This window comes from Lentzea californiensis (assembly GCF_024648825.1).
GTDB classification, from domain to species: Bacteria; Actinomycetota; Actinomycetes; order Mycobacteriales; family Pseudonocardiaceae; genus Lentzea; species Lentzea californiensis.
Genome location: NZ_JANBBE010000001.1, coordinates 509,384 through 619,569, shown reverse-complemented (window position 1 = coordinate 619,569; position 110,186 = coordinate 509,384). Strand labels below are relative to the sequence as shown.

118 protein-coding genes, 4 tRNA genes and 1 pseudogene (2 of these 123 running past the window's edge) are annotated in these 110,186 nt (G+C 68.3%); 62 read left to right on the top strand and 61 right to left on the bottom strand.

The window, feature by feature from the left end; all coding sequences use genetic code 11:
• The 3 genes in view from LX88_RS03355 to LX88_RS03345 are tightly spaced (each overlapping or abutting the next) and all read right to left on the bottom strand, a layout consistent with a single transcriptional unit that may run on beyond the window.
• Window positions 1-262 carry the 5' portion of a thioredoxin family protein gene (locus LX88_RS03355; protein ID WP_258946376.1) on the bottom strand. 146 nt of this gene lie to the left of the window's left edge, so 262 of the gene's 408 nt are visible here — the first part of the coding sequence; its start codon is at window positions 260-262; the stop codon falls past the left edge of the window.
• Window positions 259-1,077 (bottom strand): LmeA family phospholipid-binding protein, encoded by an 819-nt coding sequence (locus LX88_RS03350; RefSeq protein ID WP_258946375.1) that lies wholly within the window; start codon window positions 1,075-1,077, stop codon window positions 259-261. Before LX88_RS03350 ends, LX88_RS03355 begins: the two co-directional genes overlap by 4 nt.
• A complete protein-coding gene (locus LX88_RS03345; RefSeq protein WP_258946374.1) occupies window positions 1,074-1,796 on the bottom strand; it encodes an alpha/beta hydrolase family protein in 723 nt (240 codons plus the stop codon). Before LX88_RS03345 ends, LX88_RS03350 begins: the two co-directional genes overlap by 4 nt.
• Window positions 1,797-1,970: 174 nt before the next feature.
• Here LX88_RS03345 and LX88_RS03340 point away from each other — a divergent pair, with 174 nt between their 5' ends.
• From LX88_RS03340 to LX88_RS03310, 7 genes are all read left to right on the top strand, one after another.
• Entirely contained in the window at window positions 1,971-2,732 is a 762-nt protein-coding gene (locus tag LX88_RS03340) for a response regulator transcription factor (protein ID WP_258946373.1), read from the top strand.
• A gap of 10 nt (window positions 2,733-2,742) precedes the next feature.
• Complete coding sequence (gene mshD, locus LX88_RS03335; RefSeq protein WP_258946372.1) at window positions 2,743-3,618, top strand: mycothiol synthase; 876 nt, start codon at window positions 2,743-2,745, stop codon at window positions 3,616-3,618.
• 197 nt (window positions 3,619-3,815) lie between these two features.
• On the top strand, window positions 3,816-4,928 hold the full coding sequence (pstS, locus tag LX88_RS03330) for a phosphate ABC transporter substrate-binding protein PstS (protein ID WP_258946371.1): 1,113 nt from the start codon (window positions 3,816-3,818) through the stop codon (window positions 4,926-4,928).
• A gap of 35 nt (window positions 4,929-4,963) precedes the next feature.
• Complete coding sequence (gene pstC, locus LX88_RS03325) at window positions 4,964-6,028, top strand: phosphate ABC transporter permease subunit PstC (RefSeq protein WP_090066071.1); 1,065 nt, start codon at window positions 4,964-4,966, stop codon at window positions 6,026-6,028.
• A complete protein-coding gene (gene pstA / locus LX88_RS03320; protein ID WP_258946370.1) occupies window positions 6,025-6,939 on the top strand; it encodes a phosphate ABC transporter permease PstA in 915 nt (304 codons plus the stop codon). Before pstC ends, pstA begins: the two co-directional genes overlap by 4 nt.
• A 10-nt stretch (window positions 6,940-6,949) precedes the next feature.
• Window positions 6,950-7,726: a phosphate ABC transporter ATP-binding protein PstB gene (gene pstB / locus LX88_RS03315; protein ID WP_090066069.1), complete on the top strand. Its 777-nt coding sequence runs from the start codon at window positions 6,950-6,952 to the stop codon at window positions 7,724-7,726.
• A gap of 27 nt (window positions 7,727-7,753) precedes the next feature.
• Window positions 7,754-8,914, top strand: a complete 1,161-nt coding sequence (locus tag LX88_RS03310) for a hypothetical protein (RefSeq protein WP_258946369.1) — start codon at window positions 7,754-7,756, stop codon at window positions 8,912-8,914.
• Window positions 8,915-8,926: 12 nt separating this feature from the next.
• On the opposite strand, the gene phoU is transcribed toward LX88_RS03310, so the two are convergent.
• From phoU to dusB, 5 genes are all read right to left on the bottom strand, one after another.
• Entirely contained in the window at window positions 8,927-9,592 is a 666-nt protein-coding gene (gene phoU / locus LX88_RS03305) for a phosphate signaling complex protein PhoU (RefSeq protein ID WP_090066067.1), read from the bottom strand.
• Between the two features lie 72 nt (window positions 9,593-9,664).
• On the bottom strand, window positions 9,665-12,742 hold the full coding sequence (locus LX88_RS03300; RefSeq protein WP_258946368.1) for an LCP family protein: 3,078 nt from the start codon (window positions 12,740-12,742) through the stop codon (window positions 9,665-9,667).
• A gap of 307 nt (window positions 12,743-13,049) precedes the next feature.
• Entirely contained in the window at window positions 13,050-13,898 is an 849-nt protein-coding gene (locus LX88_RS03295) for a GGDEF domain-containing protein (RefSeq protein WP_258946367.1), read from the bottom strand.
• A gap of 141 nt (window positions 13,899-14,039) precedes the next feature.
• The gene (locus LX88_RS03290; RefSeq protein ID WP_258946366.1) at window positions 14,040-14,492 is read right to left on the bottom strand and encodes a hypothetical protein; all 453 of its coding nucleotides are present in this window, start codon (window positions 14,490-14,492) and stop codon (window positions 14,040-14,042) included.
• A complete protein-coding gene (dusB, locus tag LX88_RS03285) occupies window positions 14,485-15,609 on the bottom strand; it encodes a tRNA dihydrouridine synthase DusB (RefSeq protein WP_258946365.1) in 1,125 nt (374 codons plus the stop codon). The genes LX88_RS03290 and dusB overlap by 8 nt, the downstream gene beginning before the upstream one ends.
• 81 nt (window positions 15,610-15,690) lie before the next feature.
• Between dusB and LX88_RS43490 the strand changes: the two genes are divergently transcribed.
• Window positions 15,691-15,816 carry a hypothetical protein gene (locus LX88_RS43490; RefSeq protein WP_307790105.1) on the top strand — a complete coding sequence of 42 codons (126 nt, stop codon included), beginning with the start codon at window positions 15,691-15,693 and terminating at the stop codon, window positions 15,814-15,816.
• A 111-nt stretch (window positions 15,817-15,927) separates the two neighbouring features.
• On the opposite strand, the pseudogene LX88_RS43485 reads toward LX88_RS43490, so the two are convergent.
• A pseudogene (locus tag LX88_RS43485) lies at window positions 15,928-16,179 on the bottom strand (macro domain-containing protein); the annotation flags it as partial.
• Between the two features lie 120 nt (window positions 16,180-16,299).
• Between LX88_RS43485 and LX88_RS03275 the strand changes: the two are divergent.
• Complete coding sequence (locus LX88_RS03275) at window positions 16,300-16,980, top strand: DUF4241 domain-containing protein (protein ID WP_258946364.1); 681 nt, start codon at window positions 16,300-16,302, stop codon at window positions 16,978-16,980.
• Between the two features lie 57 nt (window positions 16,981-17,037).
• Window positions 17,038-17,514, top strand: a complete 477-nt coding sequence (locus tag LX88_RS03270) for a DUF6328 family protein (protein ID WP_258946363.1) — start codon at window positions 17,038-17,040, stop codon at window positions 17,512-17,514.
• On the opposite strand, the gene LX88_RS03265 is transcribed toward LX88_RS03270, so the two are convergent.
• Window positions 17,479-18,174 carry a hypothetical protein gene (locus tag LX88_RS03265; RefSeq protein ID WP_258946362.1) on the bottom strand — a complete coding sequence of 232 codons (696 nt, stop codon included), beginning with the start codon at window positions 18,172-18,174 and terminating at the stop codon, window positions 17,479-17,481. The genes LX88_RS03270 and LX88_RS03265 overlap by 36 nt on opposite strands.
• Window positions 18,175-18,333: 159 nt before the next feature.
• Between LX88_RS03265 and LX88_RS03260 the strand changes: the two genes are divergently transcribed.
• Window positions 18,334-19,299, top strand: a complete 966-nt coding sequence (locus LX88_RS03260; protein WP_258946361.1) for an NAD(P)-dependent alcohol dehydrogenase — start codon at window positions 18,334-18,336, stop codon at window positions 19,297-19,299.
• On the opposite strand, the gene LX88_RS03255 is transcribed toward LX88_RS03260, so the two are convergent.
• Complete coding sequence (locus LX88_RS03255; RefSeq protein ID WP_258946360.1) at window positions 19,283-20,452, bottom strand: serine hydrolase domain-containing protein; 1,170 nt, start codon at window positions 20,450-20,452, stop codon at window positions 19,283-19,285. The two genes, LX88_RS03260 and LX88_RS03255, sit on opposite strands and share 17 nt — an antisense overlap.
• Window positions 20,453-20,699: 247 nt before the next feature.
• Here LX88_RS03255 and LX88_RS03250 point away from each other — a divergent pair, with 247 nt between their 5' ends.
• The gene (locus LX88_RS03250; RefSeq protein ID WP_258946359.1) at window positions 20,700-22,091 is read left to right on the top strand and encodes an MDR family MFS transporter; all 1,392 of its coding nucleotides are present in this window, start codon (window positions 20,700-20,702) and stop codon (window positions 22,089-22,091) included.
• A gap of 395 nt (window positions 22,092-22,486) precedes the next feature.
• Here LX88_RS03250 and LX88_RS03245 read toward each other — a convergent pair whose 3' ends face one another.
• Window positions 22,487-22,906 (bottom strand): hypothetical protein, encoded by a 420-nt coding sequence (locus tag LX88_RS03245; protein WP_258946358.1) that lies wholly within the window; start codon window positions 22,904-22,906, stop codon window positions 22,487-22,489.
• A gap of 39 nt (window positions 22,907-22,945) precedes the next feature.
• Here LX88_RS03245 and LX88_RS03240 point away from each other — a divergent pair, with 39 nt between their 5' ends.
• Window positions 22,946-23,101, top strand: a complete 156-nt coding sequence (locus tag LX88_RS03240; protein WP_258946357.1) for a hypothetical protein — start codon at window positions 22,946-22,948, stop codon at window positions 23,099-23,101.
• 208 nt (window positions 23,102-23,309) lie between these two features.
• On the opposite strand, the gene LX88_RS03235 is transcribed toward LX88_RS03240, so the two are convergent.
• The gene (locus LX88_RS03235; protein ID WP_258946356.1) at window positions 23,310-24,041 is read right to left on the bottom strand and encodes a hypothetical protein; all 732 of its coding nucleotides are present in this window, start codon (window positions 24,039-24,041) and stop codon (window positions 23,310-23,312) included.
• A gap of 253 nt (window positions 24,042-24,294) precedes the next feature.
• Between LX88_RS03235 and LX88_RS03230 the strand changes: the two genes are divergently transcribed.
• Window positions 24,295-24,861 carry an HD domain-containing protein gene (locus tag LX88_RS03230; protein ID WP_258946355.1) on the top strand — a complete coding sequence of 189 codons (567 nt, stop codon included), beginning with the start codon at window positions 24,295-24,297 and terminating at the stop codon, window positions 24,859-24,861.
• Here the strand turns inward: LX88_RS03230 and LX88_RS03225 are convergent.
• Window positions 24,846-25,319, bottom strand: coding sequence for an NUDIX hydrolase (locus tag LX88_RS03225; RefSeq protein WP_258946354.1), 474 nt, complete (start codon window positions 25,317-25,319; stop codon window positions 24,846-24,848). The genes LX88_RS03230 and LX88_RS03225 overlap by 16 nt on opposite strands.
• Window positions 25,320-25,329: 10 nt before the next feature.
• Window positions 25,330-26,073, bottom strand: a complete 744-nt coding sequence (locus tag LX88_RS03220; RefSeq protein ID WP_258946353.1) for a DUF5919 domain-containing protein — start codon at window positions 26,071-26,073, stop codon at window positions 25,330-25,332.
• 226 nt (window positions 26,074-26,299) lie between these two features.
• Between LX88_RS03220 and LX88_RS03215 the strand changes: the two genes are divergently transcribed.
• Genes LX88_RS03215 through LX88_RS03195 form a run of 5 tightly spaced genes read left to right on the top strand, consistent with a single transcriptional unit; the run spans window position 26,300 to window position 28,268 of the window.
• On the top strand, window positions 26,300-26,686 hold the full coding sequence (locus LX88_RS03215; protein ID WP_258947594.1) for a plasmid replication, integration and excision activator: 387 nt from the start codon (window positions 26,300-26,302) through the stop codon (window positions 26,684-26,686).
• A 3-nt stretch (window positions 26,687-26,689) separates the two neighbouring features.
• Window positions 26,690-26,890 carry a hypothetical protein gene (locus tag LX88_RS03210; RefSeq protein WP_090066052.1) on the top strand — a complete coding sequence of 67 codons (201 nt, stop codon included), beginning with the start codon at window positions 26,690-26,692 and terminating at the stop codon, window positions 26,888-26,890.
• Window positions 26,890-27,150, top strand: coding sequence for a hypothetical protein (locus LX88_RS03205; protein WP_258946352.1), 261 nt, complete (start codon window positions 26,890-26,892; stop codon window positions 27,148-27,150). Before LX88_RS03210 ends, LX88_RS03205 begins: the two co-directional genes overlap by 1 nt.
• Window positions 27,137-27,397 carry an AMED_5909 family protein gene (locus tag LX88_RS03200; RefSeq protein ID WP_258946351.1) on the top strand — a complete coding sequence of 87 codons (261 nt, stop codon included), beginning with the start codon at window positions 27,137-27,139 and terminating at the stop codon, window positions 27,395-27,397. The genes LX88_RS03205 and LX88_RS03200 overlap by 14 nt, the downstream gene beginning before the upstream one ends.
• A 37-nt stretch (window positions 27,398-27,434) precedes the next feature.
• Window positions 27,435-28,268, top strand: a complete 834-nt coding sequence (locus LX88_RS03195; protein ID WP_258946350.1) for a site-specific integrase — start codon at window positions 27,435-27,437, stop codon at window positions 28,266-28,268.
• A gap of 63 nt (window positions 28,269-28,331) precedes the next feature.
• Here LX88_RS03195 and LX88_RS03190 read toward each other — a convergent pair.
• A tRNA-Lys gene (locus tag LX88_RS03190) sits at window positions 28,332-28,407 on the bottom strand.
• Window positions 28,408-28,694: 287 nt separating this feature from the next.
• Between LX88_RS03190 and LX88_RS03185 the strand changes: the two genes are divergently transcribed.
• Window positions 28,695-29,813 carry a serine hydrolase domain-containing protein gene (locus tag LX88_RS03185; RefSeq protein WP_258946349.1) on the top strand — a complete coding sequence of 373 codons (1,119 nt, stop codon included), beginning with the start codon at window positions 28,695-28,697 and terminating at the stop codon, window positions 29,811-29,813.
• Window positions 29,810-30,832, top strand: coding sequence for a serine hydrolase domain-containing protein (locus LX88_RS03180; protein ID WP_258946348.1), 1,023 nt, complete (start codon window positions 29,810-29,812; stop codon window positions 30,830-30,832). The genes LX88_RS03185 and LX88_RS03180 overlap by 4 nt, the downstream gene beginning before the upstream one ends.
• Window positions 30,833-30,834: 2 nt before the next feature.
• On the opposite strand, the gene LX88_RS03175 is transcribed toward LX88_RS03180, so the two are convergent.
• Both LX88_RS03175 and LX88_RS03170 read right to left on the bottom strand, forming a co-directional pair.
• Window positions 30,835-31,743 carry a CobW family GTP-binding protein gene (locus LX88_RS03175; RefSeq protein ID WP_258946347.1) on the bottom strand — a complete coding sequence of 303 codons (909 nt, stop codon included), beginning with the start codon at window positions 31,741-31,743 and terminating at the stop codon, window positions 30,835-30,837.
• An 11-nt stretch (window positions 31,744-31,754) separates the two neighbouring features.
• Entirely contained in the window at window positions 31,755-32,567 is an 813-nt protein-coding gene (locus LX88_RS03170) for an LLM class F420-dependent oxidoreductase (protein WP_258946346.1), read from the bottom strand.
• A 77-nt stretch (window positions 32,568-32,644) separates the two neighbouring features.
• Between LX88_RS03170 and LX88_RS03165 the strand changes: the two genes are divergently transcribed.
• From LX88_RS03165 to LX88_RS03155, 3 genes are read left to right on the top strand one after another with little or no spacing between them, the layout of a single operon-like run.
• Window positions 32,645-33,172 (top strand): hypothetical protein, encoded by a 528-nt coding sequence (locus LX88_RS03165; protein WP_258946345.1) that lies wholly within the window; start codon window positions 32,645-32,647, stop codon window positions 33,170-33,172.
• Between the two features lie 2 nt (window positions 33,173-33,174).
• Window positions 33,175-35,100 (top strand): flotillin family protein, encoded by a 1,926-nt coding sequence (locus LX88_RS03160; RefSeq protein ID WP_258946344.1) that lies wholly within the window; start codon window positions 33,175-33,177, stop codon window positions 35,098-35,100.
• Window positions 35,097-39,515 (top strand): DNA repair ATPase, encoded by a 4,419-nt coding sequence (locus LX88_RS03155; RefSeq protein WP_258946343.1) that lies wholly within the window; start codon window positions 35,097-35,099, stop codon window positions 39,513-39,515. Before LX88_RS03160 ends, LX88_RS03155 begins: the two co-directional genes overlap by 4 nt.
• Window positions 39,516-39,523: 8 nt before the next feature.
• On the opposite strand, the gene LX88_RS03150 is transcribed toward LX88_RS03155, so the two are convergent.
• Window positions 39,524-40,039: a hypothetical protein gene (locus LX88_RS03150; protein WP_258947669.1), complete on the bottom strand. Its 516-nt coding sequence runs from the start codon at window positions 40,037-40,039 to the stop codon at window positions 39,524-39,526.
• A gap of 79 nt (window positions 40,040-40,118) precedes the next feature.
• Complete coding sequence (locus LX88_RS03145) at window positions 40,119-40,529, bottom strand: PPOX class F420-dependent oxidoreductase (protein WP_258946342.1); 411 nt, start codon at window positions 40,527-40,529, stop codon at window positions 40,119-40,121.
• A 34-nt stretch (window positions 40,530-40,563) separates the two neighbouring features.
• On the opposite strand from LX88_RS03145, the gene LX88_RS03140 reads away from it, so the two are divergent.
• Together LX88_RS03140 and LX88_RS03135 are read left to right on the top strand one after the other, a co-directional pair.
• A complete protein-coding gene (locus LX88_RS03140; protein WP_258946341.1) occupies window positions 40,564-41,376 on the top strand; it encodes an oxygenase MpaB family protein in 813 nt (270 codons plus the stop codon).
• 82 nt (window positions 41,377-41,458) lie between these two features.
• A complete protein-coding gene (locus tag LX88_RS03135) occupies window positions 41,459-42,274 on the top strand; it encodes a glutamate ABC transporter substrate-binding protein (RefSeq protein ID WP_258947593.1) in 816 nt (271 codons plus the stop codon).
• On the opposite strand, the gene LX88_RS03130 is transcribed toward LX88_RS03135, so the two are convergent.
• Window positions 42,271-43,311, bottom strand: a complete 1,041-nt coding sequence (locus LX88_RS03130; RefSeq protein ID WP_258946340.1) for a L,D-transpeptidase — start codon at window positions 43,309-43,311, stop codon at window positions 42,271-42,273. The genes LX88_RS03135 and LX88_RS03130 overlap by 4 nt on opposite strands.
• 455 nt (window positions 43,312-43,766) lie before the next feature.
• Between LX88_RS03130 and LX88_RS03125 the strand changes: the two genes are divergently transcribed.
• Window positions 43,767-43,970, top strand: a complete 204-nt coding sequence (locus LX88_RS03125; protein ID WP_030477903.1) for a cold-shock protein — start codon at window positions 43,767-43,769, stop codon at window positions 43,968-43,970.
• Between the two features lie 89 nt (window positions 43,971-44,059).
• Here the strand turns inward: LX88_RS03125 and LX88_RS03120 are convergent, their stop codons facing one another.
• The 4 genes from LX88_RS03120 to LX88_RS03105 form a co-directional block, all read right to left on the bottom strand.
• A complete protein-coding gene (locus tag LX88_RS03120) occupies window positions 44,060-44,365 on the bottom strand; it encodes a hypothetical protein (RefSeq protein WP_030477904.1) in 306 nt (101 codons plus the stop codon).
• A gap of 255 nt (window positions 44,366-44,620) precedes the next feature.
• Window positions 44,621-46,804, bottom strand: a complete 2,184-nt coding sequence (locus LX88_RS03115) for a heavy metal translocating P-type ATPase (protein ID WP_258946339.1) — start codon at window positions 46,802-46,804, stop codon at window positions 44,621-44,623.
• The gene (locus LX88_RS03110) at window positions 46,801-47,007 is read right to left on the bottom strand and encodes a heavy-metal-associated domain-containing protein (protein ID WP_030477906.1); all 207 of its coding nucleotides are present in this window, start codon (window positions 47,005-47,007) and stop codon (window positions 46,801-46,803) included. Before LX88_RS03110 ends, LX88_RS03115 begins: the two co-directional genes overlap by 4 nt.
• A gap of 55 nt (window positions 47,008-47,062) precedes the next feature.
• On the bottom strand, window positions 47,063-47,323 hold the full coding sequence (locus LX88_RS03105) for a hypothetical protein (protein WP_090066039.1): 261 nt from the start codon (window positions 47,321-47,323) through the stop codon (window positions 47,063-47,065).
• Window positions 47,324-47,476: 153 nt separating this feature from the next.
• On the opposite strand from LX88_RS03105, the gene LX88_RS03100 reads away from it, so the two are divergent.
• From LX88_RS03100 to LX88_RS03080, 5 genes are all read left to right on the top strand, one after another.
• Window positions 47,477-47,722, top strand: a complete 246-nt coding sequence (locus LX88_RS03100; protein WP_258946338.1) for a hypothetical protein — start codon at window positions 47,477-47,479, stop codon at window positions 47,720-47,722.
• 126 nt (window positions 47,723-47,848) lie between these two features.
• Window positions 47,849-48,478, top strand: a complete 630-nt coding sequence (locus LX88_RS03095) for a ScbR family autoregulator-binding transcription factor (protein ID WP_258946337.1) — start codon at window positions 47,849-47,851, stop codon at window positions 48,476-48,478.
• Between the two features lie 149 nt (window positions 48,479-48,627).
• Window positions 48,628-48,700 (top strand) — tRNA-Glu (locus LX88_RS03090).
• 38 nt (window positions 48,701-48,738) lie between these two features.
• Window positions 48,739-48,812, top strand: a tRNA-Asp gene (locus LX88_RS03085).
• Window positions 48,813-48,841: 29 nt separating this feature from the next.
• Window positions 48,842-48,915 (top strand) — tRNA-Phe (locus tag LX88_RS03080).
• Between the two features lie 68 nt (window positions 48,916-48,983).
• On the opposite strand, the gene LX88_RS03075 is transcribed toward LX88_RS03080, so the two are convergent.
• The 17 genes from LX88_RS03075 to LX88_RS02995 form a co-directional block, all read right to left on the bottom strand.
• Window positions 48,984-50,312: a tyrosine-type recombinase/integrase gene (locus LX88_RS03075; protein ID WP_258946336.1), complete on the bottom strand. Its 1,329-nt coding sequence runs from the start codon at window positions 50,310-50,312 to the stop codon at window positions 48,984-48,986.
• A 20-nt stretch (window positions 50,313-50,332) separates the two neighbouring features.
• On the bottom strand, window positions 50,333-50,641 hold the full coding sequence (locus LX88_RS03070) for an excisionase family DNA-binding protein (protein ID WP_258946335.1): 309 nt from the start codon (window positions 50,639-50,641) through the stop codon (window positions 50,333-50,335).
• Window positions 50,642-50,784: 143 nt separating this feature from the next.
• Window positions 50,785-51,741 (bottom strand): AAA family ATPase, encoded by a 957-nt coding sequence (locus LX88_RS03065; RefSeq protein ID WP_258946334.1) that lies wholly within the window; start codon window positions 51,739-51,741, stop codon window positions 50,785-50,787.
• A gap of 1 nt (window position 51,742) precedes the next feature.
• The gene (locus LX88_RS03060) at window positions 51,743-52,108 is read right to left on the bottom strand and encodes a DUF2493 domain-containing protein (RefSeq protein WP_258946333.1); all 366 of its coding nucleotides are present in this window, start codon (window positions 52,106-52,108) and stop codon (window positions 51,743-51,745) included.
• The gene (locus tag LX88_RS03055) at window positions 52,105-53,022 is read right to left on the bottom strand and encodes a DNA cytosine methyltransferase (protein WP_258946332.1); all 918 of its coding nucleotides are present in this window, start codon (window positions 53,020-53,022) and stop codon (window positions 52,105-52,107) included. Before LX88_RS03055 ends, LX88_RS03060 begins: the two co-directional genes overlap by 4 nt.
• Window positions 53,019-53,888 (bottom strand): bifunctional DNA primase/polymerase, encoded by an 870-nt coding sequence (locus tag LX88_RS03050; RefSeq protein ID WP_258946331.1) that lies wholly within the window; start codon window positions 53,886-53,888, stop codon window positions 53,019-53,021. The genes LX88_RS03055 and LX88_RS03050 overlap by 4 nt, the downstream gene beginning before the upstream one ends.
• Before the next feature lie 71 nt (window positions 53,889-53,959).
• Window positions 53,960-54,817: a hypothetical protein gene (locus LX88_RS03045; protein ID WP_258946330.1), complete on the bottom strand. Its 858-nt coding sequence runs from the start codon at window positions 54,815-54,817 to the stop codon at window positions 53,960-53,962.
• Between the two features lie 77 nt (window positions 54,818-54,894).
• Complete coding sequence (locus tag LX88_RS03040; RefSeq protein ID WP_258946329.1) at window positions 54,895-55,056, bottom strand: hypothetical protein; 162 nt, start codon at window positions 55,054-55,056, stop codon at window positions 54,895-54,897.
• Between the two features lie 298 nt (window positions 55,057-55,354).
• On the bottom strand, window positions 55,355-57,613 hold the full coding sequence (locus LX88_RS03035; protein WP_258946328.1) for a hypothetical protein: 2,259 nt from the start codon (window positions 57,611-57,613) through the stop codon (window positions 55,355-55,357).
• A complete protein-coding gene (locus LX88_RS03030; RefSeq protein ID WP_258946327.1) occupies window positions 57,610-58,494 on the bottom strand; it encodes an ABC transporter permease in 885 nt (294 codons plus the stop codon). The genes LX88_RS03035 and LX88_RS03030 overlap by 4 nt, the downstream gene beginning before the upstream one ends.
• Window positions 58,491-58,778, bottom strand: a complete 288-nt coding sequence (locus tag LX88_RS03025) for a hypothetical protein (RefSeq protein ID WP_258946326.1) — start codon at window positions 58,776-58,778, stop codon at window positions 58,491-58,493. The genes LX88_RS03030 and LX88_RS03025 overlap by 4 nt, the downstream gene beginning before the upstream one ends.
• The gene (locus tag LX88_RS03020) at window positions 58,775-59,041 is read right to left on the bottom strand and encodes a hypothetical protein (protein WP_258946325.1); all 267 of its coding nucleotides are present in this window, start codon (window positions 59,039-59,041) and stop codon (window positions 58,775-58,777) included. The genes LX88_RS03025 and LX88_RS03020 overlap by 4 nt, the downstream gene beginning before the upstream one ends.
• A 98-nt stretch (window positions 59,042-59,139) precedes the next feature.
• A complete protein-coding gene (locus tag LX88_RS03015; RefSeq protein WP_258946324.1) occupies window positions 59,140-59,511 on the bottom strand; it encodes an HIT family protein in 372 nt (123 codons plus the stop codon).
• Window positions 59,511-59,921, bottom strand: coding sequence for a RapZ C-terminal domain-containing protein (locus LX88_RS03010; RefSeq protein ID WP_258946323.1), 411 nt, complete (start codon window positions 59,919-59,921; stop codon window positions 59,511-59,513). Before LX88_RS03010 ends, LX88_RS03015 begins: the two co-directional genes overlap by 1 nt.
• Window positions 59,918-60,355: an RRQRL motif-containing zinc-binding protein gene (locus tag LX88_RS03005; protein ID WP_258946322.1), complete on the bottom strand. Its 438-nt coding sequence runs from the start codon at window positions 60,353-60,355 to the stop codon at window positions 59,918-59,920. The genes LX88_RS03010 and LX88_RS03005 overlap by 4 nt, the downstream gene beginning before the upstream one ends.
• A gap of 2 nt (window positions 60,356-60,357) precedes the next feature.
• Complete coding sequence (locus LX88_RS03000; RefSeq protein WP_258946321.1) at window positions 60,358-60,813, bottom strand: DUF3307 domain-containing protein; 456 nt, start codon at window positions 60,811-60,813, stop codon at window positions 60,358-60,360.
• Window positions 60,813-61,172, bottom strand: coding sequence for a hypothetical protein (locus LX88_RS02995; protein WP_258946320.1), 360 nt, complete (start codon window positions 61,170-61,172; stop codon window positions 60,813-60,815). The genes LX88_RS03000 and LX88_RS02995 overlap by 1 nt, the downstream gene beginning before the upstream one ends.
• A gap of 160 nt (window positions 61,173-61,332) precedes the next feature.
• On the opposite strand from LX88_RS02995, the gene LX88_RS02990 reads away from it, so the two are divergent.
• Window positions 61,333-61,668 (top strand): helix-turn-helix domain-containing protein, encoded by a 336-nt coding sequence (locus LX88_RS02990; RefSeq protein ID WP_258946319.1) that lies wholly within the window; start codon window positions 61,333-61,335, stop codon window positions 61,666-61,668.
• A gap of 166 nt (window positions 61,669-61,834) precedes the next feature.
• On the top strand, window positions 61,835-63,307 hold the full coding sequence (locus tag LX88_RS02985; RefSeq protein ID WP_258946318.1) for a helix-turn-helix domain-containing protein: 1,473 nt from the start codon (window positions 61,835-61,837) through the stop codon (window positions 63,305-63,307).
• Between the two features lie 641 nt (window positions 63,308-63,948).
• Here the strand turns inward: LX88_RS02985 and LX88_RS02980 are convergent.
• A complete protein-coding gene (locus LX88_RS02980; RefSeq protein WP_258946317.1) occupies window positions 63,949-64,659 on the bottom strand; it encodes a protein phosphatase 2C domain-containing protein in 711 nt (236 codons plus the stop codon).
• Window positions 64,660-64,720: 61 nt separating this feature from the next.
• Between LX88_RS02980 and LX88_RS02975 the strand changes: the two genes are divergently transcribed.
• Both LX88_RS02975 and LX88_RS43480 read left to right on the top strand, forming a co-directional pair.
• Window positions 64,721-64,930, top strand: a complete 210-nt coding sequence (locus LX88_RS02975; RefSeq protein WP_086665473.1) for a helix-turn-helix domain-containing protein — start codon at window positions 64,721-64,723, stop codon at window positions 64,928-64,930.
• Window positions 64,927-65,454, top strand: a complete 528-nt coding sequence (locus LX88_RS43480; RefSeq protein WP_307789472.1) for a Clp protease N-terminal domain-containing protein — start codon at window positions 64,927-64,929, stop codon at window positions 65,452-65,454. Before LX88_RS02975 ends, LX88_RS43480 begins: the two co-directional genes overlap by 4 nt.
• On the opposite strand, the gene yczE is transcribed toward LX88_RS43480, so the two are convergent.
• A complete protein-coding gene (gene yczE / locus LX88_RS02960; RefSeq protein WP_258946316.1) occupies window positions 65,405-66,058 on the bottom strand; it encodes a membrane protein YczE in 654 nt (217 codons plus the stop codon). The two genes, LX88_RS43480 and yczE, sit on opposite strands and share 50 nt — an antisense overlap.
• Before the next feature lie 61 nt (window positions 66,059-66,119).
• Here yczE and yczR point away from each other — a divergent pair, with 61 nt between their 5' ends.
• Window positions 66,120-67,556 carry a MocR-like transcription factor YczR gene (gene yczR, locus LX88_RS02955; protein WP_258946315.1) on the top strand — a complete coding sequence of 479 codons (1,437 nt, stop codon included), beginning with the start codon at window positions 66,120-66,122 and terminating at the stop codon, window positions 67,554-67,556.
• A 297-nt stretch (window positions 67,557-67,853) separates the two neighbouring features.
• Here yczR and LX88_RS02950 read toward each other — a convergent pair whose 3' ends face one another.
• From LX88_RS02950 to LX88_RS02930, 5 genes are all read right to left on the bottom strand, one after another.
• A complete protein-coding gene (locus LX88_RS02950; protein WP_258946314.1) occupies window positions 67,854-68,660 on the bottom strand; it encodes a hypothetical protein in 807 nt (268 codons plus the stop codon).
• 962 nt (window positions 68,661-69,622) lie between these two features.
• Window positions 69,623-71,719, bottom strand: coding sequence for a CHAT domain-containing protein (locus tag LX88_RS44155; RefSeq protein ID WP_258946313.1), 2,097 nt, complete (start codon window positions 71,717-71,719; stop codon window positions 69,623-69,625).
• Window positions 71,716-72,075, bottom strand: coding sequence for a hypothetical protein (locus LX88_RS02940; protein WP_258946312.1), 360 nt, complete (start codon window positions 72,073-72,075; stop codon window positions 71,716-71,718). Before LX88_RS02940 ends, LX88_RS44155 begins: the two co-directional genes overlap by 4 nt.
• A 55-nt stretch (window positions 72,076-72,130) precedes the next feature.
• A complete protein-coding gene (locus LX88_RS02935; protein ID WP_258946311.1) occupies window positions 72,131-72,661 on the bottom strand; it encodes an RNA polymerase sigma factor in 531 nt (176 codons plus the stop codon).
• A 96-nt stretch (window positions 72,662-72,757) separates the two neighbouring features.
• Window positions 72,758-73,921 (bottom strand): pyridoxal phosphate-dependent aminotransferase, encoded by a 1,164-nt coding sequence (locus LX88_RS02930; RefSeq protein WP_258946310.1) that lies wholly within the window; start codon window positions 73,919-73,921, stop codon window positions 72,758-72,760.
• A 227-nt stretch (window positions 73,922-74,148) separates the two neighbouring features.
• Between LX88_RS02930 and LX88_RS02925 the strand changes: the two genes are divergently transcribed.
• Window positions 74,149-75,396, top strand: coding sequence for a DUF445 domain-containing protein (locus LX88_RS02925; RefSeq protein ID WP_372511161.1), 1,248 nt, complete (start codon window positions 74,149-74,151; stop codon window positions 75,394-75,396).
• Here the strand turns inward: LX88_RS02925 and LX88_RS02920 are convergent.
• A complete protein-coding gene (locus LX88_RS02920; RefSeq protein ID WP_258946309.1) occupies window positions 75,369-75,854 on the bottom strand; it encodes a CGNR zinc finger domain-containing protein in 486 nt (161 codons plus the stop codon). The two genes, LX88_RS02925 and LX88_RS02920, sit on opposite strands and share 28 nt — an antisense overlap.
• A gap of 85 nt (window positions 75,855-75,939) precedes the next feature.
• Between LX88_RS02920 and LX88_RS02915 the strand changes: the two genes are divergently transcribed.
• From LX88_RS02915 to LX88_RS02905, 3 genes are read left to right on the top strand one after another with little or no spacing between them, the layout of a single operon-like run.
• Complete coding sequence (locus LX88_RS02915) at window positions 75,940-76,464, top strand: PadR family transcriptional regulator (RefSeq protein WP_258946308.1); 525 nt, start codon at window positions 75,940-75,942, stop codon at window positions 76,462-76,464.
• Window positions 76,461-77,135, top strand: coding sequence for an ABC transporter ATP-binding protein (locus LX88_RS02910; RefSeq protein ID WP_258946307.1), 675 nt, complete (start codon window positions 76,461-76,463; stop codon window positions 77,133-77,135). The genes LX88_RS02915 and LX88_RS02910 overlap by 4 nt, the downstream gene beginning before the upstream one ends.
• The gene (locus LX88_RS02905; RefSeq protein WP_258946306.1) at window positions 77,132-79,369 is read left to right on the top strand and encodes an FtsX-like permease family protein; all 2,238 of its coding nucleotides are present in this window, start codon (window positions 77,132-77,134) and stop codon (window positions 79,367-79,369) included. Before LX88_RS02910 ends, LX88_RS02905 begins: the two co-directional genes overlap by 4 nt.
• Here the strand turns inward: LX88_RS02905 and LX88_RS02900 are convergent.
• Window positions 79,305-81,332: an NACHT domain-containing protein gene (locus tag LX88_RS02900; RefSeq protein WP_258946305.1), complete on the bottom strand. Its 2,028-nt coding sequence runs from the start codon at window positions 81,330-81,332 to the stop codon at window positions 79,305-79,307. The genes LX88_RS02905 and LX88_RS02900 overlap by 65 nt on opposite strands.
• 72 nt (window positions 81,333-81,404) lie before the next feature.
• Window positions 81,405-82,472, bottom strand: a complete 1,068-nt coding sequence (locus LX88_RS02895) for a methyltransferase domain-containing protein (RefSeq protein WP_258946304.1) — start codon at window positions 82,470-82,472, stop codon at window positions 81,405-81,407.
• A gap of 117 nt (window positions 82,473-82,589) precedes the next feature.
• Here LX88_RS02895 and LX88_RS02890 point away from each other — a divergent pair, with 117 nt between their 5' ends.
• The 5 genes from LX88_RS02890 to LX88_RS02870 all read left to right on the top strand — a co-directional run bounded on the left by LX88_RS02890 (window position 82,590) and on the right by LX88_RS02870 (window position 85,245).
• On the top strand, window positions 82,590-82,967 hold the full coding sequence (locus LX88_RS02890; protein WP_090066023.1) for a helix-turn-helix domain-containing protein: 378 nt from the start codon (window positions 82,590-82,592) through the stop codon (window positions 82,965-82,967).
• Window positions 82,968-82,972: 5 nt separating this feature from the next.
• A complete protein-coding gene (locus tag LX88_RS02885) occupies window positions 82,973-83,638 on the top strand; it encodes a RelA/SpoT AH/RIS domain-containing protein (protein ID WP_258946303.1) in 666 nt (221 codons plus the stop codon).
• Between the two features lie 102 nt (window positions 83,639-83,740).
• The gene (locus LX88_RS02880) at window positions 83,741-84,034 is read left to right on the top strand and encodes a DUF2516 family protein (protein ID WP_258947591.1); all 294 of its coding nucleotides are present in this window, start codon (window positions 83,741-83,743) and stop codon (window positions 84,032-84,034) included.
• Window positions 84,031-84,687 carry an alpha/beta fold hydrolase gene (locus LX88_RS02875; RefSeq protein ID WP_258947590.1) on the top strand — a complete coding sequence of 219 codons (657 nt, stop codon included), beginning with the start codon at window positions 84,031-84,033 and terminating at the stop codon, window positions 84,685-84,687. The genes LX88_RS02880 and LX88_RS02875 overlap by 4 nt, the downstream gene beginning before the upstream one ends.
• Before the next feature lie 9 nt (window positions 84,688-84,696).
• Entirely contained in the window at window positions 84,697-85,245 is a 549-nt protein-coding gene (locus tag LX88_RS02870) for a type 1 glutamine amidotransferase domain-containing protein (RefSeq protein ID WP_258946302.1), read from the top strand.
• A 30-nt stretch (window positions 85,246-85,275) separates the two neighbouring features.
• On the opposite strand, the gene LX88_RS02865 is transcribed toward LX88_RS02870, so the two are convergent.
• Window positions 85,276-86,031 carry a MerR family transcriptional regulator gene (locus tag LX88_RS02865; RefSeq protein WP_258946301.1) on the bottom strand — a complete coding sequence of 252 codons (756 nt, stop codon included), beginning with the start codon at window positions 86,029-86,031 and terminating at the stop codon, window positions 85,276-85,278.
• Window positions 86,032-86,186: 155 nt separating this feature from the next.
• Between LX88_RS02865 and LX88_RS02860 the strand changes: the two genes are divergently transcribed.
• The gene (locus LX88_RS02860; protein WP_258946300.1) at window positions 86,187-86,735 is read left to right on the top strand and encodes a YbaK/EbsC family protein; all 549 of its coding nucleotides are present in this window, start codon (window positions 86,187-86,189) and stop codon (window positions 86,733-86,735) included.
• Here the strand turns inward: LX88_RS02860 and LX88_RS44150 are convergent.
• Window positions 86,732-90,142: an nSTAND1 domain-containing NTPase gene (locus LX88_RS44150; protein WP_258946299.1), complete on the bottom strand. Its 3,411-nt coding sequence runs from the start codon at window positions 90,140-90,142 to the stop codon at window positions 86,732-86,734. The two genes, LX88_RS02860 and LX88_RS44150, sit on opposite strands and share 4 nt — an antisense overlap.
• A gap of 111 nt (window positions 90,143-90,253) precedes the next feature.
• Here LX88_RS44150 and LX88_RS02850 point away from each other — a divergent pair, with 111 nt between their 5' ends.
• The gene (locus tag LX88_RS02850) at window positions 90,254-91,528 is read left to right on the top strand and encodes a hypothetical protein (RefSeq protein WP_258946298.1); all 1,275 of its coding nucleotides are present in this window, start codon (window positions 90,254-90,256) and stop codon (window positions 91,526-91,528) included.
• Between the two features lie 59 nt (window positions 91,529-91,587).
• Complete coding sequence (locus LX88_RS02845; RefSeq protein ID WP_245983124.1) at window positions 91,588-92,055, top strand: hypothetical protein; 468 nt, start codon at window positions 91,588-91,590, stop codon at window positions 92,053-92,055.
• A gap of 3 nt (window positions 92,056-92,058) precedes the next feature.
• Here the strand turns inward: LX88_RS02845 and LX88_RS02840 are convergent, their stop codons facing one another.
• Window positions 92,059-93,126, bottom strand: a complete 1,068-nt coding sequence (locus tag LX88_RS02840) for an LOG family protein (protein WP_258946297.1) — start codon at window positions 93,124-93,126, stop codon at window positions 92,059-92,061.
• A gap of 129 nt (window positions 93,127-93,255) precedes the next feature.
• On the opposite strand from LX88_RS02840, the gene LX88_RS02835 reads away from it, so the two are divergent.
• Window positions 93,256-94,230: an aminotransferase class III-fold pyridoxal phosphate-dependent enzyme gene (locus LX88_RS02835; RefSeq protein ID WP_258946296.1), complete on the top strand. Its 975-nt coding sequence runs from the start codon at window positions 93,256-93,258 to the stop codon at window positions 94,228-94,230.
• Between the two features lie 120 nt (window positions 94,231-94,350).
• Complete coding sequence (locus LX88_RS02830) at window positions 94,351-94,758, top strand: hypothetical protein (protein WP_258946295.1); 408 nt, start codon at window positions 94,351-94,353, stop codon at window positions 94,756-94,758.
• Here LX88_RS02830 and purU read toward each other — a convergent pair.
• Genes purU through LX88_RS02810 form a run of 4 tightly spaced genes read right to left on the bottom strand, consistent with a single transcriptional unit; the run spans window position 94,755 to window position 97,652 of the window.
• Window positions 94,755-95,606 carry a formyltetrahydrofolate deformylase gene (gene purU / locus LX88_RS02825; RefSeq protein WP_308203419.1) on the bottom strand — a complete coding sequence of 284 codons (852 nt, stop codon included), beginning with the start codon at window positions 95,604-95,606 and terminating at the stop codon, window positions 94,755-94,757. The genes LX88_RS02830 and purU overlap by 4 nt on opposite strands.
• A gap of 37 nt (window positions 95,607-95,643) precedes the next feature.
• Entirely contained in the window at window positions 95,644-96,369 is a 726-nt protein-coding gene (locus LX88_RS02820) for a maleylpyruvate isomerase N-terminal domain-containing protein (protein ID WP_258946293.1), read from the bottom strand.
• 9 nt (window positions 96,370-96,378) lie between these two features.
• Window positions 96,379-97,185 carry a class I SAM-dependent methyltransferase gene (locus LX88_RS02815; RefSeq protein ID WP_258946292.1) on the bottom strand — a complete coding sequence of 269 codons (807 nt, stop codon included), beginning with the start codon at window positions 97,183-97,185 and terminating at the stop codon, window positions 96,379-96,381.
• The gene (locus LX88_RS02810; RefSeq protein ID WP_258946291.1) at window positions 97,164-97,652 is read right to left on the bottom strand and encodes a DUF2505 domain-containing protein; all 489 of its coding nucleotides are present in this window, start codon (window positions 97,650-97,652) and stop codon (window positions 97,164-97,166) included. Before LX88_RS02810 ends, LX88_RS02815 begins: the two co-directional genes overlap by 22 nt.
• Here LX88_RS02810 and LX88_RS02805 point away from each other — a divergent pair.
• The gene (locus LX88_RS02805) at window positions 97,651-98,751 is read left to right on the top strand and encodes a UDP-N-acetylmuramate dehydrogenase (RefSeq protein ID WP_258946290.1); all 1,101 of its coding nucleotides are present in this window, start codon (window positions 97,651-97,653) and stop codon (window positions 98,749-98,751) included. The two genes, LX88_RS02810 and LX88_RS02805, sit on opposite strands and share 2 nt — an antisense overlap.
• Before the next feature lie 76 nt (window positions 98,752-98,827).
• Entirely contained in the window at window positions 98,828-99,856 is a 1,029-nt protein-coding gene (locus tag LX88_RS02800) for a chymotrypsin family serine protease (RefSeq protein WP_258946289.1), read from the top strand.
• Here LX88_RS02800 and LX88_RS02795 read toward each other — a convergent pair.
• Window positions 99,810-100,541: an SDR family NAD(P)-dependent oxidoreductase gene (locus LX88_RS02795; RefSeq protein ID WP_090066009.1), complete on the bottom strand. Its 732-nt coding sequence runs from the start codon at window positions 100,539-100,541 to the stop codon at window positions 99,810-99,812. The two genes, LX88_RS02800 and LX88_RS02795, sit on opposite strands and share 47 nt — an antisense overlap.
• A 93-nt stretch (window positions 100,542-100,634) precedes the next feature.
• Here LX88_RS02795 and LX88_RS02790 point away from each other — a divergent pair, with 93 nt between their 5' ends.
• The 6 genes from LX88_RS02790 (at window position 100,635) to LX88_RS02765 (ending at window position 107,185) form a co-directional block, all read left to right on the top strand.
• Window positions 100,635-101,774 carry a L,D-transpeptidase gene (locus tag LX88_RS02790; RefSeq protein ID WP_258946288.1) on the top strand — a complete coding sequence of 380 codons (1,140 nt, stop codon included), beginning with the start codon at window positions 100,635-100,637 and terminating at the stop codon, window positions 101,772-101,774.
• Between the two features lie 43 nt (window positions 101,775-101,817).
• Entirely contained in the window at window positions 101,818-102,582 is a 765-nt protein-coding gene (locus tag LX88_RS02785; protein WP_258946287.1) for an alpha/beta fold hydrolase, read from the top strand.
• Window positions 102,579-103,826 carry a D-inositol-3-phosphate glycosyltransferase gene (gene mshA, locus LX88_RS02780; protein ID WP_258946286.1) on the top strand — a complete coding sequence of 416 codons (1,248 nt, stop codon included), beginning with the start codon at window positions 102,579-102,581 and terminating at the stop codon, window positions 103,824-103,826. The genes LX88_RS02785 and mshA overlap by 4 nt, the downstream gene beginning before the upstream one ends.
• A complete protein-coding gene (locus tag LX88_RS02775; RefSeq protein ID WP_258946285.1) occupies window positions 103,823-104,302 on the top strand; it encodes a type III secretion system chaperone family protein in 480 nt (159 codons plus the stop codon). The genes mshA and LX88_RS02775 overlap by 4 nt, the downstream gene beginning before the upstream one ends.
• Before the next feature lie 141 nt (window positions 104,303-104,443).
• Window positions 104,444-105,211 carry a DUF4349 domain-containing protein gene (locus LX88_RS02770; protein ID WP_258946284.1) on the top strand — a complete coding sequence of 256 codons (768 nt, stop codon included), beginning with the start codon at window positions 104,444-104,446 and terminating at the stop codon, window positions 105,209-105,211.
• Window positions 105,212-105,619: 408 nt separating this feature from the next.
• Window positions 105,620-107,185 (top strand): 4-coumarate--CoA ligase family protein, encoded by a 1,566-nt coding sequence (locus LX88_RS02765; RefSeq protein WP_258946283.1) that lies wholly within the window; start codon window positions 105,620-105,622, stop codon window positions 107,183-107,185.
• A 53-nt stretch (window positions 107,186-107,238) separates the two neighbouring features.
• Here the strand turns inward: LX88_RS02765 and LX88_RS02760 are convergent, their stop codons facing one another.
• Window positions 107,239-107,796, bottom strand: coding sequence for a dihydrofolate reductase family protein (locus LX88_RS02760; protein WP_258946282.1), 558 nt, complete (start codon window positions 107,794-107,796; stop codon window positions 107,239-107,241).
• Between the two features lie 114 nt (window positions 107,797-107,910).
• Between LX88_RS02760 and LX88_RS02755 the strand changes: the two genes are divergently transcribed.
• From LX88_RS02755 to LX88_RS02745, 3 genes are all read left to right on the top strand, one after another.
• Entirely contained in the window at window positions 107,911-108,657 is a 747-nt protein-coding gene (locus tag LX88_RS02755) for a phosphoglyceromutase (RefSeq protein WP_258946281.1), read from the top strand.
• 349 nt (window positions 108,658-109,006) lie between these two features.
• Window positions 109,007-110,179, top strand: a complete 1,173-nt coding sequence (locus tag LX88_RS02750) for a sensor histidine kinase (protein ID WP_258946280.1) — start codon at window positions 109,007-109,009, stop codon at window positions 110,177-110,179.
• Window positions 110,176-110,186, top strand: the start of a protein-coding gene (locus LX88_RS02745) for a response regulator (RefSeq protein ID WP_030477953.1). It continues 670 nt past the right edge of the window; the window shows 11 of its 681 coding nt (coding positions 1-11); its start codon is at window positions 110,176-110,178; its stop codon lies beyond the right edge, outside the window. Before LX88_RS02750 ends, LX88_RS02745 begins: the two co-directional genes overlap by 4 nt.

The window sequence follows — 110,186 nt, the reverse complement described above, 5'->3', positions numbered from 1 at the left end:
TCGTGACGTCGAGCTCGGCGTGGGTGAGGCCGTCCGTGCGGTCGGCGAGGTCGCGCAGGATCACCTTCGCGTGCCGGCACGGCGCGCAGAACGTGGTGGAGAGCTGGACCAGCGTCACCCCCGGCGCGAGCAGGTCGCGCACGGGGGCGGGCAGGTCGATCGTGTCCTTCGAACGGGAGATGCGGCCCTCGCGGACCTTGAGCAGCACACCGATCGCGCCGGCCACGGCCAGCGCGCCCAGCAGCGCCCACACACCTGTCATCGTTGGACCAGCGGTACGTCCGCGATCTCGCCGGACAGCTTGAACGCACCGCTCTCCACCTCGACGGCGGTGGGCGTGGCACTGAACGGCAGCGTGCCCGGGTCGATCTTGATCGCGAGCGCCTGGCGCAGCTGCGGGATGATCTGCTTCAGCGAGGCGTCGTCCAGCTCGATGTCGTCGATGTTGATCTGGATGGCACCGCTGACCAGCGCGATCTGGCCGTACGCGGTGAGAGTGATGACCTTGCCGGCGACGTTGGTCTGGCCGGAGAGCTTCACCGCGGCGGTCGTCTTGGGCGCCTTCGGGTCGGCCGGGGTCTGCGTGGCGACGCGGTTGTCCGGCTCGATCGAGAGCTTGTCGAACGGCGTCACCTGGTTCGCCAGCCGGTTCAGGTCCATCGCCTTGATCCGGACGCTGCCCTTGACGGTGTCGATGGTCGCCTTGGAGACGTTGCCCGCGAGCAGGTCCGCGAGCTCGACGCGGGTGTGCAGCAGGTCCGCCTCGACGTCGAGGTCGCGCAGGTCGACGCCTTGCTGCTCGTTGCGGATCGGCACGCCGTACGCGCGGATCTCGACGTGCTGGTAGTCGCCGCGCAACGCCTGCACGATGAACGGGAACCCGTTGATGCGCACCGCCGGGTCCTCGTTGAGCTGCAGCTTCTCCCGCATCCGCTGGGCGATCTGGTACTCGCCGGCCGCGGCCAGCGCGAAGTCGGCGGCGACGAGCAGCACGCCCAGCACGATGACCGTGATGACGAGGAACTTCCCGCGACGGGACTTCTTCTTTCGCGGCCGTGCGGGGGTCTGCGCAGTCATTCCTCGTCCTCGACGTTAACGGCGATCCATGCCGCCATCCGGTCTACCAGGTCTGGAGTCGCGGCCGATTCGGCGTGCCGCATGCCGGGTTCGATCCACAACTCGGCATGTCCGGAGGACGCGCGGTGCAGCGACCTGGCGTGGTCCACGGAGAAATAGTGGTCCAGGTCACCGTGCACGACCAGCAGTGGGGTCGGCGTGATGCGTCCGACCACCTCGAGCGGACTCTCCGGCGCTTGTACCCAGCCGCCGCCGAGCCGAACCCCGAGCGCCCGCGCCGCGAGCTTGCCGTGCGGCTGTTCCAGCAACCAGTGGACCCGGCGCATGGGAGCGGTCTCGCGCGACCACCACCGGGCGGGCCCGCTCACCGAGACGACGGCGTCCGGCCTGCTCTCCCCCAGCGCCGCGTGCCGCAGGACGATCGAGGCGCCCATCGAGAACCCGATGGTCGCGATCTTCGAGTACCCGAGTTCGCGTGCCTTGAGGACGCCCGCCTCGATGTCGTGGACCTCGTCGGCGCCGACCGTGCAGCGTCCTTCGGAGCGTCCGTGGCCGCGGAAGTCGAAAGCGACGACGCCGGCGTTCCTGGCCAGCCGGGCGAGCACGCGGGAGACGTACGGCCTGCGCACGTTGTTCGTGAACCCATGTCCCACAACGAAAGCGAGGTCGCTTTCACCCTTGTGGTGGACGCCGTGCAGACGCACTCCATCGTGTGACATGGATGTAACAGGCGTGACGCTTGTGGAAACAAGTGTGAGCACGGCTTCTTGACCTGGGACTTTCTCGGGGTGCACCGGTATTGTCTCCGTCATCCGCAGGCAACGGGGCCCGGTCACCGTACGCCGCTGGTCTGGTCATGGTGACCGTCCACGGCCGATTTGGAGGGCGCCGCGATGAGCATCGACGTGCTTCTGCTGACGACAGACCCGGACCCGGAGGCGGTACTTCCCGCACTGGCTCTGCTTCCCCACGCCGTGCGCCCCTTGCGCCCCGAGGTCTCCGCGCTCCTCGAGGCCGGTCCTCACGACATCGTGCTGATCGACGCCCGCACCGACCTGGTCGGCGCGCGTTCGCTGTGCCGTCTGCTGGACTCGTCCGGTGTGGACGTGCCCGTGGTGGCCGTCGTCACCGAGGGCGGTCTGGTCGCGGTCAACTCGGACTGGTCCGTCGACGAGATCCTGCTGCCGAACTCCGGCCCCGCCGAGGTCGACGCCCGCCTGCGCCTGGTCCGCTCCCGCCGCGGCACCACCGCGCCCGGTGGCGACGGCGCGATCCAGCTGGGCGACCTCGTGATCGACGAGGCCACCTACACCGCGCGCCTCAAGGGCCGCCCGCTCGACCTCACCTACAAGGAGTTCGAGCTGCTCAAGTACCTCGCGCAGCACGCAGGCCGGGTCTTCACCCGCGCTCAGCTGCTGCAGGAGGTCTGGGGCTACGACTTCTTCGGCGGCACCCGCACGGTCGACGTCCACGTGCGACGGTTGCGCGCCAAGCTCGGCCCCGAGCACGAGGCTCTCATCGGCACGGTCCGCAACGTGGGCTACAAGTTCGTCCGCCCGCCGCGTCCCGGATCGCCGCGCCGCCCGGCCGAGATGGCCGACGTGGAGATCGACGACTCCGCCCGCGTCCTGGATGAGCGTTTGATCGCGCGGTAGGTTCGCCTGTGTGGCGCAACTGAGCTGGTTCGAGGAGCTGACGGCCGACCAGGCCGCCGAGGTGACGGGTCTGCTGGAGGCGGCGAAGGGCACCGATGGCGTCGCCCCGGTCGGCGAGGCCGTGCGACTGCGGATGCGCCCCGGCGCGACAGGCAGCAGGCACCTCCTCGCGCACCTGGACGGCGAGCTCGCCGGGTACGCGCACGTCGACCTGATCGGTGACTCGGGTGGCAACAAGGTCGCCGAGTTCGCCGTGCACCCGAAGCACCGCCATCAGGGCGTGGGCGAGGCGCTGGTGAAGGCGCTCCCGCAGGAGTCGCTGCGGATCTGGGCGCACGGCGGCCACCCGGATGCCGAGAAGCTCGCGGCGAAGCTCGGCTTCCGCAAGGTGCGCGAGCTGCTGCGGATGCGGCTGCGCGTCGAGAACGACCTGCCGGAGCCCAAGCTCCCCGAGGGCATCACGATCCGGTCGTTCGTCCCGGGCAGGGACGAGGCCGCGGTCGTCTACGTGAACCACCGCGCGTTCGACTGGCACCCGGAGCAGGGCGCGATGTCCATCGAGGACGTTCGCGCCAAAGAAGAGGAACCCTGGTTCGACCCGGAGGGCTTCCTGCTCGCGTTCGACGCCGAGGGCCGGCTGGCGGGCTTCCACTGGACGAAGGTGCACACGCCCGAACTGGGCGAGGTCTACGTCGTGGGCGTCGACCCGGACCGCCAGGGCGGTGGCCTCGGCAAGGCGCTCACCCTCGCGGGCCTGCGTCACCTGCGCGAACAGCGCGTCAAGGAAGTCATGCTCTACGTCGAGTCGGACAACACGGCGGCGGTCCGCGTGTACACGAAGCTCGGCTTCACCCTTTGGGACGCCGACGTCCAGTACGCCCGGTAGTCAACGTACCGTCACAAAACGCATACGCGCTGGTCACGCCGTCACTCTTTTGGCCGTGTGACCCGTCACTTCCCGTTCGGTGTTCACCTCCCGTTCACCCTGACTAGGCGGTCTGTCCATTCTGGCTACCTACCTTCCGTATCAAGCGGCGGGTTCGTCGCGAACCGCTAAATGCTTCCGCAAGGTGGAGGACCCAGGTGAAGATCCAGCGGCACGGTGCCGTTCTCGGCCTCGTCGCGGCCAGCGCGCTGCTGCTCGGTGCGTGTGGCAGTGACAACAACGCGCCGACGGGTGGCACGAACACTTCGTCGAACGCTGCCTCCGTCCCGGTCGAGTGCGGTGGCAAGACCAAGCTCAACGCTGAGGGCTCCTCCGCGCAGAAGAACGCGGTCGACGCGTTCGTGCAGGCCTACCAGGCCGCCTGCCCCGGTGTGGACCTCGCGTACAACCCCTCGGGCTCCGGCGCGGGCGTGAAGAACTTCAACGCCGGCCAGGTCGACTTCGGTGGTTCGGACTCCGCGCTCAAGGAAGGCGCCGAGACCATGGACGCGGCCAAGCGCTGCAAGGAGAACCCGGCCTGGAACCTGCCGCTGGTCTTCGGCCCCGTCGCCGTCGGCTACAAGGTCTCCGGTGTGGACAGCCTCGTGCTGGACCCCAAGACCATCACCGCGATCTTCTCCGGTGCGGTCAAGAAGTGGAACGACCCGGCCATCAAGGCGCTGAACGGCTCCGCGACCCTGCCGGACAAGGACATCTCGGTCATCTACCGCTCGGACGAGTCGGGCACGACCGACAACTTCCAGAAGTACCTGAAGGTCGCCGGCGGCTGGACCAAGGGTGAGGGCAAGCAGTTCAAGGGTGGTGTCGGCGAGGGCAAGGAGAAGTCCGCCGGTGTCGGCCAGGCCGTCGGCTCCATCGACGGTGCGATCACCTACGTCGAGTGGTCCTTCGCCCAGGACAACAAGCTCTCGATCGCCAAGATCGACTCGGGTGCCGGTCCCGTCGAGCTGACCGCCGAGTCGGCCGGCAAGGCCATCGACGGCGCGAAGATCAAGGGCGAGGGCAACAACCTGGTCCTCGACCTCGACTCGATCTACGGCTCCAAGACCGCCGGTTCGTACCCGCTGCTGCTCGCGACCTACGAGATCGTGTGCTCGAAGGGTTACGACGCCGACACCGCCAAGGCCGTCAAGGCGTTCCTCACGGCTGCGGCCACCACCGGTCAGGCGCAGCTCGCCGACGCCGGCTACGTGCCGCTGCCCAAGGCGTTCCAGGACAAGCTCCTGACCGCCGTGAAGGCGATCGCCTGAGGTTGATGCGAAACTTCGGCTGACACACAGACGCGATGAATGATCCCGTCGTGGCCAAGCGCCCCGCCGGCTCCGGTGACACCGGGGCCGAGCGGGGCGTCGCGGCTGCTCCCACCGCCTCGGAGGCTCCGATTCCCCCGACACCGGAAGCTCCAGTTACGACCAAGGCACCTCACGTCCGGCCTGGTGACCGCATCTTCCGCGGCCTGGCGACGGGGTCCGGTGTCTTCATCGTCGTCCTCATCGGCGCGATCGGCCTGTTCCTCATCCTGCAGGCCATCCCGTCGCTCGGGCTGGACAACGTCAACTTCCTGACCAGCCGCGAGTGGAACACCACCGATCCCACGAACCTGCGGTTCGGCATCCTCGACCTGACACTCGTCACGGTCGTGGTCGCGCTGGTCGCCCTGCTGATCGCCATGCCGATCGCGCTGGGCATCGCGCTGTTCCTCACGCAGTACGCGCCGCGCAGGCTCGCCCGGCCGTTCGCCTACGTCATCGACCTGCTTGCGGCCGTGCCGTCGATCGTCTTCGGCCTCTGGGGCCTGTTCGTGCTCGGCCCCGTGCTGTTCCCGTTCTCCGAGTGGCTGATCGCGAACCTGGGCTGGATCCCGATCTTCGCCAAGGGCAACGTCAACGTGCAGCTCGGCGGCACCATCTTCACCGCCGGCATCGTCGTCGCGGTGATGATCCTGCCGATCATCACGGCCGTCAGCCGCGAGGTCTTCGAGCGCACGCCCACGATGCACGTCGAGGGCGCCATCGCGCTCGGCGCGACCAAGTGGGAGGTCGTCCGCACGACGGTCCTGCCGTTCGGCAAGGCCGGTTACGTCAGCGCGTCCATGCTCGGCCTCGGCCGAGCACTCGGTGAGACCATCGCCGTCGCGATCATCTTGAGCACCGCCACCAGCTCGTTCGGCTGGTCGCTGTTCGACGGTGGTTCGACGTTCGCCTCGAAGATCGCGCTGGCCGCGCCCGAGTTCAACGACGCGCGCTCGGCCGGTGCCTACATCGCCGCCGGTCTGGTGCTGTTCGTGCTGACCTTCGTCGTGAACGCCATCGCGCGCTCGATCGTCGCCGGCCACAAGGAGTACGAGTGAGCACGAATCTCGCGGATCCTCAGCGCCTCGCGACGCCGCCGACGTTCCAGTCGGTCAGCGTCAACCGCCGGATCAAGAACGGCATCGCCACCGCACTCGTGTGGGGTGCGTTCCTGGTCGCGATCATCCCACTGGTGTGGGTGCTCTACACGGTGGTCCAGCGCGGCTTCCCGGTCATCCTCGACGGTGACTGGTGGCAGAAGTCGATGTCGGGCCTCCTGGCCCGGCAGCAGGGTGGCGGCGCGTACCACGCGATCTACGGCACGCTGGTCCAAGGCCTCGTCTGCGCCGTGATCTCCGTGCCGATCGGCATCATGATCGCCATCTACCTCGTCGAGTACGGCGGCCGCTCGCGGCTGTCGAAGGCCACGACGTTCATGGTCGACATCCTCACCGGTGTCCCGTCGATCGTCGCGGCGCTGTTCGTCTACACCGTGTGGATCACGACGTTCGGTCTCGGCCGCAGCGCCCTGGCCGTGTCGCTCGCGCTGGTGCTGCTGATGGTGCCGGTCATCGTGCGCACGACCGAGGAGATGCTCAAGATCGTCCCGGACGAGCTGCGCGAGGCCTCGTACGCACTGGGCATCCCGAAGTGGAAGACGATCGTCAAGATCGTCATCCCGACGGCGCTGTCCGGCATCCTGACCGGCATCATGCTGGCGCTCGCCCGCGTCATGGGTGAGACCGCACCGGTGCTGGTGCTGGCGGCGTACGCCCCGTTCATCAACTACAACCTGTTCGACGGCCCCATGGCGTCGCTGCCGTTGATGATGGTGAACGAGCGCAACAACCCGACGGCGGCGGGCTTCGACCGCATCTGGGGCGCGGCGATCACGCTCGTCGTGCTGATCACCCTGTTCAACCTCCTGGCGACCGTGATCTCGCGGGCGCTGGCGCCGAAGACGAAGTGAGCGGGCGGACATGGCCAAGCGACTCGACATCAAGGACCTGAACCTCTTCTACGGCAAGTTCCACGCCGTGGAGAACGTCTCGCTCGCGGTGCCGCCGAAGAACGTCACCGCGTTCATCGGCCCCTCCGGCTGCGGCAAGTCGACCGTGCTGCGGTCGCTCAACCGCATGCACGAGGTCGCCCCCGGCGCCCGCGTCGAGGGCAAGGTGCTGCTCGACGGCGAGGACATCTACACGTCCACTGTGGACCCGGTCGAGGTGCGCCGCACCATCGGCATGGTGTTCCAGCGCCCGAACCCGTTCCCCACGATGTCCATCCGCGACAACGTGGTGGCCGGGCTGCGCCTCGCGGGTCTGAAGGACAAGAAGAAGCTCGACGAGGTGGCGGAGCGCTCGCTGCGCGGCGCCAACCTCTGGAACGAGGTCAAGGACCGGCTCGACAAGCCGGGCGGCGGCCTCTCCGGTGGTCAGCAGCAGCGTCTGTGCATCGCGCGTGCCATCGCGGTGCAGCCCGACGTGCTGCTCATGGACGAGCCCTGCTCGGCCCTGGACCCGATCTCCACGCTGGCGATCGAGGACCTGATCACGGAGCTGAAGAAGGAGTACACGATCGTCATCGTGACTCACAACATGCAGCAGGCGGCGCGCGTGTCCGACCAGACCGCGTTCTTCAACCTGCTGGGTGTCGGTCAGCCCGGACAGCTGATCGAGGTGGACGACACGGAGAAGATCTTCTCCAACCCCAGCCAGAAGGCGACCGAGGACTACATCTCCGGCCGGTTCGGCTAAATTCGCGGGTTGCACTATCTTGCTGGCGTGAGCCCGCAGAGCAAGAGCCGCAAGAAGAAGCAAGGCAAGGCGCCCGGCCGCAGGCCCGAGCAGCAGTCCCCGTACGGGGCGCTGCTCGAGTCGGCGGCCGCGGTGCGTTCCGAGTCCTGGTTGCTCGCGGACGCCTGGGCGAGCGAGCTCTACGCCACGCTCTGGCTCGCCGGGTCCGGCACCGCGCCGTTGATCGAGGCGCTGCAGGCGATGGACGACCCCGCGGCGCTCACCGCGTTGCGCGCGCTGGCCGGTGTGGGCTCCGAGGAGAACAGGGCCGCCTCGTTCGCCGCCGCGGAAACCGTTGCGGCACGCGGCATCGCCGAGCCGAACTGGTACGTCGCCGGCACCGTGCCCGACTTCCGCGACGCCTTCCTCGTCACGAACCTGCTGGGCGACGTCGAGGTCATCGCGATCACCCAGGAACGCGCCGGCGTCGGCGAGACCGTGCTGTTCATGCGTCAGCCGGTGCTCGGCGCCACCGCGATCGAGCTGTTCTCGACGCCGGACGAGGGCACCGTCGCGTTGCTGGAGGACATGATCGCCTCCACGCCCGAGGCGTTCCGCGACGAGATCACCCCCTTGAGCGCCACCGCCGTCTACGACCTGGTGTGGCCGGACATCGAGCAGTTCTGGGAGGACGGCCCGGACGAGGAGGCCGAGGAGGGCCTGATGGGCGAGGAGGACGTGCGGCACCCCGTGCAGCTCATCGCCCTCGCCGACGCCCGCGTGAGTGCGTTGGTGCCCAAGGAGTACGAGATCCCCGCCGTCAGTCCGGAAAGGACGGACGAGGTCGTCGAGGCGTTCCTGGCCTCGGAGCACGGGATCGCCGACGTCGAGGCCGCCCGGGCGTTCGCGCGGATCGTCGTTTCCGCAGCGGTGGAACAGAACCGGGATCCCGTCGTCTACGGTCCGGCGTCGCTGACCGCCGTGCTCATCCTCAACGTGGCCGCCAAGCTGCACGTGTCCGACGCGGACCTGGCGCTGCTGCCCGAGATCGTGCGCGCGTGGGCGTACTTCACCGTGGACGCACGGGACCTGCCGCGCGACGAGGCGCGGGCGGTGTGGGACGAAGAACTGCCCACCGTGCTCGCCGAGTTCTCCGAGGCCTACGCCGATCCGGAGCTGGTGGCAGAGCGCGATGGGCAGTTTCGCTGATTTCCGAAGGATCTAGAGGTTGTCGTCGCCACCGTAGCCGGGCATCCGGCCGGTGACGACGAAGACCGTGCGCTTGGCGACCGACACCGCGTGGTCGCCGAAGCGCTCGTAGAAGCGGCCGAGCAGCGTCACGTCGACCGCGGCGGGAACGCCGTGCTGCCACTCCTTGTCCATGATCACGGAGAACAGGTGGCGGTGGATGTCGTCCATCGCGTCGTCCTCGTCCTCGAGGCTGCGCGCACGGTCGACGTCCTTGTTGCGGATGATCGACGCCGCCTCGTTCGCGAGCTTGACCGCGATCCGGCCCATCTCGGTGAAGTACGGCTGCACGTCCTCCGGCAGCGCCGACGCCGGGTGCCGGCGGCGCGCGGCCTTGGCCACGTGCAGCGCCAGGTCGCCCATGCGCTCGACGCTCTCGGCGGCGTGGATCACCGCGAGAACGGTACGCAGGTCGGTCGCGACCGGTGCCTGCAGAGCGAGCAGCGCGTACGACTGCTCCTCGATGCTGGAGCGGACGTCGTCGACCTTCTGGTCGCCGCTGATGACCTGCTCCGCCAGGCCGAGATCGGCCTGCAGCAGGGCTGCGGTCGCGTTCTGCATCGCCTCGGCGACCATGCCGGTCATGTCGGCCAGTTGGTCGGCGAGCTGTTCGAGCTGGTCGTGGTAGGCCTCGCGCATGGCGCTCAGCCTACGTCCCGACCATCGCGGCAGCGACATGCCAGGATGAACCGGAGGTGAACCCCAGGCGAATCACTTCGCCGCGCAGGGGTCCTGTGCCGCGTTCACAATGGACAGGTCGGGGCCGGGCTCACCTTGCGGTTGTCCCTGCGGAGAGCCCGGCTTCGGTGCCTGGACCTTGCCGTCGAAGCCCTTGCCGATCACCAACTGGACCGCTCCACCCATCTCGGGCGACTCGACCAGCTCCGCGCCGGGCACCGCGGCCTTGAGCGTCGCGGCCTTGTTCTCGTTGCCCTTGGCGAACTTGATGATCGTCTTCGGTGCCTGCTCCGGCGCGTTGTCCCGCTTGACGACCTTGAAACCCTGCTGCACCAACGCGTTCGCCGTCCTGCCGACAGCACCGTCGTTCGACGAGTCACCGTTGAGCACCTGGATGCTGACCTCTTTGGGGTCCACCAGGGTGCCGGGCTGCTGCACGGGAGCGTTGGTGTCGCCGGCCTTGGGGTCGGTCACCTTCTCCTGCGGCAACGGCGTTCCATCGATGATCGTCTGGAACAGCGCCTTGACGTCGTCGTCCTTGAGCCGCTCGATGTTGTCGTCCGGGTTGTTGATCAGCTTGTTGTCGTCGGTCCAGTGCGGCATCGTCACGAACGACACGCGGCCGGCGTCGAGGCTCCGCAAGGAGTTCGCGAGTTCCAGCAGCGAGGCGACGTCGATGTTGTCGCCGACCGTGGACTTCGTGAGCGCGTTGATGAAGTTGTTGAGCTTGCTCGGGCTCAGCAGCACCTCGTTCGACAACGCGCCGCGCAGCATCGACGAGAGGAACTGCTGCTGTCGCTTGATGCGGTCGAAGTCCGTGCCGCCGTCGCCGGCGACCGTGCGGGCGCGCACGTACTGCAATGCCTGGTCGCCCTGCAGGGTGTGCTTGCCCGGCTTGTCGATGATGACGCCGAGCTTCTCGTCGACGATCTTCGTGGGTGTGCAGATCTGCACACCGCCGATCGCGCTCGACATCTCACGGAAGCCGATGAAGTCGATGCTGAGGAAGTGGTTGATCTTCAGACCGGTCAGCTGGGTCATCAGGTTCGCGACGCACTCGGGTCCGCCGTCGTTGTAGACGGAGTTCGCGAGGACGCCCTTCTCCGGTGTCAGCGGGCCCGCGTACTGCCCGTTGTCCGGGTTGTAACTGCGGCACGCGGGACGGTCGACCCGCACGTCGCGCGGCAACGACACGACGACCATGCGCTTACGGTCCTTGGGGATGTGCGCGAGCATGATCACGTCCGATCGCGCGCCACCCTCCTGCGCCTGCGTGCCGACGTTGTCGCCCGGCTTGGCGCCCGCCCTGGTGTCCGAGCCGACCAGCAGGAAGTTCTCGTCACCGAGCTGCTTCTCCGCCTGTTGCACGGCCTCCGAGTTGCCGCCCAGCGCATCGATCTTCGGGAGCTTGGAGTCGGCCCACTGCATCGCGGCCCAGCCGATGCCCGTCGACGCGAACACCACGGCCGCGGCGGCGATCGCCCCGACCCTGGCGGTGCGCATCAGCTTGCGCTGCTTCGGCGTGCGGCCGGTGGGACGCTTCTCGCCGTTTTCGTCGTCGGGGACGACGGGTTCGGCGAACTGGGTCGCCTCGTCGACGAGGTCGCCCTCTTCGCCGTCCTTGACCCACGGCATGAGCTTGGCGCGCCGCTCCTTGCGCTGGCGCTCCTGCTCGAGCAGTTCGTCGTGCACCGCGGAGAACCGCGCGAGGGTGTGGTCGACCTCGCGACGCTTCTTCACGTCGTCACCGATGGCCTCCATCTCGGTGGTGAGGCACAACGGGTCCATCTCTTCGCGCTTCTCGACCTTGGCCACACCCGCCGCGGGGGCGATCTGCGTGGCTTCCGGACCGGGCGCGTCGGCCTTGGGCTCGCCCACGGGCTCGCCGAGCCGGTTGGCGAGGCTGCCGGGAACCGGCCGCGGACCACTCGACTCCGCCCGCGGGGGCATCGGCCGGGGACCGCTCGACTCCGCGCGTGACGGCATCGGCTGCCTGCCCGTCATGTTCCCGTTCGGGGGCATGGGGCGGCGGCCGGTGTTGTCCGGACCCTCACCGGGGACGGGAGGACGCGGGATGCCGTTGGACGACGGTGCGTCGCCCGGCAGGAGGCGGCGAGGTGCGGGGCCGTCCGGCGACCCTCCCGGTGCGGGGGGACGCTGGAGGGCACCTGGCTGCGGGATCTCGCCGGATGCCGGGCGCTTGATGCCGTTCGGCTGGGAGACCTCGCCCGGAACCGGCCGCTTCGGGCCTGGCTGCGACACCTCACCGGGAGCCGGCGGGCGCGGGATGCCGTTGGACGACGGTGCGTCGCCCGGCAGGAGCCTGCGCGGCGGTGCCCCGCCCGCGTCGGGTGCCGGTCGGCGGACAGCTCCGCCGGCCAGACCTGCCTCAGGCGCACCACCGGGCGCGGGACGCCGCGGGATGCCATTCGAGGAGGGCGCGTCGCCGGGAGGCATCCGCCGCGGGTCGCCGGGAGCCGGCGGCCTGGGCATGCCGTTGGAGGTGACGTCGGGAGCCGGTGGGCGCGGGATGCCGTTGGACGACGGGGCGTCGCCGGGGGCGAGCCGCCGTGCCGGAGGCATTTCGCCTGGTGCCGGGCGTCGGGCGGGACCGCCTGGCTGCTCACCGGGCACCGGGCGGCGCTGCATGCCCGTCGCGTCGGGCCTCGGTCGCTGCCCTGTCTGGGCTGGACCCTGGACCGGGTTCTGGGCAGGCCTCTGCCGTGGTCCGGTCTGCTCACCGGGCACGGGACGCGGGCCGGTCTGCTGGGCACCGTTCGGCTCGGCGGGGGCGTCGGGCCTGCGCCGCCGGGCGTTCGGGTCGCCGGTGAAGTTCTGCGGCGCTGCCTGCTCCGGCCGTGGGCGCGTACCCGTCTGCTCACCAGGCCGGTGAGCTGCGGGCGGCTGCTGCCGCGGTGCCGCAGGAGGCTGCTGCTGGTGGGCCGGGGGATCAGGCAGTGCACGCCTGCCCGTGGCCGCGGGTGGTTCGGGCAGGGCGCGCCTGCCTGGCGTGGGTTCGTCGGGCGAGCCTGGCGGGACGGGCCGGGGGATGTTCGTCCTGCTGTGCTGCTCGATGAGGTCCGAGACGCTCAGGCCCCCAGAGCCTTCCATCGAGCGACGTCTACGGCCGGTCGGCTGGTCGTGCTGGGGATCCTGATCACCACGGGAAGAGGGGCCGCCACGTCGGGGGTCGTCGGGCACCCAATCTCCCTTCTGGGTCAGAAGCAAAAGCGGTTCGTCATTACGAAGTGACGACGACCGGGACACAAGGGTTGCATCATCGGCGTGTCGATCGTGTCAGTTGCGCCCGCGATACTACGGATGTAGGCGACTTCTGACGACCACTCCGGGTGATATAGCTGCGATCTCTACGCGATAACGAGTAGGGCGCTTGCCCTGAACGGGTGAGCCAGCTCACTCAGTAGTAACCGAGAACACGTGTTTCAGCGATCGCACGCCTGCCTGAGGCAGCACCCGCGAGGCGAACCCGTCCGTCGGCACGGTACGCCACCGCGTTGCGTCCGGACTGCTTGGCCGTGTACAGGAGGCTGTCGGCGCGCAGCAGTTGCTGCTCGGCGCTGACCGCCGGCCGTTCCGGCGCCTCGTCCGCGGCCGGTTCGTAGGCGAGGCCCGCGCTGACGGTCACGCGCAGCCCCGGAGCGACGTCCTGCCACGGGTGACGCTCGACACGTTCGCGGGCCGCCTCGGCGATCTCCACGGCGGCGGTGGCGTCCACACGGGGCAGCACGAGCACGAATTCCTCACCGCCGTAGCGGGCGCAGAAGGCCCCTTCCGGCAGGCCCTGCTGCAGCAGTTCGACCACGCGTTGCAGCACCCGGTCGCCCAGGAGGTGGCCGAACGTGTCGTTGACCTGCTTGAACCAGTCCAGGTCGATCAACGCGATGGCGAGCCCGTGCCGGCACGCTCCGTGCTCGGTCAGCATGTCCATCAGCCGTTGGTCGAGGTAACGGCGGTTGTAGGAGTCGGTGAGGCTGTCGCGCAGGCTCTGCTCGCGGGCCTCGGCGTGCTCCCGGCGCAGCAGCTCGACCTCGCGGCGCAGCTGCTCCGGGACGTGCGGCTCCTCGACCTGGTCGGCGTGGACGAGGTCGAGCGCGGAACGCAGGTGCTGGTAGGCCTGGCGCCACTGGCCGCGGGAGGCGAGCAACGTCGCGATGGACTCGTGCAGCGCCACCAGATCAGGACCCTGCTTGTCGACTGGGGCGTCGGCCTGCTGGGTCTCTGCGGTCTCGGGTCGCAGTGCGGTCATCGCGGTCACCTCCTTACCTGCCAGGTGTCGTCCCCCAAGGGGCGGCGCTTGAGCTAGAAGGACGTGTGGGGGTGGGATTTCCCCCGTCCGGTTGACCGTCAGCTGCTCCGATCCAGTGAGCTTGGAAGATCGACAACCCGTTCAGCCACCGAGGCAGGGCGCGAACCCGTACACCTCGTCGTCCAGTAGCACCACGTGCATGGACCCGATCTGGCTGCCGATCGCCTGGTCCTCCTTGCGCAGCGTGATGGTCACCGCGACGACGTAGACGTCACCCCGGGGATGGGCCTTCTCACCAGGGGGTGCCCAGTCCGCGTCCATGCGAAGCGTGCCCCACGTCGGCTCGACCTTGATCGTCGCGCCGCGCAGGTCGCACGTCTTCTGCCGGAAGTCCGGGTGCTGCGTGTCCTTCAGCAGCTTCGACTGCTGGGACGCGCCCTCCTCACCCGCCTTGTTGACGCGGGCGTAGTACTCCTTGAACTTCGCGCGGCCGTCGTCGCTGAGCCGCACGGGCCGTGCCGTGCCCGCGACCGGGCCACCGCAGCCCGCCAGCAGCGCGAGCGCGACCAAGAGGACCGCGACGCGTTCAGCCACCGGAGTGCATCACGTCCGCACCGGACGGCACCGTGGCGTCCTCGGGGTCGTCCAGCCACCCCTCGGGCAGCACGACCTTCGCCGACGACCCCTGCCTGCCGCGCGGACCCTCGGCGTTCTCGGGGAACGGCACCGCCTTGTCGAGCGTGCCGATGAGGTCGTCCAGCTCCTGCAGGCTCGACACCATCGCGAACGCCCGGCGCGTGTCGCCGCCGACCGGGAAGCCGTGCCAGTACCAGGCCATGTGCTTGCGCAGGTCGCGCAGTCCCTTGTGCTCGCCGTCGTGGGCCGCGAGCAGCCGCGCGTGGCGGCTCAGCACCTCGGCGACCTCACCGAGGTTCGGGCCCTCGGGGATCGGTTCGCCGCGGAACGCCGCCTGCAGATCGCGGAAGAGCCACGGCCGGCCGAGGCAGCCGCGCCCGACGACCACGCCGTCGCAGCCGGTCTCGGCGACCATGTCGAGCGCGTCCTGGGCGCTGAAGATGTCGCCGTTGCCCAGCACCGGAATGCTCGTCACGGCCTCTTTGAGCCGTGCGATGGCCGACCAGTCCGCCTTGCCGGAGTACCGCTGCGACGCCGTGCGCGCGTGCAGTGCCACGGCCTGTGCGCCCTCGTCCTGCGCGATGCGCCCGGCGTCGAGGTACGTCAGGTGGTCGTCGTCGATGCCGATGCGGAACTTGACGGTGACCGGCATGTCCCCGGCGTTGCGGACCGCGGCCCGCACGATCTGCCGGAACAGCTCGCGCTTGTACGGCAGCGCGGCGCCACCGCCCTTGCGCGTCACCTTGGGCACCGGGCAGCCGAAGTTCATGTCCATGTGGTCGGCGAGGTTCTCGTCCACGATCATCTTCGTGGCCTCGCCGACGTTCTTCGGGTCCACGCCGTAGAGCTGCATCGACCGGGGGCTCTCACCCTCGTCGAACGTGATCATGTGCATGGTCATCGCGTCGCGCTCGACCAGGGCCCGCGCGGTGATCATCTCGCAGACGTAGAGCCCGGCCCCGTACTGACGGCACAGCTGCCGGAACGCCACGTTGGTGATGCCGGCCATGGGGGCCAGCACAACGGGCGGGTCGACGGCGAACGGGCCGATCTTCAGCGTGGCGGGAACGGACACGCCTCTCAGGTTACGGCACTGACCAGCCGCGATCTTCACCGAGAGTGACGGCGATGGCGTCCTCGATGCGAGGTTGGTCACATGCTCCGGGTGAGCACGTCGAAGGTGTCCTGGTCGAACGCCACGAGGCGGATCAGGTCGATGATCGGCAACGAACGAACCGTGCGCGTCGCGATCGCCGCCGCCCGTTCCGCGGGGAAGCCGTAGATCCCGGTCGCGATGGCGGGAAACGCGATGCTGCCCGCCCCGAGTCCCTCCGGCCGGCCGGAGGGACTCGGCGTAACAACGCGCGAGCACCTCGTCCTCGCCCTGCGTGCCGTCCTCCCAGACCGGCCCCACCGTGTGGATCACGTGCTTGACCGGCGCGAGGCCGAACGCGGGCGTGGCGACGGCCCTGCCCGGCTCGCACGGCGCCAGCCTCGCCCCCGCCTCAGCGAGCCCAGGGCCGGCCGCGCGGTGGATCGCCCCGTCGACTCCACCGCCACCGAGCAGCGACTCGTTCGCCGCCGTGACGATGATGTCGACTTGCTGTCGGGTGATGTCGCCGAGCACCACTTCGATCGTCCCCATGCTGACCAGCACGTCAGCGGATTCCTTGCGCTACCGGAGTCTTCACCGACGGCGAACACCCCGGTGCCCCGATCGGGTGTCAGGGGCTTCTGCCAACATGCAGTCGGAGGTGGCGTACCTGTGGGGGCGGTTGAACTGATCAGGTCCGGGTTCGAGCGGTTCTTCGTCGACGGGCCGGTGGGCAAGTCGACCGGCGGCGGAGAACAGCAGGTCATCAGCGTGCGGCAGGTGGGTGAGCTGGCTTTGCCGACGGGCAGGCTCGTGGCGGCCGACCCGTTCGTCGTGTGGCCGGACGACGCCGAGCCGTTCACCGACGTGGTCGAGCCGGGCAGCTACCCGGTGTCGGTCTCGCTGGTGTCGTACATCGACGGCGACGGCCTTCCCGACGAGCGGCAGGGTTACCGCGTCGCGGCCGCCAGGGTGACGGTGAAGGACGAGCCCGCGTACTCGTGGCGTCCGGCCGTGACGGCGGGCGAGCACGTGCCCATGCTGCCGGTGATGCCGGAGTTCGGGTACGACGTGAAGTCGAGCACCGGCGCGTTCTTCGACCTCGCCGCGGCTTCTGCGCTGGACCGGCTGGCCGGCGACGACGAGATGGGCAACTGCGACCTGATCGACGCGCTCGGCGCGGTGGGCGGCGGCCGTGGCCCGGCCAACGTGACCGACGCCAGGTCCGGGCTGAACGTCGTGGCGTTCTCCACGGGCTGGGGCGACGGCGTCTACCCCACGTGGGTCGGCCGCAACACCGCAGGCGACCCGGTCGCGTTCGTCACTGATTTCTTCGTGATCAACCGCGTCTAACGGCTCAGCCGTGCCATTTTGGCGTTTCAAGAGGTCAGAGGCGGGTATGCGGAGACGGTGAGCGAAGCAGAGGAGTCGGACCAGCACAGACTCGCCCGCAACCTCAACGAGCTCCTCCAAGAGCTCCGCGTGGCCCAGGCGGGCGTGCAGATCCTGTTCGGCTTCCTGCTCTCGATCGCGTTCACCGTGAAGTACGAGTCCGCCAGCGGCTACATCCGCGTCACCCACCTGGTCACCGTGCTGTGCGCCGCCGTGGCCGTCGCCTTCCTGACCGCCCCCGCCGCGTGGCACCGCGTCCTGTTCCGCCAGGGCCGCCGCGAGGAGGTGGTCCGCTCGGGCAACACGTTCGCCCTGACCGGCCTGGCCTTCCTGGCCCTGGCGATGACCGGCACCGTCCTGCTGCTCGCCGAGGTGATCCTGGGCGGCTGGCCGGCGATCCTGGTCGGCGCGCTGGCGTTCATCATCTTCGCCGGGCTCTGGTTCGCACTGCCGATCGCATCAGCCCATGGTGCTCAGGACGGCGAGCGCTCCTAGTCCCACCGCCACCGGCACCGCGATCAGCACGTTCTTCCTCGTGGGCCGCGGCTGCTCTCTCAGCACGTGGACGCCCAGCGGCACCAACGCGACGCACAGACCGACCGTGCCGACGACGGACAACACCTCGGTGCCCTTGAGCACGCCGAGCGGCAGCAACCCCATGGCCGCCAGCGCCACCGACCGCACCTTGCCGAGCACGCCGCCGCGGTACGTGCCGATCGCCAGCACGAACCAGCCGAACATGATCGTGAAGGACAGGAAGCTGAACAGGTGCAGGTCTCCGTACCCGCGCGCCACCAGTTCCGTGGCTCCTTCGACCCCCAGGTGCCTGGTGGCGCTGAACGCCGCCTGGTCGACGCCGGCGTGGAACGTCCGCTCGAAGAGCCCGACCGTCACCAGCACCCCGCCCCAGGCCGCCCACCTGGGACTCCGGGCCCCGATCCGGTCGGCCAGGTGCGCCACCGCCGCCCACATCACGACGTTGCCCGCCAGAAATGCGGTGTAGGCGGCCTGCACCAACCCCGGATGCTCGGCCACCGCCCGCAACTGCTCGGGGAAGAAGAAGTGGAACGGCGACCGCAACAGCGTGCCCGCCAGCAACAGCACCGGCCCGGCGATCAGCGCCGCGCCCCCAACCCACCCGTTCGGAAACCTCATGGCCGTAGACGCTGTCACCGTCGCGACGACTTCTGATCGGCCCGCGGTCCGACTCGCCTCTCGGCCCGTGGTCCTAGACCCCTAGGTGGCACCCTGCTTTCTCCCTGATTCCCGGAACCGTTTCCCCGCAACGGGTCCGGCGGTCTCTACCGTCAGCACATGAGAGCCGCCGTGCACACGAGCTTCGGCCCGCCGGACGTCGTCCAGGTGGTGGAGAGACCACTCCCCACCCTGCGTCCCGGCGACGTCCTGATCAAGGTCCACGCCACGACCGTGACCTCGGCCGAGTGCGCCATGCGCCGAGGGGAACCGTTGTGGGGCCGCGTGATCCTCGGCCTGCGCCGACCGCGTGCGGCGCTGCGCACCCTGGGCCTCGAGGTGGCCGGCGTGGTGGACTCGGTGGGTTCCGCGGTGACGGGTTTCCAGGTGGGCGACGAGGTCTTCGGCTTCACCGGTTTCGCGTTGGGCGCCCACGCCGACTACGTCCGCCTCCCCGCCACCGGCTCACTCGCTCTGATGCCTTCGAGCCTGACCTTCATAGAAGCCGCCGCCGCGGTGGACGGCGCCACCACGGCCATGTTCTTCCTGCGCGACAAGGCGAAGGTCCGGCCTGGTGACCGGGTCCTGATCAACGGCGCGTCCGGCAGCATCGGCACCTACGCCGTCCAACTGGCCAAACACCTGGGCGCCACCGTCACCGCGGTCTGCGGCCCGTCGAACGTGGAGCTGGTGAAGTCGCTCGGCGCCGACGAGGTCATCGACTACACCGCACACGACTTCACCGACGACGTGGACAGCTACGACGTCGTCTTCGACACGGTGACCAAGTCCTCGTTCCGCGCGTCCCGACGTTCTCTGCGCGCCGGTGGCACATACCTCCCGACCACCGGTCTCGCGAACAACCTCTGGGCTCTGTGGACCGCGTTGCGCGGCGGCAAGCACGTCATCGTCGGCATGTCCGTCAACAAACGCGCGACCTTGCCCGTGATCAGCTCCTTGCTGGACGACGGAACGCTGCGCGTGATCGTCGACCGCACCTATCCTCTGGCGCGGATAGCCGACGCACACCGCTACGTCGACGCGGGTCACAAGCGCGGCAACGTCGTGGTCACCGTGGCGGAGTGATCCGGTAGGCCGCCGACCCGTTGTGCAGGAACCGCGCCCGCCCGCTCCCGTCCTCGCCGACCAGCGAGAAAACCTGGAAGCCATCGCTCGTGGGAGTCACGGCGATGACCGAGCTGTCGCCGTGCCGCACGACCTCGACGCGTTTCGCCCGGCCGAGTCCGGTGCGCGGCTGGTAGACGAGGACAGCCCGGCTGTCCTCGGTGGTGAGCGTGATGTCGTACAGCTGGTTGCGATAGGTGCCGCGCATCCAGTCCGCGATCGGTCCGGGCTCCGCTGCGGGCGTCGGTGGCGTCTCGATGCTCTTCAGCACTTCGGCGAAGACTTCACGCGCCAGCAGTTCGCTGTCCGCGCTGTTGGCCAGCACGGCCACCGCGGTTCCGAAGTCCGGCACCACGCGCAGGAAAGCCTTGTGCCCCTTCGCAACCCCGGTGTGGCCGACAACGCCGTCCCGGTAGAGCATCCACCCCAGTCCCCATCCGAGGACCCCGCTCCCGAAGTCCGGCACGGCCTCGACCTGGGTGTCCCGCAGCACTGCGAGTTTCGGGTCGTCGAGGTGCAGCCGCACGAACCGCAGCAGTTCCCGAGCGCTCATCGCGAAGTCCGACGCGCCGGGCGCCGTGCCGTGACCCACCTCGGTGACGACCGTCTTCAGTTTCAAGGGCTCCACCAGGCGTTCGCGCAGCACGTCGTGGAACGGCCTGCCGCTCAGCACCTCCACCAACCTGCCGAGCACCACGAACCCGCTGTTGGAGTACGAAAACACCGTGCCGGGCGGGATGGGGTGCTCCGCCGCCGCGAGTGCGCTGGCGTACCGCGCGAGCGCGTCGTCACCGTGCCCGATGCCGAAGAAGTGGTTGCTGTCGAGCCCGCCCATGTGCGTGAGGAGATGACGCGCCGTGAGTGCCGGTGTGAACCCAGGCAGGTAGCGGCAAATCGGGCGATCGAGGTCCATCCGCCCTTCGTCCACCAGCCGCTGCACGAGCGTCGCCGTCCAGATCTTGGTGATCGAACCGATCCGGAACGCGGAGTCGCTGGTGACCTGATCTCCGCTGCCGGACACACCTGCGGCCTCGTCCCGGATCTCCCCGCCCGTGAGCACGGCCACCTGGGCGCCCGGCACGTCGTACTTCGCGATCAGCTCGCCCAACCCCATGCGAAAAAACTACGGACGACCGTGTCGATTCGAGGTCTGGCCGTTCGACGCACAGGTAGATGGACCGGAAAACCGGGATGAGACCTACGCGGTGATGAGAGAGACTCGGACGTACCGATGAGTTCCTCCGACGCTGCAGGTCTTCTCCGGTGTCACGAAGAACCTGATGCCAGCTACCGAGTGAGGGCCTGACATGCCTGCTGCGACACAAGACCGGCCTACCGCCCAAGCGGGCAAAACACCGCTGGTGGTGCGTCTGCTGGTGCTGGCGACGTTCGTCGTGATCCTCAACGAAACGCTGATGATCAACGCGATCCCGCGCCTGATGGAGTCACTGCACGTGACCGAACAGGCCGCCCAGTGGGTCTCCACCGCGTTCATGCTCACCATGGCCGCAGTGATCCCCGTCACCGGCTGGTTCCTGCAGCGAGTCACCACCCGCCAGGGCTACGCGATCGCGATGGGCGTCTTCCTGGCCGGCACGGCCCTCTCCGCCGTGGCGCCGACGTTCACGATCCTGCTGCTCGGCCGAATCGTGCAGGCCGCAGGCACGGCCGTGATGATGCCGCTGCTGATGACCACGCTGATGACCGTCGTCCCGGAACAGGACCGAGGCCGAGTCATGGGCAACGTGACCCTGGCGATCTCGGTGGCCCCGGCCCTGGGCCCGGCCATCTCCGGCCTGATCCTGCAACTGGGCTCCTGGCGCCTGCTCTTCGTAGCCGTCCTGCCGATCGCCGGCGCCGTGACGTACTTCGGCCTCCGCCACCTGGACAACATCGGCGAACCCCAGGTCAGCACCCTCGACTGGGCCTCGGCCGCCATGGCCACCCTGGGCTTCGGCGGCCTGGTCTACGGCCTGAGCCTCTTCGGCGAAGGCAAGTCCAACCTGGGCCCGAGCATCGGCATCGTCATCGCGGGCGCAGCCCTCATCGCGTTCTTCGTCCTCCGCCAGCTCAAGCTGCAGCGAACCGGCGCCCCGCTGATGGACCTCCGCACCCTCACCCACCGCACCTTCGCGCTGTCACTGGCCCTCATGTGCATCGCGTTCCTGGCGATGATGGGCTCGATGATCCTGCTGCCGCTCTACCTGCAGAACCTGCGAGGCCTGACCCCGTTGCAAACGGGCCTGCTCCTCATGCCCGGCGGCCTCGCCATGGGCATCCTCGGCCCGAAGGTGGGACGCATCTACGACCGCCTCGGCAGCCGCCCCCTGGTGATCCCGGGCTCCATCGGCATCGTGCTCTCCCTGGCAGGCTTCACCCAGATCTCGATGACCATGCCGTACTGGCAGGTCCTGGCCCTGCACGCCCTCCTGATGGTGAGCCTGGCAGCAACCTTCACCCCGATCTTCACTCTGGGCATGGGCGCCCTCCCGCCGAACATGTACCCGCACGGCAGCTCGATCCTCGGCACCCTCCAGCAGGTGGCAGCAGCCCTGGGCACCGCCCTGGTCGTCACCGTGATGTCGGCCCGCGCCACCAGCCTGGTCGCCTCGGGAGCCGCTGCGGGAGCGGCGCAGTTGAGCGGCATGAGGCTGGCGTTCGTGATCGCAACGGTCTTGGCCGCGGCGACGATCGTCGTGGCGTTCCTGCTGCCGAGCCGCACCACCACGTCCGGTGACGTGGTGGCCCACTGACTTGCGTGGCTCCTACGGCGTTGGCACGTTGGAATCGTTCAGTCCAGCCCTGAACTTCGTTCGGTGGCAAGGCGACTGGGCAGCGGGACTGCACTTTTGAATGCGAAACCCCCAGGCCTGTGACCTGGGGGTTTGGTGGGCCGCCAGGGACTCGAACCCTGAACCCGAGGAGTAAGAGCCTTCGCTTGGCGTTGTTCGCCGATCTTCCTCGACAGTGCTCGCTACCTGCGCAGATGCGGTCTTGATCTGAGCACTGTGGACAGTCGCTTTGCGACGTTTATCGACGTTTTACGAGACTAAAGCGCATCATGATCTTGGTCCTTCTGGGCCGCCTACACTCCTGTCCTCGTTCCGACCAGAGTTTCCGATCGCGCCCAGTGCGGAAGGCAACAGGTTCAAGCCTGAGGTTGTGTACGGCTGACGACTGCAGCGGCCATGAGCGCTACGAGGTTGTCGGTCCAGCAGTCCGACTCCTTGGTGGCGACCTCGGCACCGCAGCCTGCGCAGACGAGGTTGGGGCCGTCTTGGCCGTCAAGTCCGCAGCAACCGTTGCGCCGCCTGGCGTCGGGATGCAGAGCAGTGCCTGGCACGTCGTCAGGATGCAGGATGAACAGCGTGGCGTCGTAGTTGATCACGTAGGTGCCCTGCGCTACCTGCGGTTCTGCGATACGAGGGGTGGACAGGTCATCACCAGCCAAGAATGCCTCTGACTGCAGGAGATCGCCGGTGAGGGGGTGCTCGCAGTTCGCGCAGGCGTAGAGGGTCACCGGGACATTGTGCGGAATCATGACCATGCCTTGGTCGAGATCGTTCACCTCGGCCGGTGATGCTGGGTAAAAGTACTCGTTTCAGCCTTGACGCAGCTTCGCCGGCCGTTGTCATGCTGCGGCGTTGGGTGGCTCGGCCTGGGGCTCGTCGAGCACTTCCGCGGCTTCGTCCAGTGCCTGATCGGTGGCAAGGCGGCGCAGCCGTCGCGGCAGTCGAGCGCCGTGCGCCGTCGGCTGCGGTGACCATGCTGGCGCTCGTGGGGAGCCGGGGACGAATCAAGCTCGGATCGGGTGAGCCGTCGGCTGGTGCGTGAGGTCCGGCGCGCAGCGCCACCCGGCCGACCGGCGCAGCGAAGCGGATGCCGGGAGTGCCGGGATGGATGCTGATGCAGCGCAAGACCGCGCGCCGCCAGAGGCGGCGCCTTGATCCTGTAGAGAGAAATTCGGCAAGTCAGCCACGGAAGTGAGGATCAAAAAGGCGATAGTCGAAGGAGTCACTTGGGCTATCGATAGCTGGTCCCGGAAGGTCGCTAGCGAGAACGGTACTCTCCGCTTCCAACGCTATCTCTGATTCTGTCTCCTCTATTATCTCTCGTAGCGCGGCTAGATTATTCTGTCCTTGCTCGTGCAGCTTGAAAAGATCATTAAGTTGAAAATAGTTCGATGCGTCTGCCTGCTCGGCAATGTGATCTTCGATCTTTTCGATCACGCGAGCGTTCCATTCCGCTGAAGCCTGAAAGTATTTAAGTCCATTGCGGCGACGCGCTTGGAGGTTTGTAAGTTTAGCTCGGAGGCGCTCGCGTTGAGCCTCTCGGAAGGATAGTCTAAATTTCAGCTGGGTCAGCCGAACCCCGAACCATGCAGTTGTGGTGCCAGTGGTGAAGAAGACCATCGCCGGACTAATGATTAGAACACCGATGCAAGCGGAGATTGAAAGCTCAACTGCAACAAACGCCCACCAGGCTTTGAAGCCAGGTGTTCGGAGCGCGTAGAAACAGAGCATCTCTGTGGCTCCGAGCATGAAAAGAGTGGTCGCGTATTGAATACTCATTATTGAATTCAATAGCGGATGCTTGACAGGATCAACCTGTTCGCGAAGTGACCTACCTTCGATAATGATTGCTGCGGCGAGAACTGGGGCCACGGTGGCGGCGGCTGCCCAGTAGTCCGGTTCTGGTTTCAAGTAGGCTCCTGTGGACCGTGAAGCGGTTGCGAGAACTTTCTGAACGATCTATCGCGTGTAGCGCTTTTTCGTTAGCAGCGCTGCCGGCATGAGTGGTACTGAAGTACGTTAAGCTGCGTTCTGGCAGAAAAGGTGGTGAGCTACCTTATCCGCAAGTTCGCGAGAAGAAAAGCTCGACTATCTCACTTCGCGCAATATTCAATATTGTAGTTTGACGACAACGTGCTGGTCTTTATTGGTTATGGGGTGCGCGATGGAAAACCTGTCCTCGTGGGCGTATGGGATAGCTAAGGATGAGTTGGCGGATAATCTTCCTCGACGGTGGAAGCACGTGCAGAGTGTGGCGCGCCGAGTGGATTTCGCATCAATCGTCGTTGGGGAAGATTCCAATTTCTTGATTGCGTCTGCCCTGTTGCATGATATCGGCTATGCTCCTCGGCTGGCTTCTACGGGATTTCATCCTCTAGACGGAGCACGGTTTTTGCGTGAACAGGGTGCGCCGTTGAGATTGTGTGGGTTGGTTGCGCATCACTCATGCGCCTACAAGGAAGCCGAGCTGCGGTCGCTGTCGGCGGAGCTGTCAGAGTGGGTTGACGAAGAAACGGTGCTTCGTGATGCGCTGTGGTGGGCTGATATGACCACGACACCCGATGGGGACTTGACGAATGTGCATGATCGGATTGAGGAGATCCAGAAGCGCTACGGGCCAGAGGATCTGGTGACGTTCTTCATTCGGCAGGCGAAGCCTGAGTTGGTCGCTGCGGTTGAGCGAACGGAGGAACGTCTCCGCGCGGCGGGAGTCGACTACACCGCGAAGTAGGGCGTCGATCGCTCTTTGAACCCGTGCTCGATCCGGAGTCGGATGGACGGGTGGATGTTGAGCGCGTCGAGGTCTCCGCGGCTTACCCAGTGAACTTCGCTGGACTCGTTGCTCGTGCGCAGTTCGCCACCGATCAGCCGCGCCCGGAAGCAGATGGAGAACTGCTGCCGTACCTCGCCGTCTGTGTAGGCGATGACGTGCGCGGGGTCGGAGTAGACGCCGATGATGTCGACGGGCTCGACATCGATCCCGGTCTCTTCCTTGACCTCGCGGGTGACGGTGTGGCCGATGGTCTCGCCGACGTCCTGGGCTCCGCCGGGGATCGAGTACAGGTCGTTGTCGGTCCGCCGGATCATCAACAGCCGGCCTTGCTCGTCCTGCACGAACGCCGTCACCGCGACGACGATGTTGGTCGCCTTCGGTGCGTTCGGGTCGTTGTAGTGATCAGTGCGAGCCATGCCTACCTGCCTACCACTTCGGCGGCTTCGCGCCATCCCAGACGCCCTGGAAGCTCTCGGCGTACGTCTCGAACAGGTCCCCGCCGGACAACCGCCGCAGATGCAGGACTGGGGCGTGAGCTGCCATGAAGCCGTGCACGTGCGTGTTGACGAGCATCTCGTCATCGAAGCGGTAGATCGAGTTGTAAAGCGTCGTGCCGTGAACCCGGATCTCCACGCCGGACACCTCGGCCAACGGCTTGTAGACCGCGAGGGCGTTGCGGATCTTCGCGCCAAGCGTGGTCTTGCCGATGCCTTCTTCCTCGCTGCGGCGGGCGACCTCTCGGCTTGCGGGGTCCCCGAGTAGCAAGCGGATCTTGACGCCGCTCTCTGCCTTCTGTCGTAGCGTCTTGATCAAGGCTGGGTTGTCCACGAGGAACATGCCGGCGTAGACGAGGATCGAGATGCTGATCTTGGACTGCTCGATCAGGTGTCCCCAGATGTCCTGCGGTACGGCGTGGCGGTGTGCGTAGACCTGCACGACCTCGGACTCGTTGATCTCTTTCTTCTTCTCCGGCGCGACGGCATCTGGCCAAAGGTAGGTTTCCGTCTCGCGGACCATCGCGGCGATGGCGTGTCGGTGGCGTGGGTACGGCGTCCGGTCCTGCGTGATCCACCGTTCGACGGTCTTCGGGTCTACGCCGGTTGCCTTGGCTACTTCATCGAAGCCCAAAGTGTTGCGCAGCAACGCATCCCGCAGGCGTTGGTTCGGCATGACCTACCCCCGTACAACTAGGGACGACTTCAATGTAGCCGAGACGTCTGTAGTTGTCCTGTTGTGTGGTGTTGACGTCCTCTCGATTCGTCGAAAGTCGTAGGTGTCGAGATGTCGGGGAGTGGCCCCGACCGGCACAAACGTCAAGAGAACGACGATGGCGATCACAGGTGGGAGCAGGTTCCCGGCGGGTCACGACTTCGTGTTTCCGAGGGGCGCGCTCGTGATGGGCGTCGAGCCGGTGCTCAAGTTCCAGTCGGCTGAGGAGCGCGCCAAGGGCCTTCCCGTCGAGCAGGAGAAGGACAAGGAGACCGGTCAGCTCGTGTGGTCCGTCCTGGTGATCGACCAGGCTGCGGAGCGCAAGGCGGACGCTGCGGTCACGGTCAAGATTTCGGCGCCTCACCAGCCGGTGCCGCCGGAGGCGATTCCGGGTACGGACATCCGCCCGGCGATGTTCGAGGGCCTGACGGTGACGCCGTGGATCGATGACAAGGGCTGCCGTGGTGGCCACGTCGGTGAGCGTCACCGCTGTCGGGCGAAGCTGGGCTACAGCCTGCGGGCCACCGGTATGAAGGCCATCGTCGCGGCTAAGTCCGCACCTAAGGCGGCGTGATCCGTGCCCGACTTGATGCGTCTGCACCTGACGGCGAACCTGCCGATCCGGGTGGAACCGCTCGTCTTCGCTGGACGGGTCGAGTTCCGGCTGGGCAACGCGTTCCCGGCCGTCCTGGTGGTCGACGCGGAAGCGCTGCCCCGGCTTGCTGAGGCGGTCGCGGAGGGTCAGACGGCTCTCGATGCGGCGCGAGGTGGTCAGTGATGGGGTTCAACGCCACCTGCACGCCAGGTCAAGACGCGGGCGCGGCCATGATCCGCGTGACGCCTGAGGTTCCGGCGCTGGCCATCTACCTCGACCCGGTCAACATCGCGATCCAGCTTCCGCCCTTCCCTGGTGGCTCGGACGTGCTGATGCGGTTCTGCCGGGAGTTGTCGCGCGAGGCGGCCAAGCTGGCCGATCACCTCGACAACCAGGAAGGGCGTCACGCGCTCGCGGAGGAGGCTCCCGATGTCCTCGGCTGAGGCTATGCACTGGGGCCTGGCTGAGCAGGCCCGGACGCTGAGCGAGGCGCACGACGTGTTGAGCAAGCTCATGCCCAACCCCAAGGCCGCTCCCGCTGTTCTGCGGGACTACTACCTCCGCTCGGCCGCCATCTACGCGCGAGTCACTGAGACCGATCGCAGCCACCACCACGAGGCCATGTACTGGGCAAACCGTGAGCGCGAGAAGGGGGAGGCGATCAAGGTCACGAAGACGGCGAAGAAGTAGCAGAAGTCTTCTCGTCGGCATCGATCCCAAGGGCGGCATGGAGCTTGGGCAGTGCCCGGACGCATTCGAGAAGGTCATCTACGACAACGGTCCGGAAGCTGTTGCCCTGCCTGAAGAAATCGCCGCAGAGATCAAGGAACGCGCCTTTCGGGACCGAGGTATCAGGCGGCTGTGGGCGCGCAACAACCCGGTCGGGGAGGTGGAGCCGCTGGAGGCTGGCCGCAAGAAGAGTCCGCGGGCTCTAACGCTGGAAGAACGAATCCTCTGGCTGGAGATGCTGGAGTCCGATCCGAAGGCCGTAAAGCGGGACCTGCCTGATCTCTCGCGCTTCATGATGGCCACGGGCGTCCGCATCGGTGAGGCGTTGGCCGTCTACTGGGAGGACGTCGACTTCGAAGCCGGCACGGTCGCCGTGAACTACACGGTCATCCGGGTCAAGGGCGTCGGGCTGATCAGGAAGTCGACCAAGACGGAGGCTGGTGAGCGCACGCTTCTGCTGCCTCAGTGGGCGCTCGACATGCTGCGGCGGAGGCATAAGGCCACCAGCTTCCCGAACGGGCCGGTCTTCCCAGACGCCCTCGGCGGGCTCCGTGACCCGTCCAACACCCGGAAGGACCTCCGGGCGGCTCGAGGCGGGGACGAGTTCGCCTGGGTGACCTCGCACGTCTTCCGGAAGACGGCGGCGACCATCCTCGATGAGTCGGGGCTCTCTGCGAGGCAGGTCGCGGACCAGTTCGGCCACGCTCGGCCGTCGATGGCGCAGGACACCTACATGGGTCGCAAGACGGTCGATCGACGTGCTGCTGATGCCCTGGAAGGGGCGCTCGGAAAGCCCAGAGAAGATCAGACGGAAGACGACGAAGTTGAATGACCAGCGGTTTTGTGTGGGGAGGGTCCACCAAAGCGAAACCCCCAGGCCTGTGACCTGGGGGTTTGGTGGGCCGCCAGGGACTCGAACCCTGAACCCGAAGATTAAAAGTCTCCTGCTCTGCCAATTGAGCTAGCAGCCCTCGCCGGACAGCCTACCGATCTCCACCTCCGCATGTCCTCCGGGTTCCCAACCTCTCAGCGACGCCTCGCAGCCCGTGCTCAACTACCCCGCGCACCTGCACGGCGAGCCCAGGCGACGTTGCAGTTCGCCGGCACGACGGTCGACGGCGAGTCGTCGAACGTCTACCCGCTGCTGCGGAGTGACGGAGGTAGAGCCTGCTCCACCCCCAGAACGGAAGCGTGCGTGACTGCGCCGGCACCACCCTGATTGGCAACCTGTTCTCACCACGGCAAGGGGAGGCACAGGATGAAGAAGACGCTGGTAGGCGTGCTGGCAACGGCCATGTTGTTCACCGGGACGGCGATGGCCGCGCCGGCGAGCGACGTGCAGAAGCAGCTTGACGGGCTCACGAAGCAGCACGAGTTCCCGGCGGCGCTGGCGACGATCACCGACGGCAACGGGCGGACGATCGGCTACACCTCCGGGACGTCTGAGCTGAACAAGCGCACTCCTGTTCCGAGGAACGGGCAGGTGCGTGCCGGGTCCAACACCAAGGCGTTCGTCGCCGCGGTGGTCATGCAGCTCGTCGGTGAGGGCAAGGTCGAGCTCGACAAGCCGATCAACCACTACCTGCCGGGTGCGATCAAGGACGACCGGATCACGGTGCGGCAGTTGCTCAACCACACCAGCGGGCTTGCGAACTACACGAACTACATGGGGCTGGAGAAGTTCGAGGAGCAGCGGCACCGCTACTTCGAGCCGCGTGAGCTGCTCGACATCGGCAACGCGCATCCCGTCACCAACCAGCCTGGCGAGAAGTTCAAGTACAGCAACACGAACTACGTGCTGCTGGGTCTGTTGATCCAGAAGACGACCGGGCGTCCGGTCGCGGAGAACGTCGACCAGCGCATCGTGCGGAAGCTGAACCTGAACGACACCTACTGGCCCGGTGTGGGTGAGCAGGGCATTCGCGGCAAGCATGCGCACGGGTACTCCAAGACCGGCAACGGCATCGAGGACGTCACCGAGATGGACCCGTCGTGGGGCTGGGCGGCCGGTCAGATCATCTCCACCACCAAGGACCTCAACACCTTCTACCGCGGGCTGTTGAAGGGTGACCTGGTGAAGAAGGCGCAGCTGGACGAGATGAAGAAGACCGTCGACACCGCGGGTGAGATGTGGCCGGGCGTGGAGTACGGGCTCGGCATCGCGAGTGCGCCGTTGTCCTGTGGCGGACGGTCTTGGGGTCACGGCGGCGACATCCACGGTTACGAGACTCGGGGCGGCGTCACGGACACCGGCAGGGCGTTCTCCGTTGCTGTCACCGCGTTGCCCGGCACGTTCCAGGACACGCCGGAGGAAGCCGGTAAGGCTCACGACGCCGTTCTGGCCACTGTGGACGCTGCTCTGTGTGGTGCCAAGTGATCGCGGTTGCCGCGCTCACGGCGCTGACTCTCCTCGTCCCGCAGCAGCTCGACCAGATCGTCAAGGACGGCACGCCCGGCGTTGAGGCTCATGTCGGCGGGCGCGATCACGCCAGGGGGAACGCGCCGGTCAACGGGCAGGTGCGCATCGGGAGCATCACCAAGTCGTTCGTGGCGGTGGCCACGCTCCAGCTCGTCGCTGAGAACGGGGTCGAGCTCGACAAGCCCGTCAACCGGTACGTGCCGCACATCAAGGACAGCCGCATCACCGTGCGCCAGGTCCTGCAGCACACCAGCGGGTTGCCGGACTACGTCATCCAGGTCGGCGTTCCGAAGATCGCCGACATCCGCGACAGGTACTTCTCGCCGCACGAGCTGCTGGACGTGGCCCTGAGTCAGTCGCCGAGCTCCCAGCCGGGTGAGAAGTACGAGTACAGCAACACGAACTACGTCGTCGCCGGGCTGCTGATCCAGAAGGTCACCGGACGGCCGGTCGGCGAGGCGATCCAGAAGGTCATCACCAAGGCCGGGCTCAAGGACACGTACTGGCCGAACCAGGGCGAGCAGCGCATCCGGGGCCGGCACGCCCAGGCCTATGCGCTGAGCGACCTGCTCGACCCGAAGTCGAAGGTGGTCAACGCGACGGAGATCGAGACGTCCGCCGCCTGGGCTTCCGGTGCGATGGTCTCCACGCCCGCCGACGTCGCCAAGTTCTACAAGACGCTGCTGCAGGGCGGTCTTCTCGCGAAGCCGCAGCTCGACGAGATGCGCAGGACCGTCGCGGTCGACGAGAAGAGCGCCTACGGGCTCGGCCTGGAGAGCACCAAGCTCAGCTGCGGCGGAGTGTGGTGGGGGCACGGCGGGTCGATCCACGGCTGGGCGTCGCTCGGCGGTGCTACCGACGGCGGCAAGAACGCGGCGGTCACGCTCACCGCTCTGCCCGGCACGTTCGGGGACGACCCGGCGAAGAAGTTCCAGCAGGTGTTCGACGTGATCGACACCGCGCTCTGCAAGAAGTGACGTCAGCGGGCGTACCGGAGCACCCAGAGCATGTCCTGCTCGGTCACCGGTTCGTCCGCGACGCACGCCATCAGCCAGTCCGTCAGCGCCTCCGGATCGATGCCCGCCCCGATCAGCACCAGCTGAGTCGGGGCGTCGTCGACTGGCGTGAACGAGACGTACGCGCCGACGGTGTGGAGCATGAACGTGCCGAGGGGGAACCGCACGAAACCCTTGGCGCGGAACAACCCGTCCGGCCGCGCGCTCAGGAAGTCCATGAACAGCTTGGGGTGCAACGGATCCGGGAGTTCGAAGGACACGCTGTCGTAGGAAGCGTGCGCGTGTGCGGAGTGGTCGTCCAGATCGTCGAACGACAGCTGGCGCGGGCCCGTGTCCGGCGGCCGCACCTCGAACAGCAACGCCGGATCGATCTGGCCGAAGGTCACCGGAAGCACCGGCGCCGAACAAGGTAGGGAAGGCAACGCCGAGACCCGGTCGACCTTGTTCAGCACCACCAGGTCCGCCAACGTGAGATCACGTTCCAGATGAGGCACGGCGTCGAGCTCCACCGCGTCGACCACGTAGATCAGCCCGCCGTACGACACCCCCGGCGCCTGCAACACCATCCGCACCATCGCCGCCGGCTCGGCCAGACCGGACGCCTCGATCACGATGACGTCCAGGTCGGCCGAGGCCAGGCGGGTCAGCATCCCGTCCAGCTCGGTGCCGTCGACGGCGCAGCACAGGCAGCCGTTCGACAGAGACACCATCGAGTCGACCTGGGCCGAGACGGCGAAAGCGTCGATGTTGATCTGCCCGAAGTCGTTCACCACGACGCCGATCCGCGTGCCGCCGGACGTGCGCAGCAGGTGGTTGAGCAGGGTGGTCTTGCCGGAACCGAGGAAGCCGGCGAGCACGACGACGGGGATCACGACGTTCCAGGCTAGCGGGTGAACTCCGCGTTCCTCTCCAGCACCTCGTCCACGGTGCCGTCGAACATCGGTGGGTAGATCACCAGCTCGTCCACGCCGAGGTCCTCGTACTCCCGCACCACCGCGGCCGACAGCGGGACCTGCGCGGACACGCTGATCCGGAAGCCGTCAGGGCGCTCGGGGAACCGGGCGAGGTGGCCCCTGACGTCGTCCGGCGTCCCGATGCCGAACCAGCCCTGCCCGCGCGTCACCGCCCGCCGGAACGCCGAGGGGCTGTGCCCGCCGACGACCACGCGCACGTTCGACGGACGCGGATGGGCGTCGATGTCGGAGAACGACACGAACTTGCCCGAGAACGAGGGTGCCGGGGCGTGCCACAGCTGGTCCATCGCGTCCAGGTACTCGTCGGTCCGTGCGCCTCGATCGTCGAACGAGACGCCGATCGCGTTCATCTCCTGCGGGATGTAACCCGCGCCGACGCCGAGCGTGAACCGCCCGCCGCTGAGCAGGTCGAGCGACGCCACCTGTTTGGCGAGCACCAGCGGGTTGCGCTGGGGCAGGATCACGATTCCGGTGGCGAGCTCCAGCGTGGACGTGACCGCCGCCACGTAGCTCAGGTGGGCCAGCGGATCCACGATCACGGTGTCCGGTTCGGACGGTGACGGGTCGACGCGCGGTGACGGCAGCACCACGTGGTCGGACGCCCACCAAGATCGATAGCCGAGTGATTCCGCCAGTTGGGCGAGCCGCCGCGTTTCGTCCGGCCCTGCCGTGTCGCCGATGTTGAGCCCCTGCACCCCGATGTCCATGATCGAGTAAACCATCGATTTCCATCGATCATTCCCGAAAGTGCAACGGATCAGGCACTTCGCGCATCAGAATGACGAGAAGGGGGGCGATGATGACCGAGTTCCTGGCTGCCGCGCTGGCGTTTCCGACTGTGGTGTTCAGCTTTCTGTTGCTGATAGTGCTGGCTTACTGGCTCACAGTGGCGTTGGTGGGCCTGGACTTCGACGCCCCGGTGATGCCGATCTCCATCTCGATGTTCGTCGTGATCACGTGGTTCGCCGCGCTGGTCGGCACGGTGCTCACACCAGAAGGCTCGCTCCGGTACGCCATCCTCGCCGGATCGCTGCTCGTGGGCGCGCTCGTCACGAAGATCCTTCTCATCCCGGTCAAGAGTTGGACGAAACCGGAGAAACCGGCTTCCCGCAACGACTTCGTGGGCCGCACCGCGATCGTCAGGACGTCCAGGGTCACCGAGCGGTACGGGCAGGCCGAGGTGACCGCCGACGACGGCGGCACGGCGGTCGTGCAGGTGCGAGCGGCGCAGAGCACCGAACTGATGGCGGGCCAGACCGCGCTGATCTTCGACTACGACGCTGAAGGCGAGTTCTTCTGGGTCGTGGACATCACCACAGGGGGCTGACAATGGGTGCGATCTCCACAGGGCTGATCGTGATGATCGCCTTGATCGCGGTAGTGCTGATCTTGGCGTTGATCACGCTGAGCAGACTGTTCAAGAAGTGCGAGCAGGGCAAGGCACTGATCGTCTCGAAGATGCGCAAGGTCGACGTGACCTTCACGGGAACCGTTGTGCTCCCTGTGCTGCACAGGTGCGAGACGATGGACATCTCGGTGAAGACCATCGAGATCCGCAGGGCCGGCAACGAGGGCCTGATCTGCAAGGACAACATCCGCGCGGACATCCGCATCACGTTCTTCGTGCGGGTCAACAAGACCGTCGAGGACGTCATCAAGGTCGCGCAGGCGATCGGCACCGAGCGCGCGAGCCACGAGGGCACGCTGCAGGAGCTGTTCAACGCCAAGTTCTCCGAGGCGCTCAAGACCGTCGGCAAGCAGCTCGACTTCGTCGACCTCTACACCCACCGCGACGAGTTCCGCGACCGGATCGTGCAGGTCATCGGCACCGACCTCAACGGCTACAGCCTCGAGGACGCGGCGATCGACTACCTGGAGCAGACGCCGCTCAAGCAGCTCGACCCGGCGAACATCCTGGACGCGCAGGGCATCCGCAAGATCACCGAGCTGACCGCGATCGAGCACGTCAAGACCAACGAGTTCACCCGCAACGAGGAGAAGGAGATCACGCGCCAGAACGTCAGCGCGCGTGAGGCGATCCTCGAGCTCGAACGACGCCAGGCCGACGCGGAGATCAAGCAGAAGCGCGCGATCGAGACCGCCCGCGCGCAGCAGGAGGCGGAGACGCAGAAGGTGCAGGCCGAGGAACGCCTCAAGGCCAACACCGCGTTCATCCGCACCGAGGAGCAGCTCGGCATCCAGACCGAGAACAAGGCCCGCGAGATCGCCGTGGCCGAGAAGAACCGCGAGCGCGTGATCGCCGTCGAGACCGAGCGCATCGAGAAGGACCGCATGCTGGAGGTCATCGCCCGCGAACGCGAGACCTCGCTGCGCTCGATCGAGAAGGACAAGGAGCTCGAGCACGAGCGCCGCGCGATCGCCGACCTGGTGCGCGAGCGGGTCGCCGTCGAGAAGACGGTGGCCGAGCAGGAGGAGAACATCAAGCGCCTGCGTGCGGTCGAGGAAGCCGAGCGCGACCGCCAGCAGATCATCATCAGGGCCGAGGCCGAGGCGCAGGAGTCGCTGGTCAAGGACATCAAGGCCGCCGAGGCCGCGGAACAGTCCGCGCAGCACAAGGCCCGCGAGGAGGTCGTGCTCGCCGAGGCGCGCAACAAGGCCGCCGAGCTGGACACCCGTTCCAAGATCCGTCTCGCGGAGGGCACGCAGGCCGAGGCCGCTGCGAAGGGCCTGGCGGACGCACTGGTCAAGGAACGCGACGCCGCCGCGTCCGAGGCGTTCGGCCGCGCCGAGGCCGTCGTCGACCGCGAGAAGGCTCTCGCCGACGCCGAGGGCATCAAGGAACGCCTCAAGGGCGAAGCGGAAGGCCTGTCGCACAAGGCGGAGGCGATGGCCGCGCTCGACACCGCGACCCGTGAGCACGAGGAGTACCGCCTGCGTCTCGAAGCGGAGAAGGAGATCCGGCTCAGGGGCATCGACGTGCAGCGCGAGATCGCCGAAGCCCAGGCCATGGTCCTCGCGGCCGGCCTGGAGAAGGCCGACATCGACATCATCGGTGGCGACACGATGTTCTTCGACCGGATCGCGAGCTCGATCACCGCGGGCAAGCAGGTCGACGCCTTCGTCGGCGGCTCGGACGTCGTGCAGTCGCTGGGCTCCAAGTGGATGGACGGCTCGGCGAACTTCCCCGAGGACCTGACCAAGATCCTCAGCTCCTTCACCACGGGTGACGCGCAGAACATCGCCGCCGCCATCGCGCTCACCCAAATGGCCAAGAACAACGGCCAGAACGCATGACCGTTCTCGACGCCGGCACTTATGAGGTGCTGCGGGCCCGGCTGGCCGAGCAGGCGGCCGGGCTCGCGAGAGGCACCGAGGCGCTGAACGCCCAGCGCGTCGAGACGTTCGGCAGCACGGCCCTCGAACTCGTCGCCACCGAACGCATCCGCACCGAGAACAACTGCGTGCCGCGTGACATAGTCGCGCTCGGCGACGTGATGCTGTTCGGCTACAACGTGTTCATGGGCCTCAAGCCCGAGACCAAGGTCAACGACGTCTTCGCGGTGCACGGCAGGGACTTCGCCGCGGTCGAGGCGGAGTTCCTGCAGGACCCGAGGTTCCGCAACGACTTCGCGGAGCTGTACCGGTACTACCGCGAAACGCGGCTGCTCCAGCTGCGCACGGTCGAGTCGCGGCTGCTCGCGGTGTTCCAGACCGGCGCGCAGATCGAGGACCTCCGCGTGCTGCGCTGGGACGTCAAGGTCGACGGCACGGTCACGTACGTCGACAACAGGGGCGACCGCGACCACGTCTTCCCACCCTCGCACGACTTCACGTGGGTCGAGACGACCCGCGAGCAGCACGTGCTGGGCCGGCACCCGCACATCGCGATCGAGGACGAGGTCTTCGTCGAGACGGTCGGCGGCACGCTGACCGTCAAGATCGAGAACAACACCGAGTCCGGCCAGGGCGTCTACGAGGAGCCCGTCGACGAACCGTTGCAGAGCCTCGCGGACGCCGACGTGCACTACGCCCGCGTCGGCCCGCTGATCCTGTTACGCGTCCTGCCGTACAAGGAAACGGCGTGGCGGCACCTCGTCTTCAACACCCGCACCAAGGTCGTGACCCGCCTCGACGGCATCGGCCAGGCCTGCCAGCGCCTGCCGGAGGACCAGGGGATCATCTTCCCCGGCGGCTACTACCTGGTCACGGGCGCGGACAAGACGTTCGACGTCGACACCGCCGAGCTGGAGTTCGAGCGGGTCGTCCGGTCCGCGAACGGCGAGGACGTGCTGTTCGTCTTCCACGCCCGCCGCGAGGGCCGCAGCCTCCTGCTGCCCTACAACGTGATCCGCAAGGAAGTCGCCACCCCCATCACCTGCCACGGCTACTCGCTCTTCGCCGACGGCACGCTGGTGGTGTTCCGCGAGACCAGCTCAGAGGCCGTGCGCGTGCACCCGATGCAGGTGTGGCGCACGCCGTTCGTCGTCGACGAGGAACTGCCGGACCAGGCGGGCCCGCTCGCCCGCATCGGCAACGCCGAACTCGTCCGCGGCATCTCGGACTGCCTGTCCATCACGAAGATGAGCGCCGAGATGACCCCGAGCGTGCCGGTGTTCGAGGGCCTGATCGCCCTGTGCACCAGGGTGATCGACAGCGTCCACTGGCTCGACGAGCTGGGGCTCAAGCAGGACGTCCAGGCCGTGCGCGCCACGGCCGAGCAGGTGCTGGACGAGTTCGAGGCCGTCCGCACGCTCACCGAGCACGCCGCCGAGCAGCTCCACCAGGCCGCGGAGAAGCTGGCGAGCCTGATCAGGCTCGCCAGGTCGGCGGCACCGCGCAGCGCCGACGAATGGGTCCGCCTGCTGGCTGACCTGCGGTCCGCCCAGGGCCGGCTGATCACCCTCAAGGACCTGAAGTACGTCGACGTCGAGGAGATCGACCGGCGCGAAGCCGAACTGGTCGAGGAACTCGGTGCGTCCGCCCGCAGGGCTGTTGCGTTCCTCAGCGGCGAGGGCGCGTTCTCCCAGTACCACGCGGAGATCGAACAGATCGCGGCCGCGGAGCTGCAGACCGCCGCCGAGGCGAAGCCGTTGCGCGAACGGCTCGCGCAGCAGCAGGCCGGGCTGGAGGTGCTGACCGAGGTCGTCAGCACCCTCGACGCCGCCGACACCACGACCCGCACGCAGATCCTGGCGAGCATCGGCGAGGTGCTGGCCGCGGTCAACCGCGCACGCGCCACTGTGGACGGTCGCCGCGCCCAGCTCGCGAACGCCGAGGGCCGCGCCGAGTTCGCCGCGGAGTTCGCGCTGCTCGGCCAGGCCATCACCGGCGCGCTGTCGGTCGCGGACTCCCCGCAACGGTGCGACGACCAGCTCGGCAGGTTGTTGCTGCAGCTGGAGAACCTGGAGTCGCGGTTCGGCGAGTTCGACGACTTCCTCGCCCAGGTCGGCGCCAAGCGCACGGACGTCTACGAGGCCTTCTCCGCCCGCAAGCAGACGCTGCTCGACGAACGCGCCCGCAGGGCCGACAGGCTCGTCCAGTCCGCGGAACGGGTGCTCGGCACGATCCGACGCCGCGTCGGGAAGCTGACCTCGAACGACGAGATCAACACGTACTTCGCCGGCGACCCGATGGTCGCCAAGGTCCGCGCCGTCGCCGAGCAGCTCAGGGAACTAGGCGACGCCAGGGCCGACGAGCTCGACGCGAGTCTGCGCGACGCCCGGCAAGAGGGAGGCCGGGCGCTGCGTGACCGGGCCGATCTGTACGACGGCGCGTCGATCGTGCTCGGTCGTCACCGCTTCCCGGTGACGACCGAGCCGATGAACCTCACCCTCGTCCCGCGCGACGGCAGGCTGTTCTACGCGGTCACCGGCACCGACTACCGCAGCGAGGTCACCGACCCCGCTTTCGAGGCCACCAGGCCGTTCTGGGACCAGCTGCTCGTCTCGGAGACGCAGCACGTCTACCGCTCCGAGCACCTCGCGGGGAGTCTCCTCGCCGAGGGCCGTACCGACGTCACGAACGCCGCCGCGGAACGCTACGACGAGGGCTACGAGAAAGGCGTCCACGACCACGACGCCGAGAAGATCCTCGCTGTCCTGCAACGACTCCATGCTGGCGCCGGACTGCTCAGGTATCCGCCGCGCAACCGCGCCGAGGCGCAGGTCTTCTGGTCCGAGCAGCCCGAGGAGCAACGCGCGGTGTGGGCGCGCAAGGCCGAGTCGCTGGCCCGTGCCCGCACGATCTTCGGTGGCACGCACGGGATTCCGGAGCTGTGCGGGCAGTTCGGGCTCGAAGACCTCACCGCCGAGTACCTGTTCGAGGAACTCGCCTGCGAGCCCAGGGGGTTCGTCACCAGCAAGGCCGCCCGTGCGGTGATCGACAGGTTCCGCGGCGTGGTCACCGAGGAACTGCACGACCGCGACCTGATCGAGGCGTGGCTCAGCGCGTTCCTGAAGGACGAGGACTGCCCGGAGTTCCCCGAGGTCGTCGCGATCCTGCTGACCGACCTGCCGCGCTACGACTCCAGCGCTGCGCTGACCGAAACCGTCACGGGCCTGCTCGGCACGCACCCCCGTGTGCGGCAGCAGTCGATGGAACTGCGCCTCGACGAGACCCTGACCAGGCTCAGGGCCTTCACCACCGAACAGGTACCGGCGTTCCGCGCCTACCAACGCCGGCGCGACGAGCTGCTGGCCGCGGAACGCCGCAGGCTCAGGCTCGACGACTACCAGCCGGGCGTGCTGAACACGTTCGTGCGCAACAGGTTGCTGAACGAGGTCTATCTGCCGTTGATCGGCGACAACCTCAGCAAGCAGCTGAACGACGGCACCGGTCTGCTGATGTTGATCTCCCCGCCCGGCTACGGCAAGACGACGTTGATGGAGTACGTCGCGAACCGCCTGGGCATGGTGTTCGTCAAGGTCAACGGCCCGGCTCTGGGCACCGGCGTCACCTCGCTCGACCCGGAGGAGGCACCGAACGCCACCGCGCGCCAGGAGGTCGAGCGGATCAACTTCGCGTTCGCCCTGGGCAGCAACGTCCTGCTGCACCTCGACGACATCCAGCACACCTCACCGGAGCTGCTGCAGAAGTTCATCTCGCTGTGCGACGCCCAACGCAGGGTCGAGGGTGTCTGGGACGGCGAGCCGCGCACGTTCGACCTGCGGGGCAAGCGCTTCGCCGTGTCGATGGCCGGCAACCCGTACACCGAGACCGGCCGTGCGTTCCGGGTGCCCGACATGCTCGCGAACCGCGCGGACGTGTGGAACCTGGGCGACGTGCTGTCCGGCCGCGACGCGCTGTTCGCGTTGAGCTACCTGGAGAACGCGTCCGGCTCGAACCCGACTCTGGGCGGTGTCGACGTGGAACCGTTGGTGCGCCTAGCGAACGGCGAGAGCGTCCGGCACGAGTACGAGACCGTCGAGCTCGAACGCATGCTGTCCGTCGTGCGGAAGCTGCAACGGATCCAGCAGGTCGTGCTCAAGGTCAACCAGGCGTACATCGCGTCGGCGGCGGACCCGAGCGAGCGGCCGTTCCTGCTGCAGGGCAGCTATCGCAACATGATCAGGATGGCCGCGCGCATCGTGCCGGCGATGAACGACGACGAGGTCGAGGCGTTGATCGACGACCACTACCTCGGTGAGGCACAGCTGCTCGGCGCGCTGGCGGAAGCGAACCTCGCGAAGCTAAGGGAGCTCAAGGCCTAGGACACGACCTATTTGTCGTCGTCACAGCTCAGCTCGAACCGGTCGAAGTGGTCGAACCGGCCACCCTCCGGCCCCCGCAGGTCGATCGGTTCGAGCTGGTGCTCCTCCAGGAAGTCGCAGAACTCCCTGGCGTCGAGCGGCCACTTCAGGCAGTGCTTGAAGTCGTCGCCGAAGAGCTCCGAGTCGCACCGCAGCAGGTCGTGCAGGTTGGGCCGGGGCTTGCCCGGTGGCGGCGGAGGCGGTGGTCTCCGCCCAGGATGCGGAGGCGGCGGCCGGTCGGCGGCACCGGGCGGCGGTGGCGGCGGGGGTGGTGGCGGAGGCGGAGGTTGCGGCCGCTGGACCCCGACGGCGGAGACGGTGGTCGTGGCGGTCGCGATGACGACCTCGGGCGGCAGGGGCGGCGGTGCGACCAGGCGGATGTCGACGGGCTTGTCCGGGGGTGCCGCGAACAGAGCCGCGATCAGGGCAGCGCCCATCACCGCGACCGCGGCTGCGAAGTAGCCGCGGCGTCTGACACCAGTCATCGCTTCCGCTCCCCAGGTTCCGCCTGCCCGGTAGCCGCCGTCCCCGTGGAATCGTTGCGCCCGCTAACGGTGTTACAGCTCAGCCCGTCCTGTCCGGTCCGGCGGAGCTCAGCGAGATCCGCAGGATCACGCGTTGCTCGCGCTTCATCGCCGCGCGGTAGTCGTTCCAGTCGGAGTGCTCGCCGGAGATCGTCCGGTAGTACTGGACCAGCAGGTCCATGGCCTCGGGCAACGGCACGACCGTCGCGGTTCCGTTGAGCTGGATCCAGCGGCCGAAGAAGCTGTCCGGCAGCACGCACAGCGAGACGTGCGGATCACGTTCGACCTGCTTCGTCTTGTACGCGGTGGCTCGCGTGGAGACGAGCACGTCACCATTGTCGTCGAGCGCGACGAGCACCGGCGACATGGCCGGCGTGCCGTCGGACTTCAATGCGCAGAACACCGCGCGGTGCTGACTGCGGAGCACTTCCCGTGCCTGGTCCAGGTCCATGGTCTTCATCCTGGCGAGACGGGACGATGTCCGCATGCCCGACCCGAATTCCGTCAGCTGGCAGCTGCACGCGGACCCGACGATGTGGATCGCCGGGATCGCGAGCCTCTACCTGCAGGCACTGCACCCCAGGGCGGTCGCGGGTGTCGTGCAGAACTCGAACTTCCAGGCCGATCCGCTCGGCAGGCTCAAGCGCACGGCGGACTTCGTCGACCTGGGCGTCTACGGCACCGACGCGGAGATCGCCACCGCCGCGGCACGGGTGCGGGCCACGCACCGGAACCTGCGCGGCGTTGTCGACGGCCGGACGTTCCGCGTGGACGAGCCCGAGTTGCTGCTCTGGGTTCATTGCTCGGAGGTTTCCTGCTTCGAAACAGTGCTCGACCGCGCGGGGTACGGACTGTCCGGCAGGCAGAAGGACCTCTACTACGCCGAGCAGCGGTTCGCGGCCGCTTTGGTCGGATTGCACCCGGATGAAGTACCGGGATCCAGGCGCGAAATGGCCGAATACTTCGATCGGATGCGTCCCGTTCTGCGCCGGACGACCGATTCCGATGTGATCTACGACTTCTTGCACGGCCCTCCGGTGCAAGGGTGGCTCCGCCACGGCCTGCCCGTGTACCGGGTTCTCGTGGGCCACCTGGCCTATTCGGTACTACCCGACTGGGCGCTCGAACTGCACGGCCGCGAGGCGTACGCGCATGCCGACCGATGGCTGCGAATGGTGCGCCGAGCTGCGCTTATGGTCCCTAGCAAGATCAGGAGGCTCGCTCCGCCCGGCCATCTGAAGCGAGCGATCGAGCGTCACGGCAGGCATGTGACACCCAGCAAAGCGAGGCTTCCGTAGTTGTCATACATCACAGTCGATCATCGCCGCAGGTCCGTAGCATTGCGCACGAATCCACAACACCCCCGGAAGGCCTGTCGTGATCCGTCGTGCCGCGCTCCTGACTGCCGTAGCGGTGTTCGCCACCGCCTGTGGGAGCGGTGACACCACCACAGTCATCGGACGTGCTGACTCCGGGAAGCTGACCATCGGCATCCGTTACGACCAGCCCGGCATGAGCCAGCGCCGGCTCGACGGCCGGTACGTCGGCTTCGACGTGGACGTCGCCAAGTACGTGGCGAACGAGCTCGGGGTGAAGGAAGGTGGCATCACCTTCAAGGAGGCCCGTGGTGCCGCCCGTGAGTCGATGCTCGAGAACGGCGAGGCCGACCTGATCATCGCCTCGTACTCGATCACCGACGCCCGCAAGGAGAAGGTCGCCTTCGCCGGGCCGTACTTCGAGACGGGCCAGGGCATGCTGGTGCGCTACACCGAGGAGGCCGTCCAGGGCCCGGAGACCCTGAACGGCCGCAAGCTGTGCTCGGTCAAGGGTTCCACCTCCGCGCAGAAGGTGAAGTCGGACTACTCGAAGAACGTGCAGCTCGTCGAGTACGGCCAGTACTCCGACTGCGTGATCGCTCTCATGGCGGGCAACGTCGACGCCGTCTCGACCGACGAGGTCATCCTCGCCGGGTTCGCCGCGGAGAACCCCGAGCTGCTCAAGCTCGTCGGCAAGACGTTCTCCAAGGAGCGCTACGGCATCGGCGTCCCGAAGGGTGACGCCGAGTCGCGCGACGCCGTGAACGAGGCCATCGAGAAGATGATTTCGAGCGGTGAGTGGAAGCGGGCCCTCGAACGCAACGTCGGTCCGTCGGGTTACGAGATCCCGCAGCCACCCCAGATCACGGAGAAGAGTTAGCTGATGGCGGCGGACTTGGCGGTCCAGGCCGCCCAGTCCAGCGTCCACTGCCAGTAGTCGTTGTGGGCAGGCCCGTTCGGGTCGGCCAGCCCGAGCTGCACCGTGGAGCCCACGACCTCGACCGGGTCACCGACCATCGTCAGGTCGAAGAAGACCTTGGCGTTGGGACCGGACAGGTTCGCGCACCCGTGTGACACGTTCTCCTTGCCCTGGCTGGGAATCGTGTCGTTGTTCTCGTGCACGAACTCGCCGTTCTGCGAGATCAGCACCGCCCAGGTGACCGGGACGTCGTAGTTGTACACGGTGCTCTTCATCCGCCGTGAGGCTTCCTTCTGCTGCACCACGTGGATGCCGGACCGCGTCACCCTGCCCGGGTCGCTCTCCTTGCCGTACGACGCCGGGAGGTCGTGCAGCAGCACGCCGTCGCGGTAGATCTCGAACCGCTTGGTCTGCGTGTTCGCCTTGGCCACCAGCGCCCGGTCCGCGATCTTGAACTGCGCGTGCACGTCGTTCCTGCCGAAGGCACCCCCGCCGAACGGCACCCCGTAGACGTTCGCGTCGAGCGCGACCTCGGTGTTCGGCTTCCAGTACTCCTTCGGCCGCCAATGCGCCTCGGTGTCGGACAGCCACGCCCACGCGCCCTCGGTCGGCACGGACGTCTTGACGGTCATCGCCTTCTGCACGGAAGCCTTGTCCTGCACGGGCGCGCTGAAGGTCACCTTCAACGGCATCGCGATGCCGTAGGTCTGGTTGTCGTCGACGTTCAGCTTCGCGCTGGTGAGCCGCTGCGGCTTGATGGTGCGGAACGACCCGGTGACCGGGACGTCGGCGCCGTCCTCACCCTTGGCCGAGCCGGACCAGGTGTAGGCCTTGTCGTAGCCCAGGTCCTCGGTCGCGACCCAGCGGCCGGCGGAGAGTTCCCCCTTCACCACCTGGCCGTCGGCGCCCTTGAGCACGACGGAGGTCAGCACGCCACCGGTCATTCCGACCTCGAATGGTCCGGCCGGGCTGATGCCCTCGCCCGATGACGGCGTCACCGTCAGTACTGCCTTCGCCTTCTGCTCCGCAGCCGGTGCAGAGGTCTGCGAACCGGCCCCAGGCGCACCGTCGGGTGCGGCACTGCAGGCGGTCAATCCCAGTAGTAGAGCCAAAACCAGTGGCCGCAACACGCGTCCCCCCAAGATCCCCTCGTCCAACGAACATGAGGACGCGCGGCGGTGGAACACGTTGCTCGCGAGATTGCGATCACCCACCCGGACCAGCGGCTTTCCTCCTGTTGAGGCAGCCAACCGGCCGGTAATGACCTGTAGTGCTATGACCAATCACACGTTAGGCTGACTCGCGCAGGCCGTGGTTTCTGTGTTCGTGCTTCACACGCTCGCGGAACGACACGCGGGCGTGCGGTGCGCTCTCAGCGAGTTTGCCTAACGCCCCCGGGACGGCCGGGGTTGCACGGTGCAGCCCCAAGCTTTCCTGCGATGGAGGCAGGTACATGGCACAGGGCACTGTCAAGTGGTTCAACTCCGAAAAGGGCTTTGGTTTCATCGCCCAGGACAACGGCGGCGCTGACGTCTTCGTCCACTACTCGGAGATCCAGGGTCAGGGTTTCCGCACCCTGGAGGAGAACCAGCGAGTGGAGTTCGAGGTCGGCCAGGGCACCAAGGGTCCGCAGGCCCAGAACGTCCGCGCGGTCTGAGGTTTGTAACACGCCGCAATTGAAGTCGTACGTGAGAAGGACCCTCGACCGGGCTCGGTCGAGGGTCTTTCTTCGTAGGTAGCTGTCGACTAGTGGCCGCGCTGGCGCGCTTCCCACTCCAGGCGCTGCATGACCCACTCCGTGGCGAGAGCCTGCGGGGAGGTCTGGCGCTCGGCGGCGAGTTCCTTCAGCTGCTCGTTCGCCATGAGTTGCAGCCTCAGCTGGTAGACCTGCGCGCTGCCGAAGCCCGAGGCGGTGGTCTCGTTGTCCGCGTCCGGGGCCAGGGCGGCCAGGTAGGAGGTCAGCTCTTCGTCGTGCGACGTCTCCGGTTGCTGCGGTTCGTCCGCGGGGCGGTGACGGCCGGACTTGGAGCGTCCGAGGGATCCAATGGGCACCGGGACACGATAACGGCTCGGTCACGGAAGCCAAACCCCTGTGAGCCGGGTCACCCCAAGGTGTAAATGGCTCTACTCAGAGTGGATCTCCGGTGAGGACCGGCGAAGGGCGTCCCCGGAGCTGTGGAGGCCCCCGCGCCAGGGGGAGGAACGCGGGGGCCGGAGGGGATCTCCACAGGCGCTGACCGGGGGTGTGTCAGCTTTTGGATTGTTGCACGAGCACGCGCTCGTTGGGGAGTGTTCCCAACGAGATTCTTATGCCGCCGATGGACGGAAACCCCGTAGTCGCAAGCTGTTGGTAACAACGAACACGCTGCTGAAGGCCATCGCGGCGCCCGCGATCATGGGGTTCAGCAGACCGAGGGCCGCGAGTGGAAGTCCAGCGACGTTGTAGGCGAACGCCCAGAAGAGGTTCCCCTTGATCGTGCTCAACGTCTTGCGGGACAACCGAATCGCGTCGGCCGCCACGCGCAGGTCGCCGCGCACCAGCGTCAGGTCGCTCGCCTCGATCGCGACGTCGGTGCCGGTTCCCATGGCCAGCCCCAGATCCGCGGCCGCGAGGGCCGGCGCGTCGTTCACGCCGTCGCCGACCATGGCCACAACTCGGCCCTGTGCCTGGAGATTCCGGACCGCTTCGACTTTGCCGGACGGCAGGACGTCGGCGATGACCTCGTCGATGCCCACCTCGGCGGCGACCTCGGCGGCCACGGAGGCGTTGTCGCCGGTCAGCAACACCGGCCGCAAACCGAGTGCCTTCAGTTCCTGAATCGCTTGTGCGGACGTGGGTTTGACGACGTCCGACACGACGATGAGCCCGACAACCTTGTCATCAAAGGAAACCGCGACAACTGTCCGAGTTGTGTGGGCAACTGCGGCCTCAGTCAGTTCATGCGGAAGCACAACGTTCCGCACGCGGCCCACGACGACGCGCCGGCCTTCGACCGTTCCGCTGACGCCCACGCCGTCCGTGGAAACGAAGTCCGACACCGGCGGGAACTCGCCGGCCTCACGGACGATCGCCGCGCCGATGGGGTGTTCGGACGCGTTCTCGACGGCCGCCGCGCACCGCAACACCTCGTCCCGGTCCACGCCCGCCGCGGGGATCACGCCGACCAGCGTCAGGCGGCCGGTCGTGACGGTGCCGGTCTTGTCCAGCACGACGGTGTCCACCCGCCGCGTCGACTCCAGCACCTCGGGGCCCTTCACCAGGATGCCGAGCTGCGCGCCGCGGCCGGTGCCCACGAGCAACGCCGTCGGCGTCGCGAGGCCCAGGGCACAGGGGCACGCGATCACGAGGACCGCCACCGCCGTCGTCACCGCGAACTCCAGCGGCCGCCCGGCGAGCAGCCACGCGCCGAACGACGTGAGCGCGATCAGCACGACGACCGGGACGAATACGGCGGACACCCGGTCCGCCAGCCGCTGCACGTCGGCCTTGCCGGCCTGGGCCTGTTCGACCAGCCGGGCCATCCGCGCGAGTTGCGTGTCCGCACCGACCGAAGAGGCCTCGACGACCAGCCTGCCGCCCGCGTTCACGGTGCCGCCGACGACCGGATCGCCCTCGCCGACCTCGACCGGCACCGATTCGCCGGTGACCATCGAGCGGTCCACGGCCGAACTGCCGTCGACCACTAGACCGTCGGTGGCGATGCGCTCACCCGGACGGACCACGAAGCGTTCGCCGACCTGGAGCTCACCGACCGGCACGCGGGTCTCGACGCCGTCGCGCAGCACCGCCACGTCCTTGGCGCCGAGCGCGAGCAACGACCGCAGGGCCGCACCCGCGCTGCGCTTCGAACGGGCCTCCAGCCAGCGTCCGAGCAGCAGGAACACGGTCACGCCGACCGCGACCTCCAGGTAGATGTCGCCGGAGGTGGTGGGACGGGGCAGCAGGCTGAACTCGTGCCGCATGCCGATGACGCCGGCCTCGCCGAACACCAGCGCGTAGAGCGACCAGAGGTACGAGACCGTGACGCCCATCGACACGAGGGTGTCCATGGTGCTGGCGCCGTGCCGTGCGTTGACGAAAGCCGCGCGGTGGAACGGCCAGCCGCACACCCACACGACCACGCTCGCCAGCGCCAGCGACACCCACTGCCACGTCGGGAACTGCCACGCCGGGACCATCGAGAACGCGATCACCGGCACGCCGAGCATCGCGGCGAGGGTGACCCTCAGCCGCAGTTCACCGGCCTCGTCCACGTCGGGAGCCTCGGGCCGGGGCTCCTCCGCGTCGTACCCCGCCGCCCGCACGGTCGACACGAGGTCGTCCACGCGCAGGTTGTCCGGGAACTGGACGCTGGCCTTCTCGGTCGCGTAGTTCACGGTGGCGGACACGCCGTCGAGCCTGTTCAGCTTGCGTTCGACGCGGTTCGCACAGGAAGCGCACGTCATGCCGCTGATGCTGAGCTCGACGTGACGAGGCTCGGTCGTGGTCATGCGACCTGGTACCCGGCCTCGGTGACGGCGGCGACGACCTCGGCGCGGTCGAGTTCGCGGTCGCTGGTCACGGTGACCGCACCGGTCTCCAGGACGACGTCGACACCGGTGACGCCGGAGACCTCGGTCAGCTCCTCGGTGACGGAGCTGACGCAGTGGCCGCAGGTCATGCCGGTGACGGTGTAGGTGGCGCTGACTGACATCGGAGCCCTTTCTCTCTTCGGAGCTCCGATTCTATACCCCCCTGGGGTAAAGGCTCTACTGAGGACTGTCGGGTTTGGGCTGGTCCAGGTTCTGGATGTCGCTCTCGATCTTGTTGACCAGGTCGTCGAGGCCCTCGAGCATCTTGTCGAGCTCGGCCATCCGCGAACCGAACGCGGACTCGATGTCGGCGTCGATGGTGTTCAGGTCGATGCCGCTGAGCGCCTTGAAGATCGCCTCCTGGTCGGCCGCGGAAGGTGTCTGGGACGCGTTTTGGCCCTCTGCTTCGGGGGAAGGCTCCGGCGTGGGGTCGGTCATCGGTCCATCATCCACTGGCCAGTTCTCCACCGGCACGGACGGCACCAGCACGGAAAGTAACGCTGGGTGCCGATGGAATCACTCTGCGGGGGGCTGCGGCCGTTGTCCCAGGTCGCTTAGCCTCGCGCCAACCTCAAGTCGGGGAGGGTGCTCATGAGCGGGTCACTGGAAGTGCGGAAGTTCCTGTTCACACAGGACGACAGCGTGTCGAGGCAGGGCGGGCCGAACGTGCCGGCCCAGCGCAACGGAGAACCCTCGCGGATCTCCGACGAACAGGTCCACCGGGCCAGGCTCGCGGTCGCCAGGAGCGCCCTGGGCGCCGAGGACTGCCGGATGCTGCTGGACATGCTGGGCCTGTCACCGGGCGAGGACGGCGGGCTGCCCCAGGCACAACGGTGAACGTCGTGCGGACGCGAAAGCGGCCCTGACTCCAGGCGCGCACCCCCCGGAGCGCGTCTGCAGAACAGGGCCGCATCCCGAAACATACTCACGGGTCTCTTTAGCGGCAACGGCTAACCTTCGACCATGCCCCAGCAGGACCGGGCGTACGCGACCCGTGAGGCGATACTCCACGCCGCGGCGGAGGAGTTCGACCGGCTCGGATACGAGCGCACGTCGCTGACCGCCGTGCTCGCGCGTGCCGGACTGACCAAGGGCGCGTTCTACTTCCACTTCCCCTCGAAGGAAGCGGTCGCCGATGCCCTGATCGAGCGGCAGGGCGAACTGTGGGCGCAGGTGAGGGAGTCGTGGCGGCTGCGCGGCGTCGACCCCCTGAGCGCCCTGCACGGCATGTTCGCCGAGTCAGCCGACCGGATGGCGGCCGACGTGGTGCTGCGCGCCGGCGTGCGGCTCAACGCCGATCGTGAGGTCGGCTATCCGGGCGTCCCGAACACGCACCTCATGTGGGAGAAGCTCGTCGCCGGGTACGTGATCGAGGCGGCTGAGCGCGGGGACCTGCGGGCCGGCGTCGATCCGGAGGCTGTCGCCAGGACGTTGTGCAGCGCTGCTCTCGGTTCGCGGTTGATCTCTTCCGCCACGACGGAGTGCGCGGACTTCCCCGAGCGGATCCGCGAGGTTCTGGGCCACGTGCTGCCCAGCGTCGTGTCCTCCGGCTGGAAGTTGTCTGGATCACAAACTGCTTCTGAACCGGCGTGACGGGCCCGAACGGCCCTGAACAGGCATTTGTTGATCTGGGCGATCTGGCCCAGAAGGTGGTTTCAGCAGGTCAGCGCATAAGTGGGACCCCCGTTTTGGAGGTGCGCGGACCTATGGCATATGCTTACGATGCTTCCAGAGACCAGCTAGTCCCCATCATCTAGCGGCCTAGGATCCCGCCCTTTCAAGGCGGTCGCGCGGGTTCGAATCCCGTTGGGGGCACGCAGTAAAGTACGGTACGGTAAGACAGCACGAAGCAAGGCCCAGTGGCGCAGTTGGTTAGCGCGTCGCCCTGTCACGGCGAAGGTCGCGGGTTCGAGTCCCGTCTGGGTCGCTTTTCTGTAGTTGATTGCTACAGCTCATGGCCAGGTAGCTCAGTTGGTACGAGCGACCGCCTGAAAAGCGGTAGGTCGGCGGTTCGACCCCGCCCCTGGCCATACCTTCTTAGCAGTACAAACAGAAAGCCCCCGCCACGGCGGGGGCTTTCTGGGTCTCAAACGGGGTCTCAGTTGTTGCCCCAGAGCAGTCCGCCAAGCTGATCGGCGACCGTCCTCCGCAGCCCTGCTGAGATGTGCTGGTACCGCTTGGCCATCGATGAGTTGGACCAGCCCATGAGGTCCATCACGATCCGTTCTGGAACCCCGAGGACGAGAAGCACCGTTGCTGCCGTGTGACGCGCGTCATGCAAGCGAGCTTCTCGGATTCCTGCCTCTTTCAGTACCTCCTTCCACTCTTCAAGGTCTGCTCGCGGGTCAATGGGCTTGCCGTTCGGCTGCGCGAACATCCATCCTTCGTCGTGCCACAGGTCGCCGGCTGCTTCACGCTCGGCTTGCTGCACCTTCTCGTGCTCCAACACCATGCTGAAGACCTGATCGACCAGCGCGACACCACGTCGTCCGGCGCTCGACTTCACGTCGACCTCCACCAGGCCGCCGCCGTGGCGCTTCGGGCACCACCGAGCGTGGCTCTTGCAGTCGGGTGGGCAGGGAGGCGGGCAGGGCTTCCGGCTGTGACGCTTACAGGTTTCCTTACAGGGCAAGAACTTGTGGTACTTCGCGCCGCACTCAGTGGGGTTCTCGCATCCGTGCTTCCACGTTTGCCGCTGAAGCGCCTTTCTGATCCGAAGAGCCTTCGCTTTGCGGTCCAACCGTGTCCACTTAAGACCGATCGTCTCGCCCTGCCGCGTGCCGTGCACGAGCGCGATGATGAACCGCACACCGTTGCGCCGCTTGAGGCACGTCTTGATGAGTAGCTGGACCTCGTCCACCTCGAACGGCTCGACTTCCTCCTCTTCCACACGGGGAGGCGTCGCCAAAGCAGCAGCGTTCCGTTTGATGATCCCGCCACGCCGGTCAGCCTGTCCCCACGCCCGTCGAGCCGTTCTGTGGACCTGGTGAGCCGTGGCCGCCTTCCTGCCGTTCGCGATGATCCGCGCGTACAGGCGCTCAAAGTGATCAGGCTCGACAGCATCCATCCACTGACCGCCAAGAGCGGGAATGAGGTGGTAGCGCACGGCCGACTCGTAGGCCTTGAACGCCTTGTACTTGAGAGACGGCTTTGCGATGTTCTCCAACCAGTGAAGTAGCCAGGCTTCAACCCGCCAACGCTCACCAGGCCTGCGGATGTTGCCGCTTTCCCGCTCGTTTTCGAGTTCCCGAACGCGGTCGATTACAGCGCTCTCTGACTTCCTTTTGACGTGCCGGCGGTCCGGCTTGCCGTTGTCGAGCGTGCCCATCGTGACGCGACCGTGCCAGTAGCCGTCAGACTCGCTGTAGTAGATGCTGGACGCACCGTTGGGTGCGCGTGTCCCTTCTTTGCGCGGTTTGCGCGGCATTTAGATCTCCTGCGTTCGAATCAGGCGGCGTTCTGGATACGGACGAGATGCGTGGCGTAGGCGTCGACCTGGTCCACGTGGACGCGGCGCAGTCGTCCGATTTGGACGGACTCGACTTCGCCTGAACCGATCAGCGCGTACATCCGCGTGCGGCTGACACCGAGACGCTTGGCGGCTTCCTCGACCGTGAGCAACTTCGGTTCGGGCACAGCGCGCTGTGCCGGTACCTCCGGAGGGTCCACGTCCGGAGACGTCGTCAGCAGTTCAGCAAGCCGGCCGAGAAGCGCCTGGATTTCGGCGGCGCGCAAGGTTTGCCTTTCCCAAGCCATGACTAGGTCCTTCCGGTGGTGCCGGACAGGAGGGACAGGCTTTGAGCGCCTGTCCCACCCGGTTTGTGCTGGTCAGGTGGTGCGGTCGGACAGGTGGGACAGGTGGGACAGCTCCGTGTGGTTGGCTGCTGTCCCACCTGGGCTCAGAACATCGGCGCGTAGTACTGGCCACTGGCGTTCTTGGTGAGCTGCTCGGCCTCGTGCATGCGGGCGCAGGTGCGGCGCACGTTGTCCGCGCTGAGCTGGGTGGCGTCGGCGACCTCCTTGGGCGTCTTCCCGGGGTTCTCGCGGAGGTAGCGGAGGATGGTCGAGCGGGTGTCGCCGATGGTGTGGTCGATGGCGGGGCCGTCGAGCATGGACCAGGCGCCGCGGCTGGGGTCGAAGGACAGGGCGTAGTCGGCTTCTTCGACGTCGCGGCCGGTGACGTGCAGGACGCCGTCAGCGTTGTTGCGGGCGCGTTCGAGCACGAGCACCGCATCGGCGGCGCCGGTGATGCCGTTGGTGCCGGACACGGTGGCGAGGAAGTCCTCGTGAACGGCTTTGCGGACGTGGTGCACGAGCACAACGGCGATGCCGTAGTGGTCGGCGACCTTCTTGATACGGCCTACGGCGGCGTAGTCCGCGTCGTACTGCTGGACGCCCGCTGGTGCCGAGCCGCGCAGCTTGGCGAACACGTCGATGACCACGAGCCGAGCGGAGCGGTTGCGATCGAGCCACGTGGCGATGGCGGTGTCTCCGCCTTGGGGCAGGGGCGGGCAGTCGGTGGCGAGCGTGAGTCGTGAAGGTGCGTCGTCGCCGGCAAGGACCTTGCCCATGCGGCTCTTCAACCGGCGGGCGGTGTCTTCCAGCGCGAGGTACAGCACCGGGCCGGGGTCGATCTCGATGGAGCCGAACGCGGGTCGTCCGGCGGCGATGTCGAGTCCGAGTCCGAGCGACAGCCAGGACTTGCCGACCTTGGGCGGTCCAGCCAGCACGGTGACGCCCTCGCAGAGCACACCGGGCACTGCCCACCTCGGGTCGTCAAACTCTGCCGCCATGAGCTTGTCAGCGGTCCATCCCGTCCTGGTGAGATCGAACGCATCGGTGTGTGCGGTGCTCATGTCACGTCCCCTTGTGGTTCACGCGGTACGTCGCGATTCCGGCGCGTTCGGCGGCGTCGGCGCAGTGACGCGCACCCTTGGACTCGGGGCGCAGGAAGGCCACGCACGCGTCCGCTCCGAGACGGATCATGTGCTGGTTGCGGATGGGGCCGGCTGCCTTGCCGTGGCGGTCCCAGTCAGCGGGGTGTGCTTCGGTCGGTAGGCCCCAGCCGGTCCAGATGCCTGCGGCCATGAGGTCGGCGCCACGGCAGGCTCCGTGCACGAGCACGGCGTCCGGGTAGCACGCGCGGGCCACGGCGAGCATGCGCCGCATGCTGCTTACGCTGGTCCAGTTCCGGCTGCCGGTGACGAGGATGCGGTGGCTCATGCGGCCCACCTTCCAGTGCGATTGCGGCGGATGTGCAGGGCTTCGATGGCGGCTGCTCCTTGCTGGGGGACAACACCGTTGCCCAGCAGCCGCAGCTGCTGTCTGCGTGATAGCCCGGGTACTTCGGTGACCCATCCCGGTGGAAGGCCCATCAGCCACTCAACGAACTGTGGGCTCAGGACTCGGTTGTTGCGGCGTCCCGGTTCGGTGGGGTCAGGTGCTGAGCGTCCGAGGATGGCTTCCCAACGGCGGATTGCGGGTGCGAACTGGCCCCACTCGAAGTCTGAACCAACGCGCCGTGCAGGCACGTCACGTCCCCCCGCTGATTCGGTCCTTTGTGGTCGCGGGCAGTAGGCGTTGGCAGCAAAGACACCGTGGTCCGCAGGTCCAGTGCCCCAATGCCGTTCGCGTCCGAGGTTGTGGGCGTCGGCAGGTGTGGCGTAGCCAAACCATCGTTCCCTGCGGTGGGGCGCACCAACGTCGGAAGCGCGTACGCATGTCCATCGCAGGTCATACCCGACTTCGGCCAAGTCGGCGGCGACTCGGCCAAGTCCTCGAACAAGGAGGGCTGCGACGTTCTCCAGGATGACGAGCTGGGGTCGAAGTACGCGAACGGCGTCGGTGACGTGGGTCCAGAGTCCACTGCGTTCTCCTGTGATTCCGGCACGCCGTCCGGCGTCGCTGATGTCCTGGCAAGGGAACCCGGCGTCGAGCACATCGACGGGAGGCACTGCGGCCCAATCGATGGCGGTCACGTCCCCCAGGTTCGAGATGGCGGGGTGGCGATGAGCGAGCACCTGACATGCCCCGGGATCGACCTCGCTGTACCAGGCGAGAGAGCCGTTCAGTACAGCCTGGGCAGCCATCGTCAGACCTCCATAGCCCTCGAACAGGCCACCGATGCGGACGTTCACGCGGCCACCTTCCGGGGACGTCGGGCGCCAGCCTTCAGCCCGGAGGTGATGGAGCCTGCGGCTTTGTGGATGCGCATCGAGTTGACGGCGATGTAGCTGGCAGCGGCATGCATGAGTGCGTCCCTGACTTCCTGCTCCGTCAGCTCCCCGCCGGCTACGAGCTGCCCGAGGTTCTGCGCGGCCATGTACAGCGCCTCGTTGCGCTGACCTCGTGGTGCCCCGTCCACGCGGGCGACCTCAGCGGCGATGGCCGCGGCGAGATACCTGCCCCGCTTGTCGGTGCACGCGAGCCTGACGGGCGGTTTTGGCGGCTGCGGCGGCGTGGGCGTGAGAAGGACGGCAAGCCACTCCGGCAACTCGACCTCCGCCGTACTGTCAGCGAGTTCGTAGCGGCGGCCGTTGACGATCGAGCCGGGCGCCACGACGTAGCCGCCGTGTGCACGGGTGTCGATGTGCCATCCGAGCCGTCCGGCGGTGTTGCGGTAGTCACGTCCCCCCGCCTTGAAGTACAGGTGCCGCCCATCGGAGGGCGTGAAGACGGTGCGAGTGGTGGGGACGTCGGCCCCGTGGTCTTGGGCGAGCATCGCGAGCACCTCGGCTCCGTGCCGCACACCTTCCAGGCCAGCAGGCGGGATCTCGTCCGGCTTGGCGGTGTCGAGGTCGACCACGACCCGGCCGGCGCGACCAGTGGCCAAGCCGATGTTGTACGGCCCGGTGGACCAGCAACGCCGGATGCGGTCGAGGTCGGTGGTGGCGCGCTGTTCCCAGTCCTTGACCGCGGGTGCCTTGGCGTTGGGAACGAGCGGGAAGACCGGTCCGTACTGTTGGGCCGCCTCAAGGGCAGCGTTCAGCAACCTGTCGTCCACGATGGACTCCTTGGGCGAGAGTGAAAGCCGGGAGACGGTCACGTCCCCGGCGTGACCTGGGACGGACTGAACTACTTGCGTTCTTCCTCGCGCAGAGCCTTCACCGCGTCGTCCACGGCGTCCTGGATCTCGAACTTGCCGCAGTCGCCCAGGCTTTCGTGGCGCTTGTTGCGGAGCCGCTTGACCTCCACGTCCAGGTAGTTGGCGTCCCCGGCTGCGGCGCGCTCGCAGAGCTTGAGCAGAGGCTGCATCTCCCGTTCGGGCTCCTGGCGGACGATCGGGACGGCGTGCAGCTTGCCGACCAGCTCCCGCAGCGACTCCGGCGTGCCGGGCGGCATCTGCGGGACGGGCGTGTCCGGGCCGTCCATGTTGCGAATCGCGGTGGAGAGGCACTGCTTGGCGCGGCTGTCCTCGGGGAGCCGGTCGCGCAGCTCCTTGAGGTCGTTCACGCCCTGCTGCGCCGTGGTCTTGCGGCGCACGACATCGGTCGCCATGCGGCCCACGACGTTGGCCAGCGGTTCGCCGTCCACGTCCATGCGGGCGTCGGGTCCCATGTACTTGACCGCAGTCCCGATCGGGCCGTCGTCGTGGTAGTGCACCGGGCTCTTGTCGAGCGGTGCACCCCAGGTGTTGTCCAGTAGCGGCTTGTCCGACATGACGCCGGCGACCGGACCGGGCTTGGGGGCGATCACGTCCCCGCCGTGATCTGCGGCGTCGTGGTTGTCGTGCTCACGCATGGCGTTCTCCTTGGCGGCCTTGTGGGCTTCGTTGGCCGCATCGAGTCGTTCGGTGGCGGTGCGGATGGCGTCCTGGTCGCCGCTGGCCTTGGCATCGCGGAGGGACTGCTTGGCGCGGGAGCGCTGCTTGCGGGTGGCCTGGGTGGCTTTGCCGGTCCCGCCTTTGCAGCGGCGTCCGCCTGCTCTGCACATGTCACGTCCCCTTGGTGTGCAGGGGTTTCGCGTTCAAGGCGCGGGTTGCGATAAGTCGCATGTGGATGGTGGTCATGTCACTTGCCGCCGTTGGCCACGCACGCGGCGCAGGTGGGGCGGCCGGACAGGCTGGGGAACCAGACCTTTTCCGGCTTGGGGATCGTCAGCCCGCAGAAGGTGGTGGACCTGCCGTTCCAGATGGAGCGCGACTTCTCGATGTGCATCGTGTTGTCGTTCATGACGCGGTCTCCGATTCGATTACCCTTAGTGACGGTCTGTGGGTGTGCGTGGTCAACGCGGCAACGTGCGGTGTCGCTGCGGTGAGTGGGATTCAGGGAGGCGCTCGACAGGGATGCGAGGCCCCGTTTTCGGGGGTTTTCGCTGGTCAAGCGGACCTAGTTGTGGATCTTCCCTGGTGGTTGTTGTCGCTGGTGAGAGTAGGGAACTGGGCCAGGGAGGCGGTCAGGGGAAAATCCCTGCGGCACTGGCGGTTCCCTGACCGCTTCCCTGGCCGGTTGTGGGGTGCGGAGTGTGGCTCTAAGCCTCTCCGGCCTCGTCTTCGGCACTCTGCTCGATCTCACGCAGAGTGATTGCTTCGGTGACGTCGTCGGCCCGCACGAGGCTGTCTCCGTCGCTCTTGCGGATCGGGACCTGGGCCTCACGCAGCGCTGCGGCGAAGGTCTTGCTGGTCCAGTCGCCGTAGTGACCGGTGTTGAGGTCGATCAGGGCCCGCAACGCGACGGCCGTGCGGATCTTCTGCTCATCGCCCAGCACGCGGACGAGGTCGAGCAGGAAGTCCACTTCGGACGACTCTTCCTCGTCGTCGCTGGTCGCCGGGGGGACGTGACCGGCACGCAGGTGCATCGCGCGGTCGGTGACCTCGGCAACCTCGTCGCTGGTCAGATAGAAGCTGCGCAGCAGACCGGGCTTGGCCATGATGCCGCGCACCATCGCCGTACCCACGTCACCGGGGCCTTCGGAGGTCGCGGCCTCCAGGCTGACCGCGGAGATCCCCGCCTTGTACGAGCCGGTACCCAGCACAGCGTCGTTGGACTGCTGGTCACCGATGGCGAAACAGGCCTTGCACGAGGTCACCGCGGTGACCTTGCGCGGCAGCGACGCCGTAGAGGCCTCCGGCGTGGCGAACATGACCGTGATCGCGTACTTGCGCGCGGCGAACACGAGCTTGGCGACCACGTCAGCCGCTTCCTCCCCGTACTCCTTGTGCATGAACAGCGCCTGACACTCATCGATCACGATCACCCGTGGACGCAGACGGACGTCCTTCTCCGCGAGCTTGCGCGACACCGCCCGCGCACCGTGTTCCTTGAGCGCCTTGCCCCGGACGTCCAGGTCCGCGTACAGGGCGTGGAGGGTGTCCAGGCAAGCCTTGACCGTGTCGTCGTCGGCCCCGGTGCGCAGGGTCCGCAGCCGCGGCTTCATCGGGTCGTAGTCGGCGTTCTCCGCGAGCACGAACACGTCCACCTCGACCAGCGGGTCCAGGATCGCCCCGGATACGAGCGTGATGTACATGCTCGACTTACCCGAGCCCATCTCGCCGGCGGCAACGTAGTTCTTCTGAAACAGTTGCGCCACAACGACTTCACCACGGATGTTGATCCCGACCGGGATACCGGTGAAGTAATCCGCAGGCCCGTCGCCCTCCAGCAACGGCCACGGGTCGACCGGCCCCGACAGAGCGCCAGGGTCGGCCACCCACAGGTCCAGCACGCCGGGCTGTCCCTTGGGTTCGGACGGCCACACCTCGACCGGCAGGCGCACGAGGTTGTGCGCGAACACGGTCTTGCGTTTGACGATCTCCTCCACCGGCACCCCGAGCGGCAGCACGAGCTGCATCCGCCAGCCCTTGCCGTCGCGCTGCGGGACCTGCACCCACGTCGGGGCGATGCTGTGGCCCCAGCCCTTCTTGAACGCTTCCTTGAGCGCAGGCAGGCCGGACAGGTGCCGCATCGCGGTCAGCACGGCGGACTCGTCCGGGATGATGTTGCGCCCGTCCGCGGGCACGGCGTCGGCGTCCACGGCCCACATCGGCAGCGTGCCCCGCTCGCGACCGACTGGGATCACCCGTGCCGCCCACACCAGCGCACCGGCAGCGGCCCACGCCGGCCAGTAGCTACCTGCCGGGGACACGTCCACCACGGTGGACCAGAAGCCGGTGACGTCGTGCCACCGGTCGGTCAGCGACCCCGCACCCACCACGGCCTGCACCGCGGCGTAGCCCAGCAGCAGCACGTGGCCGGACGCGAGCACGACCACGACACCGCCGGACCACCGCAGGATCTCGATACGCCGCACACGGGCACGTTCGGCGGCACCGTTGCGCCGGCGTTCGAGCGTGTCCTCCAGCTCACGCAGGACACGGAAGTCGTCGGCGCTCTTGCCGTTGACGCGCAACGTGGTGATGGCCTGTTCCAGTTCGGTGTGCTTGCGCCGCGCACGACGCTCCGCACGGCGGATGCGCGACCCGGCCACGGCGTACCCGGCGGTGCGCACGACCGCGCGTCCGGCGCTACGGGTCCGCTCGTGCGTGGCCCCGGTCCGCACCACGCGCACCACGGCCTTGCTCACCGCGATCGCCCGCTGAGAGGCAAGGCGCTGATCGAGCGCGGCACTGTCCTGCTCGGACACGATCTCGCCCTCGAACACCTTGGGCTCGATCCCACCGCCGGCGGGCTGGTCGGCGGTGCCGGGTGCGCGGCGGGTATGCAGGTCGTAGACCGTCGCGTCCGGCTGGTCGTCGGGACCGGTCGCGCCGGTCGGGGACGTGACAGTCATCGCTGCACCTCAGACGTGTCGTGGGACAGGTGGACCAGAGCAGCCGCGCCACCGAGAACCAGCACGGGCAGGCAGGACACGAACGTGGTGATCTGCCACGGCGCAGCGGTCATCCCGGCGGCCTTCATCAGGTGGTAGGCCACCTGACCGCTCATGCCCAGCAGCAGCGCGGCGAACGTGGACCACATCGCGAACCGCCGTGCCCGTGCGGGCTTGGTGTGGTCGAGCCAGACCCGCATGGCGAACGCGGCGTAAGCCTCCATGCCCAGCGGCAGCGTGATCGCCGTGTTGATGGTCCAGTTGTCGGCGATACCGGGCAGCGGCGCGACCGGGCCAAAACCGGTGAGTTCACCCAGGCCCACCCAGCCACCCCAGATGGCCACGAACGCACCCAGCGCAATCAAGTACAGCGGCACATTGCGCCACCGGCCCGACGTCGCTGGCGCGGCCGTGACAGATGCGTCCTGGACGCTTGCGTCACGAGGGGACGTGACATCGGGCGTGGTCTCCGTGGTCGTTAGCGGTTCTGCAACGGGGGTGACCTCGTTGACAGCCTCGCTCGCGGCGGGGATGGAGTCGCTTGTGGACGTTACGGGGGACCGGTCGGTGTCCGCCTGGTGGTTGCCGGTGTCGGGCGTGTCCTTAGTGGAGACGACCTGCAACCGACGGGGCGTGGCCGGAACCGGCGTGGTCTCGCCGTTCGGGTCGGCGGGGTCGAAGCCGGAGGACTTCAGGGCGGCCAGGGCGCCTGCGGCCTTGGGGTGGCCCACGTTGCACTGCTGCCTGATCTGCCGTAGTGACGGCCAAGCCCCGAGGTCGATGGCCATGCTGCGCACGCGGTCGGTGAGCTGGTCGAGGCTGGTCGGGTAGGCGCTGGTCATCGGTGGGCTCCCTTCAGGAGGACGCGGGTCGAACGGACGGTGGGGCGGGCAGCACCACGGGCGGCGATGCGAGGCAGGTACAGGAGGGTGAACGCGGCCAGCAGCGCTGGGACCGCGAACGTGATCGCGTGCAGCGCCGGGTGGTCCGGTAGGCCGGTGACCACGGCCCATTGGGTGGTGGCGATGCCGACCGTGGTGATCAGCAGCTTCCACAGCAGCACCGCGAACATGAACGCGACGCCGGAAGCCAGCAGCAGGAGGAGGAACGTCGACTCGTCGGTCACCGCGTCGCTCCCTTCGAACGGGCGGACTCGTGCATGGCCAGGGCGTCGTGGGAGTACTCGGCGGCCATCTCGCACGCGGTGATGTGCTGCGGGTGCGCCGGGTCGCTGGTGATCGGCTTGAGCAGGCGCACACCCTGTTCGAACCAGGCGGCGACCTCCAGGTCTGGGGCGCCCATCGGCGGGTTGGCCTCGTGCCAGGTGGCCAGCAGTTCGCAGATGGTGGGTTCGGTGCCCGCAGACGGGGCGGTGATCGTGGTGGACACTGTGGTGCCCCTTTCCGGTTGCAAGATCGGATGGTGGGTCTGTAGGAACCCGGACCGGCGGTGACTTCTTGGCGGGGGTCCCGCCGGTCCGGGCGAAGCTAGGAGTGCGGTGTGCCGGGCTTCTTCTGTCCGGTCCAGGGCAGCGTTAGACCGTCGTTCTCGTGCCGGGGTACGAAGTGGATGTGCAGGTGGAACACCGTCTGCGTGGCGAGCGTGCCGCGGCTGGTGATGAGGTTGAAGTCCGCTCCGGACCGGACCGCGTACACGGCCGCGAGGCGCATCGCCGCCGCGGTGATGTCGGGGTCGTCGGCGGCGTCGGTGACGTGCAGGCGGGGCACGATCAGCATGTGTCCCGGCGTGACCGGGTGACGTGGCGAGAAGATCACCGCGTCGCGGTCGCTGTCGTCGTACTCACCGGCCACCACACGCTGGCAGAACACACAGCCCGGGTCGAACAGCAGCTTGGCCATCAGGCGTCCTTTGGCTTGGGATGCAGGTGCCAGGGCTCCAGCCGCAGGTGTCGTGCGTCGACGTCGTCGACCGCGTAGGCGGGCAGCACCGCCCGCAGGAGACTGACCAGCGCGACGGAGCGGTGGATGCCGTGGTTGCACCCGACCGCGATCGTGCAGTCGATCTGCTTGTCGACGAAGTCGGTGACGAGGTTGACCAGCCAGGTCACCACGTCCTCGACCACCGGGTACTGGGTCCGCACGTAGTCGATGACCTCACGGTCACGACCGTCCAAACCGGTCAGCACCTGGTCGAGGTCCGCCGGGGTGGGCATGAACCGCCGCGTGTCCACGACGAAGTCGGCATCGGCCGGCGGCTGGTGGTGCTTGAAGCTGAACGAGTACAGGCGGACCCGGCTCGTGTTCGTCATGCTGCCTCCGTCATGTCGTCGGTGTCGGTGTGGGTGAGCTCGAAGCAGGGCCAGCACTGCCGGGTGCTGGTCGGCAGGACGTACAGCGGGTCTTTGCCGCAGGTGCGGCAGATACGGCGGGCGAGATTCGCTTTGGCCAGCGCGGTCCATTTCGCGGGCGTCATCGGCCGCACCGGCAGTGCGCGGGAGATGAGGTAGAGGCTGGCGAACCACGTGGCTTTGGAGGCGTTGTGCCGCCCGTAGAGCACCGCCACCGGGTCTTGCCCGCCCGGTCGCAGGCCCAGCGTCCGCAGTTGCCGGCGGGTGGCCAGCACGTCGCGCGGGGCACAGCCGTGTGAGAGCAGCGGCAAGCCGTCATGAATGCCGCGCGTGTACTGCTGAGCGCCTGACCAGGGCACCGTGGCGAGCACCCACGGGTACTGACGGCCGCCCATCGCTACAACACCGCCGTTAGCAGCGCCGCCGCCAGCAACCACGACCAGTGCCACGACTGGTCAAGCGCGTACGCGCCCGTACCCAAGCTGGGGTTGTCATCGCGGCCCGCGCGAGGCGCGCCCAGTGCGTAGAGCGGCTTATGGCCGGTCAGGGCGGCCAACCACGCGAGCGTGGAGCGTCGGTCAGCCCAGTAATGGGTGAGAGCGGACACCAGCTGCCCAACAACGAACCCCACCGGGCTGATGGAAAGGCCGAACACCACCCACAGCACCGCCACCACCGTTGCAGTCACCGCTGTGTAGGAGGCGACATGCGCCGCACAGGCGCGATGCCCGGCCTTTCCACGTTGGCTCTTCGAGGCGGCCTGGTGCTCGGTCTGGACCCAGTGATCGGCCAGGTTGTGCGCCACCAGCAAAGCAGGCAGCACTACCGCGAACGTCACCGCTGCGGTGCCCATCAGGCTGCCTCCGTCCGGGCGACGCGGCCGACGACCTGCGCGCGAATCGCGTTGCGGGCTGCGCGGCGTCCGTTGCTCTTGCGCTTGCCATAGACCGGCGCCGGGACCGTTGCCACCAACGCCTTGCGCACCGGCGCAGTCGCCTCCTGCTCCGCCTGCGCCAGCGTCACGCCGTACTTCGGCACGACGCCCGCGGCGGCACGAGCCAACATCCGCGCGTTCCGACGCTCGACCGCCGAACCGTCGAGCAGAGCCGACGTCGGAGCGTGCGGCGACGCAATCTCCTTCGAAAGCTTGCTGAGAAGCCTGGTCACAGCGTCGGAGGTGATGCCGTCCGGGGCGTAAGTCGGGGCGTTCATCGAAATCCGATCCTCTCGTAGTGGCGCTTGATGGCGCTAACAATAGCGCTATCAGTGCGCGTTGTGTCTACGTCCAAACGGGTGACGAGCGATGGTGATCTGTGGAAACGCGGCGTCAGCCGCTAGAGTTATCGCTGGTGAGAGCGCTAATGGAGGCCTTGTGCAGAAGGACTGGGAAGCGGTTGCGGCCGCCATCAACACCCGTATGAGCGAACTCGGCCTGATGCAGGTGCAGGTTGCTGAGCGTTCCGGCGTGAGTGTCGCCGGTCTTCGGCTGCTTCAGAAAGCCAAGTCTCCCAACGCAAAGCCGCGCACATTGGCGGCCGTATCGGAAGCGTTGGGATGGCCCCGTGACTACCTCGCTGCCGTGCGCGATGGTCAGAGCGATGCAGGGGAAATCAGTGACCAGAGTCTTGTGGAGCAGGTCCGCGAACTTCGAGCCGAAGTAGCCGAACTTCGCTCCCGCGTCGATGCCGTGGAACGGGCTGGAAGCTGAAGTGCACACGATGTCGCCTATCCCCCTGCGCTAGGTCCCGGCTGTGATGGGATCAGCATCCGATCAGTGGGTACCTGGTGTCTAAAGACTGGTTGTCCTACCGCGCGCTTGGAATGACTGTCTGGCATAAGCCCTGGTCAGGCGACTAACAAGAGGCAGGGAGCAGATGGAAACCGATGGGCAGTGGCTGTCTAGGTCGACGTCCGAAGTAGCCCTCAACACGGGCCTCTTGGCGGAAGTGTTGAAGGAGTACCGGCAGGCCAACGGTCTGAATCAGGGCGATCTAGCCAAGCTGCTAAACCTCGATCAGTCCTATGTTTCGAAGATCGAAAACGGACAACGTCAGGTGCGGGATCTTGAGACTCTGTTGCGCATTGCTAATCGGCTAAATATTCCGCCTAGTCACGTTGGTGTCTCGCAGGAGCTATTGCAACCTGTTGCACCTGCTTCCGCCGACGCGCTTGTGGATGCGGTGGACCCTGTTGAGGTGAGCCAAAATGACTGGAAGCGTGGTCGTCGCTTCCTGAATCGTCATCGGGGCGAGTTGGCGCAGCTAGCAAAGAAGCTCTACAGTCCTGAATTTCACGTTGGCGATGATGTGACTTTCATGGCGAAGCCCGAATGGATGCCTGAGAGGCCCATCCCGCTTGAAGACGTTGAATTGCGATGGGTGGATGATCGGGTCCCCATTGAGGTAACCGGAGGCGAGCCGGAAGCGGCAAGCGTTTTGCCTCTGCGTGCACCTGGTCGTAGGTTCGAGCGCTACACCTCAGCCATTCGATATCTCGACCGTCCATCGTTGTTTGAAAACCGCGCAAGCTATCGGCTGCTAGATGCGAACCTGAAAGCGGGTGACGCTCGGCTGACCTTTGGCCTGGGTACGTACTTCGATAAGTTGGACGCTTCGGAAGCGGCGGCTCACGAGCTAGCTGAAGTGGTGCGTGAGGGTCCGGCGGACGAGGTGCCAGAGTGGTCGAAATTGCCGCTTCGCGCACTAATCGGCGACCCGTTCGACCTGAACCGGCGGGGTGTGATGCCTGCGATTGAGACACTCACCCTTCGGCGGCAGCGCGACACGGGTCGCGCAACCTTCCTGCTTCATTGGCGGGATCCAGCGAAGGTGGCGACGGCCGCAGGAATCTATGGCCTCATTCCAGCAGGTGAGTTTCAGCCGTCAAGTGTTGCAGCGTGGGATACAAAGAACGATTTCGATCTCTGGCGCAATATGGTTCGGGAGTACTCGGAGGAGGTTCTAGGCGAGCCAGAGCGGGATGGCAGTCAGGGGGAGCCGATTAACTATGAGGAATGGTCGCTCTACAGGTCTCTTGAAAAGGCTCGGGCAGAGGAGCGTGTTTCGGCGTACTGTCTCGGGATTGGCCTCGACACGCTGACGTTGACTGCCACATTGCTCACGGTTGTTGTCATCGACGATGACGTGTTTGATGACGTTTTCGGTGACACCGTGCAGATCAATGCTGAGGGCGCGCTGGTGACTGCGATTGAGTCGACGTCAGTGTCTGAGGGAGTGCCGTTCACGGAGGAGACCGTACGACGGATGCTGACCTCGGAGCCGATGGCGTCACCCGGCGCATGCATCCTTGCGCGCAGTTGGAAGTTCCGGAAGGACCTTCTGGGCTGAGGGCTGTCGCGTCCCCTCTGGGTGACTAGCGGGTCCAGGGCGCTGTCCCACCTGTCCCACCTGTCCTATCAAGCCTCTGAACTGGGGTTTTGGGTGAGACAGGCGGGATACCCGCTGTCCGACCTGTCTCGGCGCGACAGGCGAAAGCCTCTACTCCGTCCGGTCAGGGCTGGCGCTGACCAGTAGGTATATAGCCCTTGAGAGATTTTGATCTTGATAGCCTGAATGGCACTGTGCCGATAAAAAGACGCTGGAACGGTAGGGGCGATGTCACTCTGTTCGCCGTGTCGGCGCCGGTCGTGTCGCAGAGGGCCCTACAGTGCGGCCTGATTTGGCCGTAGAGCCGTGTTTCTCCGGTCGGTGGTGGATGAGACCCTGGCACCGCTCACCCCCCTACCGTTCCAGCCGTTTTGTGCAGGTAGAAAGCGTGGAACGAGGGCTCAGTTTGGGTCTCAGTTCCACTTCGTTCCGTTCAGTTCAGGGCGGATGGGAACAGGCTCTGACCTGGTGGCGTGAACTGCACGAACGGCCCGGAACACACACCCTGAGAACTGAAAAGCGGTAGGTCGGCGGTTCGACCCCGCCCCTGGCCATACCTTCTTCGAAAGAAGCCCCGCAGAGTTTCTGCGGGGCTTCTTTCGTCATGTGCTGAAGCTGATTCGCGCGATCGCCTGGTCGTCGTGCGTTTTGTTGCGGGGCCAGCGCTGGTGCTCCGAATCACCGCGTTCGGCTTCGCGGATTCGGTCGAGCACGTCGCCGAGTGGCAGATGCACCAGGTCCTCCCAGACGAAAAGTCCGTACTCGGACACTCCGCAGGAGACGCCGTCTGTGAGAGCGATCACACTCTCGGTCTCGTCGCGACGCCAGGTCGCCGTCAGGGCCTGGTGTCCCGCGACGGGATCGGCCTCCGCGACCCAGTAGCCGCCCGGTTCGTTCTTCCACCTGAGGATGTCCGGATCGGGCCGGAGGTCTTCGAGCCTCGTGTCCTCGAGCACTCGGGTGGACTGTCCGAACGCGACGACCGGGGTATCGCACAGCACGAGCGCGTCGATCGTGTCGTCGTTCCAGCGGACCATCGACGCCGTCGCGGAGGGCGAGTCGCCGGGGACGAGGTCGTGTTCCGCCACGAGGTTCGTGATGGCTTGGGCGAGCAGGTCCGTCAATGGATCGGTGTCGTTGAGCAGCCGGGCCAGCTCGTCGGCGAGCTTTGAGGCGTACCAACCACCGTTGCGCGACGGTGGCCTGGTTCGCGAGGTCACGCCGTCGAGCACGAGGACGGCGTTCGGCAGCACCCGGATGCGATCTTCGGTGACTCGGCTCGGAGCCCCCTGCTCGGCGGTCTCGATCTTCACGCTCTCACGGTACGTGTCAACTTCGGTTGACGGATGCCGGTTGTCAACGTACGTTGACAACATGACAGAAGCGACGGATCTCGCCACAGCGGCTGGGGACCGCGACCCGAAGGTCGGGTTGCGGGCCGTCACCGCGCTGCGGCGACTGCTCGAACACTTGGAAGCCGCCCAGGTCCGCAGTGCGCGGGCGCAGGGCTGGTCGTGGCAGGACATCGCGGCGGAACTCGGGGTGTCCCGCCAGGCGGTCCACAAGAAGCACGGGGGTCGATGATGATCGCGGAACGGTTCACCAGGGAAGCCCGTGAGGCGGTCAAGGCCGCGGTGCGGGAGGCGGAACAGGTCCACGCCGCCGAGGTCGGCGTGGAGCACCTGCTCCTGGCGTTGCTCGACGCGCCGGCACTGGCCGGGTTCGACCTGCCGCGCGACGAGCTGGAGACGGCGTTCCGGGACTACCGGCGCAAGGGCGGGCTGACCAAGGCCGACTCGGAAGCGTTGCGGGGCTTGGGGATCGACGTCGACGCGGTGATCGAGTCGGCGGAGCAGTCACTGGGCACCGGGGTGCTGCGGCCGGGTCCACGCCGGCGGTGGTTCGGGATGCCGCTGGAAAAGGACTTCAAGAAGGCACTGGAGAACTCGTTGCGCGAGTCGCGCGACCTCGGCCACAACTACCTCGGTGTGGAACACATCCTGCTGGCGTTGTTGCAGGGCAAGGGAATCGTGGCCGAGGTGCTGACGGAACGAGGGGTCACGTACGAGGAGCTTCGCAAGCGGGCCGCGAGCGCTCGCGCCAGGTGAGCGCGGGCAGGAACAGCTGCGCGAGCGGGCCGATGCCGAGCGCGTAGAGGACCGTGCCGATGCCGACCGTGCCGCCGAGCAGCCAGCCGGTGCCGAGCACGATCAGTTCGAGCACGGTCCGCGTGAGCCGCAGGGAGATCCCCGTGCGGCGGCAGAACCCGGTGACCAGGCCGTCGCGCGGGCCCGGTCCGAGCCGGGAACCGACGTACGCGGCGAACGCGACGGCGTTCAGGACGATGCCCAGTGTCAGGAACACGATCCTGGGCAGGAGTCCTTCCGGTGCGGGCAGGAGCCAGAGCGTCACGTCGACGCTGACGGCGATGACCACGACGTTCGCGATCGTGCCGATGCCCGGCTTCTGCCTGAGCGGGATCCACGCCAGCAGGACGAGCACGCCGGTGATCGCGGTGATCAGGCCGAAGCTCAGGCCGGTCATCTTCGTGAGGCCCTCGTGCAGCACGTCCCACGGGTTCAGGCCGAGGGTCGCGCGGATCTGCATCGCCATGCTCGCGCCGTAGAGCCACAGACCCGCGAGGAGCTGAGGGAGGCGACGGGCGGGTGAGATCCGGACGGAGACCTGGTGGAGTGCGGTCATGGAGGCCATGTGGCCATGTTGCGCTGCGATTGGCCTGGTAATCCATAGCCAATTCGGGATAATTGGCTTCATGCTCCCGCCAGGTGGACGTATTTCCGGTGCCCGGCTCGCCCGACTGCTGGGTGAGTGGCGTCGTAGCGGTGTCCGGCAGGGGTCCACCGACCTCGCCGCGGCGCTGAAACTGCTGGTAGCGGACGGACGGCTGCCCGTCGGAACGCGGCTGCCGTCCGAACGCGAGCTCACCGACGCGCTGCCAGTGAGCCGCACCACCATCACCGCCGCGCTGGACCAGCTGCGCACCGAGGGGGTCGTGGAGTCGCGGCGCGGCGCCGGGTCGTGGATCAACGGTCCCGTCGGTGCCGGCGGCGGCATCACGGGTGGCGACGACACGTTGATCGACCTGACCCGGTGTGCGCCGCCGGCACATCCCGGACTGCGGCAGGCCATGGTCGCGGCGATGGACCAGATGCCCGAGCACCTGGGATCGCACGGCTACCACGAGCGCGGGCTGCCCGCGTTGCGCCAGGTGATCGCCGATCGGTACACCGCGAGAGGACTGCCGACCTCCGCAGACCAGATCGTGGTCACGTCGGGAGCTCAGCACGCGTGGGCGCTGACGCTGCGGCTGTTCGCCGGGCCTGGCGACCGGGTCCTGGTCGAGCAGCCGACCTATCCCAACGCGCTGGAGGCGGTGCGGGCGGCGTCGGCGATCCCTGTACCGGTGCCGATGACGTACGACGGCTGGGACGCCGACGCCTACGAGGCGGCGTTGCGGCAGGTCGGGCCCCGGCTGGCCTACCTCATCCCCGACTTCCAGAACCCGACCGGACTACTGCTCCCCTCCGCCGGACGGGAGAAGCTCGTCGCCGTGCTGCGGAAGGCGCACACGCCGGTCGTCGTCGACGAGACGCTGGTCGAGCTGTCGCTGACCGACGCACCGATGCCGTTGCCGATGGCGGCGTTCGGCGGGGACCTGGTGGTGACGCTGGGGTCCGCGAGCAAGTCGCACTGGGGCGGGCTGCGCGTCGGGTGGATCCGGGCGTCGGCGGAGATCGTGCACCGCCTGACGTCCACGCGGGCGGCGATCGACCTGGGCACGCCGGTGTTCGAGCAGCTGGTGCTGACCGACCTGCTGCGGGATCCGGACCCGGTCCTGCGGCAACGGCGCCTGGAGTTCGCCGCGCAGCGTGACGTCGCGGTGGAGGCGCTGGCGCAACATTGTCCACAGTGGAGCTTCAAGGTCCCGGCCGGTGGACTGGGCCTGTGGTGCACCCTCGACGCGCCGGTCAGCACCAGGATCGCCGTGATGGCGCAGAACCACGGCCTGCGGCTCGTGCCCGGTCCCCGGTGGGCCGTGCACGGAGGGTGCGAGCAGATGCTCCGAGTGCCGTACACGCAGTCACCCGAAGTGCTTCGGGAAGCGATAGGCCGTTTGGGGGTGGTAGCTGCATCCGTTGCAGGTACAGGCTTTCCGGCGGATGCCGAGCTCTCGACGCCGGTCGCGTGAAACACGTCGGCCCGGTCTCCCGCAGCGGGGGAGACCGGGCCGACGAACTTGCAAACGAGAGGCCTGCGGAGGGGAACGTCCCAGGGATTGGCGTTCCCCGTCCGCAGGTTTCCCGTGTGGTCCGAGACTGCGGGGGCAGCGCGGCACTCGGACCAGACCCGACCTGCCAGGGCGCGGTTGGCAGGTCAGGAAGACTGGGGGTTCCTTGCGTACAACGGGAAATGACAGAAGGAGTTACTGGCGCGACGGCACGAGACGGTCACAAATCGCGCAGAGGGCAGACTGGTCCTGTCGGACTCAGTCGGGTGACGTGCTGGGCAGACCCGGAATGCTGCCGGGCTCAGTGCCGTCGCGACGCTCCTCGACCGACCACGTGGAGGGCGGGAAGAGCGAGTTGTGCGACGTCAGAACGGCGAGCACGCCGCGCGTGCCGCCGGAGTTGTCGGTGTGGCCGGACGACGTGGAGACCGTCGTGACCACGGGGGCCTGCTGCGGTGCGGGCAGCGGGGCGTCCGGACCGGGAGCCGACCAGTTGTAGTCGTTCGCCGGCGCGGGTTCCGCCTTCACGGGAGCGGGCACCGGAAGGTCGGGCAGGAGCTGCACGGCCTGCTTCGCCACCGAGATCGGTGCGGGTGGCGGAGGAGGAGGCGGCGGCGGGAGTTCGGCGGCGAGCCTCGCGGCGATCTTGGCAGCGCGGACCTTGGCCTTGGCCTCGATGACCTCGGGCGGTGCCACGTTCGAGATGGTGCCCGAGCGCGAGTTGCTGCTCGAACCGCCGGTGAAGTCGAGGACCGGGCCCTCGTCGGGCTCTTCCTGCGGCTCTTCTTCTTCCGGCTTCGTCAGGACCGGCGGCAGAACCGGCGGCGGGACGAACTTCTCCGGCGGCTGCTTCTCGGCCAACGACGCGGTGAAGGCCTCCGCCCACCCGGCCGGGTCCTCGAGCAACTGCGGAACTTCGGCAGCGGTCTCGACTGCTATCTCGACGGCCGGGGGTTCCTCGGGACTGGCGGACGCGGTGGTGCCGCTCAGCAGCCAGGCGGCGGCGGTGAGCCCGCCGAGGGCAGCAGCCCGCAGCAGCAGTGCGCCAGCTCCACCACCTGCCACAGGATCACCACCCGTCCACCGTTTCGGGTCACCCTCAACGCACACAGCGCCGTCGGAGGTCGACGTAGAGCTATGTCTAGCACCGGTGAGTGACTTTGCGAACCACCTCAGCCCGAAACACCCGGAAGGGCGGTCTCGTGCGGCTGTCCGTGTTGCCCTGATCAGGCATGAACACCGTCTGTGTCGTCATCGGATCGAGTGACATCGCGCGTCGGTCCCCTGTGGACCGTGTCGCGGCGCGGGATGGTGTCCGATGTGGACGCGCCCAAGCAGGTCAACAGCCTCTCTGAGCTGGTCGGTCACGCCTCTGCCGCACTCGGTCCGGTGGTCGTGCACGATCCAGCGGGTCCAAATGAGTGCTTGCTCCGTTCGGGGGAACTGATCGTCCTGCCAGTGGACGCACCCACTGTCCGCAAGCGCTTGCGGGGCGTCTATTCGCACGAGGAGATCGCTTCGGGTGCCATCCGCATGCACTTGAAAGCCTCCGAACGAGCGCGCGTCGCCGAGGTGGCCGCCGAGGTGGGCGCCACCCCGAACCACGTCCACCTCGCCTGCCCGATCATGATCGGCACCTCCCGGCCGGTGATCGGGGAGCGCTTCCCGGACCTGCTGGGCGAGTGCACGGTCGCGTTGCTCGACACCCCACTCGAAGCCCCGCACGGCGCGTTGGTCGCCGGCGTCCTCCGGCACCACGGCGCCTCGGTGCGCCCGTTCCCCGTCCTGGGCGCCTCGGGCTTCGGCGACGACCTCACCCTCGCCGCCGCGTTGCGCGCCACCCGCGACCTGCCGGTGGTGCTGGTCGCGTCCGGCACCTACTCGTTCGACGACCTGTGCCCGCCGGTCCTGGCCGGCTGCGGCGGCAACGTGGTGGCCGCCGCGGGCAACGGCGGTTCCGAACGACCGTGGTGGCCCGCCGCTCTGCCCTCGGTGACGGCGGTGGGTGCCTTGGCCGCCTTCTCCGGTCATGGGCCCTGGGTGGACGTCGTCGCGTCCGGGGTCGACGTGCCGGCCACGGTCGGAGACTCCCAGCTGCTCTGCACCGGTACGTCGTTCGCCGCCGCCCTGCACGCCGCCACCCTCGTACCGGTGCCGTAGCAGCTGAAGCCCAGGTGGGCGACGGCCCGTGCGGCTTCCGCGGGGTGGTCGGCGAGCCGGTGGACCTCGGCCATGGCCGCACCGACCCGCGCGTCGGGCACCGGCAGCACGCTCGCGATCACCGCTCTGGTGCCGGCGTCGAGGAACGCGCGGGCGAGACCGGACTCGCAGGCCGACAGGACGACGATCTCGGGCGGGTGCTCGATCCTCGCCACGTCGTAGCCGTAGAGCGGGCCGTCCAGCAGGTCCAGGTGGGAGAACAGCGGGTTGTCCGGGTGGACGTGCCCGTGCGCCGCGATGTGCACGATCCCGGCACCGTTCAGCTGCGCCAGAGTTGATTCCACAGTGGACTCCACGACGGTGCCGCCGTGTTCTCGTTGCAGCGTGGGCACTTCGTCGTGGGACAGCCCGGGGCCGGTGACCCAGAGCCGGTGGCCGCCGCGGTCGGACGGCCTCCACCGGCTCAACGACGGAATGACGTGAACGCGGCGGCCCAGCGCCGCCCACGGCATCTCGGTGAGCACCCCGTCCGGGATGACGACCACCTCCTCCGCGTCCGGCAGCAGGTCGGTGGTGACGGCGCGCCCGGCCCGCAGTGCGAGCTTCGCGGTGCGGACGAGTTCCGCGGGGTCGGGGACCACGCGCATCCGGGCACGCCCGTCGACGAGCGTGACGGCCTTCATCTGTCCTTCGTGGAAGATGAAGCTGACCAGGGGTAGTCCCGTCGGCGCGGTGCTCGCGCTCACGCTTCTCCTGGAAGCGAGGGTCAGCCGTCGAACGTTCCGCTCCAACGCCTCCGGCGGCAGTCCGAACGCCTTCGCCCGCCGAAGGTCGGTGAGGGCTTGGGCGAGCCCAGGATCATTGGGAGGCAGGGGAATCGACGTCCGGTGGTGCTCTGACCAGTGCAGCACTTCGCGAGCTGTCCTGGCGAGGCCGAGCGCGTGCCCCGTCAGCTCGCGTCGCGGCCAGTCGCCGTGGTGCTCGTCGAGCACCTTCACACCCGCCCGGCACGCGGCCAGCGCACCCCGCCGATCAGACCGCCGCGCCTGCGCGAGCCACCCGAGCGCCCGCGTCTGGGCAGGTCCGCGAAACCGTTGCGCCGCAACGGCGTCGAGCTTCCCGGCCGCCAGCATGAACTCGGCGTCCGTGCCGCCGAGCCGGATCGCGGGAGCGGGATCGCCGTCGCGCAACGCACAGCGCGCGCTCAGCACCGCCAGCTCGGGCACGTGCCGATCGCACCGCCGCAGCAGCTCCATCGCGGGCGCCAGCACCCGTCGCGCGTCCGCCGTCAGCCCCGCCGCGAGCAGCGCCTCGGCCCTGTCGACGAGCGCCTCCGGCCGGCTCGCCGAGTCGAGACCGGCCTTCGCGGCCTCCTCGTACCTGCGCAGGGCCAGCGGCAGGTCGCCGGCGAGCATCGCGACGAATCCCCTGTTGTGCAGGCACATCGCCGCCCTTCCCGGCTCACCCAGCGCCCGCAGCACCGTCTCCGCCGCCCTGAAGTCGGCCTCGGCGGACGTCAGCCTGGTCGCGTGGCAGCGGGCGATCCCGCGTCCGATCAGCGCGTTGGCCAGCCACCTCTCGTCGCCGTACCGGCGCAGCTCCCGGATGACCGCCGTGAGTTCGGCGATCGCCAGCCGCGGTTCGGCGTCCTGGCAGAGGTGCAGCCCCCGCAGGCACCTGGCCCGAGCCAGCTCCCTGCCGCGCAGCCGTGGTGTCGCGAGGTCGAGGTGCTGCAGGCTCTGCCTGCGGCGGCCCCGGTCCAGCTCGATCCACGCGAGCGTGAGGTGGAACCGCGCCTCGCCGCTGAGCCGCAGCCCACGCCGGGCGAACCGCGCGGCGACGTCGAGGTGGCCGAGTTCGACATGGGCGACGCTGAGGTCGTGCAAGGCGTCGGCACGCTGCGCTTTGGTGCCACGGACCTCGGTCGCCGCGATGGTGGCTCGCGGATCGGCGCTGGCGCTCACGCGACGAACCAGCCGGTCGTGAGGCCCAGGGCGGGCACTGTCACGCACACCGGGCCCGGCCTGACGGTCGCGCGGAACCAGCCCTCGGGATCGGGCCGCAGTGCCTGGACGGCGGACGGGGAGTGGATCTCGACGGTGAGGCCGCTGTCGTCCAGCACGCCGGTGAGATGACCGGGGTCGAGCTGCAGGTGCAGCCGGCCGGTGCCGAGGTGGAACACGAGCTGGCGGGACGGGCCGCGGACCGGTTCATCCACAGGGGCCATCGGTTCGAGGCCCGTCGGACGCGGCGCGAGGGCAGGTGGCGGGGTGTCCGAACTGAACAGGTCGGCGATCTCGTCGAGCAGCGAATCCCTCATCGCGCACCTCCTGAGTCGAGCAGGCTGTGGACAACTTGCCGGGGCGGGGCGTCGCTCACCGCAGGTCCCCCACCTTCCGCCGCAGGTCAGCGAGGCAACGGCTGCGCGTGGAACCAACGCTCCCCAGGTTCATCCCCAGGGCGTCCGCAAGCTGTGCATAACTCAGTTCAGGGCTGTGGGCAGCGATCCTCAGCAGCCGCTGGCACCGCTCGTTCAAGGTCATCAGCGCGGACCACAGCCGGCGCTGCCGATCGTGGGTGATCGCGACCTCGTCGGGGCTCGGCATCACGGACGCCGGCTCCCAGAGGTCGTAGGAGACCTCACGGCCCCGCGTGCGCAGGACCGCTATCGACTGGCGCGTGGCGGTACGGACCAGCCAGGTCGCCAGGTGGTCCGGTTCTCGGAGGCGGGTGAGGTGTTCGGCCAGGCAGAGCCAGGTGCACTGGTAGACGTCGGCGGCATCGGTCTGGCTCAGGCGGAACGATCTGGGCACCGACCAGACCAGGCGGGAGTAGCGGTCGACGAGGGCGTCCCAGCCGGAGAGACCGGAACGCCACGCGACGAGAACCTCACTGTTCGAGTCCATGCCATTTGGAGTCGAACTCCGTTGCCGCGGCTCCCCACCTCACCCGAAAGTGGGTTGTCCACAGTTGTGGAGAAACTCATCCACACCTGTGGACAACTACAGCTTGTGGAGGCGCTCCACGGCTTCGTCGATCACCGCGTCCTGCTTGCAGAACGCGAACCGGATCAGGTGCTTCCACTGGTCTGGCCGGTCCGTGAACACCTGCACCGGCACGGCCGCGACGCCGATCCGGGCGGGCAGGTCACGGCACAGCGCCAGACCGTCCGTGTAGCCCAACGGCCGGACATCAGCGCAGATGAAGTACGTGCCCTCGGACGAACGCACCTCGAACCCGGCCGCGCGCAGACCCTCGGCCAGACGAGCGCGCTTGGACGCCAGCGAGTCCCGCAGCCCTGTGACCCAGTCCAGCTCAGCGGTCAGGGCGTGCGCGACAGCGGGCTGGAACGGCGCACCGCCGACGAAGGTCATGAACTGCTTGGCCGCCCGCACCGCCGACACCAGTTCGGCCGGACCGCACACCCAGCCGATCTTCCAGCCGGTGCAGTTGAACGTCTTGCCGGCGCCGGAGATCGACAACGTCCGCGCCGCCATGCCCGGCAGCGAGGCCAGCGGGATGTGGACGAGTCCGTCGAACACCAGGTGCTCGTAGACCTCGTCCGTGATGGCCAGCAGGTCGTGCTCCACGCACAGCGCCGCGATCGCTTGGAGCTCCTCCAAGCGGAACACCGTGCCGGTCGGGTTGTGCGGCGTGTTGACCAGGATGGCCCGAGTCCGCGGCGTCACGGCCGCACGCAGGGCGTCGACGTCCAGCGCCAACCGGCCGGAAGCGTCCTCGCGCAGGCCCACGGTCACCCGAGTAGCGCCTGCCAAGGCCACGGAGGCGGCGTACGAGTCGTAGTACGGCTCGATCAGGATCACCTCGTCACCGGCTTCGACCAGCGCCAGCAACGAGGCCGCGATCGCCTCGGTGGCACCGACCGTCACCAGGACCTCGGTGTCCGGGTCGTAGGACAGGCCGTACCGCGAGCGGTGGGCGGCGACGGCGCGGCGCAGCACCGGCATGCCCGGCCCGGGCGGGTACTGGTTCACCCCCGACGCGATCGCCGACTGGGCGGCCTGCAGCATCGACGAAGGACCATCGGTGTCGGGGAAGCCCTGACCGAGGTTGACGGCGTCGTGCCGCACGGCCAGCGCCGTCATCTCCGCGAAGATGGTCGACGTGAACGGCTGCAACCGGGGAACTAGCGCTGGTACCCGCACAACGCAGGATCTTCACCCGAATCGTGTGTCGAGGGAAGCCTGGCTCCCCTGGGTGTGAGAAATCCGCGCCATCGCAGCACCCGGAAAGTTGGCCACCACGCCGGACCGCGCCGGCAGGTTGATGAGGGGAGCTTTCATCAACCTCACGTTGATGAAAGCTCCCCTCATCAACGTCCGGGCCGGGCGCGCTCGGCCCCTAGATCCGGAAGTTGACGGACAATGGCGTTGTGGAGCAACTGACCGCCGCTGACCAGCAGAAGCGCACCGACCTGCGCAAGATGAAGCTCGTCGCGACGAGCTTCCTGATAGGCGCGACGATCATCTTCTTCGGCACGCACGCCTTCGAGGGCGCCTGGGTGGGCTACGTGCGGGCCGCCGCAGAGGCCGGCATGGTCGGCGCTCTGGCCGACTGGTTCGCCGTCACGGCCCTTTTCCGCAGGCCACTGGGGTTGCCGATCCCGCACACCGCGATCATCCCCGAGCGCAAGAACATGTTCGGGCAGACGCTCGGTGACTTCGTGGGTGTCAACTTCCTCAGTCCCGCGATCGTGCAGGACAAGCTGCGGAGGGCGGGCATCGCGGAACGCGCCGGGGCCTGGATCAAGCAGCCCGACAACGCCGAGCGGATCACCAACGAGCTCTCGAACGTCCTCAAGGGCGCGATCACGGTCCTCAAGGACGAAGAGGTCCAGGCGGTCGTGGAGCAGGCGATCGTGAAGCGCGTCACGGCGAAGCCGTGGGGTCCGCCGCTCGGCAAGCTGCTGCAGCAGGTGCTGACGGACGGCGCGCACCACAAGCTCGTCGACCTCATGTGCGACCGCGCCTACGAGTGGGTGCGGGACAACTCCGACAAGGTCAGCCTCATCGTCACGGACCGCGCGCCCACCTGGTCGCCCAAGTTCGTCGACGCCCTGCTCGGCGACAAGGTCTACACCGAGCTGGTCAACTTCGCGTGGGCGGTCAAGACGGACGTCAACCACCCGATGCGCCTCGCCGTCGACCAGTTCCTGATCGAGTTCTCCGGCGACATGCAGACCGACGAGGCGACGATGCAGCGCGCAGAGCAGGTCAAGCAGCAGGTGATCGGCCACCCGGACGTCCAGAAGCTGATCAGCAGTGCTTGGGGCACGGCCAAGAAGATGCTGATCGACGCCGCCGAGGACCCGTCCAGCGAGCTGCGCAGGCGCGTCACCCAGGGTCTGATCACGCTCGGCACCAACCTCACGGACGACCCGGAGCTGCGCGCCAAGGTCGACGGCTGGCTGGAGCAGGCCGCCGGGTACGTCGTCGGCAACTACCGCGCGGAGATCACCACGCTGATCACGGACACGGTCGAGCGCTGGGACGCGGAGGAGACCTCGCGCAAGATCGAACTGCAGGTCGGCAGGGACCTGCAGTTCATCCGGATCAACGGCACGGTGGTCGGCGCGCTCGCCGGCCTGGTGATCTACACGCTGGCCAACGTGCTGTTCTGAGCTCTTGTCCGTTTTCGGAACGTGCGGGCCTTCTCGCGGTTCCCGCACACCTGCATCGAGCACCAGGTGCGCGAGCGGTTGCGCGAGCGGTCGAAGAACGCACGCAGGCAGTCGTCGGCGGGACAGATCTTGAAGCGTTCCCACGAGCCGAGTACCGCGAGGCGGGCCGAAGCGGCGAGCACAGCGCCGAGCGCGTCCGAGCTCGACAGCACCGGGACGCCGTCGGTGAGCTCGATGTGGACGACGCCCGCTGCCGTCTGAGGCCCTGAGGACCCCTCGATGGACGACCGCAGCGCCGCACGAGCGGCGCGCGCCTGCGCGATTTCACTGCTCCGCCCGAGGCCGCGCTCGGTCACCCATGCGCGCCAGGAGGCTTCACTGTCCAGTACGTGTCGAGTGTTCAGGAAGTCGAGCAGCAGCTCGACGTCGTGATCCCAGCCGACAGTCAGACCAGTCACCCCACCACTGTAGGCGCCACGGCGTCGCTCGTCAGGCCGTCCAAGCAATACACCCGGTGTATACATCGTGTGTATAGTGCTTCTCATGTCGATCGGACACGCACTGTTGGGCCTGCTAGAGGGCGGTCCAAGGCACGGATACGACCTGAAGCGCGCGTACGACGAGCGTTTCGGTCACGACCGGCCGCTGCACTACGGACAGGTGTACTCGACCCTGTCGAGACTGCTGAAGAACGGCTTCGTGAGCGAGGCGGGCGTGGAGGCGGGCGACGGCCCGGAGCGCAAGCGGTACGCGATCACGGACGCCGGGGTGACTGATGTAGAACGCTGGCTCGGCACGCCGGAGAAGCCCGAGCCGTACCTGCAGAACACCCTGTACGCGAAGGTCGTGCTGGCCCTGCTGTCCGGCCGCAGCGCGACCGAGGTGCTCGACACCCAACGCTCCGCGCACCTCGGCACGATGCGCGACCTGACCAGGCGCAAGACGGACGGCGACCTCGCCGACCAGCTCATCTGCGACTTCGCCCTGTTCCACCTCGAAGCGGACCTGCGGTGGCTCGAGCTGACCGCGGCCCGCCTGGACAAACTCGCCGAGGAGGTGGCCCGATGACCCTGCTCACCGCTGAGGGCCTCTACAAGTCGTTCGGGAAGACGAACGCGCTGGACGGTGCCGGCATCTCGATCCGCGAGGGCGAGGTCGTCGCGATCATGGGCCCGTCCGGGTCCGGCAAGTCCACCCTGCTGCACTGCCTCGCGGGCATCCTGCCGCCGGACTCCGGCACGGTCACCTACCGCGACCGTGAGCTGACCACCATGAACGACGGCGCTCGCAGTGAGCTGCGGCGCACCGAGTTCGGGTTCGTCTTCCAGTTCGGCCAGCTCGTGCCGGAGCTCACCTGCCTGGAGAACGTCGCGCTGCCGTTGCGCCTGAGCGGCATGAAGCGCAGGGACGCCGAGCGCGCGTCGAAGGAGTGGATGGCCAGGCTGGAGGTCGACACCGTCGCCGACCAGCGGCCCGGCGAGACCTCCGGTGGTCAGGGGCAACGGGTCGCGGTGGCCCGTGCGCTGGTCACGTCGCCGAAGGTGGTCTTCGCCGACGAACCGACCGGAGCGCTCGACTCGCTCAACGGCGAGCGGGTGATGCACCTGCTCACGACCGCGGCCAGGGAGACCGGCGCGGCCGTCGTGCTGGTGACGCACGAACCGCGGGTCGCCGCGTACTCGGACCGCGAGGTCGTCGTGCGCGACGGTCGTTCACGGGACGTGGAGTTCGTCAGGTGAACCGGGTCCTGAGCGACCTCGCCCTGGGAGTCCGGCTGGCCGTCGGGGGCAGCCGGAAGTCCTGGGTGAGGCTTGCGCTCCAAGGCGCCGGCATCGGCATGTGCGTGGCCGTGCTGCTGCTCGCCGCGTCCATCCCGACCGCGTTCGGCAACCGCGACCAGCGGGGAGACGCCCGCAACGTCGTGGAGGAGGGCAACGGGGCCGCGCCGCTGTTGCTGGAGAACGGGTCGGTCGCCTACCGGACCGACTTCGTCAGCGGCGCGTACGTGCGCGCCGTGGTGGCGGACGCGCCCAAGCCTCCCGGAGTCGAGCGGCTGCCTGGGGACAACGAGATCATCGTGTCGCCACGGCTCGCGGACCTGCTGGCGAGCCCCGAGGGCGAACTGCTGCGGCCGAGGTTCCCGCAGAAGGTCATCGGCACGTTCGCGCCGGAGGGCATGGACGGGCCACAGGACCTCAGGTTCCTCGCGGGGGACTCGAAGATCCAGCGGAACGACGGCAACCAGGTCTACGCGTTCGGCCAGCAGTACGCCGGCGGTGGGCTGCCGACGATCCTGCTGATGCTCAGCATCGTCGGCGCTGTCGTGCTGCTGTTCCCCGTGCTGGTGTTCGTGAGCGTCGCGACCAGGCTGGCCGCCGCTCAGCGTGATCGCCGGCTGGCGGCGTTGCGGCTGGTCGGCGCTGGTGCGGCACGGGTGCGGCTGATCGCGTCCGGCGAGGCGCTGGCCGGTGCGGTGGTGGGGCTCGTCGTCGGGTTCGGGCTGCTGTTCGCCATCAGGCCGCTCGCTGACGACATCCCCCTCCCCGAGGTGGCGGTGTTCCCGAGCGACCTCACACCGACGTTGCCGCTGACGCTCGTCGTGGTTCTCTCCGTGCCGGTCCTGGCCGTGCTGACCTCGGTGTTCGCCATGCGCCGCACGATCGTCGAACCGCTCGGCGTGGTGCGCGAGCAGAAGCCGGTGAAGCGCAGGCTGTGGTGGCGGGTCATTCCCGCGCTGGGCGGCGCGGCGCTGCTGGCCAGCCAGTTCGGCAAGTTCGGCGGGCAGGCGAAGCCGGAGGAGTGGCCGATCATCGCCGGGGTCGTCCTGCTGATGTTCGCCGTCCCGGCGTTGCTGCCGTGGCTGGTCGAACGGGCCGTTCACCGGATCAGCGGTGCCACGCCCGCGTTGCAGCTCGCCGTGCGCCGGTTGCAGCTCGACGCGGGTACGGCGGCACGGGTCGTCGGAGGGGTGGCGGTCGTGCTCGCGGGCACCGTGACGCTGCAGGTGATCCTCGCGGGCGTCGAGAACGACGTGAAGGCCGAGGACACGCGGGAGGCGACCAGGACTTCCCTCAGCATCTCGGTGAACGAGGCCACCCCGCTCCCGGATCTGCCGGACGTGCTGGCCAGGACACCGGGTGTGGTCGGAGTGCAGAGCCTCCTGCGCACCTGGGCGACGACGCCCGACGACGGCCACACCACCATCGCGATCGGAACGTGCACCGCGCTCAAGACGGTGGTGGACCTCGAGGACTGCGCGGACGGCAAGACCTACCTCGTGCCGACCGGCAACGGTCTCGGTGACCCCGAGGCCGGTGACGTCGTCAAGTTCGAGGAGACGGGCGCCACCTGGACGGTGCCGGCGTTCGAGCGCAGGACCGGTACCCGCCTCGGCCTCTTCGTCACCCCGGCCGCGGCCGCGAACCTCGACCTCACCCACACGACCGCCGAGATCCAGGCCGAGATGGACATGACGCGGCCGGACGTCGCCGAGCACGTGCGCAACGCCCTCGCGCCCTACTCGTGGCGGGTGTACACCGTCTTCTTCGGTCAGCAGAACTCGTCCGAGATCGAGCAGGTGTTCCTGGCGGTGCGCAGGGCGCTCCACGGGGCCGCGCTGATCACGTTGCTGCTCGCAGGAGCGTCACTGCTGGTCGTGGGGCTGGAGCAGGTGCGGGAACGCCGCCGTCCGCTCGCGGCGATGGCGGCCAGCGGGGTACCGCGCGGCACGCTCGCCCGGTCGCTGGTGTGGCAGAACGGGATCCCGCTGGTGATCTCCACGGTGGTGTCGGTGGGCACCGGCGTCCTGCTCGGAGTGCTGGTCACGAGGGCGTTCGACGCCGAGGTGCACTACGACTGGGCGGGCATCGGCTTCGTCACCGGCATCTCGGTGGGGATGGTCGTGCTGGTCACTGCTCTGACGTTGCCTTCGCTGAGAAGGGCGACCGGCGCACTGGGCCTGCGGACCGAGTAGTCCTGGACGTCATCTCGTGCTCTGCCAGGCGGTCCTGCACCAGTCCGTGACGGAACTGGTAGCAGGCTCCCGCCCGGCAGAGCACGCCGAGCTTGCGCGCGTCCTCCAGGAACACCATCAGCTCCCAGGGCAGCTTTCCTCGCAGTGCCAGCCAGATCCGCGCGACGGTGAACCACCACCAGCGCAGGTGCAGCACGGCGAGTGCGAACCCGAGCATCAGCCCGGACGCGAGGCCCAGCCCGACCATGCCGGTCTGGGCGGGGCCGAACACCAGCGCCGCGGCCGAGCCGAACACCACGGCCAGCACGAGAGATCCGGTCCAGACGGCGATCCGGTCGCGGGCCATCGTCCACTGAGGACTGGAGGCCTGCGACAGTTCGGCGGCGCTCGACAACGCGAACCGCAGCGCGATCGCGACGGCGAGCCCGAGCCCGACCACGAGTCCGGCGGAAAGCCCGTACAGGGCACCGAAGACGAGTCCGCCGGCGAGCCCGACGACCCCCGGCACGAGCAGCAGGCTGCGCCAGATCCCCAGGCGGGGCTTGGCTTTGCGTTCGTGGGACGCGGTCAGCGCGGCGGCGCCGACGGCGATGCCCGCGACCAGGCCGGTGATCGGGGCGAGCGACGGCGTGATCGAGTACGCCATCAGCCAGCCGACGCCGAACCCGCCGATCGCGCCCAGCACCAGCGCGCCGAGCACGGCGAGCCACGTGTTGCCGACCGACCGGCGCAGCTCCCACCAGGCCAGTTCGCGGATACCTCGGTCGCGCATCTCGTGGGCCAGGAACTCGAGCCACTTGCGCGCCCTGTCCCGCGGCCAGACCTGCGTGGCGCCGGCGTGGTGCGCGAACGCCCTGTTGCCGAACGCCCGCGACACCAGTTCGTCGCAGAGGTGGTCGGAGATCGACCGCGCGTCCGGGAAACGGCCGCGGTCGAGCAGTTCGGTCGGCTCCGCCTCGCTGTCGGCGTAGACCATGCTCGCGAGCCACATCGTGAGCGGCGTCGACAACGCGTCCGCGAGCCTGCCGTCCGGTTCCTCGCGCAGCTGGATGAACACCGGCTCCCAGCGCGCGGCACCCCAGCTGTCGGCGCTCGCCCGCAGGTACGCGGCGACCTCGTCCAGGTCGAGCGGGGCCAGTTCGACGACGTCCGCGCCGGGCAGCGGGCCCGCGAGGTGGACGGCCTGCGCGAACTCGCCGGTGCGGCAGGTCAGCACCAGCGGGCGCTTGGCGGGGAACGCCTTGGCGATCCGCGCGAGAGCGTCCGCGCGCTGGTGCGCGGGGACGTCGTCGAGGCCGTCGAGCACGGGCAGGACCAGGTGCTGCTCGATCAGCAGGTCACCGGCGTAACTGCCGTACAGCTCGGTGTTGCGCAACGCCGGATGGTCCTCGTACAGCCTGCGCGTGAGCCACGTGCGGATGTCCTCGACCGCCGGGTTCCACGTCGACAGGGGCAGCAGCACCGGCACCATGCCGCCGTCGTAGCGGTCCAGCAGGCCGCACGCCAGCAGCATCGCGACCGTCGACTTGCCGGTGCCGGCCCCGCCGATGACCACCATGCGCCGGTTGATCTGCCGTTCGAACGCGCGCACCACCGCGTCGCTGCGTCCCGGCGGCGCGGCCGGCTCGTCGCTCACGTCCAGCTCCGGCGCGATCCAGTGCAGGTCGAGCAGGTCGGGGTCGGTGAGGCCGCGCGAGCGGACCTCCTCGTTCCACTGCGCCTGCAGGCCGACAGCGAGTGCGCGGCACGCCGCGTCGAGGTGCTCGTCGGTGCTCAGCGCGGCGTTGTGCCTGCGCCGCACCCACGGATCGAGCAGAGCCAGCAAACCCAGGAACGCCACCGCGAGCACGATCAGCCACAGGTGCGCGTTGATGCCGTGGTCGGTCACGAACAGCCCGGCCGCGGTGAGGAGCGCGGTCAGCACGCAACCGGTCAGCAACGCCTGCTGACGGAATCTGGACATGCGTCGCATCATGACGCACCGCATCCGCGAGGGGTCGATTCAGTGACCCGTGTCGTGACGTTTGGTTGTTGATCACAGGTGCCACCGGAGGCCTCCCAGCGTCAGGTGCTGGCCCTCAGGTCCGATCGTGATCCCGAACTGGCTGCGCCGGGGTTTTCCCAGCTCGTGCCAGGCGACGAGCGCGTCCTCCGCGATGTCCCACAGCCGACGTGGGCCGCCCTGGTCGACGTGGGAACCGTGGTGGTGCACCCAGGAACCGTCCGAATGGGCCAACCAGTTGGGCCCCGCGACGACGCCCGGCAGCGCGATGCCCGCGAAGAACTCGAACGGACTGGACGGGTCGAGCACCGTGGTGAACGACAGCGTGGTGGTGCTGCGGTCGAACGCGCCCTCGCCACCCGGCGCCGGCCGGTGGGCGTGGGCGCGCAACGGCATGAAGCGCCCGTCCTCGGTGAGCACGCGTCCTTCGCCGGTGCCGTCGCCGTGGGAGACGACGCGGACGAGGCCGGCGCCGATCGGGCGGTGCAGCGTCGTGACCACCAGTCCGCCCGGTTTCGTCTGCTCCAGCCAGGCGAGCGGGATCGTCGCGACGGAGCAGGTGGCCAGCACGCGGTCGTACGGTGCGCGGCCCGGATGGCCGAGCGCGCCGTCGCCCGTCACGCAGGTGGGGAAGAAACCGTTGGCGTGCAGGCGTTTGCGCGCTCGTCGTGAGATGTTCGGGTCGACGTCGACCGTGGTCACGTTGTCCGAACCCACGGCGTGGCACAGAAGAGCCGCGTTGTACCCCGTGCCCGTGCCGACCTCCAGCACCGACTGTCCGGTGTGGACGTCCAGTGCCTCCAGCATGATCGCCATGATCGTGGGCATGCTGGACGAGCAGGTCGGTGTGCCGCCGGTCACCGTGTCGTCGCCGTCGAACTGGGTAACCCACACCCGGTCGGCGTAGACGAGCTCCAGCCAGCCGGGGTCGCTCGCGGTGAGCTGTTCCCACTCGCCGCTGTGCAGCTGGCGGTAGAAGCGCGGCAGGAACTCGTGCCGGGGGACGGCCTGGAAAGCCTTGTGCCACTTCGAATCGCGCAGCACTCCGTCGCCGAGCAGCTGGTTCGCCAGCTCGGCGCGCAGGGCCCCGGCGTCGTCCATGTCACCCACACGGTATCCCTGTGGCGGAGCACACGCAGCGATTGCTTGCAGGGTGCTTGCAACTGCTAGCACTCGTCGCTAACGTGGTCGGTGGCACGAGGAACGGGAGCGGGAACAGTGGACAAGTCCATCGACAAAGCAGTCGCGGACCTCGGCCGCAACATCGGTGAGTACATCCGCGAGCAGCGCAACACCGCCAAGATCTCCTTGCGGGAGTTGGCGAAGCAGGCGGGTGTCTCCAACCCATACCTCAGCCAGATCGAGCGAGGACTGCGCAAGCCCAGCGCGGAGATCCTTCAGCAGATCGCCAAGGGCCTGCGCATCTCGGCCGAAGTGCTCTACGTCGAGGCCGGGATCCTCCAGCAGCGCGAAGGTGGTGCGTTGGCGGACGCCATCGTCGCCGCGACCGATCTGACCGAGCGGCAGAAGCAGGTGCTGCTCGACGTCTACGAATCTTTCCGGCGGGAGAACACCGCCACCAACGAGGAGGACTGATCTCCATGCCGAAGCTCACCCAGGACGACGTTCGCAAGGCCGCCGAGCAGGGCGCCCACGCCGCACGCCAGGCGCTGCTCGCCGCGCTCGGTGCCGGTGACCTCGCCGCGAAGGCGGTCGTCGAGGCCCTGAGCAAGGCCAAGGAGCGCGCCGACGAGGCCCGCACCCAGGCCAAGGACCTCCCGACCGAGCTGAACGACCTGCGCGACAAGCTGCAGCCGGCCGAGCTGAAGAAGCTCGTCGACGCCTACACCGCCTCCGCGGTGAACCTGTACTCCTACCTCGCCGACCAGGGCGAGCAGACGCTGGAGCAGATCAAGGCCCAGCCGCAGGTCAAGCAGGCCGTGGAGCAGGTCGAGCAGGCCGTCGAGGCCGCGCAGAAGCGCGCCGGGTCCGCTGCCGCCGACGCCCGCGTGATCGCGGACGACGTGCTCGGCAAGGTGACCCGCCGCACCCGTTCGGTCGGCGAGAAGGTCGCCCTCGAGGTCGAGGACGCCGCCGAGAAGCTGGCGGAGGAGATCGTCGAGGTCGGCGGCGAGGCCGCGCACGAGGTCCGCAGTACCACCCGCAAGACCGCGAACCGCACGGCGCCGCGCAAGCCGGCGACGACGACCCGCGCCACGACCACGACCACCGCGGCGAAGAAGACCACGCCGAACACCACCAAGTGAGTCGCTGAGAACCACCGGGAGGGGAGCGGTCCGCGAGGGCTGCTCCCCTCCCGGCGTACGTGCACGTAGTCTGGTCGCGTGTTCCAAATCCCGATCTTCAGCATCTGGTACCTCGACACCGTCGTGTACTTCGTGTTCGACCTCGGGTTCAGCATCATGGGCCTGTTCGCGTTCTTCCATGCGCTGACCCAGCGCGTCGACGCGTACAACGCGATCGAACGCATGACCAAGCCCGCCTGGCTGGGTATCACCGGCGGTGGCACGGCGGCGTTGCTGCTGTTCGACCCCGATGGCGTCGGGTCGATCTTCTGGCTGGCCGGCCTCATCGCGGTGCTCGTGTACATGGTGGACGTGCGTCCCAAGCTGATCGAGGTCCAGCGCGGCCCGCGTTGGTGATCACCCACTCGTACGGCTCCGGCTCACCGGTGACCCTGGTCGCCCACGGGCTCGGCGCCACGCCCGGCGAGGCGAGGATCCCCGCCTCCGGGCTGCCAGGCACCCGCGTCGTGGTGACCCTGCCCTCGCACGGCGACGCCCCGGACGCGCCGGAGGGCTACTGGGACTACGGCCGGATCGCAGCCGATCTGGGCGCCGTTCCCGCTGATCAGGCCGTTGGTGTGTCGCTGGGCGCCGGCGCGTTGGTGCGGCTGCTGTCCGTCGAACCCGGCCGCTTCGCCCGCGTGGCCCTGCTGCTGCCCGCGGTGCTGGACCAGCGTCGTGAGTCCTTCACGCTGCAGCAGCTGTCCGACCTGACCGCCGGGCCACCGGTCTACGTCGCCGAGCGCAGGGCGGCGCTGGCCCGCCTGGAGGCCGCCGCCGGGCAGTTGCCCGGCCAGGTGGCCGTTCCCGACGCCTCCGTGCTGGCTGCCGTGTCCGCTCCGGTGCTGGTCATCGGCGCCGTCGGCGACCCGCTGCACCCCGAGGACGTGGCCAAGGCGACAGCGGCGGCGTTCCCGGCCGGGGAACTGTGGCTGATCGACTCGCCCTCACCGATGATCACCCATCGGACCGAGATCCGGCACCGGTTGGTCTCCTTCCTCGCCGGGTAGCCGAAGTACATGGCTGAACAGAAGAAGATCGCTTTCCTGGTGGCCGAAGAGGGCATCGAGCAGGTCGAGCTCACCGATCCGTGGGCGCACGTCGAGAAGGCCGGCGGAGTACCGCGCCTGCTCGCGCCGAAGCTCGGTGAGGTGCGTGGCTTCAACCACCTCACGCCCGCCGACGCGTTCCCCGTCGACACGACCTTCGCCGACGCCAACGCTGACGACTACGACGGTGCGGTGATCCCCGGCGGCGTCGCGAACAGCGATTTCCTGCGCATGGACAACGATGCCGTCGAGCTGGTGAAGGCCCTCGTCGCCGCCGGCAAGCCGATCGCGTCGATCTGCCACGGGCCGTGGCTCCTGGTCGAGGCGGGCGTGGTGCGCGGCAAGATGCTGACCTCGTTCCCGAGCCTGCAGACCGACATCCGCAACGCGGGCGGCGACTGGGCCGACGAGGAGGTCCGGGTGTGCGACATGAACGGCTGGACGCTCGTGACGTCCCGCAACCCCGGTGACCTGCCGGCGTTCAACCGGGAGGCACTGAAGGCGTTCGACCTGGGGTGATCACCGGGATCTGCAGCTCCCGGTGACCTTCTAGAGGCGGGTCTCGGCGTAGTGCGCCATGGCGTCACGCAGCCATTCGGCCATGTTGTCGCCACCGACCTCGAAGTTGACCCGGAACTCGTCCGAGTCGACGTAGAGATCGCCGAGGCCCTTGTAGGACTCCCTGTTGGGCGTCCAGCTCAGGCAGATCCAGCGGTAGTGGCGGTCGACCAGCTCCTGCGTCCGCGGAGCGTCGATCGCCGTGCCCGCGGTGAACAGCGCACCGAGTTCCTCGGCGATCTCCCGCCACTGGGCCATGAACTGGTCCGCGTCAGCGCGCGTCCAGCCCTGCATCTTCTTGCGGCTCTCGGCGATGTGCTCCCGCGCACCGTCGCCGTAGCGCTCGGCGAGCTCGGCCTCGTGCCGTTCCTGCTTCTTCGCGTCGAAGCCGTCGAACAGCTCTTCCATCTTCACTTCGTCCCCTCCTTCCAGTTCTTCGATCGTTCGCGCGACGGTGCTCGCGAGCCGGTCCAGCCGCTTCTGCTCGTCCCGCAGCCACCGGTGGTGGTTGCGCAGGACGGTCAGCTGGTCCGTGCCGTCGAGCATCTCCGCCACCACGTCGAGGCCCAGGCCCAGGTCGCGCAGCAGCAGGATCTGCTGCAGGCGGTGCACCTGTTCCTTCTCGTAGTAGCGGTAACCGTTGTCGCCGATCCAGGCCGGCGGCAGCAGCCCGATCGAGTCGTAGTGCCGCAGCGTCCTGGACGTCACCTTCGACATCCGGGCCACCTGGGCGATCGACCAGGCCATTTCGGTTCCTCCTTCGCGCTCTGCCAAGACGTTAAAGGTTGACGCAACGTCAAAGTCAACGCGACTTTTCATCGCACGCGGGGACCTTTCGTACTCTCATGCAGTACGAAAGGTCCCCGCGTGCGTAAGAAGCCGGGGGCGACGGGGCTGGCAGGATGGGCAGCGTGTGGACCATCGCTGGATCGCTGGAACCCGTCCCCGTGCTGTCGCGCCTCGACCTGGTGCCCGAACCGGTCGCGGCCGCGCTGAAGACCCTGGACGGCGCTGACCGCGTCGCCGTCGCCGAGATCGACCCGACCCTCGCCGACACCGCCGAGTTCTGCGCCCACTACGGGTCACCGCTGGAAGCGTCGGCGAACTGCGTGGTCGTCGCGGGCAAGCGGGGTGACCAGGTTCGTTTCGCGGCCTGCATGGTGCTGGCGACCATGCGTGCGGACGTCAACGGGGTCATCCGCAAGCGGCTCGACGCGCGCAAGGCGTCGTTCGCGCCGATGGACGAGGCCGTGGCGTTGACCGGCATGGAGTACGGCGGCATCACGCCCATCGGTGTGCCCGCGGACTGGCCGATCCTCGTGTCGCCCGAGGTGGCCGCCGCCCCCGAGTTGATCGTGGGCAGCGGCATCCGCGGCAGCAAGATCCTCATCCCCGGTGACGTGCTGATGAAGCTCACCGGGGCCGAGGTCCTGCCGGATCTGGCTCGCTAGCAGCCCGGTGCGCACAGGCGGGCGATCACCTGGTCCGGGTCGAGTTCCCACCTGATCACCCGCGGGTCGGGGCCGGACGACGTGAGGTCGCCACCGGCGTCGAACAGCACGGCGTTGACCGGCCCGGTGTGCCCAGTCAGCGTCGCCACCTGCGCGCCGTCGGTGACCTGCCACAACGTGATCAGGCTGTCGTTCGCGGCGGCCGCCACGGTCGTGCCGTCGCGGCTGGCGGTGACCGCTCCGATGGCGCCTCGGCCGGTGACGAGTGTGCGCGCCTTGCCGTTGCGGTCCCACAGGGAGACCTCGCCACCCGCGTCGCCCACCGCCAGCAGTTCCGAGCGCGGTACGGCGGCGATCGACTTCACCGCGGGGCCGGTCTCCCGGACCACCTCGACCTGGTCGCCGGACCACCGCAGCACGCGGCCGTCGGCTCCGCCCGAGACCACGAGGTCGCCGAGCGACGCCACGGTGTTCACAGGGCCCGAATGGCCGGTGGGCAGCGCGTGGCCCGGTTCGGGGGAGTTCAGGTCCTGCACGACGACCGCGGCGTCCGCACCGCCGGTCACCGCGCGGTCGCCCGACACGACGAGGCTCTTGATCGCACCGCGATGGCTCTGCCAGGTGCGCACGAGGCTGCCGTCAGTGCGCCACGACGACAGCACGCCACGCATGTCGGCCACCACGATCTCGGCGTCGTCGCGGAACGCCAGCGCGGTGACGTGCGCCGGGACGTCGATGCGCCCGATCTGCCTGCCCTCGCGGTTCCACAGCAGGACCATCCGGTCACGCCCGCCGGTGGCCAGCACCGCGCCGTCCGGGGAGAGCGCGATGCCGTCCGGCGGGCTGGTGTGGCCCGTCAGGGGCGGCAGCGGCAGGTTCCAGAGGCTCACGCTCTCGTCGCCGCCCGCCGCGAACCAGTTGCCGTCCGGGCTGAGCGCCGCCACGTAGAACGGGTGCGTGCGGGTGATCAACCCGGTCAGCCACCCGCCGTCGGGCACGGTCCACCAGCGGATGCTGCCGTCGTCGCTGGTCGACACGACCTTGGTGCCGGTCGCGTCGAACTGCACCGAGTGCACGCCGCCGACGTGCCTGCGCAGCCCGGACGTCTTGCCGGTCGCCAGCACCCGCAACACCACCTGGTGGTCGTCTCCGCCAGAAGCGAGCACACGGGCGTCAGGGCTCAACGCGACTGTGCGGACGGCTGAGACGTGATCGGTGAACGTGCGCGTGACGCCGTTCTCCACCACCAACGTGCCCTTCTGGCCACCTGCGGCGAGCACGGAGCCGTTCAGCGACAACGCGTGGACCTCGCCCAGTTCGTGCAGGATGCTGTCTGTTCGCGTCCAGTCGTCCGTGCGCCACAAGGAGATCAGACCGTCGGCGGTCGCGACCGCGGCGGTCGAACCGTCCGCTGAGAGCACGAGCGTTCGTACCCCGGCGTCGAGGGAGACGGTCCGCAACGGCAGGCGCGTTCTGGTGTCCCACAGGATGATTCGCCGGTCGTCACCCGCGGACACCAGGGTCGCGCCGCCGGGCATGAACGCGAGCGCACGCACGGCACCGTTGTGCTGCGCCAGAACCGCCGGTGCGGCAACGGAAGAGGGCGACCGCAGCAGCACCGAGTGGTCGTCGCCCGCGGTGGCGAACAACGAGCTGTCCGCGCTGAACGCGACCGCGCGAACCGGCCCGCGATGGTCCTTCAACACCGTTCGCGCCGGCTTGTACGCCGCGGTGCTGAGCAACGCCCCGCGCGCCTCGGCGGTCGCCGACGTGCGGTAGGCGTCCACGGCGAGCCGTTCGGCGGCGTCCGGCCACGACGCGCTGAGTTCCTGCGCCTGCACGGCGATCTGGCGTGACTCGGCGATCTGCTGTTCCCTCAGGGCGGCGTTGCCCTGCACGACGGCCACGAACGTCACCACCAGGCACGCCACGGTCAGCACGGCCAGCGACTTCACCAGCGTGCGCAACCGGCGGGACTGCCGGTCCGCGGCCTGCCGGGACGCGTTCTCCTCGTCCACCGCGGCCTGCAGGAACTCGCGCTCCAGTTCGTTGGACGACACCGGCCACTCGATGCGACCGGCCAGCTCGCGCATCGCGGCGAGCCTGACGCCCCGGTAGAGCTCGCCGGGATCACGACCGGCCGACTGCCACGCCGCCGCTGCCGTGGTGAAGTCGCGGTGCAGCCGCAACGACTCCCGGTCGTCGTCGATCCACTGCCGCAACCGCGGCCACGCGCGCACGAGTGCTTCGTGCGCAAGCTCCACAACGCCGTCCGCGACGACGATCAGCCGTGCGTTGGCGAGGACGTTCACGACGTGTGCGGTGTCAGACGGCCTGCCTGCCGCCATCACCTCGTCGAGCGGGGCCCGGCGACGCAGGTCGTTCACGTCGTCGTGCGTCTGCACGAGCCTCAGCAGCACAGCACGCGCGACGGCTCGGCCACGTACGGACAGCTCGGCGTAAGTGCTCTCGGCCGTGGCGGCGACAGCGCCGGTGACGCCGCCACTTGCCCGGTAACCCTCGAGGGTCAGCCGGCCGCGGTCGCGCCTTCGCCACGTCTCCAGCAGCGCGTGCGACAGCAACGGCAGCGCACCCGACTGCCCGCGCACGTCGGCCATCGCGCCCGCGAGCATGTCGGGCTGCACCTTCAACCCGGCGCGCACGGCCGGTAGCTCGACGGCGGCCCGCAGTTCGTCGTCGGTCATCGGCCCGACCAGCACCTGGGCGTCGCGCAACGCGTCCACCAGCGCGGGCACCGTCGCGCAGTGGCCGAGGAAGTCCGCTCGCACGGCCAGCAGCACCCGGTTGCCGCCGTCGAGCAGCGAGGCGACGAACGCCTCCCGGTCGACCGCGCTGCCGAAGTGGGTGAACAGCTCCTCGAACTGGTCGACCACCACGAGATCGGCCTGGCCGCCGCGCCAGGTCGTCGGCGTCGCGGTGATCACCGTCCAGTCCTCCAGCGCCGGCAGCACCCCGGCGTGGACCAGCGAGGACTTGCCCGACCCCGACGGCCCGAACACGCCGACGACGCGCTGCCTCCGGATGCGATCGGCGATGTCCGCGGCGAGGTCGTCCCGTCCGAAGAACCTGTCCGCGTCGCCGATGCCGAACGCCGTCAGCCCGAGGTACGGCGGTGAGTCGTCATGCCCCTTGGCGGCCTGCCGCCAGCGTTGCTCCCAGTGGGCCACATCGCCTTCGCACGCCTGGACGTACGCGAGCGCCACCGCCAGCGACGGCAGCTGCTCTCCCGCGGCGGCCTGCGACAGCGCGGTGGCGGAGTAGTGCGCGCGTTGGGCGAGCGTCCGGTAGTTCGGCGAGCCCGCCTTCTCCCGCAGTTGCCGGAGCTCCCAGGCGAACCGCTGGACCGGGCCCTCCTCGGGGTCGATCGGCCGCTCTCGTCTACCCACTCGGACTCCAGTTGATCTGAGTTGATTGAAAAGCCCCCGCGCCACTGCCTGATCAACTCAACCCGCTCTAAACCTGGTGCCGCAACGACTTCGGGCTGAGCAGGAGCGATGATGACCAGACGCTGGCGCACAGCACTTCTAGTGGCGTTGACGGGTGTGCTGAGCACGGCGTTGCCCGTGCAGGCACAAGAGGCGGCGGACGATCTAATCCACAGCCGCCCAACGGGTGCGTTCGCGTTGACCCCGGACTGGAGTCTGGAGTCCTCCGCGGCGCGGTTGCAGGCCGCGGCCGGCACCACGACGTCGGTCGCCGCACTGCTGCGCGACGCGAACCGGGACATCGCCTCCTGCAACAGCGCGCAGCAGCAGGCGCTTCCGGAGAACTACGACCGAACGGACTACCCGCTGACGTCCGGGCAGATCCTGCACAGCAGCGAGAAGTTCTGCTGGGACCCCGGTGACAGCAAGGTCGCCTACTGGATCCCCCAGGGCGTCACCGGTTCGTCGGACGCCGACGACGACGGCCTGTGGGGCGAGAACCGCATTCTGCTCGTCAGCTGGCATCACAAGGACTCCGGGCCGGACAAGGGCGTGCGGATCTCGTTCGTCGACATGAAGAACCGCAAGTACCGGCATGTGCTGCTGGTCGAGCCGACCGCGAACGCCGACTACAAGGCGGTGCCGATCCACGCCGGCGGGCTCGCCTGGCTCGGCCACTACCTCTACGTGGCCGACACCGCCGGCGGCCTGCGCGTGTTCGACGTCGAACGCCTGCTCGAGGTGTCCGACGCGCAGGACAGCATCGGCAAGAGCGGCAGCGACTACTACGCCTACAACTACAAGTACGTGCTGCCGCAGGTCGGCTGGTACCGGCAGCCGGTGCAGACGGAGTGCAAGAACCCCAGCGCCACCCAGCTGTGCTTCTCGTCGTTGTCGCTGGACCGCAGTTCCACGCCGGACACGCTCGTCGTCGGCGAGTACCGCGACGAACGCAGCACCGACGCCGCTGTCGACGGTGGCCGGGTGGTCCGCTACCGCGTCGACGCCTCGTCCCGGCAGCTCACGCTGACCAGCGGCAAGGCCGTGCCGCAGGACGTGGTGACCGTGCCGCGCAGCAACCTCCAGGGCGTCCAGACCTGGAAGGGCACCTACTACCTCGGCCGCAGCTCGAACCGCAACCACAGCTGGATGCACTTCGGTTCCCCCGGCGGAGCCACGAGCACCAACAGCTGGGCCATCGGCGGCGAGGACCTCTACCACGAGCACGGCCCGGGAATCACCGCCGGAAAGCTCTGGACGGTCTCCGAGCACGCCTGGACCGAGGACCGCAGCACGTTCATCGACCGGCGAGCGATCTTCGCCGTGCCGCTCAGCGAGATCGGCTGAGCCCACTCGACTTCCGCCTCTTCCGAGGCGGGAACCCCGGCAAACCTGGAGGAATCTTCATGCGCAAGCTCGTGCTTGCTTTCTCGATGGCCTTCCTGGCCGTCATGGGCTCGATGATGCCCGCGTCCGCCTCGGCGGAGGCCCCGTCGGTGCAGGCGGTGTCCGACGTCGCCGCGGCGGCGGACGGCATCCAGCTGGCCGTCGCCGGCACGCTGCCGCCCCGCTCGCAGCTGACGTGCCACTCCTACACGGCCGTCGAGATCTGTTACGAGAAGGGCGGCGACCACTGGTGGGTGCAGGACCAGAACAGCAATGACAAGGCGTCGGCCGGTGTGTACTGGGAGAACCTCCGCAACGGCGCGCTCTACCGCAACGGTGCCTGCATCTCCAGCCTCGGCAAGGGCAACTGGGGCCACTGCAACAAGAACTACTACGAGGACAGCGTGCTGAACGGCTGGCCCTGCACCTGGGACCGCAGCGCCGGTGGCGACGTCGAACTCACCGGCACGGGCTACCGCTACCAGTGACGACTAGGACTGGTACTTCTGCAGTAGTGCGATCGCCTCGTCCACGTCGTCGGTGACGAGGATCCACTGCTCGGCCTCCCGGCCCGCCGCGAGTTTCATCACCAGCGGCGCGGCCGGGATCTCGTCGGTCCAGAAGGCCTTGCCCAGGAAGATCATGGGCGCGGCCGGTCCGACGCTGCCGTAGTAGTTCTGCGTGAAGTCCTGGAAGACCTCCTGGACCGTGCCCGCCTTGCCCGGCGTGTAGACGATGCCGCCGGTCGCGACGGTCAGCAGGCCCTCCTCGCGCACCGAGTTCGCGAAGTACTTCGCGTGCAGCTCGCAGGCCGGGTTGGGCGGCTCGTGGCCGTAGAACCACGTCGGGATGCCGATCGTGCGCGGGGTGTCGAAGCGGCGGACCTCCGGGAACGCCGCGAGCCACCTGCCGATCGACTCGTCGTCGTGGCCGAACGACGGGGCCTGCGCGATGGTGTCGAGCACGTCGTCGTTCACCTCGCCGAGCCGGACGCCGAGCGGCACGGCCTCCATCGCGCCCGGTCCGCCGCCGGTCAGCACGGTGAAGCCCGCGTTGCCCAGCGCGGCACCCAGCGCGACCGCGCTGCGGTAGCCGTCGGAGCCTCGGGCGAGCGCGTGGCCGCCCATGACCGCGATCGGTGAGCCCGTCAGCGTGTCGTCGAGGGCCTCGGTGATCGAGTGGTCGTGCAGGCGTTCGGCCAGCGCGTGCAACGGGTCCGGGTGGTGGCCCTGCTGCCTGCTGTGCCGGTAGATCTCCGCGTCCGGGGTGTCGGCGTACGACTTGGGTTCGGCCGGGTCGAAGCCGGCGAACAGCTCCGCGGGCGTGTACAGCCTCGACCGGTAGACGTCGTAGGGCAGGTCCGGGATGACCGGGAACACCAAGGCTCCCGCGGCCTCCGCCCTGCGCTGCATCGTCTCGCTGAGGGTGCAGCCGAGCAGCAGCGCCCCGTCGAACGGCACCCGCACGTCCTCGCGAGTGAGGTCCAAGCCGATGATGACGGCTTTGCGCAGGTCAGGGGCTGCCCGCAGCTGGTCGAGGTCCGTGATTTCGATCCGCACGGGAAAAAGCCTATGCCCCGGGCGAACCAACGTGCCGTGGAATCCGAATGAGTTGGTGGGAACTGAGGTCCGCTCGCCGTCCCGAGACGAGCGGCCGCGGGCCGCGCTGCCCAGGAAAGGTTCCCCGCCATGGCCACCGAACTGCTGACCGGATGCGCCGCCAGAGGCGCACGAGTAGTAGATCCCCACCGCGTCGAACACCTGGACTGCGGTGGGTACGGAGTCCCCCTGCTCGGCCACGCCCACCCGGCCGTCGTGCAGGCCGTCGTCGGCCAGGTACGCCGGCCGTCACTGCTGGACCGCCTGATGCTCGACCTGGTCACCCCCAACGGGCTCGACCACGTCCACACCTTCGCCTCGGCCTCCGAGGCAGCCCAGTTCGCCGTTGCCCTCGCACAGGCGAACGGCCGCCCGCGTGTGCTGACCACCGGCGACGCCCCGTACGGCGGCGTCGATGCGCTGCGCGCCACCCTGGCCTCCGGCCCACCGGCGTGCGTGCTCGTCGAACCGGTCCGCGGCGCCACCCTCCCCCCGACGGGTTACCTGAGCTCCGTGGCCGAGGTGTGCCGCGAGTCCGGCGCCCTGCTCGTGGTGGACGAGACGCGCTCCGGCCTCGGCCGCCTGGGCGTGTGGTGGGGCGTGGACCTCGACGGCGTGACGCCGGACATCATGCTCGTCGGCGAGGGCCTGTCCGGCGGCGTGCTCCCGATCGCCGCCGTGGTCGCCTCGGCCGAGGTCGAGGTGCCGTTGCTGCGCGGCTCCGAAGCCGTGTCACCACTGGCCTCCGCCGCCGTGAACGCCTGCCTGCGCGTCACGGCCGCCGAGGGCCTGGTCGAACGCGCCAAACTGCTCGGCGACGAACTCCTGTACGGACTCCGCGCCGTCGTCGCCGGCAAGGCGCACGCGACCGGCCGAGGCCTGCTGCTCGGCGTGGAGCTGCCGGACCAGCGGGCCGCCGACGTGTTCACCGGCGAGTTGCTGCGGTCGCGGGTGCTCGCGGACTTCCGGGGCCGGACGGTGTGCTTCACCCCGCCCGCTGTTATGTCGGCGGCGGACGCGGGGTGGCTGGTGGAGGCGGTGGGCAGAGCGGCAGCCAAGATCTGACAGCAATGCCGGGGCGCCGCTCAGGCGCCCCGGCGCTCGCTTGGGCAACGCCCTGCCTGTACTGGTTGCTCGTTCAAGACACCGCACGTCCCTGGCATGATCATGGCCTGGGGGTGCGCGGTGCGTTTGCTTCTGGTGCTGATGTTCGTGCTGCTGACCGGTTGTGTGCCCGCGAGCAAGACCTCACGGGAGCTCGAAGGCCTGGGCGAACAGATCGTCGACCACTGGAAGGCACGCCAGGAGGTCGCCGACGCGGACTACGAGTACTCCCAGGGCCTCGCGCCCGACGACTACCACCTGCGCCTCGAGGTCACGCTGAAGGCCGAGGCCGTCAGCGGCCAGGTCGTGGACGAGATCGTCGAGATCGGTGAGCGGGACTGCTGGCTCGGCCCGTGGGACACCTACGACCCGACCTACGCGGTCCGCAGCACCGACGGCACGGAGATCCGTTCGGGCACCTTCCACCTGAGTCGCGACATGGAGAAGAAGTGGGGACCTCGCACGCCTCAGGTGATCCCCACCCGCTAGAAGATCACCGTCTGGTTGCCGTGCACCAGCACCCGGTCCTCCAGGTGCCACCGCAACCCGCGCGCCAGCACCACCTTCTCGATGTCCCGCCCCTTGCGCACCATGTCCGCGATCGAGTCGCCGTGGTGCACGCGCATCACGTCCTGCTCGATGATCGGCCCGGCGTCCAGGTCGGCGGTGACGTAGTGGCACGTCGCGCCCACCAGCTTCACGCCGCGGCGGTGCGCCTGGTGGTACGGGCGGGCGCCGATGAACGACGGCAGGAAGCTGTGGTGGATGTTGATCGTGCGGCCGGTCCAGGCCGCGCAGATCTCCGGCGGCAGGATCTGCATGAAGCGGGCCAGCACCACGGCGTGCGGGTCGTGCTTCTCCACCAGTCCGCGCAGCTGGGCGAACGCCGCCTGCTTGCCCTCGGGGTCGTTGGCCGGGAACGGCACGTGGTGGAACGGGATGCCGTGCGCGCGCGTGATGTCGCCGAGCTCCGGGTGGTTGCCGATGACGGCGGACACCTCGACGTCGAGTTCGCCGGTCGCGACGCGGGCCAGCAGGTCGTACAGGCAGTGGCCCTCCTTCGACACCAGGATGACCACGCGCTTGCGTTCGCCCGTGTCGGTCACCGTCCACGTCGACTGCGCGCCGAGGGAGGCGGCCACCTCGGCGAACTGGGAGCGCAGCTCGTCCACGCCGAACGGCAGGGAGTCCGCGCGGACCTCCTGGCGCGTGAAGAACCAGCCCGTCTCCGGGTCGGTGTGGTACGCGGCCTCGACGATCCAGCCGCCGTTGTCCGCGAGGAACGACGAGATCCTCGCGATGATGCCGGTGCGGTCCGGGCAGCCGAAGGTGATCACATAGCGACGTTCAGGCGATGACACGCCGCAGAAGTATTCACGGCCTGGGCAGCGCCGCCAACAGCGACTCGTCTCCGGTCACGATCGCGTGGCCCGGCCGGGCGTAGACGGCCCGGTAGATCGCGTCCGCGGTGCCCGCGAGGGTGGCGTCCTCGTCGAAGGCCGAGTCCTGCGGTGCGGTGACGACCAGCGGCTCGCCCTCCGTCAGCCTGACCTCCCAGGCGCGGCCCGCGTCGGCGGCGTGCACCAGCAGCCGGCCGGTCGCCTTGACGCCCTGGCCCAGCTCGATCCGGCGCGGGACCATCACGGTGAGGTACTCGTCGACGCCGTCCGCGGCGAACTCCGGGTCGAACACCAGCGGCGGCAGCTCGTGGCCGGTGGCCAGTTCCGCGTCCAGTCGGTGGATCGACGTCTCGTGCGCCTGCCTGCGCGCCCAGAAACCGGCGAGCTGCGGGCCGCTGAACGTCCACGCGGGACGGTCGGCTGGCACCTCGCGCAGCCGCTCCAGGAGCGTGGAAAGCCCCGTCTCCCACCAGGAGAGCGTCTCTTCGAAGCCCTCCGGAGCCTTCGGCCACTTCGGCCGGCCGTCCTCGGGCGCGGTCACGACGGCCTGTCCCGCCCACGTGTGCACCTCCGCCATGTGCCGGACGAGGTCCAGCACCGTCCACTCGGGACAGGAGGGAACGGGGGCGTCCGGACCCGCCTTGACAGCGGCCGAACGCATCAGCGAAGCCTGGGTCTCGATCTGCGCGACGAAGTCCACAACCCCAGCCTAGGGCGCGACGGCCGCCCATTCGAGCGTGATTTCGCCGAGCCGCCACCGCCGCCGGTCGTCCAGCACCGGCCAGCCGCGGTCGCGCAGCAGCCGTGCCGACTCCACCCACCGCGCCCGAGGACCGAACGGCGCGAACGGCGCCGCGGTGGCCCAGCAGGCGTCCAGGTCGGTCAGCAACGCGTGCACGCGCTCACCGGGCACGTTCTTGTGGATCAACGCCTTGGGCAGCCGCTCGGCCAGGTCGGAGGGCACGTCGATGCCGGACGGCTTGCACGCCAGCGTGAACCGCAGGGGCCCGTCGGAGGACAGCGTCACCCAGGTGCACCGGCGTCCGATCTCGTCGCAGGTGCCCTCGACGACCAACCCGCCGGGAGCCATGCGCGACAGCATCGTGTCCCACGCCTCGAACGCCTGCTCCTCGGTGTACTGGCGCAGCACGTTGAAGGCGCGCAACAGCACCGGCCGCGCACCGGCCAGCTCGAAGCCGCCGCGCCGGAAGTCCAGCAACGGCGGTGACGCCACGGCCTTGCCCGCGTCCACCCGGTCCTGGTCGATCTCCAGACCGAGCACGCGCACGTCGGGACGGACGGCCCGCAGCCGGGAAGCCATCTCGACGGTCGTGATCGGCGTGGCCCCGTAGCCGAGGTCGACGACGAGCGGGTCGGGCGCGTCCAGCAGGAAGCCGGACAGCGTGCCGGTCATCCACCGGTCGACCCGGCGCAGGCGGTTCGGGTTGGTCGTGCCGCGGGTCGGAACGCCGAGCGCGCGGGCCCGGCCTGCGGCTAGCCGCGGTTTGCGAGCCATTGCGAGGTGAACTCGTTCTCCTTGTCGAGCAGCACCGCGACCTGCTCGGCGATCAGCTTCTCGATCTTGCCGCCGAGGAACGGGATGCTGACCTTGACCTCCCCCGAGAGGGTGAGCTTCGAGCCGGAACCGTTGTCCAGGACGGTGAACGAGCCGTCGAGGCGGCCGGGCACGCCGTTGACCGCCACCTCGACCGTGCCGGCGCCCGCCGCCCACGTCTCCGTGCGCTGGATCACCAGGTCGCCACCGAGCGCCGCCTTGACCGCGGACGGCACGTGCTCCGCGGGCACGCCCTGCTTGAGCTGGTACGACGTCTTCTCACCGGTGCTGGAGTACGTCACGAGCTGGGCGTCCTTGCCGCCGATCGCGGCCAGCCGGTCCCGCAGATAGGTCTCGTCGACCATCGCGCCGTAGACCTTCTCCGCCGAATGGGGTGACGTGGTGTGGTGCTCGATGCGGCGTGCCATGTCGCGGAGGCTACCGTTGACGTCTGTGACCACCACGCAGTCCGTACCTCTGGCCGAGCGCACCACGCTCCGACTCGGTGGCCCGGCCGCGCGGTTCGTCCACGCCACGACCGCCGCTGAGCTGGTCGAAGCCGTGCGAACAGCCGACGCCGCCGCCGACGAGAAGGTCCTCGTGCTCGGCGGCGGTTCCAACCTCGTGATCTCCGACGGCGGCTTCGACGGCACGGTCGTGCACGTCGCCACCAAGGGTTTCCGGCTCGACCCGCTGGGCGGCGGCATCGTCCAGTTCACCGTCGAGGCGGGCGAGGAGTGGGACGCGGTCGTCGCCGAGGCGGTCGCGCAGGGCCTGGGCGGGCTCGAGTGCCTGTCCGGCATCCCCGGCCTCAACGGCGCCACGCCCGTGCAGAACGTCGGCGCGTACGGGGTCGAGATCTCCCAGGTGCTCCAGTCGGTGGACCTGCTGGACCGCCGCAGCGGCAAGGTGCACCAGGTGCCCGCCGCCAAGCTGGGCCTCGACTACCGCACCAGCGTGCTCAAGGGCACGGACAACGCGGTCGTGCTGCGCACCAGGTTCTCGCTGACCGCCGGGGGCATGTCCGTGCCGATCCGCTACGGCGAGCTGGCGCGTGTGCTCGGTGTGGCGCAGGGTGAGCGCGTGCCGGCGGACGAGGCCCGCAAGGCCGTGCTGGAACTGCGGCGCGGCAAGGGCATGGTGCTCGACGCCACCGACCACGACACGTGGAGCGCGGGCTCGTTCTTCACCAACCCGATCATCGACGACTCGACGTTCAACGGCGTGCTGATCCGCATCGCCGAACGCCTCGGCGCCGACGTCGACGTGCCGAGCTATCCGGCGGGCCACGGCAAGAGGAAGCTCTCCGCCGCGTGGCTGATCGAACGCGCGGGCTTCCGCAAGGGCCACCAGGGCCCCGGCGGCCGGGTGTCGTTGTCCGGCAAGCACACGCTGGCGCTGACGAACCGCGGCGGCGCGTCGACCGAGGACCTGCTGGACCTCGCCCGTGAGGTGCGCGACGGCGTGCGGGCCGCGTTCGGCGTCGAACTGCACCCCGAACCGGTCTTCGTAGGCGTTCAGCTGTAAGTCCGTCCGGGTGACTCCGTGTGACGAACCGCTACCAGGCGTGTTTCATTGTGGTAGGGGTGGAACGGAGGTCGCTATGGGCTACCTCGGCGAGGACGTGCGGGCGGTCGTCAGGCCGGTCAAGCGCATGGTCGAAGACGAGTTCCTGTCCCGGCCGGGCGTGATCGGTGTCGACATCGGCGAGAAGGTCACCGGCGGACGCCCGACGGGCAAGGTCGCGATCGTGGTCTACGTGTGCGCCAAGGGTCCTGGTCACCCGCGGCAGATCCCGGTGGAGGTCGGCGGCGTGCCGACCGACGTGGTCGCCGAGTCGATCGTGCTGCACCGCGCCAGGATCACGCGTGCTGAGGACGAGCAACCCGTTGCGGTGGAACGGCACCAGGTGCTGCGGGGTGGCATCGGCATCGGCCCGGCCCGGTCGTTCCGGGTCGTGCCACCGGAGGTCGAGCGTGCTGGCGAGTTCGTGATCGCCGGCACGCTCGGCGCGTTCGTGCTCACCCGTGACGAGCCTCGGAAGGTGCTGGGGCTCACCACTTTCCACGTCGGCTGTGTCGACGACTCGTGGGCGGTGGGCGACGAGTTCGTGCATCCGTCCAGAGTGGACGGTGGGGTGCCCGGTGCCGACCGGGTCGCCGTGCTGGACCGGGCGGCGCTCGCGGGCGCGGTCTCGGCGGCGGGGCTGCGGATGGGCGCCAGGCCGTTCCGCGCGGAGGTGCTCGACGTCGGCGCGGTCATGGGCAGCGCCCCGGCGAAGATCGGCTCGACCGTGCGCAAACGCGGCCGCACCACCGGACTCACGTACGGCGTGATCGAGTCGACGGACTCGACGCTGCGGCTCGACTTCGGTGGCGGCATCGGCGTGCGGACCCTGCGCGACCAGATCCGCGTCCACTCGTCCGAACGCTTCGGCGACCACGGCGACAGCGGGGCCGTCCTGGTCGACGCGGACAACTTCGTCGTCGGCCTGTACGTCGCCGGATCGGGCTCGACAGGATCCTTCCTGGGAGGGTTCGCGAACCCCGTCGAGCCCGTCCTGCGTCAGCTCGACGTGGAGTTGCTCACTCCCGGTGTGCCCGAGTCGCGGAGGCCTGGGCCCGCGGCTTGAGCACGATCGTGTCGAGGTTCACGTGCGAGGGCCGGGTGACGGCGAACGCGATCACGTCCGCCACGTCGTCCGCGACCAGCGGCGTGATGCCCTGGTAGACCTTGGCCGCGCGGTCGGTGTCGCCGCCGAACCGGTTCGCCGAGAAGTCCGTCTCGACCATGCCCGGCTGGATCTCGGTGACCCGCACCGGCTGGCCCAGCAGCTCGCCGCGCAACGTGCGGTGCAACGCCGACTGGGCGTGCTTGGCGCTCGTGTAGCCGGATCCGTTGTCGTAGGCCTCGTACGCCGCGATGGACGTCACGGACACGATGTGCCCGTCCCCGGACGCGATCAGCTTCGGGATGAACGCCTTGGTCACCAGCAGGGTGCCGAGGACGTTCGCCTCCCACATCCAGCGCCACTCGTCCGCGACGCCCTCGGCCACGGTCGAGAGCCCGCGCGCACCGCCCGCGTTGTTCACGAGCACGTTCGCTTCGGGTACCCGGTCCGCGAAAGCGGCGACGGAGGTCTCGTCGGTGACGTCCAGCTCGATGGCCGTCCCTTCGATCTCCTTCGCGATAACGTGGAGGAGGTCCAGACGACGTGCTCCGAGCACGACGTGGAAGCCCTCGGCGGCCAGCCGCCGCGCGGTGGCCTCGCCGATGCCCGCGCTAGCTCCGGTCACAACTGCGACAGGTCGATTCACGACTTCGATCGTAGGCTGCCGAGCCCGTTGTGACCGACGTCACCCACACCGCAACAGGGTGTTGGACGTCCACCATGGTGGGAGGTCGAAACCGTGAAGAGAACACTTGTCGCGCTGGTCGCTGGACTGACGCTGCTGACCGGCTGCTCGAGTGTCGAGACGGGCACACCCAAGGCGGACAGCTCGCTGCCGTCCGCGAAGGTGACCCTGTCCCCGGTCGACGGAACCAAGGACGTGCAGGTCACGACCCCGGTCCAGGTCACCGTGGTGGACGGCAAGATCGAGTCCGTCGCACTGAAGTCACCCGAGGGCGCCGACGTCAAGGGCACCCTCACCGAAGACAAGTCGGGCTGGACGACCGCCGAGCCGCTGGGTTACGGCAAGACGTACAGCTTCGCCGGCAAGGCAGTCGGCACCGACGGCAAGCCCGTCGAGCTCAAGGGCTCGTTCACCACCGTCGCGCCCGGTTCGCAGACCCGCGCGACGCTCTGGCCCTCCGACAACCAGACGGTCGGCGTCGCGGCGCCGATCATGGTCAAGTTCGAGGCGCCGGTGCAGGACAAGGCGACCGTCGAGAAGGCGCTCAAGGTCACCAACTCGGCGAACGTGCAGGGCTCGTGGGCCTGGCTCACCGCCCAGGAGGTGCACTACCGGCCGGAGAAGTACTGGCCCGCGAACACCACCGTCAAGGTCGAGGCCAAGCTCTACGGCGTCAACTACGGCGGCGGCGCGTTCGGCAAGGCCGACGTGACCAGCGACTTCACCATCGGCCGCAACCAGGTCGTGAAGATCGACAACCCGACGCACCGGCTCAAGGTGTTCCGGGACGGCGCGCAGGTCGCGGACTACCCGGCGTCGTTCGGCAAGGACGCGGACCCCGAGCTCACGACGCCGAACGGCACGTTCGTGGTCATGGCGAAGAACGACACGTTCTCGTTCGACAACCCGCGTTACGGCTACACCAACGTCGTGAAGAAGTGGGCCGTCCGGTTCTCGAACCACGGCGAGTTCATCCACGAGAACAACGACAACGCGGCGAACATCGGCACCAACAACACCTCGCACGGCTGCGCGAACCTGCTGGAAGCCGACGCGAAGGCGTACTACGACTCGGCACTGGTCGGTGACCCGGTCGAGGTGACCGGCTCGATCACGACGCTGCCGGCCCAGTTCGACTGGTACGACTGGCAGCTCTCGTGGCAGCAGTGGAAGGGCAAGTCCGCCATCAAGTAGGACCGGCGGGAATGCGTCCCCCGACCAGGTCGTTCGTACAGGCGTGCAGCTGACACAGGTGACGGCGGCCGGCGGGGGACGACTGGCCGTTCGTGAGGCAGGCAGGCCTGGAGCGCCACCGGTGGTGCTGATCCACGGCTGGGCACAGACGGGTGCTGTCTGGGACCTGCCCGATTTTCACACCTACGCCGTCGACCTGCGGGGACACGGCGAGTCAGACGACTTCGGCGACTACCGCGACTCCTACCAGTGGGCCGCGGACCTCAAGGCCGTGCTCGACCACACCGGACCGGCGACGGTCGTCGGGTGGTCCTACGGCGGGCTCGTCATCGCCGACCACCTCCGCTTCCACGGCACCGCGCAGATCACCGCGCTGGTGTTCGTGAGCGCCATCACCGAGATCGGCCGCGGTCGCCCCGGAGGCGAGACCGGGCCGGTGATGCGGAACGCCCTGCCCGGCGCGATCACCGACGACGCCGTGCTGGCGGAGTTCTGCGCGGCGATGGCACCCGTCCTGCCTGCTGAGAAGGTCGCCGAGCTCACTGCCGCGGCGACCTCGGTCAGCCATAAGGTGCGGGGCGAGCTGTTCCGCAGGGACGTGGGCAGCGCCGACGTGTTGAAGGCCGTAGACGTGCCGACCCTGGTCGTGCACGGAACTCAAGACGAGGTGGTCGCCCCCGCGGCCGCCGAGTACTCCGCCGCCCTGATCCCCGGAGCCGAGTTGAGCCTGTACCCCGACACCGCGCACGCGCCCTTTCTGGAGCGGCCGGAGCGGTTCACCGCCGATCTCCTGCGAGTCGCCCGATGAAGCGCGTCGCGGTGCTCTCAGTGCACACGTCGCCGCTCGAACAGCCGGGGACGGGGGACGCGGGCGGGATGAACGTCTACATCGTGCAGACGGCCACCCGGATGGCCCAGCGCGGGGTCGAGGTGGAGATCTTCACCCGTGCCACGTCGTCGGAACTGCCGCCGGTCGCCGAACTCGTGCCCGGCGTGCGGGTCCGGCACGTCGCCGCGGGGCCGTTCGAGGGCCTGGGCAAGGAGGAACTGCCCGGCCAGCTCTGCGCGTTCACGGCGGGTGTCCTGCGGGCCGAGGCACGCCACGAGCCGGGCTACTACGACGCGATCCACTCGCACTACTGGCTGTCCGGGCAGGTCGGCTGGCTGGCGCGCGAACGCTGGGGCGTGCCGTTGGTGCACACCGCGCACACGCTGGCCAAGGTGAAGAACCTGGCGCTGGCCGAGGGCGACGCGCCGGAGCCCCGGATGCGGGTGATCGGCGAGGAGCAGGTCGTCAACGAGTCGGACCGGCTCGTCGCGAACACCGACATCGAGGCCAGCGAGCTGATCAAGCTCTACGACGCGGAGCCGTCCAAGGTGGCCGTCGTGCCGCCCGGTGTCGACCTCGACCGCTTCACGCCCGGCGACCAGGCACGGGCACGGCACTGGTTCGGCATCCCGCAGGACGCGGTCGTGCTGGCGTTCGTCGGCCGGATCCAGCCGCTGAAGGCTCCTGACGTGCTGCTCCGGGCCGCGGCCGAGATGCTCGTGCGCGATCCTGGGCTGCGGTCGAAGCTGGTCGTGCTGATCGTCGGCGGGCCTTCCGGCTCCGGCACCGAACGGCCGAAGGCCCTGGAGGAGCTGGCCGCGCAGTTGCAGATCACGGACGTGGTGCGCTTCCTGCCGCCGCAGCCGGGGCCGACGCTGGCCGAGGTCTACCGGGCGGCGGACCTGGTCGCGGTGCCGAGCCACAACGAGTCGTTCGGCCTGGTGGCGCTGGAGGCCCAGGCGTGCGGGACGCCCGTGGTCGCGGCGGCCGTCGGCGGGCTGCCGGTGGCGGTCAACGACGGCGTGTCCGGGGTGCTCGTGTACGGGCACGAGCCCGGTGAGTGGGCCTCGGCGATCAGCGGGGTGGCGTTGCCGCAGCGGGAGCACCTGGCGAGCAACGCCGTGGGCCATGCGCGACGCTTCTCGTGGGACCGCACGACTGATGCCCTGCTCGAGGGGTATCAAGAGGCGGGAGAAGTGTTCCGCCGGGAGGTTTTCGCTTGAGCGTCGACGCTGTGATCAAGGAGTTCCTGGACGAACGGGAGCTGAAGTACGACCGGCGCGAGCCCGGCAAGTTCTTCGTGACGCTGCCGGGCACCAAGAAGCTGCAGACCAACGTGTGGCTGGTCGAGACGACGCACGCGCTGGTGGTCGAGGCCTTCGTCTGCCGGCGGCCGGACCAGGCGTTCGAGGACGTGTACCGGTTCCTGCTGCGACGCAACGCACGGCTGTACGGCGTGCACTACACGATCGACGCCGAGGGTGACATCTACCTGGTCGGACGGGTCGGCAAGCACGCCGTGACCGCGGACGAGCTGGACCGCGTGCTCGGGCAGGTGCTGGAGGCGGCGGACGGCGACTTCAACCCGTTGCTCGAGATCGGGTTCGCCGACGCGATCCGGCGGGAGTGGGCGTGGCGGGTGTCGCGCGGCGAGTCGCTGGCGAACCTGCAGGCGTTCCAACATCTCGTTTCGGAGTAGCGGGCGACTCGTTTCGGACTAGGCGGCAACCCCCGGATCACTCCGGCCCGTCCGAAGGGCATGCGCAGACCAGGGGTGTGGGTGGGAATCGCGTTGCTGGCCCTTGTAGCAACCGGGTGCGGCAGTGGCTCCAGTGGTGGGATGTCGGCCAAGGACGCCGCTGCTCCACCGCAGGCGGCCCAGGAGAAGGCGCCGCAGCAGGAGAACAACGCCGGGCAGGCCGTGCAGCCAGTGCAGCAGCAGGAACGTCAGCTGGTGCGCACGGCGAACGTCGACCTGCGCAGTGACGACGTGCTGAAGGCGATCGGGCAGGTCAAGGACCGGGCGGCGGCCGTCGGCGGGTTCGCGGGCGAGGAGAACTCGACCAAGAGCTCCGGGTCCGTGACCGTGCGGGTGCCGTCGGCGGAGTTGGACAAGGTCGTCCGGGATCTCACGAGTGTGGGTGAGGTCACCCGCAGCGAGGTGCGCAGCCAGGACGTCACCGATCAGCTGGTGGACGTCGAGGCGCGGATCGCGACGCAGAAGGCCAGCGTCGAGCGGCTGCGCGTGCTGTTCGAGCGGGCCGGGTCGACGTCCGAGGTCGCGCAGGTCGAGCAGGAGCTGACCAAGCGGCAGGCCGACCTGGAGTCGATGCAGCGGCGCAGCGCGTCGTTGAAGGGCCAGGTCTCCCTGGCGACGCTGACCGTCCGGGTCGCGACGGTGCCGATCGCGGCGCCCGAGCCCGAGAAGGTCGGCTTCTTCGGTGCTTTGGCGGGCGGCTGGGACGCGCTGGGCACGGTCGTGGGTGTGATCCTGGTCGGCGTCGGCGCGATGCTGCCGTTCGTCGTGGCGCTGGGAGTGCCCGCCGCGCTGGTGGTCTACCTGCTGCGCAAGCGCAGGCGCGTCACCCGGATGAATGAAGCAGCGTGATCAAGTTCTACTGAAAGTGTGTCTTTGTTATGCGCGGAACGGCTCGGGAGAGAGGGGGAGTCGCTTCGAGCCGTTCCGCGTCAAAGTCCCCGCTGCTGTGGATCCGTGGACGGGGGGAGCCTGCGGATCCCAAGCGGGCCACGCGATTCGACGGGGGATGACGAACCGCGCTCGGTGCCTCGCGCTCGTCGAGTAAGCGTGGGAGCCGACTCGCGGAGGCGGTATCAACTTCTCAGATACATCCTTGCCATCACAAGTGCTTGTATTACTCCATTCGAGTGTATTTAGACCTGCTAAGTAACGCATCTGTAGCGATCGAGGAGTCCTTGACCTGCCCAGTGGGCTGGATCACGATGTGCCCACAGGCTGGGTGTACAGCGCTGTACAGCGAGTGAATGAGGTCGCCGCATGGTCTTTCGCAGTCCGTACCCCGATGTCGAGATTCCCGATGTGTCGCTGCACCAGCTGTTGTTCGGCGACGTCGCCGACCGGGTGGACCGGGTTGCGCTGATCGACGGCATGTCCGGCGCGACGATGACCTACGGGCAGCTCGCCGGGGCCGTCGACCGCATGGCCGCCGCGCTGGCCGCGCGAGGTATTGGCAAAGGTGATGTCGTCGGCATCCTCAGCCCGAACACGCCTTACTACGCCGTCGTGTTCCACGGCATCCTGCGTGCAGGCGCCACGGCGACCACGATCAACGCGCTCTACACGCCCGACGAGGTCGCGCACCAGCTGCACGACGCGGGCGCGAAGATGCTGTTCACGGTGTCCGTGCTGCTGCCGAACGCCGCTCCCGGCGCCGCGAAGGCCGGCGTGACCGACGTGGTCGTGCTCGACGGTGCCGAGGGCTACCCGTCGCTGCCCGAGCTGCTGGCGAACTCCCACCCGGTGCCCGAGGTGGAGATCAACCCGTCCGAGGACCTCGCGGTGCTGCCGTACTCGTCCGGCACGACCGCGTTGCCCAAGGGCGTGATGCTCACGCACCGCAACCTGGTCGCGAACCTCGTGCAGTGCGACCCGATCATGGCCGACGTCGGGGAGCACACCCGGATCCTCGCCGTGCTGCCGTTCTTCCACATCTACGGCATGCAGGTGCTGATGAACAGCGGCCTGTACATCGGCGGTGTCGTCGTGACGCTGCCGAGGTTCGAGCTGCCGGAGTTCCTCCGGGTCATCGCGGAGTACAAGACCGACCGCGTCTACATCGCCCCGCCGGTCGCCGTCGCGCTGGCCAAGCACCCGATCGTCGACAACTACGACCTCTCCCCGCTCAAGACGCTCTTCTCGGGCGCGGCGCCGCTGGACGAGGACCTGGCCGCCGCCGTGCGCAAGCGCATCGGCTGCCGCGTCGTGCAGGGCTACGGCATGACGGAGATGTCGCCGGTCAGCCACGCCATCCCGGACGGCCGTGACGACATCTCGGTCGGCACCGTCGGCGTGATCATCCCGAACCTGGAGTGCCGCCTGGTCGACCCCGCCTCCGGTGACGACGTCGGCGTGGGCGAGCGCGGCGAGCTGTGGTGCAAGGGCCCGAACATCATGAAGGGCTACCTGAACAACCCCGAGGCCACCGCCGCCACCATCGACGACGACGGCTGGCTGCACACCGGCGACGTGGCCGTCATCGACGCCGACGGCATCGTCTCGATCGTCGACCGCGTCAAGGAACTGATCAAGTACAAGGGCTACCAGGTCCCGCCGGCCGAACTCGAAGCCGTGCTGCTCACGCACGAGGAGATCGCCGACGCGGCGGTCATCGGCGTGCGCGACGCGGACGGCGAGGAGGTCCCGAAGGCGTTCGTGGTCCGCCAGCAGGGCTCTTCCATCGAGGGCGACGCCGTGATGGCGTTCGTGGCCTCGCACGTGGCGCCGCACAAGAAGGTGCGCGTGGTCGAGTTCATCGAGGCGATCCCGAAGTCGGCCGCCGGCAAGATCCTCCGGAAGGACCTGCGGGCCCGCGAACAGGCCTGATCCGCTGCGAAACTCGAACGCCCTGGCAACGCTCGTTGCCAGGGCGTTCGCCGTCAGTGCTGGGCCGCCGGCTTCCGCACGCGGAAGCGGAGCATCGTCACCGCACCCGACTGCGTGTTGGCGAACGGTTCCAGGTCGATCCGCCCGAGGTCCGAGGTCGAGTACCGCACGCCGTCGCCGAGCAGCACCGGCAGGACGTACACCAGGACCTCGTCGACGAGCCCCTGCCGCAGGCACTGGCTGGCCACGTCGGCACCGAGGACCTCCAGGTCCTTCCCGCCCGCCGCCGCGCGCGCCGTGGCGACGGCCTCCGCGAGGTCGCACGAGAGGAACGTGATGCCGGCCTCTGGTTCGTCCGGCGGCCGGTGCGTCAGGACGAACTGCGGTCCGCCGTCGTAGGTGGTGTCCTCCTGGCGCATCTTCCTGGCGACCTCGTAGGTGCCCCTGCCGACGAGCATGGCGCCCGTGGCCTGCTCGACCTCGGGGAACGGGTTGTCCTCGAAGTGCTCGAAGACCCAGTCCATCGCGTGACCGGGACCTGCGATGAAGCCGTCCAGGGACATCGCCCTGTTGACCACGACCTTGCCGGGATCGGCATTCGACTCGCTCATGCCGGTGCAGACTAGGCGCGGGCCGCGAACTCATCGCGCCGGCGAATCCCATGGCGTGGATCACGGTGCCCGGCCCGGGTACGGCGGGCGGGTCGGCATGGCAGGCTAGCTGCCATGTCTGTCGGAACTTTGATCCTGCTCCGCCACGGCGAGAGCACGTGGAACGCGGAGAACCTCTTCACCGGCTGGGTGGACGTTCCCCTGTCGGAGAAGGGTGAGAAGGAGGCCCGCCGGGGCGGCCAGCTGCTGCGCGACGCGGGCGTGCTGCCGGAGATCCTGCACACGTCGCTGATGCGCCGGGCGATCATGACCGCCAACCTGGCGCTCGACGCCGCCGACCGGCACTGGATCCCGGTCAAGCGCGACTGGCGCCTCAACGAGCGCCACTACGGCGCGTTGCAGGGCAAGAACAAGAAGCAGACGCTGGAGGAGTTCGGCGAGGAGCAGTTCATGCTCTGGCGCCGCTCCTACGACACCCCGCCGCCGCCCATCGAGCCCGGCAGCGAGTTCAGCCAGGACACCGACCCGCGCTACGCGGGCCTCGGCCCCGACCTGCCGCTGACCGAGTGCCTGCTCGACGTCGTGAAGCGCATGCTCCCGTACTGGGACAGCGAGATCGTTCCGGACCTGCGCTCTGGCAAGACGGTCCTCGTGGCCGCGCACGGCAACTCGCTGCGCGCGCTCGTGAAGCACCTCGACGGCATCTCGGACGAGGCCATCGCGGGGCTGAACATCCCCACCGGCATCCCGCTGCGCTACGACCTCGACGAGGACCTGAAGCCGATCAAGCCGGGCGGCGAGTACCTCGACCCGGACGCCGCCAAGAACGCCATCGCGGCAGTCGCGAACCAGGGCCGCTAGAAGCACTCCAAAACAGGCGCACCCGGCCTTCGGGTGCGCCTGTTCGCGCCTTCTCCACGTCGCGAGTTCGCGTCGGCCGCCCGAAGATGAGCCGCGAGTTCGCGTCGGTCGTCCGGGTCCCTCTTCGTGTCAACCGCCGAAGGCGATTCGGCGCGAAGCGGGACCCGGACGACCGACTTCCCGGCGAACTCGCCGCCGTCTGCGGAGCAGCGGCCAGCCAACACCATCACGGTTGGGTGAACTGCATCTGACCAGGGACGGAACAACCGTCCATTGAGGTGTCGCGGGTATCACGGTTCACGCTTCCGCACTAGGCCAAGACACCTCTGAGCTGCTTACCATTCGCCTCGTGACCACAACGGGTTACCTCGCTGTGTCGATCGGCCTCGCGCTCATCGGCGTAATCGCCGCTTTCCTCATCGGCCGGGCAACCGCCCCACGGCACCCCAGGAGGCCGGAAGGACTCACGGTCGCCGACCTGATCCAGCAGATCGTGCACGACTCCCACGACGGCATCGTGGTGCTGAACCACTTCGGCGACGTCGTGCTGCACAACCCACGGGCCGAAGAGCTCGGGATCGTCCGCAACAACCGCGTGGACGACCGGGCCCGCAAGGCCGCCGAGGGCGTCCGCGGCAGCAACGAGGTCGTGTACGTCGACCTCTCGCCGCTGGACGGCTACCGGACGGGCCGGCAGCCCGAGGCCGTGCACGCCGAGGTCCGGTTGCTCGTCGAGGACTTCATCGTCGTCGACGCGACCGACGAGTCCGAGGCCGTGCGGCTGGAGAAGACCCGGCGCGACTTCGTGGCGAACGTCAGCCACGAGCTCAAGACCCCGGTCGGCGCGCTGGCGCTGCTCGCGGAGGCCGTCCTGGACGCGAGTGACGACCAGGACGAGGTCCGCCGGTTCAGCGCGAAGATCATGCAGGAGGCCACCCGCCTCGGCACGCTCGTCACCGAGCTGATCGCGTTGTCCCGGCTGCAGGGTGCGGAGAAGCTGCCGGAGCTCAGCGACACCGAGGTCGACGTCGTGATCAACGAGGCGTTGTCGCGGTCCAAGCTCGCCGCCGAGTCCGTCAACATCTCGATCAACGTCGACGAGCCCAGCGGGTTCGTCGTGCCAGGTGACCGGTCGTTGCTGGTCACGGCGCTGACGAACCTGCTGGACAACGCTGTCGCGTACTCGCCGCCCGGCAGTCCCGTCAGCGTGAGCCGCAGGCTGGTCGACGGGCACGTCGAGATCGCGGTGACCGACCGCGGCATCGGCATCGCCGAGGACCAGCAGATCCGGGTCTTCGAGCGGTTCTACCGCGTCGACAAGGCCCGATCGCGCGCGACCGGGGGCACCGGACTCGGGCTCGCGATCGTCAAGCACGTCGCCGCCAACCACGGCGGTGAGGTGAAGCTGTGGAGCCTGCCGGGAACGGGGTCCACCTTCACGCTGCGGATCCCCGCCGCGGCGGCCGAACAGAACCCGACTCTCGTGCCGGCTGGCACGGGTGAGCCAGGAGGAGAGCTGTGACCAGGGT

Excerpts from the sequence above, each read along its gene's own strand:
- LX88_RS02845 (WP_245983124.1), top strand. The coding sequence starts at position 91,588 with ATGCGCAAGCTCGTGCTTGCTTTCTCGATGGCCTTCCTGGCCGTCATG.
- LX88_RS03140 (WP_258946341.1), top strand. The coding sequence starts at position 40,564 with ATGCCCGACCCGAATTCCGTCAGCTGGCAGCTGCACGCGGACCCGACG.
- LX88_RS02900 (WP_258946305.1), bottom strand. The coding sequence starts at position 81,332 with ATGTCCAGATTCCGTCAGCAGGCGTTGCTGACCGGTTGCGTGCTGACC.
- LX88_RS03350 (WP_258946375.1), bottom strand. The coding sequence starts at position 1,077 with ATGACTGCGCAGACCCCCGCACGGCCGCGAAAGAAGAAGTCCCGTCGC.
- LX88_RS03165 (WP_258946345.1), top strand. The coding sequence starts at position 32,645 with ATGACCGAGTTCCTGGCTGCCGCGCTGGCGTTTCCGACTGTGGTGTTC.
- LX88_RS02800 (WP_258946289.1), top strand. The coding sequence starts at position 98,828 with ATGGGCTACCTCGGCGAGGACGTGCGGGCGGTCGTCAGGCCGGTCAAG.
- LX88_RS03010 (WP_258946323.1), bottom strand. The coding sequence starts at position 59,921 with ATGACGAACACGAGCCGGGTCCGCCTGTACTCGTTCAGCTTCAAGCAC.
- LX88_RS03100 (WP_258946338.1), top strand. The coding sequence starts at position 47,477 with ATGAGCGGGTCACTGGAAGTGCGGAAGTTCCTGTTCACACAGGACGAC.
- LX88_RS03160 (WP_258946344.1), top strand. The coding sequence starts at position 33,175 with ATGGGTGCGATCTCCACAGGGCTGATCGTGATGATCGCCTTGATCGCG.
- LX88_RS03255 (WP_258946360.1), bottom strand. The coding sequence starts at position 20,452 with ATGGGGTTGGGCGAGCTGATCGCGAAGTACGACGTGCCGGGCGCCCAG.
- LX88_RS03150 (WP_258947669.1), bottom strand. The coding sequence starts at position 40,039 with ATGACTGGTGTCAGACGCCGCGGCTACTTCGCAGCCGCGGTCGCGGTG.
- LX88_RS02760 (WP_258946282.1), bottom strand. The coding sequence starts at position 107,796 with ATGAGCGAGTCGAATGCCGATCCCGGCAAGGTCGTGGTCAACAGGGCG.
- LX88_RS03345 (WP_258946374.1), bottom strand. The coding sequence starts at position 1,796 with ATGTCACACGATGGAGTGCGTCTGCACGGCGTCCACCACAAGGGTGAA.
- LX88_RS43480 (WP_307789472.1), top strand. The coding sequence starts at position 64,927 with ATGATGATCGCGGAACGGTTCACCAGGGAAGCCCGTGAGGCGGTCAAG.
- LX88_RS03295 (WP_258946367.1), bottom strand. The coding sequence starts at position 13,898 with ATGACCGCACTGCGACCCGAGACCGCAGAGACCCAGCAGGCCGACGCC.
- LX88_RS02870 (WP_258946302.1), top strand. The coding sequence starts at position 84,697 with ATGGCTGAACAGAAGAAGATCGCTTTCCTGGTGGCCGAAGAGGGCATC.
- LX88_RS02940 (WP_258946312.1), bottom strand. The coding sequence starts at position 72,075 with ATGAGGGATTCGCTGCTCGACGAGATCGCCGACCTGTTCAGTTCGGAC.
- LX88_RS03060 (WP_258946333.1), bottom strand. The coding sequence starts at position 52,108 with ATGAGCCACCGCATCCTCGTCACCGGCAGCCGGAACTGGACCAGCGTA.
- LX88_RS02835 (WP_258946296.1), top strand. The coding sequence starts at position 93,256 with ATGGCCACCGAACTGCTGACCGGATGCGCCGCCAGAGGCGCACGAGTA.
- LX88_RS03170 (WP_258946346.1), bottom strand. The coding sequence starts at position 32,567 with ATGGTTTACTCGATCATGGACATCGGGGTGCAGGGGCTCAACATCGGC.
- LX88_RS03155 (WP_258946343.1), top strand. The coding sequence starts at position 35,097 with ATGACCGTTCTCGACGCCGGCACTTATGAGGTGCTGCGGGCCCGGCTG.
- LX88_RS02805 (WP_258946290.1), top strand. The coding sequence starts at position 97,651 with ATGTCGCGGAGGCTACCGTTGACGTCTGTGACCACCACGCAGTCCGTA.
- LX88_RS03110 (WP_030477906.1), bottom strand. The coding sequence starts at position 47,007 with ATGTCAGTCAGCGCCACCTACACCGTCACCGGCATGACCTGCGGCCAC.
- LX88_RS02770 (WP_258946284.1), top strand. The coding sequence starts at position 104,444 with ATGTCGGCCAAGGACGCCGCTGCTCCACCGCAGGCGGCCCAGGAGAAG.
- LX88_RS03300 (WP_258946368.1), bottom strand. The coding sequence starts at position 12,742 with ATGGAAGGCTCTGGGGGCCTGAGCGTCTCGGACCTCATCGAGCAGCAC.
- LX88_RS02935 (WP_258946311.1), bottom strand. The coding sequence starts at position 72,661 with ATGGACTCGAACAGTGAGGTTCTCGTCGCGTGGCGTTCCGGTCTCTCC.
- LX88_RS03200 (WP_258946351.1), top strand. The coding sequence starts at position 27,137 with ATGTCCTCGGCTGAGGCTATGCACTGGGGCCTGGCTGAGCAGGCCCGG.
- LX88_RS03265 (WP_258946362.1), bottom strand. The coding sequence starts at position 18,174 with ATGAGGTTTCCGAACGGGTGGGTTGGGGGCGCGGCGCTGATCGCCGGG.
- LX88_RS03070 (WP_258946335.1), bottom strand. The coding sequence starts at position 50,641 with ATGGCTTGGGAAAGGCAAACCTTGCGCGCCGCCGAAATCCAGGCGCTT.
- LX88_RS03195 (WP_258946350.1), top strand. The coding sequence starts at position 27,435 with ATGGAGCTTGGGCAGTGCCCGGACGCATTCGAGAAGGTCATCTACGAC.
- LX88_RS03030 (WP_258946327.1), bottom strand. The coding sequence starts at position 58,494 with ATGACCAGCGCCTACCCGACCAGCCTCGACCAGCTCACCGACCGCGTG.
- LX88_RS03115 (WP_258946339.1), bottom strand. The coding sequence starts at position 46,804 with ATGACCACGACCGAGCCTCGTCACGTCGAGCTCAGCATCAGCGGCATG.
- LX88_RS02995 (WP_258946320.1), bottom strand. The coding sequence starts at position 61,172 with ATGAACGCCCCGACTTACGCCCCGGACGGCATCACCTCCGACGCTGTG.
- LX88_RS02910 (WP_258946307.1), top strand. The coding sequence starts at position 76,461 with ATGACCCTGCTCACCGCTGAGGGCCTCTACAAGTCGTTCGGGAAGACG.
- LX88_RS03205 (WP_258946352.1), top strand. The coding sequence starts at position 26,890 with ATGGGGTTCAACGCCACCTGCACGCCAGGTCAAGACGCGGGCGCGGCC.
- phoU (WP_090066067.1), bottom strand. The coding sequence starts at position 9,592 with ATGCGCGAGGCCTACCACGACCAGCTCGAACAGCTCGCCGACCAACTG.
- LX88_RS03065 (WP_258946334.1), bottom strand. The coding sequence starts at position 51,741 with ATGAGCACCGCACACACCGATGCGTTCGATCTCACCAGGACGGGATGG.
- LX88_RS02865 (WP_258946301.1), bottom strand. The coding sequence starts at position 86,031 with ATGGCCTGGTCGATCGCCCAGGTGGCCCGGATGTCGAAGGTGACGTCC.
- LX88_RS03035 (WP_258946328.1), bottom strand. The coding sequence starts at position 57,613 with ATGACTGTCACGTCCCCGACCGGCGCGACCGGTCCCGACGACCAGCCG.
- LX88_RS03230 (WP_258946355.1), top strand. The coding sequence starts at position 24,295 with ATGGAAAACCTGTCCTCGTGGGCGTATGGGATAGCTAAGGATGAGTTG.
- pstB (WP_090066069.1), top strand. The coding sequence starts at position 6,950 with ATGGCCAAGCGACTCGACATCAAGGACCTGAACCTCTTCTACGGCAAG.
- LX88_RS02850 (WP_258946298.1), top strand. The coding sequence starts at position 90,254 with ATGACCAGACGCTGGCGCACAGCACTTCTAGTGGCGTTGACGGGTGTG.
- LX88_RS03185 (WP_258946349.1), top strand. The coding sequence starts at position 28,695 with ATGAAGAAGACGCTGGTAGGCGTGCTGGCAACGGCCATGTTGTTCACC.
- pstC (WP_090066071.1), top strand. The coding sequence starts at position 4,964 with ATGAATGATCCCGTCGTGGCCAAGCGCCCCGCCGGCTCCGGTGACACC.
- LX88_RS03215 (WP_258947594.1), top strand. The coding sequence starts at position 26,300 with ATGGGCGTCGAGCCGGTGCTCAAGTTCCAGTCGGCTGAGGAGCGCGCC.
- LX88_RS03220 (WP_258946353.1), bottom strand. The coding sequence starts at position 26,073 with ATGCCGAACCAACGCCTGCGGGATGCGTTGCTGCGCAACACTTTGGGC.
- LX88_RS02810 (WP_258946291.1), bottom strand. The coding sequence starts at position 97,652 with ATGGCACGCCGCATCGAGCACCACACCACGTCACCCCATTCGGCGGAG.
- LX88_RS02895 (WP_258946304.1), bottom strand. The coding sequence starts at position 82,472 with ATGGACGACGCCGGGGCCCTGCGCGCCGAGCTGGCGAACCAGCTGCTC.
- LX88_RS02915 (WP_258946308.1), top strand. The coding sequence starts at position 75,940 with ATGTCGATCGGACACGCACTGTTGGGCCTGCTAGAGGGCGGTCCAAGG.
- LX88_RS03105 (WP_090066039.1), bottom strand. The coding sequence starts at position 47,323 with ATGACCGACCCCACGCCGGAGCCTTCCCCCGAAGCAGAGGGCCAAAAC.
- LX88_RS03340 (WP_258946373.1), top strand. The coding sequence starts at position 1,971 with ATGAGCATCGACGTGCTTCTGCTGACGACAGACCCGGACCCGGAGGCG.
- LX88_RS02985 (WP_258946318.1), top strand. The coding sequence starts at position 61,835 with ATGGAAACCGATGGGCAGTGGCTGTCTAGGTCGACGTCCGAAGTAGCC.
- LX88_RS03000 (WP_258946321.1), bottom strand. The coding sequence starts at position 60,813 with ATGGGCACCGCAGCGGTGACGTTCGCGGTAGTGCTGCCTGCTTTGCTG.
- LX88_RS03145 (WP_258946342.1), bottom strand. The coding sequence starts at position 40,529 with ATGGACCTGGACCAGGCACGGGAAGTGCTCCGCAGTCAGCACCGCGCG.
- LX88_RS03005 (WP_258946322.1), bottom strand. The coding sequence starts at position 60,355 with ATGGGCGGCCGTCAGTACCCGTGGGTGCTCGCCACGGTGCCCTGGTCA.
- LX88_RS03040 (WP_258946329.1), bottom strand. The coding sequence starts at position 55,056 with ATGAACGACAACACGATGCACATCGAGAAGTCGCGCTCCATCTGGAAC.
- LX88_RS02885 (WP_258946303.1), top strand. The coding sequence starts at position 82,973 with ATGCCGAAGCTCACCCAGGACGACGTTCGCAAGGCCGCCGAGCAGGGC.
- LX88_RS02860 (WP_258946300.1), top strand. The coding sequence starts at position 86,187 with ATGGGCAGCGTGTGGACCATCGCTGGATCGCTGGAACCCGTCCCCGTG.
- LX88_RS02975 (WP_086665473.1), top strand. The coding sequence starts at position 64,721 with ATGACAGAAGCGACGGATCTCGCCACAGCGGCTGGGGACCGCGACCCG.
- LX88_RS03095 (WP_258946337.1), top strand. The coding sequence starts at position 47,849 with ATGCCCCAGCAGGACCGGGCGTACGCGACCCGTGAGGCGATACTCCAC.
- LX88_RS03260 (WP_258946361.1), top strand. The coding sequence starts at position 18,334 with ATGAGAGCCGCCGTGCACACGAGCTTCGGCCCGCCGGACGTCGTCCAG.
- LX88_RS03225 (WP_258946354.1), bottom strand. The coding sequence starts at position 25,319 with ATGGCTCGCACTGATCACTACAACGACCCGAACGCACCGAAGGCGACC.
- yczE (WP_258946316.1), bottom strand. The coding sequence starts at position 66,058 with ATGGCCTCCATGACCGCACTCCACCAGGTCTCCGTCCGGATCTCACCC.
- LX88_RS03075 (WP_258946336.1), bottom strand. The coding sequence starts at position 50,312 with ATGCCGCGCAAACCGCGCAAAGAAGGGACACGCGCACCCAACGGTGCG.
- LX88_RS03125 (WP_030477903.1), top strand. The coding sequence starts at position 43,767 with ATGGCACAGGGCACTGTCAAGTGGTTCAACTCCGAAAAGGGCTTTGGT.
- mshA (WP_258946286.1), top strand. The coding sequence starts at position 102,579 with ATGAAGCGCGTCGCGGTGCTCTCAGTGCACACGTCGCCGCTCGAACAG.
- LX88_RS02755 (WP_258946281.1), top strand. The coding sequence starts at position 107,911 with ATGTCTGTCGGAACTTTGATCCTGCTCCGCCACGGCGAGAGCACGTGG.
- LX88_RS43490 (WP_307790105.1), top strand. The coding sequence starts at position 15,691 with ATGCTCCGGGTGAGCACGTCGAAGGTGTCCTGGTCGAACGCCACGAGG.
- LX88_RS03045 (WP_258946330.1), bottom strand. The coding sequence starts at position 54,817 with ATGTGCAGAGCAGGCGGACGCCGCTGCAAAGGCGGGACCGGCAAAGCC.
- LX88_RS02815 (WP_258946292.1), bottom strand. The coding sequence starts at position 97,185 with ATGGCTCGCAAACCGCGGCTAGCCGCAGGCCGGGCCCGCGCGCTCGGC.
- yczR (WP_258946315.1), top strand. The coding sequence starts at position 66,120 with ATGCTCCCGCCAGGTGGACGTATTTCCGGTGCCCGGCTCGCCCGACTG.
- LX88_RS02765 (WP_258946283.1), top strand. The coding sequence starts at position 105,620 with ATGGTCTTTCGCAGTCCGTACCCCGATGTCGAGATTCCCGATGTGTCG.
- LX88_RS03015 (WP_258946324.1), bottom strand. The coding sequence starts at position 59,511 with ATGGCCAAGCTGCTGTTCGACCCGGGCTGTGTGTTCTGCCAGCGTGTG.